The following is a 113907-nucleotide window of genomic DNA, read 5'->3' as shown; positions in this document are numbered from 1 at the left end:
ATGGCATTGGGGCAACGCTACCGTTTATTCTCGGTAACGCGGTCGGTGTGGTAGCGATTTTGGGCGGTGCGAGTATTGGCTTGGTGAGCTTGTTTACTCTTTACCCCGATCTATACAATGTCTTGAAATGGTTAGGGGCGGGTTATTTGCTCTACATGGCTTGGGGCATTGCCAACATGGAGATGGACGGTAACTCCAGTATCAAGAAGTCTGGTTTTATGTCCGGTATTTTGGTTCAAATACTCAACCCGAAAAGCTGGGTCGCTTCATTGACGGTGTTCTCTCAGTTCATTTCCCCAACTAGTGATTACCTAACTCAAGTGGTGATTATTATTAGCGTGATGGTGTTTACCGGTGTCATTGGTATGCTGCTATGGGCGTATTTTGGTTCGATGCTTAATCGCTTTATCCAGTCTCCACAGAAAATGGCCTGGATAAATCGAGGCTTTGGTGCCAGTTTAGTACTTGTCGTGATGTTTATGGTCAGTCAGCCGAGCCTATAACTAAGCTTAGCCGTACTTACTTGCCTAGGTATGTTGGTGTTGAGCTGACTTTCTTTTGCTAGCACGCGCTTTTAGGTTAGGTAAGCAACTAAACATCAACTGGGCAAAAGTCAGCGAGCTAGATTACGCACGGGAGAAACGTGATCTTCGAACGGCACTTGTCGCCGAAGAAATGTTGTACCTTCAACGAGTTCAGGGGTGCTGATCCGATCCATTCGAAAATGACGAAAGTCTTTGCGTGTCGGATCCCAGGCAACCAAATACCATAGCGGTGGTAAAATCAGCATAGCTTGCGGTTCAACATATCGTTGGGTTATGGTTCCTTTAGCATCACGGTATTGAAAACGCAGGTGCAGCCGTTGTAGAAAAGCTTGCTCGAATGCAGGAAGCAGTTCGGAATCCATCGTTCCCATATCAGATATGTCCACCTGCGGAGCAAGCTTTCCGATATACAAGCAACCGAGAAAACGACGCAGATCGCGTACTTGGTCTGAGGGGAGTGCTTTCTCTATCTTCGCAAGCCCTACATCTGCGAGGCCAGAGAAAGGTAGGTTTCCGGCCGCGCGCATTGATTCAACGCTGATGAGAAGCGCAAAAACTTCAGAAACTGACAAGCGCACGGTGGTTTGAATTGATCGTGAATCAAGTTGTAAACCTCCTCCGCGACCTGGTTCAGAATGGATGACAACACCCTCATCACGAAGTGCGCTAATATCACGCAATATTGTCCGCCTAGATGCGCCAACCTCTTGAGCAAGGTCAGCCACGGTGGAAGTACCGTTGCGGCGAAGGCTACGTATTATCGATTCTTGTCGTAGGCGAATATTCATTTCTAAAGATTACCATTCAATGGTGCCAGTATTTGGCACCATTAACATATACAGTTTCTCTGTCCTCGTCAGCAAGAAGGTTTCGAGGCTGCCACGCACACTCGTAAATGCTTGTGCACTAAAGCGTCACCCTAGGTAGGAGGCGTAGTCTGACGATTCCATCCAGATAAAGGAGAAATGTAATGTTTAATCCAACCGATTTTCCCAAGCCCACTTTTGTTTCAGTCAATGACGTGAAACTTGAAGTCTTCGAAGCAGGCTCGCAAAATGCCGGAAACCCGATTGTGCTTTGTCATGGTTGGCCGGAGCATGCCTTTTCTTGGCGTTATCAGATACCAGCTCTCGTAGAAGCGGGATACCATGTCATCGTTCCAAACCAGCGCGGGTACGGCAATTCGTCCTGTCCGACAGAAGTCACTGCTTATGATATAGAGCATTTGTCGGGTGACTTGATCGCGCTTCTTGATCACTACGGATACAAAGACGCCACTTTCGTCGGTCATGATTGGGGAGCGATGGTGGTTTGGGGGCTGGCTTTATTATATCCAAATCGTGTCAACAAAGTCATAAACCTAAGCTTGCCTTATCAGGAACGCGGAGAGACTCCTTGGATCGAATTTATGGAACAAGTACTCGGCAGTGACTACTATTTTGTCCATTTTAATCGGCAGCCAGGTGTTGCAGACGCGGTATTGGATGAGAACACATCTCGATTTCTGCGTAATCTGTATAGGAAAAATGAGCCACTAAGAGAACTAGAGCCGGGCATGGCGATGATCAATCTCGCGAGGGGCGATATACCGCTCGGGGAGCCGTTAATGAGCGATACTGAGCTGGCGGTTTTCGAATCCGCTTTTAAATCAACAGGCTTCACTAGCAGTATAAATTGGTACAGAAACCTTGACCGTAATTGGCATTTATTAGCAGACGTAAATCCCATCATTCAAGTGCCGACGCTCATGATCTATGGTGACCGAGATGTGATCCCTAAGTCCGAAAGGCTAACTATGTTTGTTCCTAATGTAGACGTAGTTAACCTAGATTGCGGCCATTGGATTCAGCAAGAAAAGCCGCAAGAAACCAACCAAGCAATTTTAAGATGGTTGCACCAACAAAGTAGTGCCGCTTAGCTCTAAGCCAGAGTCATTACATGAAATGCCCCACACTGAGCTATCTGATATGGCTCAGTGATTGTCCATTCTAAAATACAGATTAAACTGTTGATCCAGTTTTATTGATATTCTGGTGTCCCAGATAGTTTTAGAGGAAGCTAAATGAACGATACTGAAAAGCAAAAAATTGTCGATTCGCTTGGTCGCTTACTTGAAGAACACTATGTTTTACCCACTATAGGTAAAGAATTGAATTTGATGCTTCAGCAAAACTATTATCGAGGCAGGTATCATGGTGAGGCGTTGATTGAGGGCTTTATAGAAAAGCTAACGCAGGACGTATTTTCTTTATGCAATGATAAGCACTTCAAGATTATAACTAATGATTCTATTGTTCCTCCTGAACAGCGATTTAGGAGTAGCAACTTTGGCTTTGAAAGACTGGTTTTTATTACGAGCGAAGTGGCTTATTTAAAGCTATCTCGTTTTTGCTCTCCTTCTTTTGCTTCGCAAATTGCTCATGAAACTATGAGTAAAATGGCAGGCATAGAGCACCTTATTATCGATGTTCGAAATAATGGTGGAGGGCATCCTGATATGGTTAAGCTAATCACGTCATATTTTTTTGATAGCAATAATTCTATTTTATTAAATACCATTCGCTGGCGAGATGACCCCTGCTTGGAAGAGTTTTGGACTGATTCAGATACTAATAGCTACCCAGAACTTAACTTATATGTGTTAACAAGCAACGAGACCCTGTCTGCTGCTGAAGAGTTCTGCTACAACCTTCAATGCTTAGAGCGAGCCTTGCTGATTGGTGAAACAACAGGCGGTGCAGCCCACCCTTGTAGGTTGTTCGACCTTACCTCAGGCCTATCAGTTGCAGTTCCTGTAGGTGAAGCAATTAACCCTATTTCCAATCGAAACTGGGAGCAATGCGGAGTGATACCTGATATTGCCGTAAATGCGGACGATGCACTGAAGGTAGTGTTGGAGAAACTAGGTTTAAAAGAAAACGCGGATATAGGCTTGCTTAACGAGAGTTGAGACATCAATGGATATGAGCGGTAGCTCCACATACCATAGGTTCGAAGGGCACGTGGTAGATTCCTAACCGTTCTCTGCCACTCGCTTTGGTTCACTGATGGCAGTTGAGCAATTTTGTTCAAGTTTTTTATTGATGACTTGAATATATTGGCCTAGGAATTATGTGAAAGAGCTCAATAAAAGGAGGGAGCGTGGGTAAAGATAATCACTTCAAATATACAAGCAGTTCTCAGCAGGATGAGGTTTCTATGCTGTGTGCGGTGATGAGTGATTTTACCTACGCAAAGCATGCGCACGAGGAGTACTCAATCGGCTTAACGCTTCAAGGCCGACAAGACTTTTTCTGTCGCAGTGCTTTTTATAAAAGCACTCCCGGCAGTGTGATGCTTTTCAATCCGGAAGACATACATGATGGTCACTCAGGTGTAGAGCAAAACTTAGAATACGTGATGCTCTACATCCATCCTAATGAGCTTCATCCTCTGTTTCAGGCGCTAGGCCATAAAAAGAACACGACACTCAGGTTAAACCAAACCTTATTTGATGACTCACTTTTAAGGCGTCAGGTTTATGCCATGTCGCAGCGTTTACAAGGAGAGTCTTACTCGAAGATTGAGCATGAAGCAAGCCTGTTTCAGTTAGCGCAATCTTTAACACGCTTGCATGGAAGCCTTGAACTTCCGATTCACAACACGCGAGCAGACAGGCTTTTGCTTAGAGCGAAAGAGTATATTTTGGCGAATCTTGCTTATGATATCTCCATTGATGACATTGCAGAGGTCGCCAACATGTCGAAGTTCCACTTCATCCGCGCTTTTCGCCAGCACTTTTGCATAACTCCACATCAGTATGTTTTGAATTGTCGCATCAACTATGCGCGCAGACAGTTATTGGCAGGACACAGCGCAACGATTGCTGCTGTCGCCTCTGGCTTTGCAGATGCAAGTCATCTTAACCGTAACTTTAAACGCGTATTTGGCATGACACCAAAACAGTTTCAGCTTCAGTGGAGCCGATAAGCTTAGCGGCTCACTGTGTTTTTGGAGTGCTAAATGTCAGAAATCTTCGCCTACGCGATCGGGGTGATGTATACCCCTGGCCCAGTGAACCTATTGGGGTTACATAGTGGCTTGAACAGAAACACACGTTCTCACCTTGGATTCTTTATTGGCGTCGGAATGGCAATGTTCATTTTGTTCGTCATGCTGGGGTTTATTGGACTAAAGGTGATTAATCCGCAGGTTCTACCTTTCATTAGCTTGGCGGGTTGCCTGTATATATTGCATATTGCGTGGAAGGTGGCGAGCGCGAATGTCGAACTCTCTCAAGATACCAGCGATTCGAATTCGCTGAGCTTTCGCGATGGCTTGTTCATGCAGCTACTCAACCCTAAGGCATTAGTCGCGACCTTGCCTGTATCAACAATTCAGTTTCCAAGTGTTGGTATTACGGGCAGTGCGATTGTGTTGTGGTCTTTAGTGTTGGCTATTTTGGCTTTTGGCGCACCGACAGGCTACTCATTGGCGGGGTTGGTGTTAGGCAAACGAATTTCTAATCCGAGTTACTTTAAAGTGTTCAATCTTCTGATGGCGGCGCTACTTGTTTATGTTTCGCTGACCATAGGTTATGAGCATGTGGTTACACCGCTTTTGGCTTTGTAAGTAAATAGGCTCTCAGGAAGCGCCGAGCGGGGCTTTCCTGAGAGCTATACCGACTTAAAATTCCAGTGTTTCACCATCTTGCGGTATAAGTACTTTATCGCTTAATCCTTCTGCTTCGAGCGAGCGTTTCAGCGTGTCTCGATCTATTGGGCAGTGGTTTAGCGCTTCCATGTGGTTGGCAATCACCTTGTTCGGCGATAAGCGAATAAACTCCATCACTTCGTCACTCGACATAAGCAGCGGCTGGCCGACATCCATCTGAGCTTGCCCTGTTGCGACCACAGTAATATCAGGCTTTAGCTCACTCAGCGCTTTTCTTACATCAGGTGTTAATACGGTATCACCGCTAATGTAGATGCTCGGCTCGTTCGGCAGCTGAAGGAAGAAACCACAACCATTCGCCATCACTTTATGAATCCAGCCATGACCGTGTTGAGCGGGAACGGCGGTAATCGAGCCCCCAAGAAATGGCGTGGTTTGCCAAGGTGTTAGCCCATTGGCAACTGTCATTCCGTACTTCTTTAGGTAAGCTTGGTCTTTGCTTAATGTGGTCACTGGCACACTCTGCTCAATCAGGAACTTTTCACCGGCAGGATCTAAATGATCTCCATGTTGTAGCGGCTTAAAGCCAAAGGTCTGGCTATGAGTAATCAATGACTGGTTAACCTTGCTAAGCAGGGCGTTCGCATTGTTTGGTAAATCTACAGTTGGGTTCTTTGCTGCTTTAAAGCGAAACACGGAAAACGGCGGCATAGAGCCCTTACCACCTAGCATCGGGTCAATCAAAATATAGTGCTCGCCAGATTCAATAACGAACGTCGCGCTGCGTAGGTGGTGAATTTTCATGTGTAACTCCTATCTGGTTGATAGGGTAAGTATGCAGCTTAATGGGATTGTGCAATACTGGTCAAAAGGACAACTACCGCTCAAATCGGGTCAAAGTGGATGACGAAATACAAGATTGCTTTAGTGGCGCTGGATGACATCAGCGCATTTCATCTTTCGGTTCCTTGTTTGGTTTTTCAAGATATCTTTATCGACCAGCAGCCAGTGTTTGAGCTGGTGATCTGTAGTGAAAATATGTCGAGCGTCTCTCTGAGTTCTGCCTTTAATGCTTCAGTAAGCCGTGAGCTATCGGCGATAGATGAAGCGGATATTGTGATCATTCCGAGTTGGCCCAACTCATTGCCCGAGCCAAGCGCGCTTTTGCTAGAGAAACTAAATAGCGCCTATCAACGCGGTGCGACAGTCGTCGGTCTCTGCTTGGGTGTTTATGCGCTCGCAAAAGCAGGTTTACTGGATGGCAAACGAGCAACAACCCATTGGGGCTTTAAGCAAGCTTTCCAACAATCGTTTCCTCACGTGACTATCGACTGTGAGCCTCTGTTCATCGAGCAAGATAGAATAGTGACCTCTGCCGGAACGGCTGCTTCTCTAGACTGTTGTCTTAATATCGTTCGAACCCTTTGTGGTAATGAAGTGGCATCGCAAATTGCCCGCTTAATGGTGACGGCGCCGTTTCGAAGTGGTGGACAGCAGCAATATATCCCCAGCCCAATTGCGGCTAAATCAGATAACGTCACCAGTTTTGGCAAGGTACTCGATGACATCAGTCTGAACTTAGCGAACGACTATGACCTAGACTCTGTCGCTCAGCGCTGTGCGATGAGTCGACGGACATTTACGCGCCAGTTTAAGGCAGTATATGGATGTACTTTTGGCGAGTGGTTGCTAAATCAACGCCTAGCATTAAGCCAGCAACTGCTGGAATCTACCCATCACCCAATATACACCATCGCAGAGCTTTCTGGGATCGGCTCAGAAAGTGTTTTCCGTAAGCACTTCAAAAAGAGCTTCAATGTCTCGCCCTCTGAATGGCGGCTGACGTTTCGCGGAGAGGGTTGATACTCAAAGTATTGTTTTTGGAGGTTTGAAGACGATTGAGGTGAATTGTTTTTGCCCCGAAATAGCTATGCTGATCACTTAATCAATTGTTTCCACTCTCTCTCATGTTCCTAATAAACGTGCAATTGGGTACACTGATGTTTTGTGTTGTTTGTTGTATATAAAATTGTTGCGTATGACGCTTAACTTTACGAGGTATGAATCTTGGCTGAACCTCCAAAGAGGTTCTTGTTGTATAGAAGCATTTTCTACCTGCACCGTCATTAGCAACTCAGGGTAAGAGCCATAAGGAGATGGACTATCATCGAGATAGCACAACAGCTTAAAGCCTTATATTGATTCATGGCTCGATAAAAACAGGCCGTTCAAAGTTGGAGAGTGGGATTAAAAGAATGAATAATGAGCTATTTGTCGTTATTAGCGATATACATGCAAGAGAAAATAACTGTGATGAAGTTAGTAGACGGCTTACTGAACTCAAAGAATGGATAAAAAGAAAGTGTATATATGGTGAATATAGTTCTGTAGCGATACTAGTAGCTGGTGATATTGCTTTTAGTGGCACTAGTGAAGAGTACGACCTAATACGATCGTCTTTCAAATCTCTTTCAGATGACTTCAAAATAATACTCACTCCAGGTAACCATGATCATGACTTTTCCAAATATACAGGCGGAGCTCGTGATGTATTGATAAGTTCAAAGGGCGTTCCTTTTGACGAATCTGTCTATCAAATCGTAGCAGCTGGCCAACAAGATTATTTTGATTTTGAATCTGATATTTGTAACGTTGAGGCTTCTAGCTCAACTCTGTTATCCAAAGAATTTAAACTTAGCAATAATGTATCTATACAAACAATAAATACAGCATGGTGCTCCAAAATTCATGAAAAAGGTGGAGACCTTACTGTCCCTATTGAACAGCTAATAGAACCTTCTGGCAATGAGGAAATCAAGGTTGTGTTCTTTCATCATCCGCTAAGCTGGTTAGAACCAAATAACCATAAGGAGGTTAGAAACTTCCTTAATAGCAATAGCAATATCATTATATCTGGTCATGAACATATCGAGCGCAGTTTTAAAGTTGAAACTGACAATAACAAAACACTAATCGTTGAAACTTGCTCATTTCATGATACTTATGTAGATGACAACGGATTTATTAGCTTTTCTATAGAAAATGAAGATATTTTAATAGAGAAACACATTTGGGAAGGCGATCATTTCACTAGTTTAGATAAGAAAAGAAGAAGTGATATAATAGATTCTAGCTCTTTGTATTTTAACGGATTCAAAGTAAAGGATAGTTACCGTGAAATGCTAATTGATGTCGGTACAGGCTTCTCTCATCCAGAAAAAGACGAACTTAACATCCATGATATTTTTATATACCAGAATGTTAAAAACATTGACTCAAATTCAACTACGACTATTAGACGAGAAAGCTCTAGAGATATTTTTTCTCGGTACCCCGACGATAATATTGCTCTATCAGGAGAAGAAAGCACTGGTAAAACTTCGCTTTTAAAGAAACTTTGCCTTGATACATTAAGTGATGGTAAGTTTTCTGTATTCTTAGATGGTTCAGAAATAAATAGAGCAGATAGATTCAAAGATAATAAAATAGAAGAGCATATAAAGAAACAATATGAAGATTTTAGCTTCGATAGATTATTATCAAATAATCAAGATAGATATATATTTATAGATAACTTTAATTTAGTAAGGGGAGATGAAAATTCATTATCAAAGCTAATTAAAACCCTAAAAAAGTACTTTACTAAGTTAATATTGACGGTTTCTGACTCATACACATTAAATCACGATAAGATAAAAGGAGATGGCATATTAAATGATTCATTTACCAAACTAGAGATACTGAAGTTAGGTCATGCTTCACGTTGGGAGCTGATAACTAAGTGGAACAATTTAAAAAATGAGTGTAGAGAGTCAACTCAAGAATTAATAGTTAGAACAGATTATGCTAATAAAGAGATTAGTCGAGTAATAGGAAAAAACTATATACCTTCAACTCCTTTCTTTCTATTGACTATGTTACAGTCTATGGACACGAGCATAGCAGCAGAATTAAATACTAGTTCTTATGGCCATTATTATCACTATTTAATTACATGTAGTCTAGGTCTCGCTGGTGTAAAAAAAGATAAGCTAGATGGAATTTTTACCTATATTACTGAGATGTCTTATTTTTTCTATAACTCAGAACATAAAGAGCTATCAAGAGATGAGCTATGGGAATTTAACTCTAAGATTAATGAGGATTATACGCTTAAGATAGATTGTGACAGTAGGCTAAATCAACTTGTTTCTGCAAAGATAATCAAGGTAAATAACGGTTACTATTCATTCAGATATCCCTATGTGTATTACTATTTCTTATCTAAATACTTATCTGATAATCTATCGGATAATGGAATTCAAAATATTGTTTCCAACCTTATATCAGGCTTAGATAAAAGAAAAAATATGAATACACTAATGTTTTTGACTCATCATTCAAAGGATAATAGTATACTTGATGGCATAGTTGGTCACTCAAAGACTATACTATCTGATTGTAATACTTCTCGGCTAGATGAAGATGTACTCTTTATTAACAATATAATTGATGAGTTAAACTTAGAAGAGTTTGTATTTGTTGAAGGTAATGTTCAGGAAAATAGAATTAAGGCTGCTAAAGAGCAAGAAGAATATGAAGATATTCAACATAGTCATGAGGCAGAGTTTGATGCCAGCGTTCATGAGGAAGATAGTAATAAACCAAATTCATCATTAAACAACCTATTGCGCGATTTTAATCTCACTTTCAAGTCAGTTGATTTAATTGGACAGCTTACCAGAAATTATCATGAGTCTCTAAAAACCGAACCGAAAGTAAACCTTATAACGGAAGCTATAGAAGCACCATTACGAGCACTAGAAGCAATCTTAAAAATAATGCGTGAAGATCATGAAACACTTATAGATATGCTTAAGAAGAGGATTAAAGAAGAATTTGAAGTTCCGGATAAGTCTAAAGATGATATTGATTTAATAGCTAGACAGCTTTTATTCAATATGGTTAGAGTTGTATCATATTCAATAATCAAAAAAATATCTTCTGCGATTGGAAATCGAGATCTTCTCCCTCTTATCGAAAAGGCTTTCAGTAGTAAAGACAAATCTAATGCAATAAGATTGATTGAGCTTTCAGTTCAATTGGACTTGGGTAGTTTAGGGTCTATTGATAAAATAAAGAAAATGAGCAAAGATTTTAAAATCAATACCGTATCAGGAAACGTTTTAAGGGATCTAATTGCTGATTATCTATACATGTTTGAAGACTCAGAACGCAACAGGAAAGCAGTTTGTTCTGCGCTTCAAATAAATTACATTCCAATGCAAAGCCATCAACAACAAAAGCTGATATCAAAAGCTTGATAATACAATCAACCCACTATGACACTTTCATAGTGGGTTGTAGCAAATCAGATTAGCTATTCTCTTATATGACTCAACTATTAAACCGGAATTTATTAGTTATCTATCATAGATTGAACCTTAATGATTCGTGCTATCGATATTAAACACCACGCTAACCGACTGTCCATACTTGAAGTTATTAATTTTTTGTAAATATACTTAATGACTCTAAACGAATCTTGTCCAAAAATAGTCCTAAATATACAAAGTCTTTGGCATCGCCATTCTTACTTTCACCCTAAACGAAACTTCACACCGAACCCTGATCCAAAAACTAAGAAGGCCGCATCATGCGACCTTCTTGTTGTTTGCCTTAGCGAGACTCTAACGGGTATGAGCGGTAGCTCCACATGCCGTAGGTTCGAAGGGCATCGCGGTAGATTCCTAGTAGCTCACTGTCACTTGCCTTGGTGAGCTCTTTTAGTGGCTTGTCTGGGTAGCTGACTGTATCGAACGTAATGTCTTGTGGGCCTGTTTGCCAGCTTGCAATTTCAAATAGTGTCTGACCACGACGAACATGGCTTGCAGAGCTAATGATGGTTGCATGTTTGATGTTGTGGCGGGCAAGGGCATAGCTGCTAAATAGCGCGTTGCCAACAGTGCTTGTGGCGTAGTTTTCTTCAATGATTCTGTCTTTGCTGACGCCTTTCTCGATCAGCCAGTCAGCCATTAACTTGCCTTCGGTCTTGTGGTTCTTTGGTACGCCACCCGTTAGCACGATAAGCGCATCAGGGTTCGCTTTTGCCATTGCCAAAGTGGTTTCAAGACGCTCAACTAAGATCTGGTGCATTGAGCCATCTGGGTTTAGCGCGTAACCCAGAGTAACTATCGCTCCCTTATCTTCTAACTTACCTTGCGCTGCTTTCTCTTTTAGTGGTGTCTCTAGTACGCGATCCACTGTCGAGAAAATTCGCTTCATGTCAGCCGCTTTACCTGCATTGAGTTTAGATAAAGCATCCATGTGTTTGCTTGACTCAGCTTGGTTGCCTTTAAAGCGTTGCCATACCGCAAGGTAGGCATGTAGATCCACATCATCCGGTGCCACTGTCAGCGCTTGCTCAAATAGCTCAATCGCACGATCAACATTCTTGTTATAAATCTGAGCATTAGCCGCTGAGATAAGAAGATCAGTACGGTATGGCTCCAGCTCGTATGCCTCTAGTAAGCGATCGGTAACGATCTCCATATTGCTTGGCATTTTCGCAGTGAACCCAGCATGCGAGATTCGAGCTGGGGATTTAAAGGCTGTTACTGCATCGCTCAGAAGCTGATCAACCACCTGTCTTTTCGTGACGAGTTGGGCGTAATCTGTTGTGGCTTGTATTGTAGAGTCATTAGCTGCAAGAGAGTAAGGCGCAGCAGTTAAAGCAATAACGCTACCTAGGGCGAGGGCAATGATGTTCTTCTTCATTAGGAGATCCTAGTGTTGTTATGTGTCGATCTAAGTCGACGGATTTTTTGCAGTGTAAAATTACCTCTCAGATAAACCGTGAATTAACTCGCACTTTATATTGATTGAGTTGTTAGCGGTTTAAAAATACGAAGGAAGATCACAGAGCGGCTTCTCTATGTTATTGATAAAAATGATGAATAAGGTGGATTGATACGGATTCTAGTCGGTTCATGGGTGATGACTAGAATGCTCTAGTGGGGGGCGAAGTGTCTCAAAACCTTCATTAAGCGATACTTCTTCATATTCCAATAACACTTAATTTACATTGAAAAATATTGAGAGTCATTTTAACCTTTAGTGTCAATATGACATTACAATTGCCGTGTCATATTGACTTGTTTAATCTGTTTGGTTTCTAGTAAATTTCTTTAAATACAGTTGTTTAGAAAGTTGGCATAAGGAGTGCAATAGAGAGGTTAGTAACTAGCACAAGGTATATACATTATGACTATTCACGTTAAATCAAATGTTCACTGGGTCGGTATCCATGATTGGGAAACAGAACATTTTCATGGTAAGGAATACCATTTGAACAAAGGAACGAGTTATAACTCGTACTTGATTCGTGAAGAGAAGACAGTCTTGGTTGATACGGTGGATCACCGCTTTAGTGAGCAATTCATTGCAAACTTGGAAATGGAAATCGACCTTAACGAAATAGACTACATTATTTGTCAACATGCCGAAGAGGATCATGCCGGTGCGCTATCCGCACTTATGGCGAAGATTCCAAACACGCCAATTTATTGTACTGAAGCGGGCGTGACTTCAATTGTCGGTCATCACCATAACCCAAACTGGAACTTTAGAACGGTTAAAACGGGTGACACTCTCGATGTGGGTAACGGTAAGTCACTCGTTTTCGTTGAGATGAAAATGCTGCATTGGCCGGACTCAATGGCGAGCTACTTAACTGAAGATAATGTTCTATTCAGTAATGATGCATTTGGTCAGCATTATTGTGATGAGAACCTATTTAATGATCAGCTTGACCAAGTTGAGCTATACGAACAATGCCTGCGTTATTTCTCTAACATCCTGACCCCATTTGCCCCATTGGTTAAAGCCAAGATCGAGGAAGTGTTGAGCCTTGGTGTTCCTATTGATGTGATTGCGACGTCACATGGTTGTATTTGGCGAGAGAACGCGACACATATTGTTGAGCAATACTATGAGTGGTCGCAATCCTATAAGGAAGACCGCATTACCATCGTGTACGACACTATGTCTAACAACACTCGCATGATGGCTGATGCGATTGCAAAAGGGATTCGTAAAGGTAGCCCTGAGACCGCGATTAAAGTCTTTAACATCTCTATCCATGATAAGAATGAAATTCTCGCCAACGTTTTTCGTTCAAAAGGTGTGTTGGTCGGTTCGTCAACGATGAACAACGTGATGATGCCGCAAATCGCCGCTCTGTTAGAAGAGATTCACGGCCTACGTTTCTCTGGTAAGAAAGCGGCTGCGTTTGGCTCCTCAGGTTGGACTGGTGGTGCGGTTAAGCGCATTGATACCCGACTACGTGAGGCTGGCTTTGACGTTAGCCAACCGCAACACATTCACTGGAAACCGGATACTGGCGCACTACGCGAGTGTATGGATTATGGTTCTACATTGGCACATGTATGGCGTGTTGGAAGTGAAAATTTAAGCCAACCTAAACAAGTAGAGCGTACCGTTGAGAGATTGGAAGATGAGCCTCAAGTCGCTCAAGAAGTGCAAGCTCCAGTCACTGAGACCAGAGAAGAACATGACTCAAACTGCACATGCTGGCGTTGTACTGTTTGTGAGTGGATTTATGACCCACAACTCGGTGAACCGAATCAAGATATTGACCCGGGTACTTCATTCGAAGATCTACCAGACTGGTTCTTATGCCCTGAGTGTCAGTTAGGCAAAGAAGTCTTCGTCGAGGTGAAGTGATGAATCCAATCATTATTGTGGGCGGTGGTTTTGCTGCCCTGCAAACAATCAAGATGCTGCGAAAAACGGATGAGCAGATTGCCATCGAGTTAATCACTGCCGATGAGGGCATTGAGTACAACAAACCAAGCCTGTCTCATGTGTTTAGTAAAGAGCAACAGCCTGATGAGTTGGTGCTGAATACTGCACAGGCACTAGCAGAGCAATACAATGTGACCATCCGCACCAACACCTTGGTCAATCACATTGACGTTGAAGAGCATTGTGTTTATGCCGAAGGAAATAGGTATCACTATTCGAAGTTGGTCTTGGCTACTGGTGCGAGTACCTTCATTCCGCCAACCAAGGGATTGCAACGTGACGATGTATTAACTCTCAATAACCTGGAAGAGTTTAAGAAATGTAAATCGCAGGTCGATGCTGCTCAGCGAATCGCTGTAGTAGGCGGCGGTTTAATCGGGGTTGAGTTAGCACTCGATCTGCGTATTGCAGGCAAACAGGTGACAATCATAGAACCTGCACCTTACTTGCTTGGTAATCTGATCCCACCGTTCGTCTCCATTGAGCTAGAACGTGAACTGATTGATTCAGGGATTGGCGTTGAGACGAGTTCTAGCATCGCGAAAGTGTCAAAGGTGGACGATGGCTTATTGCTTCAGACTTCAGCGCCAAGATACATTGAAGTGGATGAAGTGATAGCAGCGGCAGGAATTCGACCAAACATAGCGCTAGCCGAACAAGCGGGGCTCAAAACGAATCGTGGCATTGTGGTGGATTCTGAAATGGCAACAAGTGCAAAGGATGTGTATGCAATTGGTGATTGCGCTGAGATCGAAGGACGCATACTCGCGTATCTTCAGCCTGCCATACTGGCAGCGAATGTTTTGGCAAAGCAGTTGACCACGGGTGAAGGCAGTTTAGTGTTGCCACATATCATGACCAAGGTAAAAACGCCTAGTTATCCCATTCAACTTGCTGGGCGCGATGTCGATACAGCCTGTCGCTGGGAAGCAGAGTTTCTGTCTGATGGAATTAAAGCTAAAGCGTATAACGATGAAAACAAGTTGGTTGGATTTGTCGTCACAGGTCAGCACTCCAAAGCCGCTTTTCCACTGCTTCGCGAACTTCAATCATCTTAGCGGACAACAATAAGGTTGTGAGCTGAAACAGCCTCGATTATTGTAATCGAACTTAATATTCCCCCCGATAGTTAGTCACTATTGGGGGGACTTGGCACCAGAGTCTTTAGTTACTTAATCGCAGTACAAAAACTGACGTCAGCATGCTGGGTTTGTGGGTCGTAGCTGTGGTAGAGCTCGAAGCAAGGTCTGTCATCGTTTTCTAGCCCTGTTTCGATCACTTTACTCATCAAATCATCCCAAGCGAGCGCATACTGGCTGTGCTGCGTGATGTTTTGGCGCATCACTGCGTACTCGCCACCGGGAAAGTCTTGCAGTTCTATGCCATTTATTACGTCTGTCTCTTCAGGCACCATCAAACAGATATCGGTACGACATTTATCGCTTGGGGTCACTTCAGGGTTGTCGTGATAGATGAAGATACAAGTATTCTCCGTTAACCCTTTCATGCCAGCCCATTGGTAGAGTCGGCCACTGGCTTCTTGATAACCTTCGCCGTAAGGGCCTGTTACTCGGACATAAGCCAGTTTTGTCGCTGTAAAGTTTTGCGTTTCCATTTTATTGCTCCACGTTGTTAGTTCAGAGCCAGTATATGAATCGCTAGGTTTGTCTGCGTTTCCATTCTTGCGCAGCGTGTGTCCAATCTTGCTGTTTCGCGATAATTCAGAAAATTGCTGGTAGTTTTCGCAATCACGAAAAGCACTTGGTGTTACCCCATAATGTTGCTGAAACGCTTTAGCTAGGCTCTGCGAAGAGGCAAAACCATATTCCAATGCGATGTTTAGTACGGGTTGTTTTGATTTAAACAAATCGTCGGCTGCTGACTGCAACCGCAAACGTCTGACAAAATCAGCGAGGGTTTCTCCTTGCACGGCTTTAAAGGTGCGATGGAAGTGATATGGCGACAGGTTCGCTAGGGCTGCGACTTCTGGCAAATTGAGGGGTTGGTTGAAGTTTTTTTCCAGATATCGAATCACTGGAATCAGCCTCTTTTGATAATCAACGCGCATTACTGAGCTCACCCTTGCTTTTAAATGACTGTATAAGCGTACAGTAAATAGGCTCAATTTAACAATGGAGTTTTGATAAATGCGTAGCGCACAGTGACGAATTGAGTCACACTTATTGCTCATTTCCCGGTAAGCAAGGACAACCATGATCGCTTGGAAGCAGCATTTAGCCGGTTACGAGTGGCTTATTCACCAAGTCTGGTACTTGGAGGTTGAACATGGTGAAGTGATTGATCCAAAACCTCATCTTATTCCGAACCCACGCGCTCATTTGCTGTTCACTCCCAAGCATCAAACCTACAGCTATGACAACGGGGTAACCTTACTTCGAGGCAAAGGAAGCCACTTATTGACTGCGAATGAAAATCTCCTTCTGTTAGATGATGAGGCTCCGATCAAACGCATCGGTATTACCTTTCGACCTGAAGGGCTCTATGCCCTCCAATCTGCTTTTCACGATGATGCCCAAGTCAATGCGGTTAACCAGTGTCAGTGGTTTGATTGGCTAAGCCCTTTATTTGATGAGGATTTTCAACAAGCGCTATGTCAACAAGACTCACCAGAAGCGTTGTTAGATTCGATAAAACGTCACTTAGACTCTCTAAGGGTTGAACCTTGTCGAGCCAAGCCGTTTTTAGTATCACAAAAGGCAATTTCGGTGATGGACGCGCAAGCTCTGAGTTCACCGGAGCTCGCGATAGATATGGAAGAGATTGCCGCGCAGTGCGCGTGTTCTCGAAGAACGTTAGAACGCAGTTTCAAGCAGGTGGTTGGCCTGAGCGTTAAGCAGTATCAGCAAATGGCCCGTCTTGAGCAGATGATTTTGGCACTCTACAAACAACAAGAGGTGATCGATTGGGTGAGTTTTTCGCAGCAATTTGGCTTTAGTGATCAGTCACACTTGATACGCACACTCAAGCAGCAGCTTAGAAAAACGCCGAACAAGTATTTGCAAAAACGCGATCTGACGATAGATATCTACGGTGACTTCGAATAGGAACTTGCGGCGACCAAGACAAGCAAGTTGTCGCAAAAGTCCAATTATTCTCTGGTTGGTTCCACTAAGATAGTTGCCAGATAACGAGGTAACACATGTCATATCAAAAACTAAAACAAGGCCAAACCATTCCATTTAATGAGTCGTTGAATATTCAACTGATTCAAGCGTCTGATCTGCAAGATATTATCGAAATGCTGAATGACGATAAGGTCAACAAGTATCTGTTCTTCGCCCCGGCTGACGATAGCCTTTATGAAGGTTTCTTTGGCCCAATCATTGAGAACACAGCTCAAGCCATCAAAGATGACGTTTGGCCAGAGAGTCCGACGTTTGTCATTCGTGATCAGCAAGGTAAATACATGGGGATGTGTGCCGTGACGTCGGTAATGTTCCTAACGGGTAATTATGAAGTCGGTTATCAGCTACCGACTTGCGCATGGGGCAAAGGTATTGCGACTCGCGCGTGCCAAATGATGACGGAGATTGGGTTTACCGAGCTTAAGGCACATAAAGTCAGTGCAGATTGCTACTCATCGAATGTGGGTTCATACAAAACGTTAGAGAAATGCGGCTTTAGCCAAGAAGGACGTCAGAAAGACTATTATAAGCTAGAGCAAGGCCTGGAAGACAAGCTTTACTACGGTATGACCGCAGAGCAATTCGCCTATTTCAGTCGTTAAGTGATCAAGCGACGCGTTTAAGTAGCAAACAAAAAGGCCGCTATGCCCATGATCGGGTTAGCGGCCTTTTCTATATTAATAGACCCTAGGTCTTAGTTGCCTTGATTTTGGCTTTGAAGCTTCTCTTTTGCTTCTTCAACTTTTGAGAAATCCAATCCCAACTCATCGACGGCTTCTTTGATTAGCGCAGGGTTTTGCATTACTTGCGCCATCAGCAGTTGTAGCTTGTCTTGTGGCAGGCCTAGTTGGCTGATTGTTGCCATTGCTGCAAGAGGGTTTTGCGTCAGAGTTTGGAAGATTTCGTTGATCTGTTCGTCGCTGATGTTGTTCTCTTTCAGCAGTGCAATAATCGGGTTCATCATATTTCCTTTTCAATCTATTGATGACTTTGCGCAGCAGTTTATCACTTGGATAGCGCGGATTGAACTAGCGCAAATCTAATTAGCTGAAACTAGATTGCGGCTTAATAGCCCGTTAGCTCCATATACCCTGAGCCAGAGTGAGTGCCCTCGATGCGAACCGGGCCTTCCCAATAGGGGACTGAAAGGGGCATTTTCGCTTTTGGGTTGAGTGCTGAAACCACAAGCTCGATTTGCTGGCTCGGAATAGCCACTTGCCACTCGGTTGGATAATTCCGCCCTTGGATTTCAGTTTGTTTGGTCGCGTTCAATTGAATCTCATTGGGTGAAATGGCGATACCCGAGCCGTCCTGTCGCATCAGTCTGGCGCTAGAGTAACTGGCTTTTCCTGTATCGGAATCTCGCAACTGGAATACCATTAAGCTGGTTTCGTCACTGAGCCTTAAGGCAAACCAGTCCCAACCTTGTTGTGAGTCGAGCAAGAACTGCGAGCTCCATTCTCTGTCTATCCAACCTTGACCCGTTACCTGATGAGTGTTGCCATCAATAATGACTTGGCCAGAAACATCAATAAACGGCTGGCTATAGTAATATGAAGCCACCTGACCATCGGCGCTTTTGGTGCTGTAACCTTGCTCGCCCTGTTTTTGATAAGGTGAACTACTAGTGAGTGTCAGCGAGTAGCCAAACTGCTCTGAACTGGCATTGAGTGTGGCGGGGAAGAGGTCGTCGGTTGAAGAGCGCCACTGCCAATCGTCGAGATAAACCCGAAATGGCGATGCATCGACACCTGCGAGTGAAGCTTGATCGCGTGACCATTTCTCATCAGCATAATGCTTGTCTGGCGTAGTTACTGCGCTATGCGCCATATAAATTTGTTGGCTTTGCCATACGGTTTTTTGCGCTTTGTTTTTCCCATCTTCTGGTTCGGCAGCAAAGCGAAATTGTGTCCATTGAACACCGAGTGGATTGCCACTTTCATCGATTAAATTCGCCGTTAAATACCACCATTCATGACGAAAACTAGGGTGTGATTGATGATCGGCAGGGAAGGTGAGTTCAACGCCCTTAACCACAGGAGTGAATGGACTGCTCTCGCTTTGAGCTTCTCCACTGCCTAATAGCATTGCCATATTTTGCTGCTGAGGCTTTTCACAGCCAAGCAGCAAAAGGCTACCCAATATCAAAGAGAGGTTGCGTGCTAATTGATTCATTACAACACCTCGCTTTGCAAACTAGACACGACAGGCTTGCTGACCAAGCGCCACAGTGGAATCAGGGTCGCAACTACCGCGACTAAGATAGTGACTGCCGCAATGCTTAGGGCATCACTCCAACTCCACAGGTAATTTAAGCTCCAACCAAAGGCGCGCAGGGTAACGATGTCCGTCAGCACATAACCGACCATAGCGCCGAGTGGTAGAGCGATAATCAAAGTAAAGCTGACCAAAGCGACGATTTGCCCGATGACCATAATCATTAGTTTGCGCCGACTGACGCCAAGCGCGTACAGCCTCGCAATGGCGGCTTTGCGTGCGTCGAGCAACATAAAACAAGCGCTAAACAAACCAATCACCGCGACCATCAGGGTTACGCCATTGAGGGCGCGCGTAATGGCGAAGGTCTGCGAGAAAATATTGAGCGCGATGGATTTGATTTGAGCCTGATCATAAAGCTGACTTGGGTGCAGGTTCAATTGCTTACGCAGTTGGTCATAGACGAGAGCTGGGTCGCCAGAGACTTTGACTCCAAGGCTGGTGGGCAAGTTGGTAAAGCCGCTTTCACGCCACAACTTTGGAGCCAATAAGACTTCACCATTGGGTGAACCGTAATCATGGAATATCGCCCCGACACGTAGAGTTTTGTTTGGAATTGCATCGAGCTCAAGTTTGCCATTGAGTGACAAGCCGAGCTTGACCGCAGTCGGCTCACTGATGGCGACCAACTCACCTTGGTAAAAGCGTTGCCAGAAGTTATCAAGGTGCGATTGGAACACCATGGTTTGCTCTAAGGTATCCTTGTCTTTGGTACCGAGCAAAGTGGGTAAGTCTTGTAGGTTATCTTCAACATAGTATTGCTTGTAGACCGTCTCAACCCCGTCAAATCGCTCTAATGCGCTTTCTACATTGGCTATCTCTCCCTGTGCGGGGCTAACGTAAATGTCAGCATGAAGCCTTTGTTCGAGCCACTGCTTTAGCGTCGATTCAAAGCTGCCAACCAAGGTGTTCATTCCTATATTGGCTGTTACCGCAAGCAGCAGTGCCATCATGGCGAGAGAAAGCGGAGAAATGAGCTCGCGCAGTTCAGCGAACAGGTACTGCATCAAGCCGGAGCGGGTACGCCTTTCACATTCGTTGGCGAGCACGCTGAGTGTATTAGGCAGATACAAAGGAATCGATACAACAAGTACGCCGAGCCAAGCCATAGTAAAACGGTGATGCTCACTCAGCCATAATCCAGCGAGCGCCGCAACAGTCAACACAATACCAATCATGAACAGTTGGTTTTCGTTAGACGTTTCTGGGGCTTGATAAAAACCGCCATGAGAAGAGAGCGGCTGGTTCACTCGCTGTTTAAAGTGCTGCCAACAAGCTAATAGTGTTGCCGCTAGGGTTAGCAGCAGCGCTTGCGCCCACCATTGCCACTGCCAAGTGCCGGGAAGCAGTGTTGCTCCGTAAAGTTGTTCAAGTGTGAGCGCAACGGTTGGGTGCAGCCAATGACTAAGCTGCATGCCCAATACAAAACCGAGTGAAGCGCCGAGGGTAACCAGAATAGTCAGTTCAATCAGTAGTGCCGTGAACACCAAGTTTTGCCCAACTCCCGCTTGTTGGATTTGGACTAACAGCCGATTACGTTTGAGTAAGCTGTACTTCACGCCGTTATAAGCGATAAATAGACCAACCAGAAATGCCAATAGGCTCATCGCGGTAAGGTTGAGGTGGAAGCTATCAGTGAGTGAACCAAGATCAGTGCTTTGATTGTTGGCGATCCATTGTCCTTGCTCGTCGATGAGGTGTTGCCATTTTGCTTGTGCGTTATTACCTGTATTAAAGCCTGCGTCAAAAACAGCAATGTAACTGAGCTGTCCTTGTTTGTTGAGCAACTGCTGGGCAAAGCCAATATCCATCAACATTCGGCTGCCTAATTGCCACTCATCGGGTAATACGACGACACGGGTCGGAACTTCATCCAGAGTCAGCGTTTCTACTTCGCCTAAGTTCTGGTGCTGCGACAAGCTCATCATCACTATAGGTTCGCCAGCTAAAAGCTCAGGGAGCGGTAAAGCACTGTCGAATAGTGAAATGTTTTGCTCGCTCTCTGACGATTGTTCGTTGTCAGTTGAATAGCGAGAGCGTGACGAGAGGGCAGCAATCAATTCGCTACCTTGTACTGACCAGCGACGACCTTGCTCGTCTCGAACTCGCCCTTCAATTACTGGTAAGGCTGCACTGAGTCCGTTTTGTCTGAGGCTGAAGTAAAGCGATTCAGGCAAATAGTTTTGCCCCGCAGCTGGAATAATCAGGTTTTGCGCTTGAGCGCTCAGTTGCTCGGTGGATTCCGCATAGCTGCGCTTAGCATTGAGGTTGATAGCTTGCACGGCTACAAACAAGGTTACCGCCAGCACGATACCAATCAGAATGGCGGCTGCTTGCAGGGGAGCTTGGCGATAATGCGCCGCAAACAGATTCAATGTGAGTCGAGTCTGTGTGAGTCTGATAGGCGAGAATCTAACCTGAGTCATGGTGTTACCCTCGGTCGCTTTGCTCTTGCAAAGTAGGGAGGGTTTGCTGCAAATTACCATTGTGTAATTGACCGTTTTCTAGACGCAAACGAGTCTGCATAAACTCAGCGCAGTCTGGGCTGTGGGTCACTAAGAGCACCGCAGTGTTGCCTTGTGTGGTGATTTCACTCAGTAGCTTCATCACCTCCAATCCTGATTTTTGGTCGAGATTACCTGTCGGTTCATCGGCAAGTAGAAGTTTAGGCTTATGAGCCAAAGCGCGAGCGATGGCGACTCTTTGCTGCTGGCCGCCAGAAAGGGCAGAAACGTGTCTATCAAGAAGCTGACTGATGCCCAATGTCTCGATGAGATAATCGCACCACTCGTTCCATTTTTGTTGGTTTAGATGCAGAGGAAAGGCAATGTTTTGTTTTACGTTGAGCGGTGTTAATAGGTTGAATTGTTGGAATATAACGCCGAGCTTTTGATGGCGGAACTGGCTCCATTGTGAGTCTTTCCAAGCTGCTGTGTTATCGCCATCTAACCACAATTCACCACCGGAAAGCGGCTCAAAGCCAGCAATGACATTGAGTAGGGTGCTTTTTCCGCTACCACTTGCGCCTGTCAACGCCACACTTGCACCTGCCGCTAAAGTGAAGTCGACGCCTTCCAATACGTGATGGGTATCTTTGCCATCGACGAAACTTTTGTGGGCGTGTTTTAGTGACACTAACGGCAAATCCATGCGCGGCTCCTTGCTGCTTTTTAGGCCTTGAGTTCTAAGTTGTACTCGTATTCCGTTTCCGAGATCTTTTTAAATCCAAGACGTTGGTATAACTGATAAGCAGGATTGGTTTTTATCACACTTAAACCAACTCGTGAATGGCTAGCTTGAGCTTTTTCGATCAGGTTTTTTACTAGTCTGCTGCCAATACTTGCGTTTTGGTAACCCGGGTGAATCTGAATTTGGATGAGATACCAGAGGTTTTGATCGGCTTGGTATTCAGCCTTAAACAAACCAATAGGCACTTGATCTAATGTAATGATTTGAGCACAGTCGAACTTGTACTGAATGCGATTCAAATAGTCGTCGAGGCTAATTGGCATGCCGACTTGTTCAAGGTAGTCACGCATTGTGGCGTTGCGTAGGTCGACCAAAAAATCTATGTCTGATTCGAGTGCAGGTCTTAGGGAAATGTTCATCGTTCGTCCGTGAGATGTGAAGGCTTCATATGCAATGAAGCATGACACTTATTCAAGGTCGAGACAAATCGTTCTATTAAGCTTCAGATTAAAAACAAAAAAACCACCTGATGCGGTGGTTTAGCTTACATTCTTATGCGATTAAACGTAGTACGCTTCAACTTCGCCTTTTAGTTGGATAAGCATTGGGTTACCAAAGCGGTCTTTCGCTTTTGGAGATGCAATCTTTACCCAACCTTCGCTAACGCAGTACTCTTCAACGTCTGTGCGCTCTTGACCTTTAAAACGAATACCGATTTGGTGATCGAAGCACTCTTTTACAAAGAAAGGGCTACGTGGGTTACCTGATAGGCGATCTGGTAGAGCTGGTTTAGCTGTATCTGTCATGTTTTTCGACCTTGAAGTCCGTAAAAAAAGTGCGCCATTGTAAGTCAGCGCATGGTAGGTATTCAAGCACTCTTGGCGCTTTCACGTTGATAGCATGTGTGAAAGGTTGCATTATAAGAACTTACGGCTGCCCTGTAATATAGTGAATGGGCAAGCATGGCTTTTGTTGGTTGTTACTAGGTATGAAATTGAAGACGAGTCTTAGACGCAAAGAGATTTTGCAGTTTATTCAGAACGAAGAAAGAGGTGAAGTCAGCTATTTTGCCAAGCACTATAATGTTTCTGAAGTTACTATTCGCAACGACCTGAGTTATTTAGAACAACAAGGCTGTGTTAAGCGCTGTTATGGAGGCGCATTACTTAACCGCCAGTTCGCATTTGAGCGTTCGCTTAACGACAAGAAACGGCTTAACAGCAACGTCAAAGCAAAGTTAGGAGCTTACGCAGCATCACTAATCGATGATGGCGATAGGATAATTCTCGACTCTGGTTCAACGACAGAGCAAATTGCCTATAACTTTAGTGAAAAGAAAGATTTAGTGGTAATGACCAACGGTATCAACATTGCGTATCACCTCGCTAATCAAAGCAATGTCACTGTAATGGTTGCTGGAGGGACTATGCGTGAAAACTCGTACTCCGTTCATGGCGTCGGCGGAGAAGATTTTCTGACGGGCTTTCGTTTCAATAAACTGTTCTTAGGTGTAGATGGTTTCGACAAACTGGCAGGAGTGACAACGCCGCATCAAGGAGAAGCGGATATCAACCGTAAAATGGTCGAAGCGGCGCAAATGGTGATTGCGGTAACAGATTCCTCTAAATTTGATCGTCAGAGTTTTTGTCTTATTGCTCGCCCTGAACAACTGAGTATGTTGATTACCGACGATGGTATTCCGCAAGATTACGTCGACGAGCTAACCGCACTTGGCGTTGATGTAAGAATTGTTGACTAATCTATCCCATTTATCGCCATACTAGCCTCAATGACTCCTCGCTAACTTCCCAAAGAACCAGCCAATTTCGGCTGGTTTTTTCCATTCGATCGCCACATCAAAAATACCTTAATGACAAATTTGTGATCTGGCGCAGAGCTCAGTTCGAAACCAATTCAAATCTAAGTATTTTACTTTTTCTTTCACTTTTCTGCTGACCAAAGTCAGTTTTTTCATACCTTTCGATATTCAAGTCGTTATCAATAGCGAAAGGGTTGTCTTTCGGTTTGTGTCAACCGAAAGGTTTTTTGGGTGAGAAACGAAAGAAAATTGGCTGTGATCTAGCTTTCATTTTTGCTCCTGTCGTCCTGCTTTAATACCAATCAAAAGGAAATCGAAACATTTTTGCCTCAAGTGAAAATGCAGCGAAAGGGGATTGGTAAATGACCAGTACAGAACGAAGACAGCAAATCATGGCCCATATTCGTAGCCATGGTTTAGGTACGGTGGATGAGTTTGTTCATCACTACCAGGTGTCTGCAGTCACCATAAGGCATGACCTAAATCTGCTTGAAAAAGAGGGCTGTGTGTTCCGTTGCTATGGCGGGGCAACTCTCAACCCTAATTTTGCTTTCGATCAGCCACTTTATCGCAAAGACCAACTTAACCGCGGCGCTAAGCAGTCAATTGCGCAAGCGGCAGCAAACCTTATCCAAGATGGCGAAGCGGTGATTCTAGACTCTGGAAGCACTATCGGTCTGATGCCGCAATATCTAGCCAACAAGCAACACTTGGTTGTGATGACTAACGCGCTGAATACCGCTTACCAGCTGAGCAAAATGGATAACGTTGATTTGCATGTGGTTGGAGGCAGTTTACGACGCGCTTCTTGCTCGTTGACGGGTAACCACGGTGAGCAACAAATTCGCTCCTACCTTTTTGACAAGCTGTTCTTAGGGGTGGATGGGTTTGACCTTCAAGCGGGGATTACGACTCCAGACAACCAAGAAGCCCAAATTAACCGCGCCATGTGTGAAGTGGCGAGACAGGTCATTGCCGTGACTGATTCGAGCAAGTTTGGCCGTAAGAGCTTTTGCATGATTCGCGCCGCTAACCAGATCGATGTCTTGGTCACCGATTGCAATATTCCATTTGCCACACACCAAACCCTTATGGAGTTGGGTGTGGACGTCATCATTGCCGACGAAACCGTTAATTAGGAAACAAAATGAAAGCGTTACTTTCTTTGATTGAACAACACAAGCAAGGCGAGACTAGAGGTATCTACTCTGTCTGCTCTGCGCATCCTCTAGTGCTCGAAGCGGCTATTAAACAGGCGGCTGAAGATAAACAATTGGTGTTGATTGAAGCGACTTCCAACCAAGTTAACCAGTTTGGTGGGTACACGGGAATGACTCCGCAAGATTTTGCCGACCATGTGTTTGCTTTAGCCAAAGGGCTGAACTTCCCCGCGGGAAATGTGGTGCTAGGTGGCGATCACCTAGGTCCTAACTGTTGGCAAAACCTATCTGCTAGCCAAGCAATGGAATATTCAGCGCAAATGATTCATGACTACGTATGTGCAGGGTTTAAAAAGATTCATCTTGACTGCTCTATGCCATGTGCCGATGACACCAAGCCGTTGAGTGAAACCTTGATGGCGCAGCGTGCAGCGCAGCTCTGCTTAGTTGCTGAGGAAGCGTGGAAAAGTGTTGGTGGTGAAGCGCCTGTTTACGTTGTCGGGACTGAAGTCCCAACCCCAGGTGGTGCGCTTGAATCTTTAGAAGAAGAGGGGATTGAAGTCACAAAGCCAGAAGAAGCGCTAGCAACATTAGATGCTCACCATCAAGCATTTAGCGATATAGGACTTGGCTATGTCTGGCCACGTGTGATTGGTTTAGTTGTGCAACCTGGTGTGGAGTTTGACCATCACAGCGTGCATCACTACAGCAGTGAAGCGGCGCAAGCTTTAAGTCAAATGATTGATGGCCAGCCCAATCTTGTGTTTGAAGCACACTCAACGGACTACCAAAATCCGCCTGCCTACCATCAATTAGTGCATGACCACTTTGCTATCTTAAAAGTTGGCCCAGCACTGACTTTCGCACTTCGCGAAGCCTTATACGGTCTAGAGCGAGCAGAAATTGAATGGCTAGGTACCCATCACTCTTCTCACCTGCGTGACACCATAGAGCAGGTGATGCACGAACAACCAAATTACTGGCGTTCTCATTACTCAAGCAAAGGTCATCAACAGTACCTGGATTGTAGCTATAGCTTGAGCGATCGCATTCGTTACTACTGGACACACCCAGAAGTGAAAGCGGCACAGCAAGCTTTGTTTGACAACTTAACCGCTAATCCGCTGCCAGTCACCATCCTTAGCCAATATCTACCGAATCAGGCTAAGGCAATTTCTCAACATCAAATTCAGAATCAGCCCGCTGAGATTGTTATGCACAAGATTATGGAAGTGACGCAAGTTTACGCCCAAGCCTGTTATGCAAACGCAGTGGCTACCAAGGAGACAATCAAATGAGTTCAGTTTTAGGTTATGAGCTACCGTGGTTAGAGCAGCACAATGGCGTTCACACTGCTCAAGAAATCTGTCATCAGCCACGTTTATGGCGTGCGCTGTCAGAGATTTTAGACCAGCAATACGAGGCGGTCTCAGCGTTTTTGAACCCACTCCTAGAGCGCTCAGATTTGCGTATTATCTTGACCGGTGCGGGTACGTCAGCGTTTGTTGGTGATGCCGCCGCGCCATTTCTGCAGCAAGCTCAGCGCTTTCAAATGGAGTCGATTCCAACCACAGATTTGGTCTCTAACCCAGAACAATACTTAGATCCAACTCGCCCAACGCTATTGGTCTCTTATGCACGTTCTGGCAACAGTCCAGAAAGCGTTGCAGCGGTTGCGCTAGTTGATCAGTTAGTAACCGATTGCCATCACTTGTTTTTGACCTGTAACGAAGAAGGTGAGCTTTCTCGTTATGCGCAAACAGCGAGCAATGCCTACTGCATGCTGATGCCTGAAGGCTCTAATGATAAGAGCTTTGCCATGACCTCTAGCTTTAGTTGCATGTTGATGTCGACGCTAACTCTACTCGGCGGCCAAACTCCTGCGCAGTGGAATGAGCAAATTACAGCGACCGCTGCGTTGTGTGACAGCAAATTAGAGCAGTGGCCGTCAGCGATCAAGCAACTCGCTCAGCAACCTTATGAGCGGCTAATTGTCCTTGGCAGTGGTGGTTTTTCCGGTCTTGCTCGCGAAGCATCGCTTAAATCCCTTGAATTGAGCGCAGGTAAAGTGATGACGGCATTCGATTCTTCGCTAGGGTTCCGTCATGGACCTAAGTTCAGTATTAACGACAAGGCGCTGGTGATTCAGCTGTTGTCGAGCGAAGGGTACACCCGTCAATACGATATGGATCTCTTCAATGAGATCCGCCGTGATAAGCAGGCCTTAGCTCATGTAGCACTAAGTGAAATTGCCCTAAATGAAGAAGATGTGTTCGAGCTTGGTCACCTTGGCCTTAGTGAACAATGGCTCTGCTTCCCTTACATCCTGTTCTGCCAAATGTTGGCATTTGAAAAATCACTCCAATTAGGCTTTGGCCCTGATAACCCATGTCCGACGGGTGAAGTTAACCGCGTGGTGCAAGGTGTCACCATCTACCCATTTAATAAGTAAAGAATTCTATAAGGAAATTAGATCATGCCAAATATCGTTTTAAGCCGTATTGATGAGCGCCTAGTACACGGTCAAGTAGGTGTGCAATGGGTAGGATTTGCCGACGCCAACATTATCGTCGTGGTCAATGATGAAGTCGCCGAAGACAGTATCCAACAAAACCTGATGGAAATGGTGTTGGCTGATGGAATCGCCATCCGTTTTTGGTCGGTGCAAAAGACCATCGATACGATTCACAAAGCCGCAGATCGTCAACGCATTCTATTGGTTTGCCGCACCCCAAAAGACTTCCGTCAATTGGTCGCTGGTGGTGTACCAATTAGCAATATTAACGTAGGTAATATGCACTACGTGGAAGGAAAGAAACAAATCGCCAAAACGGTTTCAGTTGACGCTGAAGATGTGGCGGAGTTTGAACAACTAAAAGCGTTAGGGGTGACATGCACCATTCAAGGTGTCCCCACTGAAAGCGCGACAGACATCTTTACTCTTATCTAACAATAAGGACATCAATCATGGAAATAGGACTCTTACAGGCGTTGATGCTCGGCATCTTAGCCTTCTTTGCTGGCCTAGATTTATTTAACGGTCTTACTCACTTCCACCGACCAGTAGTACTTGGTCCATTGGTCGGCCTAATCTTAGGCGACTTGCAAACAGGCATCTTAGTCGGTGGTACGCTGGAACTGATTTGGATGGGTCTTGCCCCTCTTGCGGGCGCTCAGCCACCAAACGTTATCATTGGTACTATTGTCGGTACGGCTTTCGCCATCACCACTCAAGTTGAGCCAAATGTCGCGGTTGGTGTCGCAGTACCCTTTGCCGTTGCGGTACAGATGGGTATCACTTTACTTTTCTCAGCAATGTCGGCGGTTATGTCTAAGTGTGATGAGTATGCACAAGACGCAGATACCAATGGTATTGAGCGCGTGAACTATATGGCGCTTGCTGTACTGGGCTCTTTCTACTTCTTTTGCGCCTTCTTACCTGTTTACCTTGGCGCTGAACACGCTGGAAAAATCGTCGAAGTACTCCCTAAAGATCTGATTGATGGCCTAGGTGTGGCTGGCGGCATCATGCCTGCAATCGGTTTTGCAGTACTGATGAAGATCATGATGAAAAATGCCTACATCCCTTACTTCATCCTTGGCTTTGTGGCAGCAGCGTGGATTGAACTACCAATCTTAGCGATTGCAGCAGCGGCAACGGCTATGGCGATCATCGACTTTATGCGTAAAACAGAACCAACCCCTGTAACGGCTCCAGCTGAGGACTTTGAAGATGGAATCTAATGTAAGCAACGAACTCGACCTTCGCAGCCGCAATGCTGATGTACAACCGGCTCCTGGTGTGGCTCAAGATGAATACGAGAATAAAGAAATTGGTGCTGAGCTGACTAAGGCAGACATCAACCGCATGGCATGGCGCTCGCTCTTGCTCCAAGCCTCTTTCAACTACGAACGTATGCAAGCTTCAGGTTGGCTCTACGGCCTACTACCTGCGCTGAAGAAGATTCACACCAACAAAGCGGACCTATCAAAGGCGATGCAAGGTCACATGGGCTTCTTCAATACTCACCCATTCTTGGTCACTTTCGTGATGGGAATTGTGCTGGCGATGGAACGTTCAAAGCAGAACATCAACAGTATCCAAAGTACCAAGATTGCCGTTGGTGCCCCAATGGGCGGGATCGGTGATGCGATGTTCTGGTTAACCCTATTACCTATCTGTGGTGGCATCGGGGCTGATTTAGCGCTGCAAGGCTCCATCATGGGGGCGGTGTTCTTCTTCGTACTGTTCAACGTGGTGCACTTCGGTCTACGTTTCGGTCTTGCGCATTACGCCTACCGTATGGGTGTGGCCGCAATTCCGGTGATTAAAGCCAACACCAAAAAGGTTGGTCACGCCGCTTCTATGGTCGGTATGACAGTTATCGGTGCCTTAGTTGCCACTTACGTTCGCCTATCAACAACAGCTGAAATCACAGCAGGCGATGCGGTCGTGAAACTACAGGGCGATGTGATTGATAAGTTGATGCCAGCTTTCTTACCACTGGTTTACACCCTCGTGATGTACGCATTAGTGAAACGCGGTTGGAGCCCACTGAAACTTATCGGTATCACAGTGACACTTGGTGTTGTGGGTCGCTTCATGGGCTTCCTATAGCTCTTGCTTTGGACAGCATAACAATGGGGCTGCTTGTTCAGCCCCAATAAGGAAACAGAAATGATTGCAGTAATTTTATCTGGTCACGGTGGTTTCGCTTCAGGTCTAGCTAAAGCGGTATTTCAAGTGATTGGCGAGCAGCCTCAGTTTAAGTTTATCGACTTCCCAGAAGAGGCGACCACACCACAGCTTGAAGCTGCGATGCGTGAAGCGGTGGTAGAAATTGACTCTGGCGAAGGGATTGTCTTTTTGACTGACCTACTAGGCGGCACACCATTTCGCACCGCCTCACTGATCAGCCAAGAGCGGGATGATGTTCAAGTCGTGACGGGCACCAACATGCAGATGGCGGCAGAAATGTTGCTTGAACGCGATGAGCTCAATCTGATTGAGTTTCGTGACCAAGCGCTTGCGTGCGCTCACCGCGGTATTACATCACTAGCGGCTGAAATGGCGCTAAAAGCAAAACAAGAACAAGTGGTAGAAGAAGATGGTATCTGAGCACAGCATGACGCGATGTTGCTATCGAGCGCAGCGCATATTGCATGGCGAAACTTGGCTTGATGATGCGGTTATTGAAGTTGATGACCAAGGCATTATCAGCGCGATTGAAGCGTTCAATGCGGAGTTACATGCCAGCTCGATTGATTTAGGCGCGGTGAATCTACTACCAGGCTTGATAGATAGTCACGTTCATGGTGCTAAAGGATGTGACGTAATGGATGCAAGCCACGACAGCTTGAATACTATGTCGCGCTACTTTGCCAGCCTAGGGGTCACTGCGTTTGTTGCTACAACAGTTACGGCACCCGTGGCAAAAATTCGCGCTGCCCTACAACAAGTGGCGATCAGTAAACGCCAAGGCGTAGAGGGAGCTGAAATTCTCGGTGCATATCTTGAAGGGCCTTACTTCACTGAGAAAAACCGCGGCGCCCATCCAACTAACTGGTTTCGCAGTCTATCGCTAGAAGAGATCGATAGCTGGATTTCATACAGCGACAACCAATTGATTACGGTCGCGTTGGCACCAGAAAAAGCAGGCGCTCTCGACGCGATTCGTTATTTAGATAAACAAGGCATCAAAGTGATGCTCGGTCATACCGATGCGAGTTATGACCAAGTCCAACAGGCTATGGATGCAGGCGCAAGTGGCATCGTGCATTGCTACAACGGCATGAGAGGGCTTCACCACCGTGATCCAGGTGTGGTTGGGGCTGGGTTAGTCAATTCGAACTGTTATGTGGAAATGATAGCCGATGGTCACCATGTCCACCCGGCGGCCATTGATGTCGCTCACCGTTGCTGTGGCAGTCGAATGACCTTAATTACAGATGCAATGAGCGCCACAGGTATGCCCGATGGTGACTATACGCTTGGTGAATACACAGTACATATGAAACAGGGCGTGGTCACCACAGATAATGGTGGTTTAGCCGGGAGCACATTAACGTTACCGCGCGCAGTTCAAAACATTCAAAAGTGGCTCAAAGTACCACTTGAGCAAGCATGGTTGATGGCGTCGCTCTCGCCCGCTCAGTCTCTCGGTTTGCAACAACAATTAGGCAGCTTAGAAGTGGGTAAACACGCTTCTATGGTCGCTATTCAATCAGATTTCTCAATTGTAAAAACTTGGGTTAACGGACGTCTTGTCTTTGAGGCTGAGTCAGTACCAAGTCAGGAGGCTTTATGTATCTAATCTCTTCTCGTGAAATGCTAAAACGTGCACAGCAAGGTGGCTATGCGGTTCCTGCATTCAATATTCATAACCTAGAAACTGTACAAGTCATCGTTGAAACAGCGTCAGAGATGGGATCTCCGGTTATTCTTGCTGGCACACCGGGCACTTACGATTATGCTGGCACAGACTACTTAATCAGTATCTGTAAAGAAGCGGCGCACAAGCACTCAATCCCACTCGTGTTGCACCTAGATCATCATGAAGATCTGCAAGATATTCGTAATAAAGTCGATCACGGTATTCGCTCAGTAATGATCGATGGTTCTCACTATGCGTTTGATCAAAACATTGAGATTGTTCGTTCTGTCGTGCAGTACTGTAACCGTTTCGACGCCAGCGTTGAGGCTGAGTTGGGACGTTTAGGTGGTCAAGAAGATGACTTGATCGTAGACAGTGCCGATGCGCTGATGACAGATCCTGCCTCAGCCGCAGAGTTTGTTCGTCGCACAGGTATTGATTCGCTTGCGGTGGCGATTGGTACGGCGCACGGTCTATACAAAGCAGAGCCTAAGCTCGACTTTGACCGCCTAGAGAAAATTCGCTCGGTAGTGGATATTCCTCTTGTGCTGCATGGCGCATCAGGTGTACCTGATGAGATGGTACGCCGCTGCATTGAGCTTGGGGTATGTAAAGTTAATGTGGCGACAGAGCTCAAAATAGCGTTTTCAAATGCAGTTAAGCAGCACTTCTCAGAACATCCGGATGCGAATGATCCACGCAAGTACATTACTCCAGGAAAAGCCGCAATGAAGAAGGTGGTCATGGATAAGATTCATATGTGTGGCAGTGAAGGCAAGTTATAACGAGTTTAAATCTTCCTCGTCTTAACGCTCTTGTAAGGCGCGGCAGTAACACCCTTCCCCCGATAGGTGTTATTTACTGGGAGCCCTTAGTCAGGCTCCCATCTCTTTTACGAGCTTTAAGAGAGTAAAAAATAGCTCAGTACCGCTAAGCTATCTGTCGGTTGTTCATGTCTACAGCCCTTTCAAATACTGAGCATTAGCTGTGGGCTGAATCATGCTGTTTATAGCTTGAGTATTCTCTTCGTTATGCTGATCCAGTAGCGCTAAAAAGGCATCAATCAACTCTGGTTTGCTTACGGATACTTTGGTTTCCGTTTGAATATCACGCAGGTCGATCAACACATCAGTGAACAGTTGCGGTAAGTCTTGCAGTACTTGCAGATTCAATACGTTGTGTTCACTGTAGATTGAGTTGTGGCTGCCCTTTTGTTTTTGCACTACGTACGGGTTGTCTTTGAGATTAATGATAGATGTACGTTTGTCACAACGCTTCAAACAACCTTTATTGACTTTGATCTTGCGGCAGCCTTCGGTCTGTTGGAACAAGCATTGGCGGCTAGTCAGCAGTGTATTTGGGTGGTAGATGCTGTAGTAGCTGCGCATGGTTTGCGGACGCTTAATATGGCGCATCTGCTTCATATTCAACTCATTGGATATAAATGCGCCGCTTGCGGCAAACTCTTGTTGTAAACATTTGAATGAGTAAGAGTTAACCGTATTCATCTGTGGGCCCGCGATCCAACCCAATTCAAGCCCTTGAGCTAAAATACCTACTCCGGAATTGTTAGTGATCGAGAGCGCGGGTTTCACTGTCTCTAACAGTGTGCGTGCAGCTTGGTAATCGTCACCAATCAAAATCGCGGGAAACCAAGGTTTTAACTGCGGATTTGCTTGGAACAACTCGATCATTGCATTCAGTTCAGCCGCCAGTCCCATCGGCAGCTGAAAATAGACGTCGACATCAGTGTATTCGCATAGTGCGACGTCTAGTGGCGATGAGATCAATACCGATAACTTTGGCGCTCCTTGACGAATTTCTGGCTGAGGCAGAGGCGGTAAAGCGGGTACGTCAATCGCACCTTTTAGGCTGCTAGCAGAAGCTTGCGTTGCAGTGACGTCAAAGTCTTGGGTCTTTTCAGCTACTTTTTCGATGATTGCTGTTTTGTCGTCGTAGAGCTTTTTCTTCACTACTTTTACATCGTCGGCGGATTCACATTTGTAGATTTTCGAAAAGTGTTTCACCGCATGGTCGCGGGGGTTGTCGATGTACATTGCTTTACCGAAGTCACCTTGCAAGAATGCATTGGAGAAATCACGGTTGAAGACGGTGTACAGTTCCGTGGTGTCGTTCGACAGTTCTGCGCCATCGCACAAGCGGTCAATCTGTTTACGCCAGTTGTCGACCACGGTGTAAACGTAGTGAGATTTCTTGATGCGACCTTCCACTTTCAACGAATACACGCCGGCATCCGCAAGCGCTGCCAAATCGCCAAAGGCCGAGTTGTCTTTCATATTGAGTGGGTAGCTATTACCGGTTTTGGTGGTTTGGTACTCTTCACGACAAGGTTGACTGCATCGCCCACGGTTACCTGACGCGCCATTACGCGCGGAGCTGATGTAGCAAATCCCAGAGAATCCGATGCAGTAAGAGCCGTGGACAAACACTTCCATCATTACATTATGCTCACGACCAAACTCAGCTAAATGCTTAATCTCACTGATGTTCAACTCGCGCGATAGATTGACGCGACTTGCTGTCAATCGATTGAGAAACAAAATCTGCCCTTCGTTATGGGTATTGAGCTGAGTTGATGCGTGTACATCTAAATCAGGAAAATAGTTGTTGAGAATGTAGGCCAAACCAAGGTCTTGCACGATCACGCCATCAATCGCCGTGGTGTTCAATTGACTAAGCAAGCGCACAATGGCTGGAATTTCGCTTTCTAGAATCAACACGTTGAGAGTCAGGAAGATCTTACAGTTGTGCTGATGCGCAAGCTGCAATACGCCATTCAAGTTATCTAAGGTGAGGTTAGTGGCTCGGTTGCGCGCATTGAAACGGTCTAAACCACAATAGATAGCATCCGCCCCAGCGGCAATGGCTGCCTTAATCGAATCTAAATCCCCGCCCGGTGCTAATAACTCAAATTGATCGCGTGTCACTACTTATCTCTTACTCAATAAAATAGGAGCGGTATTTTACGGGGATAAAAAGTGTGATCTAGCGCTGATTAAGGCTTTGTTAATCTGCATCAATTAATTTGTCTTCTAAGACGAGATTTCAATTAATGGTTGCAATCACTGCGAATTGCTTTAGTGTTATACCTATGTATAACACTAAAGCGCAATTGATAAGGCAAGCTTCATGACAGATTGGAACGAAACGCAGCCTATCTTTCGTCAACTAGCGGATCGAATTACAGAGCAAATCCTGCAAGGTATTTGGAACGAAGGAGAGGCATTACCTTCGGTTCGAGCCGTCGCAGGAGATTTGAAAATCAATCACATCACTGTGATGAAAGGTTATCAGCTACTGGTGGATGAAGGTCTCGTAGAAAAAAAACGCGGTCAGGGAATGTTCGTGGCACAAGGCGCACTGAGTCAGTTAAAAGCGTCGCAAAAACAGGATTTTATTCAGCAGCAGATCCCGTCAATCGCGGTGAAATTGCAGCAGCTAGACATTCCACTTCAAGAATTTATTGAGCAGTTAACACTGCACGTTGAGGGCAAACAATGAGCGTATTAATTGAAGCTCGGCAGGTAACCAAGCACTACTCAGGTCGAGCCAAAGAGCAAGGCGAAGCGATTAAAAACATTAGCTTTGAACTCAAAGCGGGACAAGTCCTCGGTTTGCTTGGTCACAATGGTGCAGGTAAGTCGACCTTGATTAAAAGCCTGCTAGGTGCTCACGACTATCAGGGTGATATTCAAGTATTGGGGCTTGAGCCTATCTCTCAGCGCGCCAAAGTGATGGAGCATCTGTCTTATATTTCAGATGTGAACGTGCTGCCTGACTGGATGACGGTAAGACAAATTCTTCGTTACACAGCCGGTGTGCACCCAAGTTTCGATGTGAACAAAGCGCGCGCTGTACTCGAAAAAACCGACATCAAGCTTAATAGTAAAATCAAATCGCTTTCAAAAGGCATGAAGGTACAGCTACACCTGGCGATTGTGATTTCGACCGATACCAAAGTATTGATTCTCGATGAGCCGACCCTCGGTTTGGATCTTGTTTACAGAGATACCTTTTATCGACATCTTCTTGAATGGTTTCATGATGGAGAGCGTGCCCTGATTATTGCTAGCCATGAGGTGTCTGAGATTGAACACCTGCTAACTGATGTGTTGATCCTTAAGCATGGTCAAGCAGTGTTGCAATCGTCGATGGAGAACATTGCCGAAGATTATGTAATCGTAGAAACCACCGATGAACAACGCGCACAAATGGAAGCATTGAAGCCGCTTTCTAGTGAGCGCGCTCTTGGTAGTACGCGTTGGCTGATTCGCAGTGAACAAGCGCAACAACTCGACGACGTAGAAAAAATTTACAATGTAAAACTGGCAGATCTGTTCTTGGCTCTACAGAAGGAGGCAGCGTAATGAATCCTTATTTTTATATGCTAGAGAAAGAGTGGTTAGAACATAAAGTAATCACGCGCATTCCTTTAGTGCTGCTCGTGTGTGGTGTGCTGCTGCTACTCTCGATCTTGATGAATTCGACCATTCAAAGCAATGTCACATACGAGCTAACGTATGATGTGAATGGCTTCGAATCTGGTTATGAATTAGGTAAGCAGTTAAGTGGCTTGGCGTTTGGCTTCACTGGCTTTTTGTCGATGTTATTGACCAGCCTTTATTTCCCGAAGACATTACGTAAAGAGCGCCAAGAGGGCAGTGTGATGTTTTGGCGTAGCATGCCTGTCTCTGACATGACGACACATTTAGTGAAGCTTGGTTTTGGTTTGCTGGTGACACCTATCATTTGTTCAATGTTGGTTGTGTCTGCTGACTTCCTAATGTGGGTGATTAATCTTGTCATGTCGGAGAAATTCCCACTGTTCTTCACTGGTGAGTCAATCTTTTACGTCTTTACCCATTGGTTTGAGTTTATTGGTCGCATGTGGTTAGTGGGCTTGGCGCTACTGCCGCTCGCAACTTTGGCCATGGCCATTTCTCAGAAGGTTAATTCGCCTCTGTTAGTCATGGTGATTGGTTTTTACGTGATTAAACTGCTTTCGACAAATCTGCTAGGGACGTACGCCGTGAGCCATTTCTTACAGGCTGTAACGACCTTGCCATTTGATCTGCTTATTGAGGGTAATCCACTTGTTGCCTTTGCTAATGTTGGCACTGTTAATTTAGCTGTCTACTTTGCATTGGGCGTGTTGGGCTTGCTGGCAAGCTTAAGACTAAGTCGCTCTGTTGACTAGAACGCTTTGACGGTTTGAAAATAACAAAGGCGCTAACGGTTGGTTAGCGCCTTTTTTGTTTGCGGTGGATGGCTATTAGTCTCCGAGCGGCTGACGGTCTAAGCCACCTCGATATGAGTCTAATGCCAACTTAAGCCGTCTTAGTTTGTCTCTTGAACGTCGCTTATGGTTGACGGCAAGCGCCATCGAAAGGACATCAACCAAGGCTAACATTGCGTAACGAGACGCAGAAGGTTTGTAGATAAAATCGGTCTCTTGGTGCTCAATCGGCAGTGTGAGATCGGCAATGTCAGAGAGAGGCGTTGAGCTCGGTGTGATGGCGATGATCTTTACCCCGTATTGCTTTGCCAGCTCTGCAGTTTCGATGATGGTCGGCGTGTATCCCGTTGCGGATAGCATCACCAATACGTCGTTACTGTCTGCGGTAGAAGCAATCATACGTGCAAGCAAACCGTCGTTATAAGCAACCACAGGGTAGCCTAAACGGAATAGTCGATGCTGCATCTCTTGCGAGGCAATGGTTGAGCCTCCACCCATACCAATAGAGATGACTTGTCTTGCATTGTGTAGCCAACCCACAGCGGTATCGATATCGGCTTCGTTGATCAAATTGCGGTTGATATCTAGCGACTGCTTGATTGATTCGTAGATGCCCTGATAACCACTTTGATCTGGCGGCTCAAGAATGAAACGTTGACCAACTGTTAGGGTTTGCGCCAGCTTGATTTTCATATCACGAACGTTTTTACAGCCAACGGCTTTAGCAAAGCGAGTGATCGTAGCCTCACTGACTTCAGCGCTTTCAGCAAGTTCAGTGATACTCGCATTCGCTGCAGTCTGAATATCGTCCATGATCAGTTTGGCGACTTTCTTCTCAGCGTCGCGCAGAGCGCTAAAACGCTCAGTGATTTGCGAAATAATATCGACGTCTAAACTCAAGATGTTTTCCTATTCTAGCAATGGAGACCTATGGTTTGGTCTCCATATCAATGCTTTGCAGTATACCTGATTCATTCAAGCGTAAAAGTGCAGCGGTTTAGAAACGTGTTTCTACCCAATGAGTCACATTGTATTCGTCATCACACACGGCAATAGCACGCCATTTATCGAAGGTCAGGCACGGATGTGAGGTGGAAAAAGCGATAACGTCGCCAACATCGAGTGGGCAGTCTGGGTCTATCTCCATAAATGCATGTTGATCCATGACAGCAGTGGTGACGGCATTAGAGACAGAGATAGCTTCGCCGTCGCGGTATGCACGCTCTGGGATGGGTAAACCGGCATCAAAGGCGACATCTCTTTTTCCTAGGCCAACCACAAGTTTACCCGGCTCTGGTTTTGAGATGACGTGTGCCCAGACTTCAAGAGAGGATTGTAGATCACCACCCAAATCGCACGCTGCCCCTTGGTTTTTCTCTGCTCTCGCCATGACTTTGTTTTGAGCCTCTAGATAGATCCCCGTGTCATGGATGGCGTAGCAACCTGGGCGAATGATGGCATCAAGATCGTCGAGGTTGGCAAAACACTCAGAAACCACGTCGTACCACGCTGAACCAGCACCAGTTACAATGGGTTTACCTGAGATGAGCTGATCGCGAGCCAGTTTACGACCAAGTGTTATGATCTGATTGAGAAAATCGCGAATCGCTTGCTCCGCATTGTCACCGTGAATGACCCCTTCGTACGCTTCAATACCAGTCAATGACAAGTGAGATTGCTCGGCAATGCATTGAGCAAGCTCGGCAACTTGCTGCTCAGTTCGACAGCCACAGCGTCCGCCTTCAACACCGAACTCAATCAAGACATTGAGTTTGACTTCACGGCTAGCAAAGAACTGCCCAAGCGCTTCAACGTTACGCTGTGAATCAACGCAAACAAATACATCGACATTATGCTGTTCAATCAGATTAGCCACGATAGCCATATTGGCTTTGCCGACCAATTGATTGGCGATAATGATGTTACTTGCCCCTGATAACGCCGCAACTTCAGCTTGAGCCGCAGTGGCGACAGTCATTCCCCATGCGCCTTGGCCAAGTTGCTGACGAAACAACGCGGGTGTCATGCTGGTTTTGCCATGCGGGCATAACTTGACGTTGTGGGTTGCGGCAAAGCGCTGCATCCAATCAAGGTTATTGCTGATTCTAGATTGTTGAATAACCGCAGCGGGTAGACTGATTTCTTCGTTGATCAAGCTGTAGGTTTGCTGACTATCACTCTGATATGGCTGAGACTTTTCGCCACACCCAGGGATGTTGATAGTATTGTTATGATAGTTTGTATCACACTTTTGCTCGAATTCTTTCATCGCAAGCTCACTTCTAACATGGTTTAAGTTATTGATTATTAATGTTTGTTGTCATCTAGGTTAATTCATATGTTAGAAACTATCAAACAAAATGGATTTTTATGTGTGTTTTGTCACTGATTTAAAAACGGGAATTATTATGATGGACACATGCAAACGAGAGACGAAGAGAGTGAACCATGTTGTTCGATACCATAATCAAAAGTGTAGAAGTCTTTGACGGTACCGGCGCTCCAGCATATACCGCTGATGTCGCAATTCGTCACAATCGTGTAGAGCAAATTGGTGAATTATCTGAAGCGACGGCTAACAAGGTGATTGATGGACAAGGCTTAGCACTCGCGCCGGGTTTTATTGATGTTCACACTCACGATGATACCAATGTGATTCGTTATCCCGAGTGTCTTCCAAAGATCAGTCAAGGTGTGACGACTGTGATTGTCGGTAACTGTGGCATTAGTGCTAGCCCGACCATCTTAGCCGGTGACCCACCTGATCCAATGAACCTACTCGGTAAGCAAGAAGATTTTAAATACCCAACGTTCGCTAGCTACGCGCAAGCTGTGCAGCAAGCAAATCCTGCAGTCAATGTAGCGGCATTAGTCGGTCACACCACTTTGCGTAATAACGTGATGGATGACTTGCAACGCACCGCAACGGATGAAGAAATCGCGCAAATGCGCAGCACGCTTGACCAAGCGATGGCAGAAGGTGCGCTTGGTTTGAGCTCTGGTCTTGCCTATGCGAGTGCGAAACAAGCGACAGCGGATGAGGTCATGCGCTTAGCTCAGGTGCTCGGTCAACACGGCGGCATTTATACCACTCATATGCGTACGGAATTTGAAGAGATTATCTTTGCAATGGAAGAAGCGTTTGAGACGGGTCAGTTCGCTAAAGTGCCTGTTGTTATCTCACATCTTAAGTGTGCTGGTGCTGGCAATTGGGGACGAACAAAAGAAGTGCTTAATGTGATGGATGAAGCGGCGAAACACCAAGATGTATCTTGTGACTGTTACCCGTACTCAGCAAGTTCATCAACACTCGACCTAAAACAAGTGACCGACGAGATCGATATCTTTATCACTTGGTCAGAAGCTGCCCCTGAACATGCAGGCAAAATGCTCAAAGACATTGCCGCAGAAATGAATCTGCCTTTAATGGAAGCGGCAAAAGCGATTCAACCTGCTGGCGCGGTTTACCACTGTATGGATGAAAACGACGTTAAACGCGTTTTGAAATACAAACTGACCATGGTGGGCTCCGACGGATTACCCAATGACCCGCATCCACATCCACGTTTGTGGGGCACTTTCCCGAAAGTACTTGGGCACTACTGCCGTGAAGAGAAGCTGTTTTCATTAGCAGAAGCCATTCACAAAATGACGGGCATGTCAGCCAAGCGATATAACTTAAAAGATCGCGGCGAAATAAAAGTCGGGGCTTACGCAGATTTAGTTTTATTTAACCCAAATACAATAAAAGATACTGCAACCTTTGAAAATCCTATTTCAATGGCAAAAGGTGTTGAATATGTATTTGTTAATGGTGAGTTGTCTTATTTGTCTGGCGATGTAACCAAAAATAGAAGTGGCGTATTTATTTATAGAAATGACGCCTAAAAATTAAAATTAATTTATTTATTATCAATTTAATAAAGTACTTATACTGGAGAATATTATGTCTATTAAGCGTTACGGTGTAGAAGGTGGAACAGGCACTGGTGGTCAACACCTTCCATTTGCACGAGCGACTGAAGCAGGCGGTTTCCTATACGTTTCTGGTCAAACACCAATGACCGACGGTGAAGTGGTAGAAGGTGGTATTGTTGACCAGTCTCGCCTAGCGATTCAAAACTGTGTCGATATCATGACTGAAGCAGGCTACACACTAGAAGATGTGGTTCATGTAAAGGTTGTTTTAACGGACTCTCGTTATTTCCAATCATTCAACAAGGTGTTCAAAGAGTTCTTTGGCGAGCACCCGCCAGCACGTATCTGTATGGTGTGTGATTTGGTTGTTGATGTGAAGGTAGAAGTTGATGTGACTTGTTACCGCGAAGATCGCCGATAGACTTCACAAATAATAATTAAGAGTGCCGGAATAATTTCGTTCTCTGTTAATATTGTTTCGGTGCTCTCATCCCTACAAATATAATTCTTAATTGCATAGCAACATAAATATTAATTAAATATAAGTAGATTTTATATTTAATTGTTGTCTTAAATAGACGAGATAATACAGCTGCAGGAATTATATTAATCTGAAAGATGGATTTTGACATTGAGAGGTGTCCAATGAATAGTACACTTTTTCTTACTGGCTTCGGCGCATATGTAGTATTTCTGATCTGGCTTGGATGGTTTGTTTCGCGCAACCAAAAGTCGGGGGAAGATTTTCTATTAGGTGGCCGTGGCTTACCTCTGTTTCTTGTATTAGGTACAACCGTCGCGACTATGGTCGGTACGGGCTCAAGTATGGGCGCGGTCGGCTTTGGTTATGCTAACGGCTGGGCTGGGGCGCTTTATGGCATCGGTGGTGCCATTGGTATCTTGCTTCTTGCGTTATGGTTTGCTCCGGTTCGTAAACTGAACTTTATGACCATGAGTGAAGAGCTTGCTTACTATGTGGGTGCAAATCGCATCGTTAAAAACGTAGTTGGCTTGCTCATCTTTATCGCTTCAATCGGTTGGCTAGGCGCGCATATTCTTGGCGGTGGTATGTACCTCGCTTGGATCGCTGATATCGACCTTAACCTAGCGAAAATCATCATTGCTGCGGCGTTCACTATCTATGTTGTGATTGGTGGTTACACTGCGGTTGTTTGGACGGATACGATTCAAGCTATCATTCTATTTGTTGGCTTCATTCTGATGGCGGTTCTATCGGTTCAACATATCGGTGGTATGGACAACCTATACGCAGCTATGGACCCAGCCGCAACGAGCTTCCTAGCGATTGAAAAACTAGGCATCATTCCGGCGGTATCTTTAGCGGTTGTGATTGGTGTTGGTGTACTTGCGACGCCTTCATTCCGCCAACGTATCTACTCAGGTAAGGATGTATCTACAATTCGCCGTTCGTTCATTGGCTCTGGCGTGCTGTATCTATTCTTCTCAATCATCCCTGCAATCATTGGTATGGCTGCACATGCGATTGACCCAACACTAGACAACCCTAACTTCTCGTTCCCATACATTGCTGCAACTGTATTGCCAGTAGGTATCGGTATGATTGTTCTGATTGCGGGTCTGTCAGCAACCATGTCGAGTGCAAGCTCTGATGCGATTGCGGGTGTGTCGATTCTACTGCGTGATGTTTACGTTATGTTCACAGGTCGTGTGCCAAACAAAGAATCTATGCTCAACTACTCTCGCCTAGCGCTTGTTGTGGTTATCGGCTTTGCTCTACTGTTTGCTCTGACTTCAAACGACATCATTGGCTACATCACTAAGATGATTTCTACTGTTATGTCAGGCATGTTCGTGTGCGGAATGCTAGGTCGCTTCTGGAAGCGTTACAACTGGCAAGGTGCTATCGCAACACTTGCTGGTGCTTCAGTGGCTTCATTCACTGTTATGCTCAACGCGGATTACACAGCCTTCTGGGGCAACCCAGTGATTCCATCTTGTTTGTTCGCACTGGCAGCGGGTGTCGTAGTGAGCCTATGTACTCCTGCTAACCAAGTCAGCCCTGAAATGGCAAGAGCAATCCTTGATGATGAGCGTGCTCTGATGGAAATGGAATTGTCTGACTCAGGCGTCTTAGAAGAAGACAAATCTTCACAACGTCCTGCCACTCAAACTAGCTAGTTTTCTCCACAACTTTGGCTCTGCCTAGCAGAGCCACTGTTTTTTTACTTTTCAAGATTAAGGTGTGTTATGTCGGCATCTTCTAATTTTAACATTGCTTTTTTTGGCGAGTGTATGGTCGAAATCAGTGGGTCTCCACTGAGTAAAAAATTCGGCGGTGACACGCTCAATACGGCGCTTTACCTGTCTCGTTTAACTCAAGATCAAAATGTCTCTGTGCACTATGCGATGGGGCTTGGTCACGATGAATTGTCTCAGAGTATGTTGGAAAGCTGGCATCATGAAGGCATTCAAACTGAGTTGGTCGAGCGCATTGAGAACAAACTGCCCGGCCTATACATGGTTGAAACGGATGAGACTGGTGAGCGTCACTTCCACTATTGGCGCAGTGATGCCGCAGCCAAGTTTTACTTTAATAGCGAAAGCCAAACCAAGCTTGAAGCTGCACTGGCTGATAAGGTGCTAGATGCGGTGTACCTAAGCGGTATCAGCCTTGCCATTCTAGACGACGATTCACGTCAACGTTTACTCGACGCCGTTAATACCTTCTCACTTCAAGGTGGAAAGGTGATATTCGATAACAACTACCGCCCGCAACTTTGGTCAACAGAGCAAGCGCAACATTGGTACGCAAAACTTCTACCTTGCGTCGCTATTGCTTTGATTACAGAAGATGATGATCACATTGTCTGGGGCAGTGAAGAGTCGGTGCAAGCGAGATGTCTCCACCTTGGCTGCAAAGAAGTGGTGATTAAGCGTGGTTGCGAGCCTTGTAAAATCATCACCACTAGTGAGCAAGGCATAGAAGAGCGTTACGTTGCGGCAAGTAAAGTGAGCAAGGTCGTCGACACATGCGCCGCAGGGGACTCGTTCGCCGCAGGTTATCTTGCCGCGCGCCTTACCGGCAAAAGTGCCAGTGCCTCAGCGCTATTAGGCCATCAATTAGCTTCAACCGTTATTCAATACTCAGGCGCGATTATTCCTGTCAGCGCGATGAGTGAACTTATTATTGGGTCAAAAGACCAGAAATAGAATCGGAAACTATTATGTCTCTACAAGCTACATCTCAAGAAATTATCAATAAGCTACAGCAGTTCAAAGTTGTCCCTGTTATCCAAATCAACAAGGTTGAACATGCAGTCCCTCTAGCCAAAGTTTTGGTTGAAAATGGCTTACCCGTCGCTGAAGTGACCTTCCGTACTGAAGCGGCAGCAGACGCAATCCGCGCAATGCGCGAAGCGTATCCTGAAATGTGCATTGGAGCGGGAACCGTACTAACGTCAGAGCAAATTGATCTAGCGAAAGAAGCAGGAAGTGAATTCGTGGTTGCTCCTGGTCTTAATCCAAACACGGTTCGTCGCTGCCAAGAGATCGGCATGCCTGTTGTTCCTGGAGTCAATAACCCAAGCCAAGTCGAGCAAGCACTAGAGCTTGGTTTAACCTTCCTAAAGTTCTTCCCTGCTGAAGCATCTGGCGGCATTAGCATGGTCAAGTCTCTGCTTGCTCCATACGTTGATGTGTCATTCATGCCAACTGGTGGTATCGGTAAACACAATATCAATGACTATCTAGCGATTGACCGAGTGATTTGCTGTGGTGGTACTTGGATGGTGGCTCCAACACTGATTGAGAACGAACAATGGGATGAGATCGCGAAGCTTGTCCAAGAAGCGGTTGCGCATGTTGCGTAATTGAATCGAACATTAGTAAATTTGGGATGACACGGATGAACAAAGCAACGTTAGCACTACTTATTTCAGGCTTAATGGCGGGGCAAACAGCGATGGCAATGGCTCCTAATACTGATCTTAATCTTATGCCTTACCCTCAGGAAGTCGAACTGGGGAAAGGGCAAATTGCGCTCGACAAAGATTTTAGTATCTATGTAAAAGGTTATGACTCTGAGCGTGTGCAATTCAATGTTAAACGCACGATGGAAAGGCTTTATCGTCAAACCGGTTTACCTATGCTTCATTGGCAAGCTGAGTCTGAGGAAGACGCAACCTTGGTGATTGATATTCGCAAGGCACCAAAAAGCCAAGTACAAGGCATCGAGAGTGATGAGTCTTACCAACTGGATGCCAAGAATGGTCAAATTGTTATCCGCTCTGAGCGCCCATATGGTGCGCTACATGGCTTAGAAACCTTCCTCCAGTTAGTGACAACGGATGCTAAGGGCTATCATGTGCCAGAAGTGTCGATTGAAGATGAGCCACGCTTTAAATGGCGTGGTGTTTCATATGATACGTCACGTCACTTTATTGAGTTCGACGTGATTTTACGTCAGCTTGATGCGATGGCATCGGCGAAGATGAACGTCTTCCACTGGCACATTTGGGATGACCAAGCGATTCGTATTCAGCTAGATAACTACACTAAACTCTGGTCTGAAACGGCAGACGGTGACTACTACACCAAAGACGAGATTCGTTATGTGGTGAACTACGCGCGTAATCTTGGCATTCGTGTTATTCCTGAAATCTCTTTACCAGGGCATGCTTCAGCGGTTGCTCATGCTTATCCAGAATTGATGTCTGGTGTCGGCGAGCAAGCTTACCCTCAGCAGCGTGGCTGGGGCGTGTTTGAGCCGCTGATGGATCCAACCAACCCTGAACTGTACACCATGCTCGAAAGTGTCTTTGATGAGGTAGTGGAGCTGTTCCCTGATGAGTACTTCCATATTGGCGGCGACGAGCCGAACTACAAGCAGTGGAAAGAAAATCCGAACATTCAGAAGTTCATTGCTGACAATAACCTAGACGGTGAACGTGGCCTGCAATCTTATCTCAACACGAAAGTGGAAAAGATGCTTGAGCAGCGTGGTAAGAAAATGTCTGGTTGGGATGAGATCTGGCATAAAGACTTGCCAACTTCCATTGTTATCCAAAGTTGGCGTGGCCACGACAGTATTGGTCGTGCCGCTAAAGAAGGGTATCAAGGGGTACTTTCAACGGGTTACTACCTAGACCAGCCGCAACCGACAAGCTACCACTACCGCAATGACCCAATGCCAGCAGGTATTACCGTTGACGATAAATTGCATAGTGGTGAGCGATTCGCAACTTACGACTGGGTTAAACCGCGCAATAAGGGCGGCCCACGTAAAGGTAATCTGACCATCATCGAAGCAAAAGATGGTACGTACCGCGCGTTTACCGATTACAATGGCAAGTCTCGCCAAGAAGTTCATATTCTTGAATATGTGCCGGGCAAAGTGTTCCGCGGTCATTTCGACAACTTTATGTCCTTCACCGAGTTCAACTATGAGTTTGCTGGTGGCAAGCTTAAGCCAAGTAGTTATCAGCTTATCGGTAACGTTCGCTGGCCTGCGACAGGTGAGCTAGTGGCAGGAAGTTCAATCAAGGGGTCTGTTATTCCTCAGCCAAACGGCGGCTACCCTGCTGAACTAACCAAAGATGAACAGAAACTCATCTTGGGTGGTGAAATTACCATTTGGGGTGAAAACCTTGACTCAATGACTATCGAGCAGCGTTTGTGGCCGCGTAGCTACGCGATTGCTGAGCGTTTGTGGTCTAGCCAAGAGCTTACTGATGAGCGCAGCATGTATCGTCGTATGAATGTGATGGATACGTGGTCTGAAGTCTCCGTTGGCTTACGTCATCACGCTGACGCCAATATGATGCTTAAGCGCCTCGCAAATGGTGCGGATGTGATGCCTTTGCAAACACTTTCTAAGTACATTGAACCTGCGCAGTATTATGCGCGTCACTGGGAGAAGTGGATATCAACGCCGAACAAAGGCGATCTTTACAACCAATATGAACGCTTAAATCGCTTCGCTGATGCGCTACCGGTAGAAAGCTTGGCGGTATATCAGATGAATGATTTGGTTGAGGCGTTTGCTAAGGGTGATAAAGCCGCTCTGGATACATTGCAAGGCCATTATCAAGCGGTGAAATTTGCAGCCACTCAGGCTAAGCCAATCTTTGCAGCGAATGTCGCGTCAGTTGATACGGTTGCAGTGGCAGAGGCAAGTGTGCGAGTAGCAGACTTAGCCTTAACGTTAATTGAAACGGCTAAGCAAGGTCACCAAGTTCGCGCAGCGGATGCGGCAGAGTATCAAGCATTGATTGATCAAAATGCCATCATCATTGATGAAACGATTGTCGCCATTGTTAAACCAACTGAGAGCTTACTTAAAACTCTGAGTAAATAATGGTTAAACCAATTGCCGCGAGGATCTCCGAGCGGCAAAATCCTTTTTATTTGGAAGTATTACAATGCAAGTAAGCGGTCACTTACGGTTTTTCATCGGAACCTACACGGATTCCCCGAGTCAGAGCCAAGGCATTGCTCAAGTCAGTTTAAACCCACAGACGGGTGAACTGACTCTCCTCGACGATTTCTACCCTCTACGTAATCCTTCTTACCTCAAACAAACCCGCCAAGCCCTATATAGTTTTTCAGAAGTTGCTCAGCAAGACGGCGCACAACTTGTCTGTATGCAAGGGGGCATCAATCACGCGCTGCCCATTTTAGGCGACTATCCTTGTCATTTAGACGTTTGTGAGAATAACCAATACCTAGCCGTTGCCAACTATGGCTCCGGTGATGTCAACGTGTTTGCTCTTGGCGATGATGGTGTACCAAGAGAGCTAGTGACGACGCTGTTTGAAGAGGGTAAAGGCCCCAATCTTGATAGACAAGCGTCCCCGCATGCGCACCAAGTCGTGTTTCAGCGCACGGAAAAAGCGTTGGTAAGCGTGGATTTAGGCAGCGATGCCATCCGCTTCTATCACATTGAGCAAAACCAATTTCTCTTGCAACAAACGCTAGCTTTAACACCTGGATCTGGGCCTCGCCATTTGGTGTTCAATCGCTCTGAAGATAAAGCTTATGCTGTGTGTGAGTTAAGCGAAACCTTGGTTGTGCTGACTAAAACAGACGCTGGCTGGCAAGTGTCACAGCAGTCAGACTTAATCCCAAATGGGGAGAAAGGAGAAGCCGCGTCCGCGATTAAGTTGTCGCAAGACGAGAGGTTTATTTATGTGTCATGTCGACAGCAGAACGTGTTGAGCTGCTTTGATGTTTCGCAACCTACAGCGCAATGGCTTGGCTTAACCGATTGTGGCGGTGATTTTCCGCGTGATTTTACGATTAGCGCTTGTGGCGAGTGGGTAGTCGTCGCCAATCAGCATTCCAATAACCTTGCTAGCTTTCGTCGTGATTGGAAGACGGGAGCCTTAGTCGCAACAGGATACCAGTGCCAAGTTGGTGCACCTGTCTGCGTAATTGAACAAAATAACGATTGAGAACAGTATGACAATTCACCGTATTAACCCTACAAAACGTTGGTCAGATGTAACGGTATTTAATGGCATTGCTCACTTTGTCGAAGTGGCTGAAACGGATACCTCCGCAGATATTAAAGGGCAAGTACAGCAGATTTTTGATCAAGCTGAGCAGATGCTAGCAAGCGTCGATAGCGATAAAACGCGTATTTTGTCGGTCACTATCTACGTGACTGACTTTGCTAACTTCGATTCTTTGAATGAAGTGTGGGATAACTGGTTTGTGGAAGGCACGGCACCAAGTCGCGCCTGCGTTAAAGTCGAACTTGCAGATCCTAACCTATTGGTTGAGATGGCGTTTGTCGCGGCTGCGGGTGAAAAATATCAGTAGCATTTGCTGAGCAGAAACGTAAAAGGTAGCGAAATCGCTACCTTTTTTGATCGTGTACTTGCTGCGTGATTACGCTTTTTGCAGATCGCGAGCTGGGTAAGTCAGTGTCATACCATCTACCGTTACTCGAACGTAGAAGCCGCCGCTGCTTAGACCAACAACCACCATCTTACCGAAATCAACGCCTTTTGTTGCGACAACAACATCATCAATTGCAAACATGGAAACACCTTGAAGTTAATGGATAGAATTAATCTCTCGGCGCGGATTTAAACAGCAATTGCTCCTGACAACTAATCAGGTTTTTTGTCGTCACAATCAAATAAATTACTTGTAGTGTGAGCTTACAATTTGACTACGCTTATTAGTTTAAATTGTTGTTTTTAAATGAGTCTACGTAAGCTTTATCTTCCTTCATAATATGGTTTTTAAGCCAGTTTTTGAGAAATGTCATCAACTCATCGCCGATGTCTTCCCCCCTTTCTACGCGACTTTGAAATTCCAAGACCTCTTTTACCAACTGTTGATGCGCCTCCACATGATGACTGGTTTGCTCGTAGTCGATTTGTTCGAACAAAACTTCTTCATAGGCAAAGTGGTTAGCCGTGTAGTCAATCAAACCCTGAACCACTCGCTTGATCGAAGACAGGCCATAATTATGTTTAAGCAGGTAATAGAGCTCGTTTATGAGATGGAGTAGGGCGCGATGTTGGCGATTAATCTCGTCTAAACCAATGTCGAGCTGTGCGTTCCATTCCATCAGTTTTTCTCGCTTAGCTTCATCGGCTTCTATTTGATTTTCGTCGGTAGCAAAGCGATGGAGTAAGGAATCAATCTCCCCAGACAAGTTACGCACCGTAATACTGGCGATCAGGGTTTCCTGCGTAGATCGAACATTGTTATCGGACTCTGAAGCAATAAGCGCTAGGCTATCTTGCAAGCTTTGAGTTTGACCTAGTTGCTGCTCAGAGGATTGAGCAATGTGTTGACCGTAAGTACGTACTTCATCGATTTGTAGATTAAGCTCTTTGAATGTGTGCTCTGCCGTAGATGCGATTTCTAATGAGCGTTGCATGCTGGATTTGTTTTCTTGCATGGTTTCCAACACGTCATCAGTCTTGGCTTGAAGATTGGTTATCTTATTGCGAATCTCTTCTGTTGCTTCTTGAGTTCTTTTTGACAAAGAACGGACTTCATCGGCGACGACGGCAAACCCGCGGCCTTGTTCACCTGCTCGGGCGCTCTCGATCGCTGCATTAAGCGCAAGCAAGTTAGTTTGTTCTGCGATGCCACTAATGGTCTCCATCACTTGGCTAATCTGCGCGGTTTCTTCCATCAATGACTGAAAGTGTTCATTGGAGTTTTCAATATGCTGATTGGCATTATCGAGCGCTGCTTCTAAGGCAACCATGTCATGGGTGCCCTGATCTGCTTTGGATTTGGCTTGATTAGCCAGCGTTGCGGTTGATTCACAGTAGTTAGAAACGTTTTGCGTGATTTCAGAGAGCTGGCTGATGATCTCTTTGGCGTTATCGACATCTTGTTTTTGCCCGAGCGCCCCCGTTTTGGAGAGGCTCGAATCTTCTTGTACGGTAGCCGCCACTTCGACTAAACGAGCCGTTGATTTGCGAAGTGCGTGTACAGTTCGAGATATGTCTTCACCTATTCGGTTGAAGATGCGTAATAACGGTGTATTGAGGGAATCTCTAGTATCAATCCTTACCGTAAGGTCGCCTTCTGAAAGATGGACAGCGGCTCGCTTAAGTTGGGCTAATAAACCTGCCATAGAAGTAATCGTAGAAACAACCACCAAGTGATACAGCAGCAAGAGTGCAAGCCACAACCATGATTGTTCAATGACGAGCTCAACAGCAATGGGAAGAATAAGCAAGGTTAGCAGCAGTGACCACTGCATCGAAGAGAGTCTATTTAGGCTAGAAAATAATGATCTGAACATACGCCAACTCCTTGGCCGGAAATCTGTTGCTCACTTCATTAAATTTAGGCGATAGTTACGGAATGACCTACCGAAATCAGACATTAAATTGATTAAAATTAAGTCTAAAGGGCTAGTTTTCTAAGTTACTCTCTTTAGTCTTCGTTTAGCTCATGGAAGGTAACTTGAAAATAGTCCCACACTAACTGACCGACAGGGCCAAGCGCTGTGGTTTTCTTGCGCGCAACGTAAATGGGTACGTTGAGTGGTTCGAAAATTGGAACAGGGATAAGCCCTAACTCACACTCGATTTCATGTGTGGCGAGTCGTCCCCAACCTAAGCCACTTTTAATCAGCGACTTTTTTGTTTGGTGATCAGAGACATACCACTGTAAGGCTTGCTTGACGATACCCGAGTCAGGGTTTGACTTGTAGGATGATTTAACCACGACTTGCGGGTATTCATACAAATCACTCTGTTTGATTTGGTCTAGCTTAGCCAAAGGAAACTGGTCTGAAATGAATACGGGCAAGCTCAGGTTATCAATGCGCTGATACTCCACCAACTCTTGGTTTAGCTCTCTTACGGCATAAATACCGATATCCACTTTATCATCCAACAACATACGCTCGCCTGAGGCGGTTTCTATGTCTAGATGAATCACAGTTTCTGGGTAGGATTGCTTAATGTGTTTAAGCAGCTCGGTTACTTTGCCGATCGGGAAGATCGCACTAATACTGATTTTGAGTTCACTTTCGACTTCACTGTTCATCTGACGGGCGAAAAGGTCGAACTCGTTGGCGGCATCGAGCAACCGCTGGATTTTTTGCAGCAGAACTTTGCCTTCTCTGGTAAGAGTCGGGCGGTAAGTGTCACGATCAAAAATCTCTATTTGATAGTGATCTTCAACCTGCTTAACGGAATAAGACACCGCGCTACGTGCTTTAAATAGCTTCTCGCTTGCTTGGCGAAAGCTACCTTCCTGATGAATCACGTTAACAACGTGCAAATGTTCTAAGGCAATCATGGTCTAATAATATGACCGTTGTGGTCTAAAAGCTATGCTTTTTTCGTTCATGTTTCTCTTTTAAAGTAACACCATCGCCAGAAAATACTCAGCTTAACCAAGCGGTTTGCTCGTACTGGCAGAAGATGACCAACTATTTTGAACATTTAGGAGTGAGACTATGACTTTCCAGATTTTAACGACCCCAGATAGCGCATTTGTCGATCTACCTGACTACCCATTTTCCCCCAACTATATCGAGGTTGAGGGAATGCAAATGCACTTCATTGATGAGGGCGAAAAGGACGCTCAGGTTATTTTTCTGCTTCATGGTCAGCCTTCGTGGAGCTACCTCTATCGCCATATGGTGCCTGTGCTCGTGAAGGCAGGGTATCGCGTCATTGTCCCTGACCTAATTGGCTTTGGTAAGTCTGATAAGCCAGCGACAAGTGATGTGCACACCTACGCAAATCATGTTCGTTGGATGACAAGTTTTATTCGTCAAACTGGTGTTCGCCACGGTGCGGCATTTATGCAGGATTGGGGTGGAATGATTGGCTTACGCGCTTTAGCGAATGAACCTCAATGGCTAGATCGTTTGGTGGTAGCCAATACTGCTCTCGCTGAGATGAACGGCTTAGAAAAGTTTATGGTGCCAAAAGTGTTGAAGGTAATGGCTGCTGCGGCAGGTAAAGCGACGCTCGATAAATTGGCAAACAAGATCAACTACGGCAATTGGGCTGGATACTTCAGACATAGCGAACAACTAGAGATTGGCAAAGTTATCCAAATATTGACGACCAAAGAGCTGAATAGTGAAGAAATGCGTGCCTACGATGCACCGTTCCCGTCACCTGAGTTCTATGCAGCACCACGAAAAATGCCTGAAATTGTTGCCGCTGAACTTGATGAAGTGAATAAGGATTGGAAAAAACTTAAGCAATGGCGCAAGCCTGTGTTGACGCTATTTAGCGATCAAGACCCATTCCTTGCAGGGCAAGGTTACGACGAGAAATTCCAGAACAATTTCCCTGGCGCTTCGGGTCAACCACATATCACGATAAACAACGCATCCCACTTTTTACAAGAAGATCAATCTGTCCAGCTAGCCAACAAAATGGTCGATTGGTTAGAGCAAACACAATATAAACAAGAGAAGGTAACAGCATGAAAGTATTAGCAATTGGAGCAAATGGCGTCATTGGGCAAGCCGTCGTTAACCAACTGAGTCAGAATCATCAAGTGATAGCGGTTGGGCATAGCCGTGGAGAGGTTACCGTCGACATTGAAGACCAAGCGTCGATTAGAGCTTTGTTTGAGCAAGTTGGTCAGGTAGATGCGATTGTTTCTATGGCGGGTAACGGTGAAATGGGCAGCATCGCAGACATGCCAAGCTCAGGCTATGCGGAGGTTCTGAAGGGCAAGCTAATGGGGCAAGTTAACCTCGTTCGTATTGGTCTGGAATATTTGAAAGAGGGAGGTTCTATTACCTTAACTTCTGGTCAGGCTGCCAACTACCCGATGGCGGGGACAGCGGCGATTTCTATTGGTGTAGCTGGTATTAATGCGTTTGTCGGTGTTGCTGCCTTAGAGCTTGAAGAGGGCAAGCGTATCAATGCGGTCAGCCCTGCTGTGGTTAAAGAGACTTTAGAGCAATGGGGTGTTGATAGCAGCACAGGAATTCCTGCAAGTGAAGTGGCTAGATTCTATCAACAAAGTATTGAAGGGAATGACAACGGGCAAATTTTTGATGCTGTTTTAGCTCACTAGTATTAACAAATGCAAAACGCCCAACAGATGGTATGTCTGTTGGGCGTTTTGGGGTCACATTGATTAAAACAATAGAACCTATACCGTTTGGACTATTGAGAATGTATTGTTATTGCAATCAATAATATGAGTCATTAAGCCGCCCCAAAACTGCGGTTCAGGAGGCCCGGTAAACCTGACATCGCGCTGAATCAATGTTTCAAAGAAGCTGTGTATGTCATCAACTTCTAAGCTAAAACCCAAGAATCGACCACACTCAAATTCTCCGATTTCTTCCACTTCGAGCAATAACTGAACATTGTCTAACTGATAGCCAACAAATCCGTCATTTGCGCTGCCAAAGACCTTATGTAATCCCAGTTTGTGGGTGTAAAACTGTTCGGATTCTTCAACAGATTTACACGGAATACGCATTGTGTTCATTTTCATCAGTGTGATTTCCTTATCAGACTTTGTTGGTTTCAACTCAGCGAGCCTTAGCTTGGCTTTTAACGTATTTCTTTACTTTCTTCATTGCCATTTGGCGTTTCAGGGGCGACAGGTAGTCGATAAATAAATTACCAGAGAGGTGGTCTATTTCGTGCTGCATCACAATGGCTAGGAACTCATCACTTTCAACTGTGATCGGATTTCCCTCTCGATCTAGCGCGGACACAACCACTGAAGTAAAACGTTCAACTTCAGCGTAGTAATCTGGCACAGACAGGCATCCCTCTTGACCAAAGGCTTTGTTTTCACCACTGACGACTTCCGGGTTAACTAGGATTAGTGGCTCATCTCTGTTATCTGAAAGGTCAATGATCACCACCGCCTCTTTACGACCTACCTGTGTAGAAGCCAAACCAATCCCGTTGTCAGCCGCATACAGGGTTTCGAGCATATCGTCGATTAGAGTTTGTATTGACGCGATGTCCGTGACTTTCTCAGCGGTTATCTTGAGGCGCGGATCTGGGGCAGTGAGAATATCTAATACAGCCATTTCTTCATTCTTACTAAATTAAATCATAGGGTTAGTTTAAAACCTTCATGACTTGCTATAAAGCCTAATTGCTCGTAGAACCTGATTGCGTCTGGACGAAGCTTGTCACTGGTGAGTTGAACCATGCTACAACCTTTTTTTCTCGCAAGCTCTATAGCATGTTCGAACATACGTTCTCCGAAGCCCAAACCTCGGTATGTTTCATGGATTCGAACACCTTCAATAAGGCAACGCCAACTACCAATATGAGTGAGATAAGGAATAAACGTTAGTTGTAGCATGCCGACAAGTTGGTTTTGTTTCTCTACCACCAGTAGAAGGTTGTTTGGGTCTGCATCAATTGCCTCGAAAGCATCGATGTAGGCATTGTTCAAAGGCAGGGAAGGGTCTTCTCTTTTATTACCTAATACGTCGTTGGCAAGTAGTGATACAAGATGCTCCAAGTCACTCATAACTGCTGTTCTGTAGTCTAGTTGCATTTCGGCCTCCTTCATGTTCGGCTCACTAACTTACAGAAAAAACTATTCTTTGGCTATTTTCAGGATCTTGAAATTCCATAAGCACACCCTCGTGTTTGGCTGTAGAGATGGCATCAATGAGCTGTTGCAGTTGGTCTCCGTTCTCATCAAATTTTTCTGCCAACTTCTTCGGCATCAACTTGGCGACAGTTTTGGCTGCAAAAAAAGGGACAGATACACTGTCTTCTATGTGGCCATGTTCAAGCGAATAGGTATCTATTTTTAGTTTACGCATGCCGAGTTCCTGTGCCGAAAGTTAGAAAATATTCTAACCAACTGGAACACTATTTCATTGTTCGTAACCGATAGTTGAGTGCTTGGTTGCATAATTAAATTAGAAGAGCTTCACCCGCTTTCCCCCTTACTTTCACAAAATTTCTCTTCGTCTATTCCACAAATCTGATACAGATAGCTTTATTAATAAAATGTAGTGATGTTTTATATGCTTTGTTAATGGTGTTTGTGCTCTAAAAAAGCCAGACATTTAGCTAGTGGGAATATCTTTGTGAATCAGATGCTTGGTAGAGGCTCGTCGGTTTCTGATACCGAACCAATGACGAAAAAAACGCATCGCGCCAAGTTTAAGTGGCGGGGCATCGAAGTGCGACTGGGTCTCGCTCTGGCAATGCTATCGATGACGACGTTACTGCTTGCCCTTTTTAGTTCGACCACTTATGACAAGCTAGAAAGCGCGTTGCTTGAGCTCAAGGAAAAAGAGATCCCTGCCCTTGAGCAGGCGGCTAGGCTAAACGACATGGTGCGTTTGGTAATCACGGACTCGTCTCAGCTGGTCTCAGCCGATTCGAACCTTGAAAGGCGCAATGCCATGGTTCGTATTGAAGACAGCATAGAAGAGATGAACCAAGTTCTTGCCCATTTTCCTGAGTACCATGCTTACTTTAAAGACTTGATTATGCAGGTGAGTAACAGCCTGAGTTTACTCTATCAAAGCGGTGAAGAATCGCGGCAGCTCAACAAAGAGTTACGCAACCTGCTGGAAGGTTTTTATCCCCTCTTACAGCAAGTGAGTGAAGAGCTTGATAGCTTACCTGCGGAGCAAAAGTCTCGTCTTCAGTACAGCCAGCTTAAGGCGTTGTTGTTCTATCAATTAGGTTTGGTTGAGAAACTTTATAACGATGGCAGCTTCAACGAGTTGGATTACACAACCTATCGTCTAGAGCAATTGGGACAAGATTGGTTTAGCTTGTGGCTCGAAAGTGGGCTCGCTGAATCTTTGCCTGCGCTCGATGAAAAGCTCTCGGTTATCTACACTCTTGCCTCTCGTTCAAGCCGTTTAGTTCAGCTCAAGAATCAAGCGTTGGAGCACTACTATCAGCAGGAATTCTTACTTGAAAACAGCCGTAAATACCTGCATCAACTCTCCGTTCAAATAGAGCGAAATACGTCAAACGTTAACTTAGAAATTGATTCGTCGATTGCCCATGTACAAGCCTCGTTAGCTTCAAACCGCACCTTCTCGCTTGCTCTATCGGTGTTTAGTCTATTTGCCGCAGCAGGGATCGCGTGGTTCTACGTACGCAAGAATATTTTGGAGCGCCTGCTTAACCTTAGAGACGACATGTTTGCCATCTCAACAGGGCACTTGGATACCGATATCGAGTTAAAAGGGCAGGATGAAATAACCCAAATGGCGAAGTCTCTACAAGTATTCCAAGCCACTGCAAAAGTAGTGAAAAAAACCAATCAAAAACTGGAAGCCGAAGTCGAAGAGCGTAGGCTGGCTGAGGAGAAACTTCGCGTCACTCAAGATGAGCTGGTTCAAGCTGGCAAGCTCGCCGCGCTAGGGCAATTGAGTGTTGGAATTACTCATGAAATAAACCAACCTTTAACCGCGATCAGCAGTCATACTCGCAGCGCGCAAAAGTGGCTAGAGCAAGCGCGTTCAGATAAAGCGACCCAGAATCTGCACAAAATTGAAACCTTGCTAGGTAAAGTCGCGGCTCTGACGCGTCACTTGAAAGCCTTCTCGCGCAAGAGCGATGGCAAAGTGAGCTCGGTAGCGGTGATGCCTGTCGTCAACGATGCGATAGAACTCTTTGCCAATAAGCAGATACCGATAGTGCTCGACTGTAATCTCTCTTCTTGTGAGAGTGTTCGAGCAAATCCGATTCGCTTAGAGCAAGTGTTAGTTAACTTAATCAGCAATGCAATTGATGCCGTAGAACAAACCCCTGAGCCGCTTATTTCGGTGTCTGTCTCTAGAGTAGGAGAAGAGGTTACGATTGCGGTTAAAGACAATGGCAAAGGCATACTTGCTGACGATATTCCTCATATTTTCGACCCATTTTATACCCGTAAAGAGGTGGGCAAGGGCTTAGGATTAGGGCTCTCTATCGCTTTTAATATCATCAAAGATTTTGGTGGTTCAATTCGGGTTAACTCACAGCCGCAACAGGGCAGTGAGTTTGTTGTTCATTTAGAAGGCGCAAGAACATGACGATGGAAAAGCAAATCACCCTCATTGACGATGAACTAGATGTCGTAGAGGCAGTCAGTGAGATGCTAGAGCTTGAAGGCTTTAACGTAACCAGTTTTACCGACCCGAAAGCGGGCTTGAAGTCGTTATCTCCGGACAGTAAGCAGGTTGTTCTATGCGATGTACGTATGCCGCAATTAGACGGCCTATCTATGCTAGATGCAATTCAAAGTCGTTCGCCTGCGTGTGAAATCATCCTGATGAGTGGTCATGGTGATATTCCGATGGCGATAGAAGCGATGAAGCTTGGCGCGTTCGACTTTATTGAAAAGCCGCTACAAAGTGACGAGCTGATAGAAAAGCTCAACCTCGCTTCAACGCAGGTGCAGAACGCCCCAGATACGCTGTCGAATACGCCAGAGCTACCGATTGAAAATGTCGTGATTGGGGTTTCTAGTCAAATGGAGATGGTACGAAGCCAAGTGTTGGCGTTGGCTAGAACTGGGGTAGATACCATCATCAATGGGGAAACAGGAACGGGTAAAGAAGTGATTGCTAGAGCCCTGCATCGTTACTCAAAACGCCGTGATAAGCCTTTTGTTGCCATTAACTGTGGCGGTATGACGGAAAGTATCATTGAGAGTGAGTTGTTTGGGCATGAGGCTGGCTCTTTTACCAGCGCGAATAAAAAGCGTATCGGGAAAATTGAACAGGCAAATGGTGGCACTCTATTTCTTGATGAGATTGAAAGCATGCCAATTGCGGTTCAGATTAAGTTGCTCAGAGTGATACAAGAGCGAGTCATTGAACGTGTTGGCGGTAATACACTGATTCCGGTTGATATTGTTGTGGTTGCAGCAAGCAAAGCTGATTTATCGGAGCTGAGTCAGCGCGGTGAGTTTAGAGCCGATCTGTTTTATCGACTCAATATCGCCAGTCTAAATTTACCGCCATTACGCCAGCGCAAAGAAGACATTCAGTCTTTGTTTAGGCACTTTGTGGTTCAAGCCAGTCAAAAATACAAAACGCGACCATCGACCCTCTATGCTGAGCAAATACAACAGCTGTGTCGTCATGGCTGGCCCGGAAATGTTCGTGAGTTAAGAAACGTCGCAGATCGATTTGTATTGGGCATTGTGGGCGAAGGGTTTGATTTACAGGCACCGTCGACTCAAGGTAGTGAAGCCTTTGCGTTTGAACAGCAAATGGAGCAGTACGAGCGCAATGTGCTTACTGAAGCGCTCATCGAAATGGCAGGCAATATTAATGAGGTCTCGCTACGGCTAAATCTACCGCGCAAAACCTTATATCGAAAGATGAAAAAACATCAATTGGACAAAGATAGCTTTAAAGCGAATCGCACCAACTGAACGATAGACACAAATGACTCAATATAACGGAGTGATAGTGTGGCTGAAGTTATATTATTGAATTTTAAGGTTAAATTATTTGGCATGGAGAGTGCAATAGAGTAACCACTCTGATTTAAACTTGCGGAAACAAATCTGTAAAGCGGATGTAAACCGTTGTTGTCAGAGTCGATTAAAAATCAATAAAACAATTTGCTGCAAGGAGAAACCGATGAAGCAAATCTTAACCAGTGGTATCACTCTATTGTTAGGTGTTAGCTCAATTGCCATGGCGGGCAACGAACCAGCGCAGGTCGGCCCACGCCCTCTCTATCTCGTTAGCGATATGGAAGAGAGTCCTCTAAAAACTAAGCTTGAAAGCTGTAGTGACGGCCCATTTTATCGTAGCGATTTTTCGATTGGTCACCGCGGCGCAGCAATGCAGTTTCCTGAGCATACCAAAGAGTCGTACCTTGCTGCGATTGCGATGGGAGCAGGTGTACTTGAATGTGATGTGACTTTTACCAAAGATAAACAATTGGTATGTCGCCATTCACAAAGCGATCTCCACACCACAACCGATGTTCTTGCTCATCCTGAACTTGCTAAGAAATGTTCAGTGCCGTTTAAACCAGCTAATCCTGAGACTGGCGAGGATGCTCAAGTAGAGTGTCGTACTTCAGACTTTACTTTGGCTGAGTTTAAAACCCTGAAAGGTAAGATGGATGGTGCAAACCCGAAAGCCACTACCATTGAAGAATACATGAATGGGACGCCTGGTTGGCGTACTGATTTGTACTCACAAACCGGTACTTTGATGACCCACGCTGAAAGTGCAGCATTGTTCAAAAAGCATGGCGTGAAGGTGACCCCAGAGTTGAAATCAGCCAAAGTTGAGATGCCTTATCAGGGCTTCAGCCAAGAGAATTACGCGCAGAAGTTAATTGATGAGCTTAAAGCGGCAGGGTTTACAGCCAAAGACGCTTATGTTCAGTCATTCAATCTAGATGACGTGAAATACTGGATTAAAAACGAACCTGAGTTTGGTAAACAAGCCGTTTACCTCGACGATCGTGTTTACAATCTAGAAGGCTTTACAGCGACACTAGAGAACATGAAAGCGCTATCTAAAGATGGTGTTCAGATCATTGCTCCTCCTCTATACGCTCTGATTCAGTTAGACGATAAGAATGCGATTGTTGCATCAGAATACGCGAAGCTAGCCAAACAAGCCGATCTCGATATTATCGCTTGGACATTAGAGCGTTCTGGCCCACTTGCGCAAGGTGGCGGTTGGTATTACCAAAGCGTGACTGAGCAAATTAACCAAGATGGCGACATGATGAAGGTGTTGGATGTGTTGGCGAAAGATGTTGGCGTACTAGGCGTATTCAGTGATTGGCCGTCAACAGTTACTTACTATGCTAACTGTATGGATATCTAATCGGCGATACTGTCTAAGTTAGCAAGGTTTTTTACTAAAGATGAAGGGCTTTCGAGCCCTTTTTTTAGTTATAAATTCCATGAGACAAAAATGACCCAAATAGCGCGACTCGTACAAGACACATTTGACCCAAATTAAATGTCGCCAGATTGGGTTGTTTTTAAACTATTGAAATTAAGGATAAAAATAGATGGCACGTCCCCTGCAATAGCAAAGGTGAACATCAACAATAACGTGAATGTAAGGTTCTAATATGAAAAACAGTGTAAAAGGATTGTTAATCGCTGGCTCTTTGTTGCTTCCATCTATGGCGATGGCAAGTGAGTGTGCTAACCGTGGGGTACTGGATGAAAGATATTGTGATGAAAACCAAGATCTAGTGGCTGACTCACCAAAAGACTCGAACGAGTGGATCGACCCAAGCACTTTGGTTTTTACCTACACACCAGTAGAAGACCCAGCGCTGTATAAAGATGCGTTTGCCGATTTCCAAGCACACCTAAGCAAAATCACTGGCAAAAAGGTCATTTACTACACTGTTCACTCTAACTCAGCTCAGGTTGAAGCCATGCGCTCTGGTCGTTTGCATGTCGCAGGTTTCTCAACGGGCCCTACCGGCTACGCTGTAAACCTAGCGGGTTATGTGCCAATTGCGGTAAAAGGTGACGAAGCAGGTTTCCAAGGCTACAACCTAGTGACTATCGTTCGTAAAGACAGTGGTATCAACGAAATGGCTGACTTGAAAGGCAAACGAGTTGCCCATACATCGGCCTCTTCAAACTCTGGCAACCTAGCGCCACGTGCTTTGTTCCCAGCACAAGGCTTAGTACCAGATGAAGATTACAAAGTGCTTTACTCAGGTAAACACGATCAATCTATCCTAGGCGTATACAACGGTGACTACGATGCAGCGCCTGTTGCATCAGATGTTTATGACCGTATGGTTGCGGCCGGTCGTGTTGATGACTCTGAGCTTAAAATTATCTACCGCAGTCCACGTTTCCCAACGTCTGCATTTGGCTACGCTTACAACCTAAAACCTGAACTGGTAGAGAAAATTAACGAAGCTTTCTTTAGCTACCGATTCACTCCAGAGATGAGTGCGGCATTTAAAGGTGCAGACCGTTTCTCACCAATTACCTACCAAGAAGACTGGTCAGTTATCCGCGATATCGCTCATGCAACAGGCACGGCTTACACAAAAACTGGTCTGAAGAAACTGGCTGAGAAAGATGCGGCTAAGCGCGCTAAGAAAAAAGCAGCTGAGCTAGCAAAGCAAGCCACCAACCAATAAAACAAAAGTTTCTAATTCTCTAATAACGTCAAAAAGTACGGTGCCTAGTGTGTAGGGCACGGGCATCGTACACCCTAAATTTGGGCTCAAAATAAGAAAACAAGGAATAGTAGTATGGCCGTAGCAAGCTGTGACGCATCAAAATACGACGGAATAAAGATCAATAATCTCTTTCATGAATACGTGGCAGGTAAGCCAATCCTTAAAGGTATCGACATTAATATCGATCAGCCGGGCATCATTGCCATCATAGGCCCATCAGGTACAGGTAAAAGTACCTTATTGCGTTGCATCAACCGCTTAAACGACCCGACTAGCGGTGAAATCCTGTTTGAAGGTGAAGACCTGACAAAACTGCAGGGGCAAGCACTACGTAAACAGCGTCGTCACATCGGGATGGTTTTTCAAGAGTACAACTTGGTTGAGAGACTAACGGTAATAGAAAATGTGCTCAGTGGGCGTTTAGGCTACATGTCTTCATGGAACGCTTGGCGTCGAAATTACTCGAAACAGGATTTGCAAAAAGCATTTGAGCTTCTTGAGTTCGTTGGCTTGCAAGACTTTGCCAATCAGCGTGCCGATAGTCTTTCTGGTGGTCAGCGTCAACGTGTCGGTATTGCACGTGCAGTCATGCAAGACCCATACATCTTATTGGCGGATGAGCCAACCTCATCTCTCGACCCTAAAACAGCGGTCGAGATTATGGAGTTGATGGAGACGTTTGCCAAAGATAAACAAATCCCTGTTTTGGTGAATATTCATGATGTCAATTTGGCGAAGCGTTTTGCTACTCGCATCATTGGTATGTGTAACGGAAAAGTGCATTACGATGGCAGCCCAGAAGGTATCAGCGAAGAAGATCTGAAGATCATCTATGGAGGTGAGTCATGGCTAGATTAAGCACGTCACCTTCTTCGGTAAACGTTGAGAACCCCTTTAAAGCATCATGGGCGAGCCGAGTCGGCGTGGTTGCAGTGGTTGCTTATCTGTTTTACAGCTTCTCGACACTCAACCTTAGCTTTGAACGCCTGATTATCGGTTTTGGAGAAAGTGAGCGCTTGCTATCTCGCATGTTTCCACCCGATTTCTCTCGTTCGAATCTGCTACTTAGTGGTTTAGCAGAGAGTTTACAGATAGCGATAATCTCTAGTTTTTTTGGCATCGTTATCTCTTTGTTTCTCGGTCTTTTGGCGGCGAGAAACATGATGCCATCGATTGTCTCGACACCCGTTCGTGGCTTTATCGCGCTGTGCCGTTCATTTCACCCGGTCATCATTGCCATCTTATTCGTTAAAGCTGTGGGCTTTGGCGCGTTAGCGGGGATTCTGACCTTGGTGTTTGCTTCGATTGGTTTTATCGCCAAGCTTTTTGCTGAAGCTATTGAAGAGATATCGTTTAAACAGGTTGAAGCCATTCGAGCAACAGGGGCAAGCTTTGCGAGTGTGATTTTGTTTGCAGTAATGCCACAGGTATTTACGCGCTTTATCGGCTTTGCTAGCTATCAACTTGACTCGAATCTACGTAACTCAACCATGGTGGGCATTGTTGGTGCAGGCGGTTTAGGTGGCACTCTTTTCTCTGCTTTCCAACGTTTTGATTACGATTTTGTTGCCGCCATTCTAATCACCATTATTGCACTGATTCTTGTAGGTGAATTCTTATCTAATGTAGTAAGGAGAATCTTCTAATGACAACCGCTTCAATTGATAGAGAGTGGCAGCGTTTTACGTTCAATGAGCGTTTGGCAAGGTTCGCCGCTTACTTGTGTTTTGTATCAGCGATAGTTTGGTCTTGGCAGACTGTAGAAATCATTCCAGAGTTCCTTTACGACGCACCAGCGCAGTTTGGTGACATGTTTAGTCGCATGGTTCCGTTGGATTACGGTTTTTACCCTGAAATGATTCATGCTGCCCTGATTGAAACCTTGCACATTGCAACTCTTGGAACGCTTTTCACTCTGATTCTCGCGATTCCATTAGCCTTGCTAAACGCACCAAATATTACGCCAAGCAAAACATTAAACTGGATTGCACAGTTCTTCTTGGTTTCTTCGCGTTCGGTTAACTCACTGGTATGGGCATTGCTGTTTATCGCTCTGTTCGGCCCAGGCGTATTAGCAGGAATCATGGCGATTGCCGTTCGCAGTGTGGGCTTTGTCGGTAAACTTCTCGCAGAGGCGATTGCTGAAGTGAATATGGGAACAATCGAAGCCTTAAAAGCGACGGGAGCCTCTTGGATGAGTATTCTGCTAAAAGGCTACTGGCCTCAAGTTATGCCGGCATTTTTCTCGATTGTCTTATTCCGTTGGGATATCAACGTACGCGAGTCTGCTGTGCTAGGGCTAGTAGGCGCTGGTGGTATAGGTGTCGTGCTTAACGACGCGCAAAACCTGTTTGAGTGGCAAAAGGTGTCGATGGTTCTAGTGAGTATCTTCGCTGTTGTTATTCTCGCTGAAGCACTGGTCGTGCATGTGCGTAAGAAGCTGATCTAGATAGTTTATCGTTTAGTTGAACTTCGATTTTAAGGCAGGGGAACCTGCCTTTTTGCGTTCTAGAGGGGGTCAATAAGAATGGTTGGGCTTGTTTAATAACTAAGTTGTCAATTAGAAACTAAACTTAAGGAGTATTTGATGTCGTTTTGGAGGTAGCTATGGACGTTCTAGTTCAGTTTGATAGGACCGGAAGCTATCAAGATAATCCGTGGGATCTGCCAGTTTCATACCAAAAAGGAGAGATCCACTCAGTGACTCCTCTTGCCGCGATTGTGTTGATTGATAGGCGCGAAGCTCATCTCTATTTTCATGAGCGAGATAAACGGTTCACCAGTTCAGAGAAATAATGCGTTAGCAGTGAGTTAAGTCTAAGTAACGGTAGAGAATTTTACTGGTATTGCGCTTGTCTTAATGATTTCGGTCATCATGAGACCACACGGCTGTTGTCTGTTTGAAATCTCATTACTAATAAAAGTCTCAATTACGGACTAAACTTAGAAGATGCTCGATGTGTTAGGAGGTAAGCATGGAGTTTCTTGTCCAGTTCGACGAAGAGGGTTTGTACCAAAACAACCCATGGGATATCCCAGTTCCCTATATGAAAGGGGAAGTGCGCGCACTTAATCCTCTTCTTGCTATGGTAATGATTGAAAGGAATCAAGCCCACCTGTACACCAACCTTAAAGATAAGCGACTGCCTATCTCCGAAGGGGAAGAGTGAACTAACCTTAATTGAGACGTAGTAGCTTCCCTACTGCGTCTCTTTTTGTGCCAGTAGCTGTTTTGCAAACTCGGCAAACCCGTAACCGCCCGGCTTAGTCATGACCTGAGAGGGTTTGTGTGTCAGCCTATCCCAATAGTGCTGGATGTTTCGCACCCCAACAGTCAAGGGCAAGGTTTCAAACATTTGTTGGTCATTAAGCGAATCACCGACATAGCAGCACTTGGTCAAAACATCTTGCTCAGTTAATCCTTTCGATTTTAAATACTCAAATGCGCTGTTACGTTTTGAATGATTGCCGTACCAAGCATTGATATGGATTGAACTCGCTGTCGCATGCGCGCCTAATTCGTGAATATGGGCGACTATCTGCTCTACGATATTAGCGCTTAGTGGTTCTCGATTTTGGCCGATATCAATCGCGACTTCACACAGGCGATAGGCTTGGTCTAGGGTCAAGTTTACTTGTGGGTAATCTGCGAGAATATCTTCTACTTGCTGCTTTAGCTGGCTTTGTTGTTCACGCATCTCTTGCAGCGGTTCAGAACTGGTAAGAGAAATGCCCTTGGTGCTTTTTTCCAAAGTAAAAGCCCCATTCTCACCTAGTACTGCATCGACAGGCCAAAGCTGAGCAATATGATCGCACCAACCTGCACATGCTCCAGTCACCGCGACAACTTTAATCCCCTGTTGCTGTAACTCTGAAAGCGCAATCAGTGTTTCCGGTGGCAGTTTGCCTTGCCATGTCAATGTGTCATCGACATCCGTCAAAACCCACTCGATAGACTTCCATTCCTTTGAAAGTAACTTTTCCATATTGATTATCTAATGCTGTTTAAAGAACTGTTTATCTTATGAAAATTAACTCTGTATTTCAGTGAACTTGCTTAGGTTAATGAGTAACCGATGAGAGATAAGATAATCCGTTTTTACCGATGTCGTAATTGGAAATGCTTGTTGTCATAATGGCAACGCGCCAACAGGTGGAGTATCGAATATTATCCTCGCAAACGATTACTATATAAGTGAGGTAGCTATGTCCCGATTCCTTTTATGCGCATTTTCCTTTGTGCTTCTTTATCCTACGGCCATTGACCTCTACCTTGTTGGGTTACCTCAAATAGCCGCCGATCTAGCCGCAACGCAGTCGCAGCTTCATATGGCGTTTTCTATCTACTTGTCAGGTATGGCGATGACGATGCTGTTTGTTGGTCGCCTTGCTGATCGACTCGGACGTAAGCCTGTCGCTATTGCTGGTGCCATTGTTTTTGCTATTTCTTCCTGGCTCGGTGGCGCATCTCAAACCAGTGATGCTTTCCTGATGATGCGTTTTTTCCAAGGCGTAGGGGCAGGGTGTTGTTACGTGGTGGCCTTCGCTATTTTGCGCGACACGCTAGACGATCAAAAGCGCGCTAAAGTGCTCTCTATGTTGAACGGCATCACCTGCATGATCCCTGTTTTAGCACCAGTCATTGGGCACTTAATCATGCTGAAGTTTCCTTGGCCTGTCTTGTTTAGTGCGATGGCGGCAATGGGTGTTTTAGTTTGTTTGATTGCGACGTTTGTGTTGAAAGAAACCTTGTCAAAACAGTCAAATGACCTTGCTCACAGCGAAGAGTCAGGTTCTAACGAAACACTATGGGAGCGTTATTTCCTTTCTAGAGTTTTGTTTACCTCTCTTGGTGTGACGGCAATTCTTACTTATGTAAATACCTCTCCAATGATAGTCATGGAGACACTGAACTTCAGCCGCGGTGAATACTCTACGGCAATGGCGCTCTTGGCTATGGTAGGGATGTCGACTTCATTTTCAGCCCCTATTGCCCTGTCTTACTTTAAGCAAGGAACCTTGTTGCTAGGCTCACAAATCATTACTTTGACGTCGGCTATCGTCATCCTCGCGGCTCACTTGAATGGCGATAGCTCGACGCTTTACATGCTAGGTTTTGGCTTGATTAGCATAGGGTTCTCTATGGGGTTTGGCGTCGCGATGAGTCAAGCACTTAGCCCTTTTTCCAACAAAGCCGGTTTAGCCAGTTCGGTGCTGGGTATTTCTCAAGTGTGTTGCTCCGCCCTGTATATCTGGTTTATGGCATGGATTGGTGTGTCTGCGGTAAATATGTTGCTAATTGCATTGGTTGCTTGTGGCGTTATCGGCATCGCTTTAATACTATTAGGAGCAAATCAACCACGTAGCGATCTTCATGAAGAAATCACTTGCACGCCTTGATCTGAATTTACTGCTTACTCTGCAATTGTTGCTACAAGAGCAGAGTGTGACCAAAACGGCAAAGAAGCTCAATGTCACGCCTTCAACGGTAAGTAAGGCATTGGGTAAGTTGCGTGATTGGTTTGATGACCCGTTGTTCGTTAATACTCCGCAGGGTTTAAGACCAACGCCACTGGCGAGCAGCATGGAAGAGAGCCTGTCTGACTGGCTACTTATTGGTAGCCAAATCGTCTCAAGACGTGGTGATGAAGCACCAACAGGTGTGCGTTTTAATCTTGGCGTAGAGTCTCCGTTATCTTTGATCATGGTTGATGAATTGACTAACCGCATTCACCAAACATACCCAGATTCTAAGATTAAATTTACCAATTGGGACTATGACTCTCTAGAGGCCATTGCCCGTGGTGACGTCGATATCGGTTTTACGGGTAGAGAGAGCCACCCTCGATCAAAAGAGTCTCTTGAACTGCTGCCTTATTACATCAATTTTGAAGTACTCTTTACTGACTTGCCCTTGGTTTATCTACGTAAAGAGCACCCCGCGCTTGAGCAGGAATGGAACTTGGAGACGTTTCTCAGCTACCCACACATTAACGTTACGTGGGAGAAAAGTGAGAGCTGGGCTCTGGATGAAATACTGATCGAGCTTGGGTTAAGCCGTAACGTCAACTTAACCATGTCGGGGTTTGAGCAGGCTCTGTTTGTTGCTGAAAAAGCCGGCCATGAGATGATCACCACCGCCCCAAAATATTGTCAGAAATATTGCCAGCAACTCCACCCAGATCTGGTTGCCATGCCGATTCCATTAGATGAGGAGCAGCAACAGAAACTTAAGATCCCATTCACTATGATTTGGCATAAACGTAATAACCGCAATCCAAAGATCAAGTGGCTGCGAGATACGATAAAAAACCTCTACAGCCAATAGATTTAAATTGGAAGCGATAAATCTTACAAGGAACGACGATGAATAATTTGCTTGAGAACTTACCTGACTCTCTCAATGAAGAGCAATTCGAAGATATCGTTAAGGGTAAGGATGTTCGTATCGAACGAATCCTCTCTCATGGTCAAAGCTCACCAGTGTCTGGTTGGTATGATCAAGATGAGAGTGAGTGGGTGATGGTTCTGTCTGGGTTTGGTGTGATTGAGTTTGAAGATGGCCGTATCGTTAAGCTTGAGCAGGGCGATCATGTCAATATCCCCGCACACTGCAAACATAAAGTGAAGCAGACCGCTCAAGACGAGATAACGGTCTGGCTAGCGGTTTTCTACAAAGGCTAAATTTCACTCGCGAGTTGGGCTAGATACGCGCGCATGTACTGAGTTCTGATTCTTGCCTCGGTTTTAGCGGCGTCAGTGTTCATCATCTGCTCTAGTTTAAACAGCTTGTTGTAGAAGTGATCGACGGTGTAGTTTTTATCATCAAACTCTCGATTTTCACAAAATGGATCGTCCGAACTGTATAAGCTTGCACCAAAGTTAGTACTTACTTGTAGGCAGCGAGCAATCCCTATCGCTCCCAAGGCATCAAGGCGGTCTGCATCCTGTACAATTTGCGCTTCGAGTGTTTGCGGTGTGATATTTGCGCTGTAACTGTGCGCGACAATCGCATGATGAATGGCATCTAAATATTGAGCTGGGTAGCGGATGGAAGTAAGGAATGCGATTGCTTTGTCGGCTGCAACCACAGAGCTCTTACTGCGTTCGGGATGGTTCTTAGCGAAGGTGAAACAATCATGCAGATAAGCGGCGGGTAGCACGACCTCTAGCTTGGCGTTTTCTTGCGCACATAGGTTGCGCGCAGTTTTGACGACTCGTTTAACATGATTGATGTCGTGCGCGGGATCTTGAATCATCTCTTTTTCAATAAACTCAAACATGGCTTGAGTATACTTTTCTACAGTTTCCAAGCGATCTCCTACAATAACGGTTTGATTTCTAAAAGCTTAACATAGCGATTGTCCCATACTGTCATTTCAATGTTCGAGTTTCTTGACCCGTCTATTAGTGTCACCTTTAAGCTAGATTCTTCGCAGTTAATTTCGAGGCATTGAATCTTGCATACTCTCCACAAATTCAGTGGCTATACTCAGCCATTTATTCGCAGGCTAGACCAATTACCTCCCATGTGGAAAGGAATTGCTTTAGCGCTATGTTCAACCGCAATGTTTACTGTGGTCGGTGTTATTGTTCGAGTGCTAAGCGATACCATTGACGTGTTTCAAATACTGTTTTTTCGACAGCTAGTGTTTATTACCTTGTTGATGCCTGCCATGGTGCGAAGCTTAGATATTTTGCTTAAACCTAAGCGAGTCAAGCTACACGCGTTACGTATTCTAGGAGCGTTTATTGCTCTTTACTTTGGCTTTGTTACGGTAAGTAATATTCCTTTAGCCGATGCTACGGCACTCGGCTTTACTCAAGTCCTGTTTGTTGCGTGTATCTCTAAGCTTTGCTTGTCAGAGCGCATCACGGCTACGCGCCTATTCACCATCATTGTGGGATTTATCGGTGTGATGATGGTGGTTCAGCCACAGTTCCAACAAGCGTCACTGCAATATACCGGAGCAGGCTTACTAGCTGCAATGGGGGCTGCAGTGGCTATTATCTGCGTGCGAAAAGTGTCACAAGAAGAGCCGAGAATTACACTACTCGCTTATCAGGCAGTGTTTGTAGGAGTGATGGCTTTGTTACCAAGTCTAGCAGCTTGGCAGTGGCCGAGTTGGTCAGAGTTAGGTCTACTGCTATGTGTTGGCGTGCTTTCATCAGTGGCGCAGTGGATTGGTGTGACGGCCTATAAATATGGCGAAGCGAACGTTATTGCCAACGTCGAATATGGAAAGATTGTTTACTCAGTTGCTCTTGGGTATTGGTTGTTTAGCGAAATACCCAATGAGCTTGCGATACTTGGCTTACTCATGATTGTAGCTAGCGCCGCGTTGCCGATTGCGTATCACCACCTAAAGCAGCCCAAGCTATAGGTGGTGGTTGAAAGATTAGATATGACGATCACAAACAGATAAGATACGAAGTTTAAGTGAGTTGTGAGAAAGAGATGCGTCAAGCTTTACAAAAGAAAATCATTGCTGTTTGCCAGAAGAAGATTGCTCAGAAGGGAGAAGGCGTAGGCGTGTCATTTTATGCCTTTTTTGCCAACAAGAATGACGACCCAGAGCTGTTAATGGAAGCGGCCACATGGTGGATACAAACTCATAAGCTTGACCATTTCGAGAAAGCGACCAAAATCATCGCATTGGTACAATCTGAATCTGAGTAATCTTGGCTGGCCTCTTTAGCTCAACAAGGCTTTACTCTATAATTGCCGCGCTTTTATCTGGGTTAGCCCCTCATTGTGGAAAAATTATGATTTCAAAAAACCAACTTAAACTACTTCGAGCTCTTGGCCAAAAGAAGCAGCGTAAAGCGCATGGTCTGTTTTTGGTGCAAGGAGAGAAGAATGTACTTGAGTTGGCGAATAGCGCGCTGACGGTAAAGCAGGTGTTCGCTACACCTGAGTTTCTTGCTGAGTATCACACTGAGCTAAGTGGATTCGAATGTATTGAAGCATCACTTGATGAACTGACGAAAGCAAGCACTTTAGTCAGTAACAATGCGGCGATTGCCGTGGTTGAAATCCCAAGTGTAGAGACACCAAAAGCGCAAGGCTTGATGATTGCGCTAGATGGCGTGTCTGATCCAGGTAACCTTGGGACTATTATTCGTGTTGCCGACTGGTACGGTATTAAACACATAGTCGCAAGTACAGATTGTGCTGATCCTTACAACCCAAAAACCATCAGTGCCACAATGGGCAGTTTTGGTCGTGTGACGGTTAGCCAGCTTGACCTGCCAAGTTACCTAGAGCAATCAAACTTACCTGTCTATGGTGCTTTCCTCGAAGGTGAAAGCGTGCATAAAACAGAGTTTGCTGCAGAAGGAATTTTACTGATGGGCAGCGAATCTCACGGCATTCGCGAGCAAGCCGCTAAGTTTGTCACCGACAAGATTACTATTCCTGCTTTTGGTGGCGCGGAGTCACTGAATGTTGCGATGGCAACTGGCATCATCTTAGACAACCTGCGTCGCCAACACGGCTAAGCGCAGGATTGCTTCAATTTGCCAGATAGCTAGAGTTGACCGTTTATCCAAAGTGAGTCAACTTTAGTTCTCCAGTTCTCCAGTTCTCCAGTTCTCCAGTTCTCCAGTTCTCCAGTTCTCCAGTTCTCCAGTTCTCCAGTTCTCCAGTTCTCCAGTTCTCCGTCATTCCATAGACTGACGAAGGAAGGAGTAGGGAACCTCCTTCAGCGCTCTCAGACAAAACTAGACACCACACATTCTCTTCAGCTAGAATCGCTCTTGCGGCTGCACATAAATTTCAGTCAACTTAAGAGACAAAACGATGATTGTAGAAAATGTGCTTCCTGAGTATTACGCAGAAATGCTTGATGTTTGGGAAAACTCAGTCCGAGCAACTCATGATTTCATAACAGAAGACGATATTGAGTTTTTTAAACCCATTATTATTGAGCAGGCTTTTCCTGCCGTTACGTTAAGATGTGTAAAAAACGAAAGTGGTTCAATTCTCGGGTTCGTGGGGATTCACGAATCAAAGATTGAAATGTTGTTCATCTTAAACGAGGCAAGAGGGCAAGGCATTGGTGCTGTGCTACTGCAACATGCAATAGAGCAGTTAGGCGCGACGAAAGTCGATGTAAACGAACAAAACCCACAAGCGGTAGGCTTTTACGAGCATATGGGGTTTAAGGTCGTTTCTCGCTCGCCCGTTGATGATATGGGGAAACCTTTTCCAATTTTGCATATGGAACTCTAAAGCTCGGTTTGTCGTAACTCAGCTTATTAAAAAGCAATGTTTGTTAGAAGAAACGCCCAAAGCTAATAACTTTGGGCGTTTCCGTATGTGAAAGACGGTTGTGCTTTGTCAGTTTTTAACTCAAGGTTTGAGTTAACCGGATTGGTTGAGCTAACTTATTTATGCCCCAGAGCTTTTCAGAACCAATAAGCGGAAGACCTAGTCAGAGCGATAATAGACCAAGTTAATCTAATCTGTACTTTTGGCATTTATACGGAAACGTCCCATAACTCTACCTCGAAAGTCTATGTCGACTCACACAAAAGGTTGATATCAGTTGAGTTTCATAATAGACGCCAGCAAGATAGACGGAATGAAAATACGGAAAGATTCCGTCTAATAAGTGTTAGCCGTCTAAAGAAAATCGTAGTTAGGAAGTAATAGTGATTAAAGATATACATTTTAGTTTTGTAGGTTTCCATGGGACAGATGGCTATTGTCATCTAAGGATTGCCCAAAAGTCCTCTACGAAAAAGATGGTGATAGTATGCTCACAGTACAGAAATTACTATGGAACATCCCCAACCAATGCAATGGAGATAATAGCTGAAAAGTTTTTTTATGATGTTGCCAATAAAAATATTGAAGGTTTTGATTTGCCTAAAATCATAACCTATGAGGAATGGCATCAAGATGTAAATAGATTAGATAAGTTACTTGTAAAGAAAGACCCTGAAAAATATAAAAAACGGTTTAAGAATACATTTTTGGATATTCCAAAAATGTTTAAAGAAATCGTTTGGATAGAAAGATACCCAGCAGGGACAGGGCTTTGGGATCATGAAGATGGTTTTAGTCTAGTAAGTATGGGAGACCAAAAAGATCCTCATTGGCATGGTAAACCAACCGATGACTTTATTATTTCAAAAACTGGTTTCTCAATCGCGGAGCTATTTGCAGATCCAGAAGTACTAGATCTAAAAGAAGTACAAAAAGACATTGAGGAAATGGATGAAGCAAAGAACTTTCTTTCAAATCATGTCAACCGTTCTGTAAGGTGGAGTACACATTTAATAGAACAATTACCTCCTAAAATTAAAGTTGCCAAATTTGCTACAGGCCGAAGTGATAACGAGGACTTATGGGAGCTCCAAATACAAGGACTTATTGAAGAAATCTTTAGTATTTGCTTTCCTGCAAGCGATCTTTTTGAAAGTGAGTTCAAAATTTCAAAACGACTAGGAATACATAAGTCAGGGAGTGAAAAAAAGTGCGACTTGGTTGTATTTCAGCCAGAATCAAATAAGCCATCAGTAATGATTGAGCTTAAGAGAGCTTGCAGTACTGTCAAAAATCAGTCTGGAGCTATATGTCAAGATATCGCTAAACTTCTAGTTTATTCACAAATATTTGAATCTGACTCCTACTTACTGGTTTGTGGAGAAAAAGAGGAATTATTAAAAGTGTCCTCAAGTCTTGATGTCTTGTTATCATTTAACAATGATTACGAAGGTATTGGTGAAATTGATAAATCTAATTCAATAGATAAACTAGATTTAACCCGAGAATACCAAGAGCTATTAAACAACTTTGGTGTAAATTCTGTCCATACTCGATTGATTGGAATCAGTGATGACCGCACTGTAGCTCTATGGCAAATATCACATTTACGCTCTAAGTTGATGAATAACAAACCATATTTATATAGGTTGGTTAACCCATCAAATGAAAAAGGTTAAACTAAGTGTCATCGGCTAACAAGGCAATCAAGGTGACCCGTTACACTCGGCGGTTTTGGTATGAAGTTCGGGGCGCTTTGCTGGTTTAATGCGGGGCACCTTATTGCAGGCGTTAAATTGCATTGAGGATACAATGGATATAACTTATAAGTTGCCACATCCAGTTAGGATTAGATGTACAGCACAGCTAGAGCATAAGAATGATACCGTCAATGATATGTACGATGTTATTTTGAGTGACCTCGACTTAGAGTCATTAAGTTTAGACTGTATAGCAAACATTGCTATTCAAAGAAGCCCTCAGCTACGGCAACACTTTTTAAGCCAGTCGGCGACACAGCACAATGCCTTTATAGGCGTTTCATCGGCTATAATGCCTTATAAATTCAATAAATTAGATGGAAACATTCTAACTACATCAAATAAAGTGGATAAGCTACTCTTAGAAACAGACATTGGTGATGATATCCCTATAGCTTACCTTAGACCACCATTCAAAACCTGCTTTATAGAGTTCACTGAAGATCGAGTGTCTCCAATAAAAGTTTACAATGAGGAAACTGACGAGCATACGTTGGAAGGCGTTTATATCACTGAAACTACAATTCAGCCTGAAGATGATGCTATGAAAATATTAGAAGATGCTCCAGAAGTTGACAAAACTAAAGAGGTTCGTGTCTTGGACTTAATGTTTGTTGGATCGCCTCTTGGTAAGGCTCATGTTGAAGATGATGCTCTAAGAATTCAAGGTTTCTATATTCAGGATAACAATATTACTATTAAGTCAGAACTTGAACGCATTGTTAATCTTTACGGTAATGACCAAGATTTCGCTGGTGACATGAATTACCTCTCTGATGGATTAAATCATATGGCAAAAGTACTACTTTTTATGAACTGTAAGCAATACAGAGATACAGCTTTTAATGAAAGAAAAGAAATTTTAAAGAAAATTAGTAGTCTTAAGAGTCCAGCCAAGATTAAAAAATATGACAAAAAACTACGTAAATCATATGACCGTTTGGTAATTAAGCCGGAAGATAACATAGTCTATGAAAAAGCGTCGAAAGACAAAAAACATTCTGATGGACATTCGCCGAAAAAAGCTCATTGGCGTAAAGGTCACTTTAGAATGCAACCTTTCGGCCCCGGTGCAACTAAGCGCAAGGTATTATTTATCGAACCGACAATAGTAGGTGGTGTTTTCGCCAAATCTAAGCCTTACAACGTACGAGAAAAGTAATTTAACAAACAATTTAAGCAGATTCTCAATACGTGGCATTTTTACTATGCGTTGTATTTAGTGTTTTAGGTAGTATACGGTGGCTTCGGTATTGCGTTGCTCAACCCTAAACAGAGCGTTACTTTTCCATACGTGAACTAATCCGTTACATTCTAACTTACTAATACAACTAACTCGTTTCTGTCCAAAAACAAGTTAGAAAACTCAACTCACTTGTTCCTCATTCTTGAACATGATGGCAATAAAAACAAAGGGTTGACACAAAATGCCAACCCTTCAAAATTCTCGCTTTCTCGCTTTCTCGCTTTCTCGCTTTCTCGCTTTCTCGCTTTCTCGCTACTTCTCCAACATGCCTAGCTTGTCTGGCACGCCGTTCCACTTTTCTGCTTCATCCATCGCAGGCTTTACTTCGGTTTGTACTGGCCAAAGCTCGGCAAGTTCGGCATTGAGCTCAATGAAAAGGGTTTGATCGTCTGGCACTTCATCTTCCTGGAAGATCGCGTGCGCATCACATTCATCAACACACAGACCACAATCAATACACTCGATTGGGTTGATGACCATAAAGTTTGGGCCTTCATGAAACGCATCTGCCGGACATACAGCGACACAGTCAGTGTATTTACATTGGATACAGTTATCAGTTACGACAAACGCCATGATGAATGCTCTTGTATAAGTCAAAATTGAGGAAAGGGGATAATACTCATCCCAAGCCAAAATTCAATATGTTTGATTTAGTATGACAGACAATTCAATTTCTCGTAAAATGCGCGCCATTGTGAGCTGACCGTTCGTCAAACGGTTTTGGCTAAGACACCTATCTATACGAGACATCAACATGATACGTTTAAATGAAATTAAACTTCCTCTTGATCATGAGGAAGAGGCGCTGACTGCTGCCATTACCAAGAAGCTTGGCATCTCTGAAGACCAAGTCATCTCTTACAATGTATTTAGACGTGGCTACGATGCTCGTAAAAAAGCCAACATTCTACTTATCTACACGCTAGATGTGGTGGTTGAAAATGAAGCCGCGCTACTTGAGCAGTTCGTTAGTGATCCGCATGTAAAAGAAACTCCAGACATGGAGTACAAATTCGTTGCCAAAGCGCCGGAGAACGTGACGGAACGTCCTGTGGTTATCGGCTTTGGTCCATGTGGTCTGTTCGCCGCGTTGATTCTTGCGCAAGCGGGCTTTAAACCTATCGTTGTTGAGCGTGGTAAAGAGGTTCGTGAGCGTACAAAAGATACCTTCGGCTTCTGGCGTAAGCGCACTCTTAACACGGAATCAAACGTACAGTTTGGTGAAGGTGGTGCGGGCACATTCTCTGACGGTAAGCTTTACAGCCAAGTAAAAGATCCAAACTTCTACGGTCGTAAGGTAATCACTGAGTTTGTGGCAGCAGGTGCTCCCGAAGAGATCATGTACGTAAGTAAGCCTCATATCGGTACCTTTAAGCTGGTAACGATGATCGAGAAGATGCGTGCGAAAATCATCGAACTGGGTGGTGAAATCCGCTTTAGCACTCGCGTTGACGATATCCATATGGATGGCGAGCAAATCACGGGTCTAACACTATCAAACGGCGAAGAGATTAAATCTCGCTACGTTGTTCTAGCCGTCGGCCACAGTGCGCGTGATACGTTTGAAATGCTGCACGATCGCGGCGTGTACATGGAAGCGAAGCCGTTCTCGGTTGGTTTCCGAATCGAGCACAAACAGTCAATGATCGATGAAGCGCGCTTTGGTCCTAACGCGGGCAACCCAATTCTTGGCGCTGCAGACTACAAACTGGTTCACCATTGTAAGAATGGCCGTACTGTATACAGCTTCTGTATGTGTCCGGGTGGCACAGTCGTCGCCGCTACATCTGAAGAAGGCCGCGTTGTGACTAACGGTATGAGCCAATATTCTCGTTCAGAGCGTAACGCAAACAGCGCGATCGTGGTGGGTATCGACCCAGAGCGTGATTATCCAGGTGACCCGCTGGCAGGTATCCGTTTCCAGCGTGAGCTTGAATCAGGTGCTTACGTACTTGGCGGTGAAAACTACGATGCACCAGCGCAGAAGATTGGTGACTTCCTGAAAGGTCGTGATCCAAGCGAAATCGGCGACGTTCAGCCGTCATTCACTCCGGGTATCCATCTAACGGATATCTCTAAAGCGCTACCTGATTTTGCTATTGAAGCGATTCGTGAAGCCATTCCAGCTTTTGATAAGAAGATCAAAGGGTTCGCGTCTGATGACGGTCTATTGACTGGTGTTGAAACTCGTACATCTTCTCCAGTTTGTATCAAGCGTGGTAAAGACTTCCAGAGCATCAACCTTAAAGGCTTCTACCCAGCAGGTGAAGGGGCTGGTTATGCGGGTGGTATCCTTTCTGCGGGTATTGACGGTATCAAGGTGGCTGAAGCTCTTTCTAAGGCAATGGTTGCTGACCTAGAAAACGCGTAATCTGACTAATCCAATATCTAGGCTCTTCTGTTAATGCAGAAGGGCCTTTTTTATCTCTACAAGGAGGTTAGATGTACTCTACTCGTCCCGCTCAACAAAGTGATTACGAATTCCTATTTGAGTTGAAAAAGGCGGCTGAGTTCGAACCGATCAAAGCGGTATTTGGTTGGGATGAATCAGTGCAGCGTGATATACACCAAGCAGAGTGGTCTCAAGCTAAGCCGACCATCATTGAAGTTGATGGTCAATCGGTCGGCAGTTATCTGGTGCAGAAGCATGATACCCATTGGTACTTTGGGCGGTTTTTTTTGCTGCCAGAAGCTCAAGGCAGAGGGATTGGTACAAAAATTTTACGGCTTATTCTCGACCAAGCAGATAAAGCAAACATGCCAGTTCAACTTTGTTATTTGCAAGGGAATCGAGTTGGACAGCTATACCAACGATTAGGTTTTACAGTGACATCTGAGGACGCTCAGTTTGTGCATATGAGGCGATAGTCCAAGCCAGTTAGAAAGGCGTATAGTATTGAGTTAGTGATTGTTTTGTAAATTAATCCAGTGGCGACTATGCTTTGTCTAATATGCATCTTTGGGTATATCCATGGGACTGATAAAGCTAATCTATGTGAGCACAGTTAGTGACGCGTTTTCGCTCTCTTCTGTTGACGAGATCTTGGTAGCAGCGCAAAGAAATAACGGTGATAACGGCATTACTGGAATTTTGTATTTCAACCACAAGTACTGTATGCAGTACTTAGAAGGTGACAAGCAGGAGGTTGAGTCAACCTATAAGCGTATCTTAGAAGACAACCGTCACTATAATGTACCGCTACTCGATAAGAGTGCGTTAGATGAACGACGGTTTGGTTGTTGGTCTATGGCTTATATTCTCCAGTCTGAAATATTGCAGCCTCTCAACTTCTACTTTATGGATTCACCTGAATTCAACCCATATAGACTTGACGCACAATCTGCCAACGAGTTAATTACTGAGTTAAGAAGTCACCTGCCACTCGCTTATTTGCACAGCGATGCCTTATCGAAAACTTGTCGTTAAACCAAGTATTTGCTTGCTCTACGAACATAATATTACGATTGCATTGCTCATTTTAGTCGTACTTTTTTCCTTCATGATCCTGACAAAGGTCTAAACTGAGTACTATTCGCTGTTCTATTTTTCCTATTGAATCCGACCCCTCTCAAGGAGGCAAAATGGCATCTCAGAACATCCAACATTTTTTTCATCCTGACTCTGGCACCATAAGCTATGTGGTGGCTGATCAGGATACAAAAGAAGCGATTATCATTGATCCTGTTGCCAATTATGATGTGAAAAATGATGAGATTAGCTACGAGTCCGCGCAAGAGATTATTGATCATATTCAACTTAATCAGCTGCACATAGTGGCTATTTTGGAAACGCATATTCACGCGGATCATTTGTCGGGTTCGTTTTATTTGAGTAAGGAACTTCAGGCTCCGATTTATGTTTCAGAAGGGGTCAAGGAGGTTTATGCGCAGTGGAAGGATGAACTGTGTCTCAGTGAGCTTTATCACTTTGAACATTATCTATTGGAAAATGAAGAGATGGATTTTGGCAATTCTCACTTAGAGGTCATTGCGACACCCGGACACACCCAATCTGACTTAACCTTTAAGATAGGTGATGCACTGTTTGTTGGTGACTCATTGTTTTTTAATGGTACGGGTCGGGCTGACTTTCCTGGTGGCAGTGCTGAGAAAATGTTTGAGTCGATACGTAAGCTGTATGAATTGAAGGACAGTACAGAAGTGTACCTTTGTCATGATTACCCAGATAAGGCAGAAAACCTCCATTATAAAACCACGATAGGTGATGAAAAGCATGACAACATATTGGTTGATGAGAATACCTCATGCCAACAATTTGTTGAGAAAAGGGAGGGACGAGATCATCAACTCACGCCCCCAAAGCTTCTTAAGCCAGCGTTGGAGTTTAACCTTACCGCGTTGCATTCTCTTCACTAAAGGCGTTGTGTTGTAAAAGGCGGAGAGAACCGAGGTTAGGTGTCGAGAAGCAGTGACTCTAACTCGAAATATGATTGAGAGGGACTAACCATGATTGTCCGGTTTATCACAATATGTATGTTGTTTGTCTTTTCAGCTCAAGCGCAGGTTCCTTCGCGCATAGTATGGACGATACAGGATGAATGGCCGCCATATGTTATCGACTCTGCAGAAGTGAAAGGTTTAGCCTATGAGATCATTTCGGAAGCTTTTTCTGAACAAGGTTACACCATTAAAAATACCATTAAACCATGGAGCCGAGCTTTAAGGGAGGTAACGACTCAGCGCTATGATATTGCGCTGACCGTTTGGAAGAGTAGCGAGAGACTCGAGTATCTTGATTTCAGTGATGCCTATCTGACCAATTCACTCATCTTTGTATCGCTAAAAGAAAACGCATTCAGTTATACAGGGCTAGCAAGTTTAAACGAGAAGCGGATTGGAGTATTGCGAGGCTATGCCTATGATGATGACTTCTTGAAATCGAATGCTTTTGATCGGATGGATTCTGATAGTTTAGCCACCAATGTGAGAAAGTTAAAAGCGGGCCGGATCGATGCATTAGTGGCCGATAAGTTCTTTTTCTTATGGTATGTAAAGAACAACGAATTAGAGATCAATGACTTCGCTTTGATCGACAAACCATTAGCAGAGAACCCTTTGTACATAGCTATCAGTCGTGATCATCCATACAAAGAGAGTATTCTTTCGGCTTTTAATGCTGGGCTGAAGTCACTGCAGCAGTCAGGAAGAATTGCCGAACTGATTAAAAAGTACGAATAAAGTAGGGCACCTGATGGTGCCCCTACTTTCTAAGTTACAGTTGACTGCTAATCCTCTCGATCTCCTCGCGCCAATCTTGCTGCAGGTTGGGCTTTTGATGTTTAGGTTTACGCTCAAGATCTTCTTCAAGTAACGTTTCTAGCTCGATCAAACGCTCTAACAGTTGCTCTTCGCCAGTTAGCTTTCCATCGAAACGGGTCAACTCCTGTTGATTATCTGATGCTTGAACAGCTAACGCTGTGTCAGGATGTTCGGCTATCTGGTGATACACCTCATCAGCACTTAGGTATTCGGTCAATGTGCCATTGTTTATTAACCAGAAACGATTGCAGCTTTGTTCAATGAGGCTACGGTCGTGGCTGACAATGAGTGCTGCACCATTGAACTCATTCAAAGTCGCAATCAGCTCTTCTTTGCCTTCCATATCCAAGTGGTTGGTTGGCTCGTCAAGAAACAACAGATGGTATTTCGCGAGGGTTAGGCCGATAAATAGCAGGCGCGCACGCTCACCACCACTGAGTGATGCCACATCTTGGTTATGCCGCGTATACTCAAAGCCTGCACCAATCAGCGAACGCTTAGCTATTTCACTATTCACGGATGAAAAGGCCTGTAAGGCGTCGCTTATAGTGTCAGAGTCTTTCAGCTGCTTGAGAGACTGGTCGTAATATCCTAAGCGACACCTGTCATGGAAGGTGACAGCCTGTGAGCTCAATGGGTTTATCTCGGTGAGATAATGTCGGTAAAGTTGGTTAAGCAGGGTTGATTTACCACAGCCATTACTTCCTAAAACCGCAATCCGGTCGCCACTTTTTACGCGCATTTCTACCATATTAAATAGATGGAAATGGCTATCAGGTGGTGTAACGCTAAACTCGCCGGTTTCAAGTAGTCGATTGGCAGGCAGAGCTTCACCTTGCAATACAAGCTGCCAAGGTGTGCCTTCTGTCAACTCTGTTTGAGCTTCCTCTAAACGCTCTTTTCTCGCGAACATGGTTTTTGCTTTACGGGCGAGATCTTCGTTGTCATAAACCTTACCCCAGGTCGCGAGCCGTTTAGCACTTTTCTCTATTCGGTCTATCTCTTTTTGCTCATTGGCATGTCGGGCTTGGTCTTGCCGATCTTTCTCACACAGTGCGGCTCTTGCTTGAGTGCAAGGTAGGGCAAAATGATGAAGAGATTGATCTCGCATGACCCAAGTCGTATTTGTCACTCGATCTAGCAAGGTTTGGTCGTGTGAAACCAAGACAAAAGAGCCTTTCCAATTGGATAGAAACTGCTCTAGCCAAAGTAACGAAGGTAAGTCTAAGTGGTTACTTGGCTCATCGAGCAGTAGTAGGTCTGGCTGATTGATGATGGCTCTCGCGATGAGTAATCGCATCTGCTGACCACCACTGCAATTGGCGACAGGCATATCTTGCTCAGAGTCAGAAAAACCAAGCTCGGCCAACACCAGTTCAGCGCGCCAGTCGTCATCCACGCTTAATGTTTCGGCTAAAGCTTCACGGATACTTTGGCTATAAAGGTGCTCAGGAACATGTTGCTCTACATAGCTCATAAGGCAATGAGTTGCTTTGGCTACGTGACCTTCAGTCGGTTCGTATTGACCATTGAGTAGCTTCAATAGCGAGCTTTTGCCACAGCCGTTATGACCAATGAGTCCAATTTTATCACCACGATTAAGGGTGAAGGTTAGTGCTTTAAACAGCGGATTTGAGGTGTAGGAAAGAGTTAGTGATTGTGCAGTTAAATAAGTACTCATAATTTTCTCAAGAATTTGGGGCGCAAAAGGCCGTTGTCTGCGCTGACAATAATTCTTCGAGCTTGAGGGAAAGTACTCGGGGACGTTATTCGTCTATAGTTGATATTTCGCTCAAGTCGAGATTATCGCAGCGCGATATCTAAAACTCTTGAGCGAGCCTTCATGCCATAAAAGCGTGGGTTGATTGAACACCACAAAGACATAAATTCCTCCTTAAGTTAGTTATGAAAGTGTTGTCACTTTCGGTTCTTCGTTGATGAGCATTTTAGCGCCATTGTCATCAATGTACAGAAAACTATCAGGGTTCAAGATAGCTTCGTGATAACAATCATAGGCTTATACTTTTGGCTTACGCCTCATCTCTCAACCCTGAATTTATAAATTTGGGAGGATTCACACCATGTTGCTGTTGATAAAATCACCAAATACACATCTCAGACAAGGAGTCACCTGTGAATCAACGTCAGTCACAACAGCAAGAGTTTGACCTAAGTGAACGTAACCTAATTGTCGGTTGCGCTAAGCAATGTCCTATTTCTCCCGAGTTATTGGCAGCCACCACTGCTGACTCTGATTACGTTGTCGACACCTTTCAAAGTGGACTAACCGCAGAAGTGTTTCGCGTTCGTTTTGATGGCAAAGATTACACTCTGAAGAAAAAGCGCCCAGAGGCGAAAGTGAAAAACCTCGATGGTCAGTACTCCTTCCTTAACGAAGTCCAACGCCGTTTCGATATTCAGCAGCAAAAAGACGATATGAGCACTTCGCAAGATTTCGAGTGCATAGTGTCTACGGTTTATGCTGATTATCGCTTAGGCATTATTCTGTCTGATTGGATTGAGGGGGAACCCGTTGAGCAGGTAACGAGTTCAATGCTCTCACAGCTGTTTGCCACCTTATCTGCGTGCGAAAAGATAGGTCTATTTGAATGGGATTTATGTGGTGGAAACCTGCTTGTTGATGAGCAGCAAAAATTATGGCTGTTCGACTTTGGTTATATGTATCCGTTCAATCCACTTAAAGAACTCAACAGCAATGGGCTAGAAGCACCTATGTTCAACTTCTGTGAGCGATTTGAAACTCGCTTCTTATCCGGATGGTTGTTAGAGAATGATTTATCTTACAACGACTCTATTGAGGTCTTTAAAAATGTTAAGTACGAAGCGCTCAATACCTCAGTAGAACAGATAAATTGGCTGAGAAATAACGATGCAGATCTAGGTGTTCTTACCGAGAAAGAGAATCTTGCTAAACGCTACCAGCAAGCACTGGAGAATGATCACGAGCTCGATTCTTTGTTCCAAGTAGAAATGTTTCGCTCGCATGTACTCGATATTGAGGATGATCTTGATGGTCAAAGTTGTACACCGACTACTATTAAGCGAGTGGATTTAGTGCTGTCGATGATCCGCGAGCACTACAATAAGCTCAAGCAGCAAGGTGGACTTTTCTATCACAATGAAGGGAAAAGCCAGCAAGAGCTTATTCAGTCATACAGTCACAAGCGAGAGTTGGTGAAACGGTATCAAATTAAGTAAAAGTAGTTTTTCGAGAAGAGCTATCAGTGTCGACTCTCAAGCATCTCAGCTAAACCGCCAGCGTTATGCAAGTTGGTAAAGCCTTTCGCTTTTAGATACTGATAAGCCTTCTCTGAACGATTGCCACTACGACAATAGAGTACTATCTGAGTATCTTTGGCGATATCGGCAAAGTGAATGTTTAGCGCTGAGAGCGGGTAGTTCACAGCTTGTGGTAAATGCCCGTCTGCGAACTCCGGTGGCGTTCTGACATCAACAATCATTGCGCCTTGCTCTATCCATTGCCAGCCTATTTCTGCTCGCTCAGAGGCGATAGCTGGAAAGCTTAGCGCAGCCAGTAACGTAAAAAGTAGTGTGAGGCGCTTCATGGTAGTTCCCTTTTGCTGTAACTCACTCAGCATATCTGATTGCTCTCTTTTCGCCGCGAGATAAGTCACAACACCTACTCTTTGCCCGTTTCGTAGCGATTTTTCTGTCACATTTTCTTACGTGTCCCTTTGAATAGAAACAACCTAGAAACATCTGCTGTGACTTGGGGCTCAATAGAATCTTGATACAGCGAATGTATCACCATACCTTTTACCGAGTTTATTCGTAGCCCTATATTTGGCGTCGCTGACAGCACATTTGTTATAAACATTTTTAAAGGTCTACGAATGAAACTCCAAACCCTAATTTGCGCAGCTTTGCTTGCAGGTGCATCGACTTCTGCTATCGCTGGAGAAACCAAACTTGATGTTCGTTTTGGTTACAATACGACGTCAGAAAATCGTGATAGCCGCGTGAAGTTTATGCATACCTTCGACAACGGTTTTTACTTTAGTGCAGAAGCGGCTCAGCTACATAACGACGCTTACTTTGGCAGTAATGATGCTAACAACCCAGACAAAAACGGCCTGCAAGCGGCAGCTCAAGAGTTTGAAGCGTCATACAAGTTTAATCTCAATGAGGATTGGTATTGGTCTCCGGGTTTGGTCACAGTTACGACTTCAGACTGGACGGAATATCGCCCGTACTTAAAGCTCGGAACCACGTTTGATAACGGGGTGTCGATGACAGGTCGCTATCGCTACAACTGGTCAAATGAGGCTAACGGTAAGCAGTATCTGGATGGTAGCGGCACAACACGCGGTGCATCAAATCAGTTTGATTTGTGGGTCTCTAAAAACATTGGTGATTGGGGTCTAATGTATAACCCTCGCTACCGTGTTCAAGACGGTGTTGATCAGGGTACGGGCCGAGACGATTACTGGGAGCACACCATCATGGTTAACTACAAAGTCGATGAAACTTGGACGCCATACATGGAGTTGGTATCGGTAGACGAGACATATGTGGATAGCAATGGTAATCGCGAAAATGACTACGCGGTGCGTTTTGGCGTTGTAATGAACCTGTAGTGTAGTTTTTAGTTCTCTATCTGTCCTTTGCCAGTCATTTCATTGACTGGCTTTTTTATGTCTGATTCTTTATAGCTAATCCGTCTTAACCAGAATGATTAAAGCTATTACAAGCGCTTGATTACCCACTACACTCTTCTAGCTAAAAGGGAGAGTCATGCACACTATTTCACTACTTGTCGTCGCACTAATTGCCTTCGCCGCTAACTCATTTTTTTGTCGCCTAGCATTGGCGAATCACGCTATCGATCCGGGTTCTTTTACTTGGCTACGATTGGTTTCCGGAGCGGTAACACTGCTGCTTATTCAAAGCTGGCGTGGTCAAATGAGCTTTCGCTTCTTTACTGATAAACACAGCTGGTGGTCAGGCATCTCTCTTTTTGGTTATGCAGTCTGTTTTTCGTATGCTTATACCCAGCTCAGCACGGGGACAGGCGCTTTGATTCTGTTTGGTATGGTGCAGCTGACATTAGTGGTGTTTCACGTTGTTTCTGGTAATCGCTTAAGTGCGAAAGAGATGCTAGGTATTGGGGTGGCTCTATCTGGCTTTACTATTTTAATGCTACCGTCGGCAGAGGCTCCGATTTTGAGTGCCGCTGCTCTAATGCTCGCTTCTGGCGTCTGTTGGGGTATTTTCACTCTGTTAGGGCGTCAAAATAGCGTTGCTTCAGTGTCTATTACCCAAGGTTTTATACTTGCGAGTGTGCTTGCTTTTGCTGCCAGCCCACTACTTGTCTCGATCGAAACTATCACGGCAGATGGCGTTTTGTGGGCGTTACTGTCGGGCGTTTTTGCTTCCGGCTTTGGCTACATCTTATGGTATCAAGTTGTAAAGCATATCTCAGTTCTCCAGGCGTCTGTCTCTCAGTTAGCGGTGCCTGTGATTGCCTTTGCCGCGGGAAGTATAGGGCTAGGTGAGTCGATAACGCTAACCGCTGCTATCTCATCATTGCTGGTTTTGGGTGGGATTGCCCTTATCTTCACGGCCCGAGCGAAGAACTAACCCGCTAACAGCTCTCGTCCAATCAAATCGACTAGCTCTAAGATATGGATTTGAGATTCGCGATGATATGGAGAGATACCATCGACCTGTTCTTCCAAGTCGAGGTTGATACCTGCTATGCCTGCCAATGTTGAGCCTAAATGACTTATTGCAAAAACCTTTAATCCTTTGCGTTTTGCATTGTGGGCCATATCGACCACAGCTTGAGTCTCTCCTGATTTACTAATTAGGATGACGGTTCCTGATTCTGCGCGAGCTAACTGGTGAATATCGGTAATGACTAAGTGAGGAATGTTAGCGAGGGAAAGAAAACGCGACAAATACGAAACGCTTACAATTGATGCCCCACGAGAATATAGATAGACCACCGGAGAGTGAATCAGCGACTGAGCTATCTTGTCCACTCGCTGCGCTTGGTCATCTCCCTGAGTTGTTGGTGCGACATCTTTATTCAGGTCGTCGGCGAGTTTGTATCTGAGCTCAGTGTAGCTCGCATAGCCCATCTTTTTACACACCCGATTTACCGATGTTGTTGTGGTCAAGGCCTTGTTGGCTATCGTCTTGGCTGAGACTGAATCTAGCTCTTTGGCGTGGCTGATCAGGTACTCATATATGACTCGTTCGATCCCTTTAAAGGTATTCATCGCTTACACTAAGACTTAATAGCAGAATGGTTATTATTAGGCGTTAAAATGCGGGAAATTACCTTGATAGTTATCACAAAAGTATCGTCATACATGGGTTGTACGAGGAAACTGTACCTTGATACATCACCGCTAAATATACTTGCCGCAGTTGATAAGTATAACGGTGAACAACCATGAGTAAGAAAAAACTCGTTGCAGTGACCGCTTGCCCTACCGGCATTGCACACACCTTTATGGCGGCTAAAAAAATCAAAGCCTGGGCTGAAAAGCAAGGCTATGAAGTGAAGGTCGAAACGCAGGGAAGTGATGGTGTTAAAAACAAACTCACTGCTCATGATATTGCAACCGCAGACGGCGTTGTTCTAGCGGTTGATGTACCTATTATGGACATGGAGCGTTTTGCTAACGCTAATCCACTTCAGGTTCGCACTCAAGAGCTGATTAAACGCGTCGATGATTTGCTTCCAACCGTGTTTTTACGCGGCAAAGAGAAATCAGATGGGGGTGTAGAAGTGCATGATGAAAAGCGCTCAGCTTACCAAGTCGCAATCGGCCATATCATGACGGGTATCAGCTACATGCTGCCTGTTGTAGTACTGGGTGGTTTGCTGATGGCGGTGGCGAAAATCACTGGTGAGTTCATTGATATCTCAGGTACCCCTATCCAAACCCTAGATAAACTTGGTTTCATGACCATCAAGTTTATGTATCCAATCTTTGCGGGTTACCTAGCGTATTCGATTGCTGGCAAACCAGCGCTGATCCCTGCCTTTATCGGCGGCTTGATGACCGATGAACCTTATAAGCGCTTCTTTGATTTAGAAGGCTGGGCGCCATCTGGCTTCTTCGGTGCGATTGCGATTGGTTTCCTTGTCGGTTATCTGGTTCGCTATCTTAACGATGTGATTAAGGTGAAAACCGAACTGACCACACTCAAGACCATGCTACTTGTCCCGGCGGTGACGGGTGTCGTGATGGTGCTTACTATGGAGTATGCGATTAACCCATTCTTTGGCGCTGTAAACCTTGCGATGATCGACCTGTTTACTCAAGCCGGTGATGCTGGACGCGGGATCTACTCAATGGTAATTGCCGCAGGTACAGCCTTTGACTTAGGTGGTCCAATCAACAAAGCAGCAGGTTCGGTTGCGCTTGGTTTGAATGGCATGGGTGAAGGGTTTGACCTGATTGCTCGTGAGTTAGGTATCGTTATTCCACCAATCGGTGTGGGCATCGCGGCGCTGCTGGATGGTAAGTTCCGCAAACCAGTTTTCTCAAGTGAAGAGCGCACGGTCGGTAAAACCTCGCTGATGCTGGGCCTAATCGGTATCTCAGAAGGTGCGATTCCATTCATTCTGAAAAATCCTAAGATGATTCCAATCATGATTCTGGGTTCAATTATCGGTACGCAATTGGCTGTTGTTCTCAACGTATGGCAAAGCCTACCACTACCAGCCGTTTGGGGATGGTTCCTATCTTCTGACCCAATCAGCTACACCATTTCTGTTATCGCGGGTTCTATGTTTATCGCTATAGCTCTACTGCTGTGCACTAAACCAGACCACGCAAAAGCCTAAAACGTCTAGCGGGGAGGCTCGCCTCCCCAAACTATCAAGAATTTATCGAGAGTTTCCCCATGGCAAAAGTACATGTCATTCCTCACACTCACTGGGATCGTGAGTGGTATTTTACTCAGCAAGACAGTGACGTTCTGGCAACTTATAACTTCACCAAAGTAATTGAAACTTTGGAGAACCAACCAAGCTACAGCTTCTACCACCTAGATGGTCAATCTGCGATTGTTGAAGATTATCTCAAAGTGCTGCCGTACATGCGTGAGCGTATGGCTAAATTGGTGAGCGATAAAAAACTCTTTATCGGCCCTTGGTACACTCAGACTGATACCTACAATGTGGCAGGCGAGTCAATTATCCGTAACTTGAAGTACGGCATGCATATCGCAGAAGAACTCGGTCACAGCATGAAGGTTGGTTACCTACCGGACACCTTTGGTCACAACGCGCAAATGCCAACACTGTTCAAGGGAATGGGGATCGATAACATCGTATTTTGGCGTGGTATTGATTACGACCAACACGTAGAAAAATCGCACTTCTTCTGGAAGTCGCAAGGTGGAGATTCAATCTACGCTTACAATCTAGTTCATGGTTACGGCGCGGCGAAAAACATCGTTCCTGATGCAGACCATCTAGACAAAAAAATCTTCCCGATGATTGACAAGATTAAGTCGCTGTCAGGTCTCGATGAAGTGCTGATCCCATCAGGTGGCGATCAGGTCAATATTGACCCGAACCTACCGGAAACTTTGCAAGCTGCCAGCGAACGTTCGCCTGCTGGGGACATTTACACCATCTCATCGATGGAAAGCTTTGTTGATTTTCTTCGCCGCAACAGCAGTGAGTTTGAGACTTACCAAGGTGAATTCAAAGCGCCGCGATACACTCGTATCCATAAGACGATTGGCTCTGTGCGCTATGACATTAAAAAACTTAACTTCGAGATTGAACAGTTCTTACTCAAGAAGCTTGAAGTCGTGATTGCGATTGCCAAGGCACAAGGCATCACAGTTCACACCGAGCTGGTGGATATGGCTTGGAAGAAGATCCTTGAATGTCATGCTCATGACAGTATGGGGGGGTGTAATAGCGATGCCACCAACGCAGACATCATGCACCGTCTAAAGCAAGCCGAAGAGATCTGTCACGGCTTATACAACCTAGTGGTGAAAGAGATCGCTAGTAGCGCATGTGATGACAATGAAGTGATGCTCTTTAACGGCCAAATCACACCATTTAGCGGCGTTGCTAAAGTCACTGCTTTCTCTAAGCACCCATCTATTGCCTTGTCGGATGGCAAAGCCCTGCTTACGACCGAAATTCTAGCGCGCGAGACCTTAGATGGTGGCAAAGTCATTGAAGTGACCAAAGATGGTGAGAAAGAAGTCGCCGTGCCGCCATACTACCGCTTTGAATTGAACGTGAAGGTGTCCAACCTACCTGCGATGGGCTACCAAGTTTTCCAAGTGGTTGAGTTAGAGTCAGCGATGCTTATGCAGAGCAGTGACGTCCAAACGATTGAAAATGCGGCGTTAACCGTCACGCTGAAAGATGGCGAACTGAGCTTAACTAACAAAGCAACAGGCCGTGTGATTGAACAGTTGCTCCGTTTTGAAGAGCAGGCTGATGATGGAGACTCTTACGACTTCTCGCCTTTAGAAGGAGACGAACCACGTTACCTAAATGAGTTAACTTGGCTATCAAGCCAAGTAGGAGAGACTGAGCAGACGATGACGCTGCTGGCAACAATGCCAGTGCCTTCAGATTTAGAGTCGCGTCAAGCAGGCAATGAGCTGGTTCAAGCCAGTTTTGAAATTACATTGACACTAGATGCCAACGACGAGCAGCTAAAAGTCTCAATTCACACTGTAAATCAGGCGTGCGACCACCGTGTTCGTGTACTGATTAACTCCGATGTACAAAGCCAGGAATCCGTCGCCACTCAGCCATTCGCTGTGATGACGCGTCCAATTGCACCGAGTGTTGAAGGCTGGCAAGCGCGCTTCCGTGAGTGTCCGATTGATATTGAGACCACAGATGGCGCGGTTGCAATTGAGCAAGCAGGTAAAGCGGTGGTGATTAATGGTCGCGGCCTGAAAGAGTTCCAAGTTTTGCCTGGTGAACAGAGTGATGTGATTGCGCTGACGCTGTTTAAAGCGACGGGCAAGCTAGGTAAAGATGATCTGTTGTGGCGCCCGGGGCGTGCTTCCGGCATCAACAATACCGTGGTTTACACACCAGATGCTCAGCTGCAAAAATCGATGAGCTTTGCTTTCTCGATTGCGATGCCGACAGATGCTAGCCATCAAACGCTGCGAGCCCTAGAAAGCCAATATCTCGACCTGCCGTTTAGCTACCAGAAGCAATCACTCAACAGCTTTGAAAATCGTCTCGAACGATTCCAAGTTCGCTTTGATGCGCGTTCAGCGGTGAAATCATTCAGCCTGTTTGAAGTGAATCAGCCACTGACGCTTTCAAGTATTGGTCACTCCTTCTATCAAGATAATGCCGTTATTGTGCGCCTGTTTAATGCCACAGAGGATGTGCAGCAACTTGATACCACAGCATTTGCCCATTTTGCTGAGGTGGAGCGTGTGAACTACCGCGAGCAGAGCGTGGAACAAGAGTGGTCAGTCAAACCGAACAACTCAATCGATCTACGCATTAGCTTTAAAATCTAGTGGAGCAAAGTATGAACAACGAGAAAATTTACCAAAAAGTCGCTTTGCTCTACGGTGATGAGCAAGCGGAAAGCATCACCCAAGATATCTTAGCTCTGGTTGAAAAGTGGCAAGGCAAAGCACCTCAGTATTCCAACTGGGTCGATGAGACAACATCATATCTCATCACTTACGGAGACAGCGTACAAGAGCAAGGCCGGCCAACTTTAGCGACGATGAAAACTTTTGCTGACAAGTATCTGAAAGGCGCATTGAGCAACATTCATATCTTGCCAATGTTCCCATACACCTCGGACGATGGTTTTAGTGTGGTTGATTATCGCAAAGTCGATCCTAATTTAGGCGACTGGAGCGAGCTTAACGCACTAGCTGAAAACTTCGATTTGATGTACGACTGCGTGATTAATCACATCTCTAAAAGCAGTGACTGGTTTCAGCGCTTTTTAGCCGGTGATGAAGCTTATCAAGATTACTTTATTGAGTCTGACCCAAGCCTAGATTATTCGAGTGTTACGCGCCCCCGCGCATTACCGCTCCTAACACCGTTTACCAAGGCTTCGGGTGAGACAACTCATGTGTGGACCACCTTCTCAGAAGACCAGATCGACATTAACTTTAAGAGCCCACAAATCCTGCTCGAAAGCATTGATATTTTGCTGATGTACGCGGCAAACGGTGGTCGTTCGATTCGCTTAGATGCGATTGGTTTTATCTGGAAAGTACTGAACTCGACCTGTATCCACTTAGAGCAAGCTCACGAGATCATTAAGTTGTGGCGCATTGTGCTCGACGAGGTGATGCCGGGTTCTCTGCTGATCACTGAAACCAATGTACCGCACAAAGAGAACATCTCTTACTTTGGTCAAGGCGATGAAGCGCACATGGTGTATCAGTTCCCACTGCCACCATTAACCTTGCACGCGTTCTTAAGCCAAAATAGCCAAGTATTAACAACTTGGGCTAAAGGTTTAACGGCAGAGGCGATGGAGTCTCTCAATGCGGGACGCAAGACAACCTACTTTAACTTCCTTGCTAGCCACGATGGGATTGGCGTGCGTCCAACCGAAGGGATTTTGAGCGATGACGATCGTCTGATGATGTGTCAGCACGTCGAACGCAAAGGTGGACGAGTTAACTACAAGGATAACGGTGACGGTACTCAATCTCCTTATGAGTTGAATATCAACTACTTGAGTGCAGTGACAGAACCTAGTGATAGTGACGAGTTAAAAGCGAGCAAGTTCCTAGCTGCGCAATCAATTTTGCTCTCGTTCATCGGTGTACCTGCGGTTTACTATCACAGCTTACTTGGCAGTGAAAACGATGTACAAGGTATGCTGGATTCGGGCATTAATCGTCGTATCAACCGTGAGAAGTTTGACTTAGCTAAGTTAGAAACTGAGCTGGCTGAAAAGGGCTCGTTACGTCAACGTGTTTACAGTGAAATGACGCATCTTCTCCAACTGCGTAAACAGCAAAAAGCATTCTCACCAAGCTCTTCTCAACAAGTGCTAGAGCTAGGTCATGGACTGTTTGGACTTAAACGCGGCGAAGGGGAAAATGCGATTCAATTTGTGGTCAACCTATCAGAGCAAGCAGCGGAAGTGTCGCTAGCAGTAGGCGGTTTAGATCTGATTTCACAGCGCGAGTTCGATGCGCAATTTACACTTAAACCATATCAATTTGTTTGGCTGACTCAGCCGCAAGCTCAGTAGTAGGAGTTTATGATGAAACTAGCTAACTTAACGTCTGAAAATCTAATCATGCTCGATGCTACCTTTGATGGGCGCTTCGCGGCGATCAATGCCTTGGTCGACAAAATTGATCAAGCGGGCAAGTTAACTGATCGTGACCAGTTCCTTGAAGCCGTGCTTAAACGTGAAGACGAAGGCCCAACGGCACTTGGTGAATACTTAGCGGTGCCACATGGCAAGTCGCCAGCGGTAAAAGAACCAGTGTTTGCTTGCGCGTTTATTAAAGATGAGATGCAGTGGAAAGGTCTCGATGGCGATGAGCCAGTGACTATGATCTTTCTATTGGCGATTCCGCCAGCAGAAGCGGGTTCGACCCATATGGAAGTGCTGACTACACTGACTTCTTCACTGGTGGATGATGATTTTCGTGACCAATTGCAAGCAGCGAACTCTCCGCAGCAAGTGATGGCGCTATTTGGTGCAGAGCAGCCAGTTGAGTCAGCTCAAGATGAGCCAAACTCAACCGAAGAGTTGGCGCAAGATCTTAGCCGCTTTGCTTATCCGTTGGTGCTTGGGGCGGGTGTGCTGATTTCAGCATTCCTCTTCCTATTACTTTAATGGTGCGTTATGTCTGTTTTTAAACTGGATAACGTTATTCAAAACTACGCGTGGGGCAGTAAAGAGTCGATTTCTAAAATGTTTGGAATCGATAACTCGGACTGCCAACCGCAAGCGGAGATTTGGATGGGCGCACATCCCAACGGATGCTCGCGTGTCGCAGCAACGGGAGAGCTGCTTTCCGATGTGATTGCCCAAGACAGCAAAAGTATATTTGGCGATTACACTGCGATGCGTTTTGGTGAGCTGCCATATCTGTTTAAAGTGCTCGCGGCAGAAACGCCGTTGTCGATTCAGGTTCATCCAAGTAAACATAAAGCGGAAGCAGGATTTGCGCGTGAAAATGAGCAGGGGATTGCACTTAACGCTGCCCATCGTAACTACAAAGATCCGAACCACAAGCCTGAGTTGGTGTATGCGTTAACCTTCTACAAGGCGATGAATGGATTTAGGCCTATAAGTCAGATCATCGACTTGTTCCAACAAGCGGGCATTGCAAGCTTAGATACCGAGGTGAGTGCTCTTGAGGCGAAACCAAACAGCGATGGTTTACGTGAGTTTTTCACCGCCATTATGTCTTTGGATGAACAGAGAAAAATCAGCGCATTAGAACAGCTTGATCAAGCATTGGTTCGTGGTCCTAAAACCGCCTTGATGCGTGAAGTGTTTGAGTATGTAGCAGAATTTAACAAGCACTACCCGGGTGATATTGGTTTACTTTCTCCGTTGTTTCTTAACACAGTTGAGTTAGCGCCAGGTGAGGCTATGTTCCTTCATGCTGAAACGCCGCACGCTTATGTACAAGGCACTGGGCTAGAGATCATGGCCAACTCGGACAATGTACTGCGCGCAGGCTTAACGCCCAAGCATATTGATGTGGATGAGTTGATCGATAACACCTTGTTTGTCTCGACCAACCCGGAGCAAATCAAGCTGGCACCTATCTACAAAGAAGGAAAGCTGAGTTACCCCATTCCAGTAGATGACTTTGGCTTTGACATCTTAACTGCCAATGATGCTATTAAGCGTCAATACCTTCGTAGTGCTGAGATTCTGTTCTGTGTTGAGGGGGAGGTAGCAATTGAAGTCGAACAGCAGAAATTACTGCTTAGACCTGGGGAGTCGGTATTTATTAGTAATGACTCCGGAGTGTACCAATACCAAGGCAATGGCATTTTAGCTCGCGCTTATAACTAACTATGTAGGTCATAAAAAATCCCCGAGTTAAATCGGGGACTTTTTGTTAGTCTGTGATGGTTACTTTGTTGATTTTAATTGTATCCAAAGGCACGTCACCGTGGCCTTTCTTACTGCCAGTCATGGCTTTACCTATGTTGTTCACCACGTCCATCCCTGCGGTCACTTTACCAAACACGGCATAGCCCCAGCCTTGGTTGGTTTTGGCGGTATGATCAAGAAAGTCATTGTCATCTAGGTTGATAAAGAACTGTGCTGTAGCAGAATGCGGAGCATCTGTGCGAGCAAAAGCGATGGTACCGGTTTTGTTCTTTAGGCCGCGGTTCGCTTCGTTAGCGATAGGCGCATGGGTTTCTTTCTCGGTCATGTCTTCAATATGACCGCCACCTTGAATCATAAAACCGTCAATCACACGGTGAAAAATCGTGCCTTCATAAAACCCTTCTTGGCAGTAACGTAAAAAGTTCTTTGAACTGACAGGGGCTTTTTCCATGTTTAGTTCAATTTCAATATCGCCATAAGTGGTTGATAAAATGATCATTGTTATTACTCATTGGGAAAGAAAACCCAGCAATTATAGCAAGTTTTACATTGAGGATGAGTGATAACTTTTCTCTGCTTTATTAGGTCAACAGCACCTAGTGACGACTAACTTAATAGTTGAGGTACTCAATACACAAATCATGGAAGGCTTTGGCTTGTGGCGAAATGGTTCGGTCGCTGAGGGTAAAGATACCGATTTGTCTTTCCAGTGGTGGGTCGATTAACGGAATCCACACCAAGCGGGTTTCATTGGTCGGAAAAGCGAGTTTAGGCAGAGTCGTGACACCTATCCCAAGTTCCAATACAGAAAATAGTGAGGTGATGTTTTCTACCGAATAGAGTGCTTGTTGGCTCAAAGCTCGCGCAGGGGTTGGATCAAGTAGGGTACAGGTTCCGTTGCGAATGAACGGCTGCTCCAGTAGGGTTTGCCATGCGATGCCTTCTGGCTGCTTGGCGATAGGGTTGTCGTGTAAACAGACCACACCAATTGGGTCAGACAGTAGTGGGGTAAAGTTAATCCCGCCTTCATCAAGGTGGGAAGGATTACCTAGCGCCAGATCTACTTCACCAGATAACAGGCGTTCTTCTACGCCAGCTGCGTTGTCGTCAATGAGGCTCACTTCTACATTCGGGTACTGCTCGCAAAATGCACCCAGCACACTTGGAATTAGCTTCGCCGCCACAGAGGGCACACTGGCGATTCTTACTCGACCTTGCTGGCCCGCTGCCGCCGCGCGTAAATCATTGTCGAGCGCAGTATATATATTGAGAAACTGAATAATCTTAGGCAAACATATTTCACCAAATGGCGTTAACTTGGCATTGTTTCCCGTTTCAAAAAGATTTTGTCCGAGTATCTTTTCTAGCTCTTTTATTGACGTAGATAATGCTGCCTGAGAGCGATTAGCGCGGTGTGATGCGGCTCGGAAACCACCTTCTTCTACCACCATCACAAAATGCATTAATTGTTGAAGCTTGATACTCATCTGACCACCTTTTAAATCCCTTTAATTCTCTGATGTTGTCAAAAGTGATAAATAAAACTTATCAAATGTAAAAAATTTACCGTTAGATTTATCAGGTGTCAATGTGCATGATTTAACCATCTTGAAACAAAGTTGTTACATAGGTTGAAAGGCACGTGAATACTCAAACGAAAAAACATCCAGTAAAAACCGCTCTGTTTGCCTCTAAGGCTCCCCTTGAATGGGCGATTGTTAACAACGGAACTTTATACACGGCGCAGATCCCGATCGATGACACCGGTGCGGTGGTCGAGGGCGGCATTGAGGCACAAACTCGACAGACATTTAACAATCTCGTTCATACCCTAGAGTGCGCAGGTGAGTCGCTTGATTCGGTGCTGCAGGTACTTATCTACGTGACCGATCGCGAATACCTAAAAACCGTTAATCAAGTATACGCAGAGTATTTTGAAGCGCCTTATCCAAATCGTGCTGCCATGGTGGTTGCAGGCTTAGCTCGCGAAGAAATGCTGGTCGAGTTTGTGGTTTACGCGTCGGCAAGTCAGCCAGAGTAACCCTCCAATAATTGAAACTGATTGATCTCGTCAGTCAAACAAGAACAAGGAAAGAGCAATGACTTTTATTAACAATGTTCAAGCAGAAAAGGCCCTTTATATTGGCGGCGAATGGCAAGCAGGCGTCGATACTGTAGCAAACATTAACCCATCAGACATCAGTGAAAATCTGGGCAATTTTGCTCAAGCGAGTCAGGCTCAGGTAGAGCAAGCGATTCAAGTCGCTAAGCAAGCGCAACCCGAGTGGGAAAATACGCCGATAGAGCGCAAGCAAGCGGTGTTGCAAGCGATTGGTGATGAGCTGATTGAGCGCTGCGATGAGCTAGGCAGACTGCTTTCACGCGAAGAGGGTAAACCCTTTGCTGAAGGCCGCGGAGAAATTTACCGCGCAGGTCAGTTCTTTCAGTATTTTGCGGCGGAAGTGCTGCGCCAAATTGGTGATAACGCTGCCTCCGTCCGTCCAGGCGTCTCCGTTGAAGTCACTCGCGAAGCGGTTGGCGTTATCGCCATTATCTCTCCGTGGAACTTCCCGACCGCAACCGCGGCGTGGAAGATTGCTCCGGCACTCGCGTTTGGTAACAGCGTGGTTTGGAAACCTGCCAATCTAACACCAGCAAGTGCTGTGGCGCTGACAGAAATCATTCATCGTCAAGGTCTGCCAGCAGGCACGTTCAGCCTAGTACTCGGCAGTGGCTCACAGGTGGGCAATACCTTGATCAACTCGAAAGAGGTCAATGGGGTGAGCTTTACCGGCTCTGTCGATACGGGACGTAAGGTCGCAGCCGCAACGGCACCAAACTTTGTGCGCTGCCAGCTTGAAATGGGCAGTAAAAATGCCTTAGTAGTTGCCGATGATGCAGACATTCAAATCGCAGTAGAAGCGACCATTGCGGGCTCTTTCTCTGGAGCCGGACAGAAATGTACCGCTTCATCTCGTCTTGTGGTTATGGAAGGGATTCATGATGCCTACGTTGAAGCGCTGATCAAACGTATGAGTGAGCTGAAAGTGGGTCATGCACTGGATGAAGGTATCTTCATGGGGCCAGTTGTAGACGGTAATCAGCTTGAAGCAAACTTCGAGTGGATTGAAAAGGCGCGTCAAAGTGGTGCTGAGCTGGCCTTTGGTGGTGAGCGCCTTAACTTAGCGCACGACGGTTACTACATGTCGCCAACCTTATTCCTCAACACTCAAAACAGTTGGGAAGTGAACCAAGAGGAAGTGTTTGCACCGATGGCGAGTGTGATTCGAGTAGCTGACCTTGATGAAGCCATCGCCGTTACCAACGATACTCGTTTTGGTTTGACGGGCGGCATTATAACTCAAAGCCTGCGTACTAGTGCCATCTTCAAGCAGCAAGCGCAGACCGGTTGTGTGATGGTGAACCTACCGACCGCAGGTACCGACTACCACGTACCGTTTGGTGGCCGCAAAGAGTCTAGCTTTGGCCCACGTGAACAAGGTCAATACGCGAAAGAATTCTACACCGTGGTGAAAACCGCTTACCAACGCCCTTATTAGGCTCTGACCGTGGGAGGCTGAACATTATCTGCTTCCCAATTAAAGGCGATTCAACGTTTAAGGAGTGGTTATGTACCAACAACGGATTGTGATAGATGGATTGCAATACTGCAATTGGGATCGTGAGTATTTCCAAACCCTTAAGGCGAGTGGCATCACTGCTGTTCATGCCACTATCGTCTATCACGAAAATGCACGTGAGACCCTAACTCGCTTTGCCGAATGGAACCTTCGCTTCGAGCAAAACGCAGACCTCATCATGCCGATTTATTCCATGGCAGATGTGGAAAAGGCGAAACAGCAGGGTAAAGTCGGCGTCTTCTTCGGTGCTCAGAATTGTTCGCCTATTGATGACGAAATTGGTCTGATTGAAGTGATGCGTCGCCAAGGTTTGCTCATCATGCAACTGACTTACAACAACCAGAGCTTATTGGCGACAGGTTGCTATGAGCAGAATGACTCAGGCGTTACTCGCTTTGGTAAACAAGCGATCGAAGAAATGAATCGTGTAGGCATGATCATCGATATGTCTCACAGTGCAGAGCGCTCAACGTTAGAAGCCATCGACCTCTCTTCACGACCGATCTGCATTAGCCACGCTAACCCGACGTTCGCTCATGATGCATTGCGAAACAAATCCAACACCGTGCTCAAAGCACTTACACAACGTGGCGGCTTACTTGGTTTTAGTTTGTACCCCTTCCATTTGCCAAATGGCAGCCAGTGCGCGTTGGATGATTTTTGCCAAATGGTGGCGAAAACGGCTGACCTATTTGGCGTCGAACACTTGGGCATTGGCAGTGATTTGTGTCTTAACCAACCACAACAAGTTCTGGAGTGGATGCGCAATGGCCGCTGGTCGAAAGCGATGGATTATGGCGAAGGCTCGGCCAGTAACTCTGGTTGGCCAGATGCGCTGCCTTGGTTTAGTGGCAGTAAGGGGATGGAGAACATCTACAACGGATTAATGCGCCAAGGATTCAGTGAATTTGAGGCGGGACAAATACTGGGTGATAACTGGTTTAATTTCCTCAAACAAGGACTCGAGCCTATTTCAGAGCAGTAACCCAAACAAGGAACAGCCTGCCAACACAACAATAATAAGGCAGGTGTTAATTTAACTTTTGCTGCCAGTCGTCGGCTGCCGCAAAACAGTCTGGAGTCAGAGTATGTCTGATTTAACCAATAGCATGAAAGCGAACCCTATGAACGTGCCATCGGGTAAGCCACAAGCAAAACACAACACTACGCCTGCCACCGAAAACTCTCCAGATAAGCTGGGTTTGAGTAATCCAGCCTTTTGGTACAGTGGCGGTTTTATCGCACTTTTTGTTGCACTCGCGCTCTATGATGGTGAGCTGCTATCAAGCTTAGTCAATGCTGGCTTTGCATGGTCAGTGCAGGTCTTTGGACCTTACTGGCAAATACTGCTTCTTCTCACCTTTCTTATTGGTCTTGGTCTCGCTGCAGGGCGAACAGGCAAGGTGATTCTTGGTGGTTCGACCAAACCGGAGATGGATGGTTTTCGCTGGATGGCGATCATCTTCTGTACTCTGCTTGCTGGTGGTGGCGTATTCTGGGCAGCAGCAGAGCCTATCGCTCATTACGTGAGCCCACCGCCACTATATGGGGCGCAGGAAAATCTGCAGCAAGGCGCGGTCAATGCACTATCGCAATCTTTCATGCACTGGGGTTTCCTCGCGTGGGCAATTGTTGGCAGCTTAACGTCAATCGTTGTCATGCACCTGCATTACGACAAAGGCCTACCTCTAAAGCCACGCATTTTGCTTTACCCTGTGATTGGTGAGCGTGCCCTTAAAGGCCATACCGGTGCACTGATTGATGCGTGTTGTATTATCGCTGTGGCGGCCGGCACCATTGGGCCAATTGGCTTCCTCGGCCTACAGGTTAGCTACGCGTTAAATGCCCTGTTTGATATTCCTGATGGCTTTACCACGCAACTTATTATCATTCTGTTTGCGATTGCTCTGTATACCCTATCTGCGTTGAGTGGTCTTAATCGAGGCATGCAAATGCTCAGCCGCTACAACGTGATTCTAGCGATTGCCTTAATGATCTACATCCTACTGTTTGGGCCAACAGACTTTATCTTCAATGGTTACATTCAAGGTGTCGGTAGCATGCTTGATAACTTCATCCCAATGGCGACCTACCGCGGAGATGAAGGTTGGTTGAGCTGGTGGACGGTGTTCTTCTGGGGCTGGTTCCTAGGCTATGGTCCAATGATGGCGATCTTCATTGCTCGAATCTCACGTGGACGCAGCATTCGCCAGATCATTTCTACAATTAGCATCATTGCGCCACTGACGACCTGTTTCTGGTTCACCATTGTTGGTGGTTCAGGTCTGGCGTTTGAAATTGCAGAACCGGGCAGTGTGAGTAAGGCGTTTGAAGGCTTCAACTTACCAGGTGCATTGCTTGCCGTTACACAGCAACTGCCTCTGCCGATGCTTGTCTCGATTTTGTTCCTAATCTTGACCACGATTTTCATTGTCACGACAGGTGACTCGATGACTTACACCATCAGTGTTGTGATCAGTGGTGAAACGGAACCTAACGCTATCGTTCGTACTTTCTGGGGCGTTGCGATGGGGGTCACTGCGCTGATACTCATCTCACTGGGCTCCGGAGGTATCTCAGCACTGCAATCTTTCATTGTTATTACGGCCGTGCCTGTTTCTCTGATACTGCTGCCTTCGCTGTGGAATGCACCTCAGATCGCAATGAAGATGGCCAAGGAGCAAGGGCTTTAATTTATTAATCCGATACCGATGAGTTTGCGTAGGCTGTACCCTACGCCCACGCAAACTCCTATTATTCTTACAATAAAAAATAGGTGGTGAGCAAAATGGATGCACATCGTTCTAATTACACTGAAACCCAGCTGCGCAATGCAGCCCTCGTCATGGCTCCGGAAAGGCTAGGCGCTATGCACCAAAATCGAATCAGCTTTGTGAGAAGTTTGACTCGTAAAATGGCGACACAAAACTGGCGTGTAACCAAGCATGAGTGGCAATTATGTCCGCAGGGCTATGGTCATGTTATTTACCAACTGGCGACTCCGACACAAACTTATCACTTAGTCGTCTTTTGCGATGAGATTGCCGACGAAGAGCGTAATGATCGTGTCATTGCGGAAAAGTGGGATGTCACATTCGCTTTGGTTGATGGCGATGTCGATGTCGAACTGTTAGAGCAGCTGCGTGCTAATGTACCTCTGCAAGAAGCAGGTCGAAATCCTAACAAGGTGCTTGTGTTGGCGCGTGCAAACAAGAGCGTGCGAGTATTTGAGCATATTGTCGGCGCTTTAGCCAAAGGTCAGCAGCCACAGCCTGACGAGTTGGCAGAGGTTGGTTACATACTGCGTACTACGGCGGTGTATGGCAATGGTAAATTTGGCATTGCCGATTTTAAGCTGCTTGAAACGAACCCTGATTTTAATCAGTCCTTTAGCGCGCAAATGTGTGCCGTGTACATGCTGCGTGAGTTTAGCCTAGATTGGGTGCATTATCTTGCAGAGCAGAAAGGTGGCGACAAGGCTATCTTGCTACACAAAGGCTTGCAGCGCTATTTAGGTGTGGGTAATGCAACGGGCTTAGGTATGGCGCCTTATCTAATCAATCATCCGTGTATCGTTGATCAGTGGATGACGTCAAGAGAACGTGCGATTGGGCAAGTATTGGCGTTGCCGTGTGACAGCCAGATGCACGAGCAATTGCGAGATTTATTGGTTAAGGCCAAGTGCCATTTAGAACAAGTTATTACTATTAACGAGCAGCAAGATAGTTTAAATCAGCTGGCTATCACCGATATTGCCCAGCTTATAGAGCATCTGCCGCAAGTTATCGCGGCGCATTCGCACTGGTGTGATGTTGTTAAGCAGACTGAAAGCATGAGTTTGGAAGCCCAAGAAATCCTTACCTCTTGCCTGCTTGAGCTCTATCCGAGTGTGGTTGATCAGTTTGAAAACCAAATGAACACCAGCGAAGCACTATCGATTCCAAGTGGTAAAACCGTCCAACAGCTGCGCCAGTTACTCAGCGATAAATATCAGTGGGCTGTCGAAGCGGATTACTCGCTGGCAGAAAACAAATACTGGTTCTGGTATCGCTCTCAAGACAAAGAAGAACCAAGACTCGGTGTCCGCGGTGAAGAAGCGGGGGAAGATCGTGAACTGCCACTTGATATTGGTCGTCAGGCCAATCAGTTGTTCCATGCGCTTGATGACTACTCTGCTGAGACGAGCGTGGCGGAGTTTCTCCTCCAGTGCCCTCAATATCGTGCTATCACCCGACGGGTCTGGACTTTAGGTAATCGCGTTATGGGAGACATCCAGATGAACGTGTTACGTCAAGATGCGCTACCAATGCACCTGCTACGCTGCAAGCTGGCAATATTCGGCGCAACCAAATTTGACCCGCGATCTGATCGCTGGGTACGAGTGACTTTCTTCCAAGGAGCGCCATTGTTAGATGAAATCCGTGACCCAGAATATAGTGACACATGGATTTTTCCGACCATGCCAAGTAGCCACGAGATTACCTGTACAGAGCCACAAAAGATCAATGGAGGATTGGCATCATGATCGTTTCACACAATGAATTAGTTGCCGCTGTGAACAAGGCATTTTTAGGTATGCGTCGTCATTGTGGTGAAGCGGATGTCATCGCCAATATGGTAGCGGATTTGCAGATGGTGGGGCTTAGTGGCGTGAGGCATTTTAACAATGCCAGTCAGTTTCTCAGCTTAGACTCAGACTGCGCCGTATCGATCTCCAATCAAAGCGAATCGAGTTTCGAGGTTGATTTTCATAACAGCAGTATCGCGTGTCAGTTGCCTGCGGTACTCGATTTTGCCTTAGAGAAAATGGTGGATAAGAAAACCATCTCAATCACGCTAAAGCAGTGCCATAATCGCTGGTTAGCCTACAGTGAGCTGGTTCGCTTGGCCGCAAAAGGCATCGCCTGTCGTGCGCAATGGGTCAATGGTAGCAGCCCTCAACGTGCCTTGTATGTACTGAACCGTGGTTGCATCGCACCGGAGGTGTATTTTTCCGAAAGCCTTGTAAATGGTGACGATGACGTACATTCAATGCTGATTGAGCTATCGGTTAGCGACTTTGATGTTAACCAAAGTGCGAAAGGTTACTCTATCCATGTTGATAGTGCAGAGTTAAGCCGCTCTCAACAAGCATCATGGCAAGAAGGTATCTTCGTTGAAGATGCTGAGTGGGAGACATTAAAACAAGCGGCCACGGTGTTCTTGGTTGAAAACAGTGCCCGTTCAGTTCAAGGTGCTGGCGAGTTAGCTTGAGCCAATTAGGACCTACCAATAACGTAAATCCCCAAGCAAAGCTCTTGGGGATTTTTTATGGCTCTGGCAGCTGAAGCGTGATTTAGGCTCTAGCTTGCTGCCAGGTGTTCAGCCATAAAGTCGATAAAGGCTCTAACCTTGGCAGACATATGTTTGCGGCTTGGATAAACAAGGCACAGATCGATTTTGTGCTTAGGTAGGTCGCTAAATAATTCGACTAACCTGCCTGTCGCAATCGCCTCTCTGGTGTGCTCTTCTGGTAGGCGAGTAATACCAATCCCCTCTAAACACATGCTCATTTCCATTTCTGGGCTATTGGCGGCAAAGACGCTGTCCACCTCAACTTTGATCATTTCGCCATCATTGCTGTTGTATTCCCATAAATTGGGGTTCTTTTGGTAGCTATAGGTAATGGCTTTATGTTGGTTTAGCTCGGAAGGGTGCTTTGGTGTGCCGTATTTGCGTAGATAGCTTGGCGCAGCAACCGTCACCGCTTGGGCGGTTTTAATTCGTCGGCTGATCAAGCTGGAATCGGCTGCTTTATGCACTGCGCGAACGGCAATGTCGATACCTTCTGCCACTAGGTCCACTCTACGATCACTTAAATCCACTTCAAAGGTCACCTTGGGGTATAGGCTCATAAACTTAGCCAGCATAGGGCTGAGTTCCACCACACCAAAGCTGACCGGGCAACTGATTCGCAGGTGGCCTTGAGGCTCACTTTGTTTACCACCCAGTGCATTTTCAATTTCTTGAGCGCTTTCCACCAGTTGTTTGCAGCTTTCGTAATACAGCTCACCTTCGGGAGTCAGGCTTAGAGTTCGCGTTGTACGGTGCAGTAGTCGAACACCGAGGCGCTCTTCTAGCTTAGACATCTCTTTACTGATATAGGAGGTCGAATGACCCGTGATTTGAGCGGCATGGGTAAAGCTTCCGCTGTCCACTACATGGACAAAAGTCACCATGCCATCTAATAGCTTTGTCTTCATCTGCTGTGTCTATTAAGAGTCATATGGAAATAATAATTACACAATTACCCTATTAATCAACTAAAGGAATCAAACTATAGTGAACTTAACGCAAAGATAAACGAGGATTTGAACATGAAAGTACTGGCATTTGGCGCAAGCAACAGCAAGAACTCAATTAACCAACAACTGGCGTTATACGCGGCAAAACAGATCAAAGGTGGAGAGGTGTCACTGATTGATATCAATGACTTTGAAATGCCTATCTTTAGTGAGGACAGAGAAAAAGAGCTCGGCTCACCGCAACAAGCACAGCAGTTCTTTAAAGCGATTGGTGAAGCAGATGTGGTGGTCATTTCTTTTGCTGAACATAACGGCTCTTACACGGCAGCATACAAAAACCTATTCGACTGGACTTCGCGCATTGATATGAAAGTGTTCCAGAATAAATCGGTCATTATGCTAGCGACGTCTCCTGGCCCTGGTGGAGCGAGCAGTGTACTAGGCGCGGCTCAAGGCTCTGCACCCTACTTTGCAGCTGACGTGAAAGGTGCGTTGTCGTTAGCTAGCTTCTACGACAACTTTGACTTAGAAAAAGGGGCCGTGACGGACGAAACGTTTAACCAGCAGTTACTCGATATCGTTGAAACCCTATAGTTAATCGGCTTGGTACTGGTCATGTCTCAACCTCTACTCACCAAACCCGTCAAGTCGGCATTGCTTTCAATGGCTGCGCCTGCAGCCTTTGGCATGTTAATGACGTTTCTTTTCCAACTGGTCGACAGTTACTTTGTCGGCCAGCTAGGAACCCAACCTCTGGCGGCGATGAGTTTTGCCTATCCGGTTTATATTCTTGTTGTCAGCCTGTTTATGGGCATTGCTTCGGGCGTCTCTGCAACGGTGGGAAAAGCGCTCGGTGAAGATAATCAGCGTAAAGCTCAATCGCTGACGACCTTCTCCGTCCTCTTGTTTAGTGGCGTAACATGTCTGCTTGGTCTTGCGGGTTATGCGCTAATGCCTAGTACGTTTGCTTTGTTGGGGGCGAATGCGACTACCATTGAACTGATTGGCCAATACATGGGGCCGCTTTATCTAGGCATGTTTTTGCTAGTCGGTGGGCTTATCGCTAACTCAGCCTTGATGGCAAAAGGCATTATGATTCAGACCACATTGGTGATGGCACTAGGTGGCGTGACCAATGTGGTCTTTGACTACTTGCTTATCTTTGGTAAGGGGCCTTTCCCTGAACTCGGTTTGATGGGGGCGGCGCTAGCAACCTTGATCTCATGGCTGGTGATCTTAGTGCTGATGCTCGCGTTATTGCACAAGCACGCTCTGCTCTCACTGCGTTCCATGTTCAATATCGTTGCCCAAGCTAAGGAGATCCTGACCATCTCAACGCCTGCAATTGCTGCTCAGATTTTAAATCCTGTCGCTATCGCGGTGATAACCAGTTTGGTTGCACAATATGGTGACAGTGCGATCGCCGCTTACGGCATTGCGACTCGAATTGAATCTTTATTGTTGACCGGAATACTTTCCCTTAGCGTGATTCTAACGCCATTTGTTGCTCAAAATTACGGCGCTCAAGAAAAGCAAAGATTGGATCAAGTGATCGCTTACTCCGGCAGAATGACCATCTATTGGGCGATATTAGTTTTTGCGATACTGGTTTTATCTATCGATTCGATAATGGCTCTGTTTACCACCGACAATGACACCATTGCTCATGGCCGCTGGTACTTAATTTGGGTTGGTGTCTCTTTTCCGGCTTACGGTTTGGTGCTCATTACCAGTGCATTCCTTAATGGTGTTCAGCAAGCTAAGGTGTCGCTCAAACTGACTTTGGTGAAATCTCTTGGGTTGACGATTCCTCTCGCTTTTCTCGGTGCCCAGTTTGGTAGTGAGTACATCTGGCTGGCAATTAGCTTGGCGAATATTCTCGGAGCGCTGTATGCGCGACGTCTTCTTTACCAATGGCTCGAACACCAACAATCGACTTTGAGTAGTCACACGCCAATGCTCGACTATTGGTACGATGTGAAAAGCTTGTTTCGCCTGACGTAACCTGCTAACACGCGTTGGCTTTTGGGGCGTGGAGCACCACCATCTTGGCTCTAGGTCGCCTATCATTAAGGTGCCCCAGGCAACCTACTTGGGGCATGTAGACAACGCAAAACTTTTAGCTCATTACTCCTTAAGCCCCAGTGCCAAACCGAATAACAAAAGTCCCGCTCCACACAATTGATTAAGTCGATGCTTGGCTTTACTCAGTATGGTTTGCAGCTTGTTAGAGGAGAAGAGTAGTGCGACTAGTACAAACCACAGGCCGTGTAGAAGCATCATATAGCCACCATAGATAAGGGCATTGTTGTTACTTGATGCGTCGTTGGTCATTACCTGACTGAAAATACTCAAGAAAAACAGCATGGTTTTAGGATTAAGCACATTACAAAGAAAGCCTTCACCTAAATAGCGCCAAGCAGACTTGGTCGCACTCGGCTCGATTGCATTAGCTGGCGCTGAGGAGCGCGCGAACAGCCCCTTTAATCCTAAGTAAATTAAGTATCCTGCACCTAGGTAGCGCACCAGATTAAACAACCATTCATTTTGTGAGGTTAGGTAACTAATACCGAGCATCGAGTAAGCAATATGAACACCGATGGCAAGACTGATTCCCAGTGCACTCATAACACCCGCTTTACGGCCATGATTAAGGCTGTTTCTAAGTACCAGAACAAAATCAGCTCCCGGGCTAATCACGATTAAGATGCCCAATAGCGCTAAACTTACTAACTCCATATTTATTCCCAGTTTGATTGGATTGTGGCTGGCATTGTAGGTAAATCTGGTTGTGCCTATAATCGAAATGAATTCTAGTTTTATGTGAGAAAAGTTCACCAATGAGGCATCTTAAATCCTTTCATGTTTTTCATGTTGCAGCGCAGTGCTCAAACTACAGCGAGGCTGCAGAGCAACTGAACATTACGCACGGTGCAGTCAGCAAGCAGATTAAAGTGCTGGAAAACTATCTCGACCAGACCTTGTTTGTGAAGCAAGGAAGAAATGTCCGTTTGAGTCAGCAAGGTGAGCTGCTGAAAACCTACACAGAGCAGGCTTTTCAAGCGCTTGAAACGGGTGTGGCTAAGTTAGAAACACACAATCAAAACGTACTAGAAGTCTCTTGTGAGCCGACACTAACCATGCGTTGGTTAATGCCTAGATTGTCTACGTTTAACGACGACTTCGCTACGGATGTGCGCTTATCAACCGCAGGTGGAGCGATAAATCTGGAGCGATCTGGATTATCCATGGCGATACGACGAGATGACTTTGCTATTCCCCATGACTATCAGCAAACTCCTTTAATTGAAGAGTGGGTTGGACCTGTGATGTCACCTGAGTACTGGCAACAAGTAGAACGGGATTTGAGTGCCATGAAACTGCTGCACAGTCAGACACGTCCATTGGCTTGGGAAAATTGGTGCAATGAGCTCAACAAACCGAAACTGCTAGCCAATGAGCAACAGACTTTTGCTCATTTTTACTTCTCACTTCAAGCTAGTGTTGATGGGCTAGGGGCAACGATAGGCTCTTACCCCTTGGTTGTTGACGACCTGCAACGTGGTAATCTCATCGCCCCGTTTGGTTTTATCCCGTCGGGGCATAGCTATATCTTACTCAGCAAAAATCAGCCAGCCACAAAATTGGAAGAGCAGTTTCGACTATGGCTACTGGAATCCTTTAAACAATGTAAACCTTAGGTCGTTGAACCGCTTATAAAGTCCGATATTGACTGAACAAACTACCTAATTAGTTGATCGCAGTACTAGCCCTGCGCGTCAGCTTAAAGCCGATATCTGTTACGGCTTCTACTCGGTCGCCTTTGATCTGGTGGAGCAGTTTTTCTGCGGCTTTGGTTCCCATTCGCTCGTAGTCGACTTCTGCACTGGTTAGGCTCGGGTAGGCATGCTCTGCCATTGACGATCCCTCTAAACAGATGATCGCAATATCGGTTGGAACCTTGAGTACTCTACGGTGGCATTCAAATAATGCGCCGATGGCAATCTCTTCATGACTACATACCAACGCATTGAGAGTGGAATCGCGCAGCAGTAGCTTAGCCAAACCTTCGGCTCCGAGTTGTGAAGAAGGGGCTTCGTGCGTGGTTAGAAAGTGATCTGGTGTTAGATAGTTCTCTATCATCGCGCTTTGCCAACCATGGAGTTTGCGCTGGAGAGTTGAATGCTCACCACGTGCACCAATAAAGCCAACATTGTTAAAACCTTGCTCGATAATATGCTTGGTACAGGACTTCCCGATGTCGAAATGATCCACACCAATATTCAGATATTGGGCGGTAGAGGTAAGTTCGGCGATCTCAAGTACTGGCGTATTTGCTGCCTCCAACAACTGATGGGTGCGTTTGCTGTGTTCGCCACCAAACAGTACGACGCCCGCAGGGCGACTTTCGAGAAAGGTTGAAAGCAGTTTTTCTTCTTGATCTACCGAGTAGTCGCTGTAGCCGAGAATCAGTTGGTAACCGGCTTTGTTTAGGGTTTGCTGGAAGCTAGGTAGGAACAAGGCACAAGATTTATCGATCAATGAAGGCAGGATCAAAGCAATGGAATAGCTTTCAGCTGAGGCTAATGCACCCGCCGCTTTATTGGGAATATAACCTAGCTCATCAACGACTTGCTGAATCTTTTCTCGCAGTTTATCAGACACCAAATCTGGCGTTCTTAATGCTCGCGAAACGGTCATTGAACCCACACCGGCCTTTTTGGCTACATCGGCAAGTGTGACTTTTCCAGTGCTTCTGCGTTTTCGCGGTTCGCTCATTTTTTATTTTCGTTTTTTTATCTATTAATTCGCCGCGACATCTTATCACAGCCCTTGGGTTGAAATGATATTAGCGCATTAGATGGTGATCACAAGCATATGAAACCGCATTAAGATTAATAAATGGTAGCGCTATCACAATTTATGATAGCGCTACCAGATAGCGCTATCATTTGTGATCATCATCCGGTTTTTCCAAAAGGATCATCGTTAGAGTAGCGCCATCAAAACAACAAATCGGAAAGATCCAATGCTAAGTGAACTGATTACCTCTGATGTGATTCGAGTCCATGCTGAAGCCAGTGACTGGAAAGAAGCTGTTCAAAAATCGTGTCAGGCATTGCTTGATAATGGCGCTGTTGAGCCAAGCTACGTAGAGGCGATTTTTCGCTCGCATCAAGAGCTAGGCCCTTACTATGTCGTTGGCCCTGGTATGGCGATGCCGCATGCAAGACCAGAAGATGGGGTTAATCGTTTATCACTTGCGATCACTGTGATTCAAAACGGCGTTAACTTTGACTCTGAAGGTAATGACCCTGTGAAGATGTTAGTGACGCTAGCGGCAACGGATAGCGATAGCCATGTCGGTGCTATTTCAAAACTGGCTGAGCTGTTTATGAATGAAGAGCATGTAGAGCAAATCTGCAACGCTCAATCTGTCGATGACGTTTTAGCTGTCATCAAGAATTACTAAAACATAACTCCTGACTATCACCCCTATAGATATCAAGAATAAAAAGGTACTGAAATATGAAAATTATGGTTGTTTGTGGACACGGTCTTGGCACGAGCCTAATGATGGAAATGAGCATCAAGGGCATCGTCAAAGAGCTTGAGATTAATGCAGCGGTTGATCACATTGATTTAGGCAGTGCAAAAGGCACAGATTGTGACATCTTTATTGGTACGAACGATATTACTGACCAACTGAAAGCACTCGATGTTGAACCGAAGATCGTTAGCCTAGATAACATGGTTGATAAAGTTGCAATGAAAGAGCGTTTATCTTCGGCTTTACAAGAACTTGGCGCACTATAGGGGGCCATTATGGAATTCTTTAGTTTCTTAATGAACGATGTCCTATCAGAACCTGCTGTTTTGGTCGGTCTTATCGCTCTTATCGGCCTAATTGCTCAGAAAAAGCCGGTGACTGAATGCATTAAAGGCACAGTAAAAACCATTCTCGGTTTTATCATCTTGGGCGCCGGTGCTGGCTTAGTTGTTACCTCTCTAGGTGACTTTGCGACTATCTTCCAACAAGCGTTTGGCATTACGGGTGTGGTACCAAACAACGAAGCGATTGTGTCAATTGCTCAAGAAGCATTTGGTAAAGAGATGGCGATGATCATGTTCTTTGCGATGCTGGTGAACATTTTGATCGCTCGTCTAACACCATGGAAATTTATCTTCCTGACAGGTCATCACACGTTATTTATGTCGATGATGGTGGCGGCGATCCTCTCTTCAAGTGGAATGAGTGGTGTACCTCTTATTGCACTAGGTTCTTTGGTTGTTGGCTCAGTGATGGTGTTTTTCCCAGCCATCGCGCACCGTTACATGAAGCAAGTGACAGGTTCTGATGATGTGGCTATTGGTCACTTCTCGACACTCTCCTACGTGCTAGCGGGCTTCATTGGCAGCAAGTTTGGTAATAAAGAGCACTCCACAGAAGAGATGAACGTACCAAAGAGCTTGTTGTTCTTACGTGATACGCCAGTCGCTATCTCTTTCACTATGGGCATTATCTTTATGGTGACCTGTATCTTCGCTGGCGGTGACTTTGTTCGCGAAGTAAGTGGTGGCAAGCACTGGTTTATGTTTGCCCTGATGCAGTCGATTACCTTTGCTGGTGGTGTTTACGTTATCCTGCAAGGTGTTCGTATGGTTATCGCTGAAATCGTTCCTGCATTTAAGGGTATTTCAGACAAGCTTGTGCCAAACGCTAAACCGGCTCTAGATTGTCCTGTGGTATTCCCATACGCGCCAAATGCAGTACTAGTTGGTTTCTTATCCAGTTTTGCTGCGGGTTTGCTAGGTATGTTCCTACTTTACGTGATGGGCTTAACTGTGATTATCCCAGGTGTGGTACCGCACTTCTTCGTTGGTGCTGCAGCGGGTGTATTTGGTAACGCAACAGGTGGCCGTCGTGGTGCAATCTTAGGTGCTTTTGCTCAAGGTCTACTGATTACCTTCCTACCAGTATTCTTAATGCCAGTGTTGGGCGACCTAGGTTTTGCTAACACAACTTTCAGTGACGCAGACTTCGGTGCTGTCGGTATCCTGCTTGGTTTGATTGTTCGCTAATATCAATCACTAGATACGTAAAAGCCTCCAACTGGAGGCTTTTTTTGTTATTGGTGATGGATCACTATTTCTCAGTCAGTCGCACAATTGTCGGCAATGTGTCATGAAATGCGCCTTGTGCTCCCATGAATCCAAAGGTATAGGGGGTCACCTTGAGTCCATCTCTTGCCGCGATATCTTGGCTTTCTGTCGAAGTGTTGAGTTGGTTTTCAAGGTCACACAGAATGTTGCTTTGGTTAGTCGTGTAGCTTCTGGTGGGGCGTAGTTTGGTCTAGCGTTGACCACTCAGCTAGAGAGCTTCGCTATTGTGTATCTGCTGTTTGCTTTGATCCCGGCAAAGACTTCACTTTCCCCTCATTTTTAACAGCCACGCTATAAAGATTACAGGGGCTGCAGCCTTGCCAAGCAACATAAAAAAAGTAGGAAATAGTGAAATTAACGCAGCCATAAGAGCAACAATAGTAAGGACGATACCAAGAATCATTTTGCCGAAATAGGCCAAATCAGGCTCTCCAGGTAAGTAGTATGGGTCGGAAGGAGAATAGTAAACTTCACTCATTACTTTTAATTTTTGAGTGTTATCGATAGGAATATATTCGACGCCAGTATACTTTCGTGTTTTGTCCTCGCCGCTAGGCTCTTCAGAGTAAACTAACTCGCCCAAAGGTTTTAAATCATGCTGGGAGAAGTCGTATTTTAGTGACACCGAAATCCATTTCCCGCCCAAAGATCCAATCGTAATGTAATTGTTGATTTGATTACCTGCTTCAACTTCAAGTCGAAGTAAATGGCAAATACCTGGATGTAAGCCAGTTGAGAATAAAAAATTGTAACAAGACTGGCACAGCCCGCCATTGTGGATCAGCTTATTTGGGTCGGCGAGTCGACCGCATTTATTGCACGAAAATATGCTCATGTCGCTCCCCCAATAACCATCTACTAATTATAGTGTCATTCTGGGTAGCGTAATGGTAAGAGTGAGTTAATCAGACCCTCACCATTAGGCTATCTAACGATAAAGGGTCAGTTGAAACTAAGGTGTCTCGATTTAGACTAGAAAAACAGCGACGCCGTTAAACAAATAGTTAACGCGATTGTCGCGTACCAAAAGTATTGTGAGCGATTGTCTGCAACGTGAACTCTGATGTAGTTAATCTCTTCGTTCGCTAGAGTGACAAACTCGTTGTAGTTAAGCACCAACTCACTGCTTGATGCTTTGAGGTCTTGCTCTAGTTTGCTAAAAGCTGCATCGACAAACTTCTTTGCTTCTTCTATCGGTGCCGTAGGCGTGATTAGGTTATTCCAAATCGCCATACGCGACTGGTATTCATCTTCACTCACGCAGTTCAAAACTCGTAGGTCATATTCACGTTTGTGACGCTCTTTCCCCATCTTCGCAGGGTCTATAGTTTTTAGTCGTTCCACGATAACTTCTCCAAAAAGGTTATGCAGTAAATTGTGTTGGGCAGCTGTTATCTGCGGATGCGGGCATAGTAGGTAGGAGCGATATTGATATCAAACGAGTGATTTTATCTAGACGACAAAAATTTTTGAGGATTGAGATATAGAATCGTGCTTTCCATTATTTCGCGAGCAAAGTCGACTATAACTATAAGATAAATATTAACTTATTCACTGAAAGCAAACTCTGAATAGGAGCGAAACATGCCAAAAACCATTGCGATACAAGATCAGATCCCAAATAACCACTGTTATGGATGCGGGTCAGAGAACCCGCTGGGTTTACAGATCAAGAGTTACTGGCAATCAGATAGCGAGGCAAGATGCGACTTTGTTCCTCAAAAACACCATTGCGCCGGACCAACTCATTTTCTCAATGGCGGCATTATTTCAACCATCATTGATTGTCATTGCGTCTGTATGGCTATCGCTAAGGGGTATCAACTGAATGGACAGGAAGTCGGGCAAGGGGAGCCTGTTTGGTTTGCCACGGGCAACTTAAACATCTCGTTTCTTAAACCTGTCGTAATGGATTCTACGGTGACTTTGAAAGCGAAAATTGTTGAAGCATTCGAAAAGAAGATAGTGCTTGAATGTGAACTTCTTTCTCAAGGTAGCGTTTGTTGCCGAGCAGAGGTGATTGCAGTCAAGGTGCCGAATGAGTGGTTTTCTGGCTGAGAAATGAGCCAAGTGACTTCCGTGTGAAAGTCTCAAATTCTGCACTGTTTTATGTGACGAATCCGAGAGAGTAAAAGAGAGTTCTCGTGGCAAGATGAGACCCATCGAAACGCTATTTTGTTTAATTCCTGACGCGATAGCATTGAATCCTTAGCCTAGAGAAGACCATCATGTCACTAGAAAAAATCCAACAACAGATGCACAACGGCGAAGTTTACTTTTCTTTGTTTTCAAACCACTACCTCCGAGCGCTACGCGGATTTCTTCGGATGAGTTGAATGCCATTTATACGAGTTAAGTTACATTTTTTCTGCAAATGTAATGATTAAAAATGTTAGTTTGAGTTTATAGTTGCTAATTATCAAGTGGTTATTTCACAAGGAGATTTTATGAAGAGG

The 113907-nt window shown here is 45.4% G+C and carries 112 protein-coding genes (2 of these 112 cut by a window edge); 79 read left to right on the top strand and 33 right to left on the bottom strand.

From position 1 onward, the window contains the following. Positions 1 to 503: the 3' portion of a LysE family translocator gene (locus AC5O63_RS04405; protein WP_494504055.1), read on the top strand. Its footprint begins 100 nt before the window's first position; only the last 503 of its 603 coding nucleotides appear in the window; its start codon lies off the left edge, out of view; it ends in the stop codon at positions 501 to 503. Between the two features lie 110 nt (positions 504 to 613). Here AC5O63_RS04405 and AC5O63_RS04400 read toward each other — a convergent pair whose 3' ends face one another. Beyond that, positions 614 to 1333, bottom strand: a complete 720-nt coding sequence (locus AC5O63_RS04400) for a helix-turn-helix transcriptional regulator (RefSeq protein WP_494504054.1) — start codon at positions 1331 to 1333, stop codon at positions 614 to 616. A 182-nt stretch (positions 1334 to 1515) separates the two neighbouring features. Between AC5O63_RS04400 and AC5O63_RS04395 the strand changes: the two genes are divergently transcribed. The 4 genes from AC5O63_RS04395 (at position 1516) to AC5O63_RS04380 (ending at position 5156) form a co-directional block, all read left to right on the top strand. Next, entirely contained in the window at positions 1516 to 2463 is a 948-nt protein-coding gene (locus tag AC5O63_RS04395; protein WP_494504053.1) for an alpha/beta fold hydrolase, read from the top strand. 144 nt (positions 2464 to 2607) lie between these two features. Beyond that, a complete protein-coding gene (locus AC5O63_RS04390) occupies positions 2608 to 3495 on the top strand; it encodes a S41 family peptidase (protein WP_494504052.1) in 888 nt (295 codons plus the stop codon). Positions 3496 to 3686: 191 nt separating this feature from the next. After that, on the top strand, positions 3687 to 4514 hold the full coding sequence (locus AC5O63_RS04385; protein WP_494504051.1) for an AraC family ligand binding domain-containing protein: 828 nt from the start codon (positions 3687 to 3689) through the stop codon (positions 4512 to 4514). Positions 4515 to 4547: 33 nt separating this feature from the next. Beyond that, entirely contained in the window at positions 4548 to 5156 is a 609-nt protein-coding gene (locus AC5O63_RS04380) for a LysE family translocator (RefSeq protein ID WP_494504050.1), read from the top strand. Between the two features lie 54 nt (positions 5157 to 5210). Here the strand turns inward: AC5O63_RS04380 and AC5O63_RS04375 are convergent, their stop codons facing one another. Then, entirely contained in the window at positions 5211 to 6002 is a 792-nt protein-coding gene (locus AC5O63_RS04375) for an MBL fold metallo-hydrolase (protein WP_494504049.1), read from the bottom strand. A gap of 99 nt (positions 6003 to 6101) precedes the next feature. Here AC5O63_RS04375 and AC5O63_RS04370 point away from each other — a divergent pair, with 99 nt between their 5' ends. Together AC5O63_RS04370 and AC5O63_RS04365 are read left to right on the top strand one after the other, a co-directional pair. Beyond that, positions 6102 to 7061 carry a GlxA family transcriptional regulator gene (locus tag AC5O63_RS04370; RefSeq protein WP_494504048.1) on the top strand — a complete coding sequence of 320 codons (960 nt, stop codon included), beginning with the start codon at positions 6102 to 6104 and terminating at the stop codon, positions 7059 to 7061. A 392-nt stretch (positions 7062 to 7453) separates the two neighbouring features. Beyond that, entirely contained in the window at positions 7454 to 10501 is a 3048-nt protein-coding gene (locus AC5O63_RS04365; protein ID WP_494504047.1) for an anti-phage protein, read from the top strand. 355 nt (positions 10502 to 10856) lie between these two features. On the opposite strand, the gene AC5O63_RS04360 is transcribed toward AC5O63_RS04365, so the two are convergent. Further along, a complete protein-coding gene (locus tag AC5O63_RS04360) occupies positions 10857 to 11954 on the bottom strand; it encodes an ElyC/SanA/YdcF family protein (RefSeq protein WP_494504046.1) in 1098 nt (365 codons plus the stop codon). Between the two features lie 486 nt (positions 11955 to 12440). Between AC5O63_RS04360 and norV the strand changes: the two genes are divergently transcribed. Together norV and norW are read left to right on the top strand one after the other, a co-directional pair. Next, complete coding sequence (norV, locus tag AC5O63_RS04355; RefSeq protein ID WP_494504045.1) at positions 12441 to 13922, top strand: anaerobic nitric oxide reductase flavorubredoxin; 1482 nt, start codon at positions 12441 to 12443, stop codon at positions 13920 to 13922. Beyond that, positions 13922 to 15061, top strand: coding sequence for an NADH:flavorubredoxin reductase NorW (gene norW / locus AC5O63_RS04350; RefSeq protein ID WP_494504044.1), 1140 nt, complete (start codon positions 13922 to 13924; stop codon positions 15059 to 15061). Before norV ends, norW begins: the two co-directional genes overlap by 1 nt. A 110-nt stretch (positions 15062 to 15171) precedes the next feature. On the opposite strand, the gene AC5O63_RS04345 is transcribed toward norW, so the two are convergent. Then, positions 15172 to 16071 carry an AraC family transcriptional regulator gene (locus AC5O63_RS04345; protein WP_494504569.1) on the bottom strand — a complete coding sequence of 300 codons (900 nt, stop codon included), beginning with the start codon at positions 16069 to 16071 and terminating at the stop codon, positions 15172 to 15174. Between the two features lie 145 nt (positions 16072 to 16216). Between AC5O63_RS04345 and AC5O63_RS04340 the strand changes: the two genes are divergently transcribed. Then, on the top strand, positions 16217 to 17068 hold the full coding sequence (locus AC5O63_RS04340) for a helix-turn-helix domain-containing protein (protein WP_494504043.1): 852 nt from the start codon (positions 16217 to 16219) through the stop codon (positions 17066 to 17068). A gap of 95 nt (positions 17069 to 17163) precedes the next feature. Then, complete coding sequence (locus AC5O63_RS04335; protein WP_494504042.1) at positions 17164 to 17751, top strand: GNAT family N-acetyltransferase; 588 nt, start codon at positions 17164 to 17166, stop codon at positions 17749 to 17751. A 92-nt stretch (positions 17752 to 17843) separates the two neighbouring features. On the opposite strand, the gene AC5O63_RS04330 is transcribed toward AC5O63_RS04335, so the two are convergent. The 6 genes from AC5O63_RS04330 to AC5O63_RS04305 all read right to left on the bottom strand — a co-directional run bounded on the left by AC5O63_RS04330 (position 17844) and on the right by AC5O63_RS04305 (position 23421). Beyond that, complete coding sequence (locus AC5O63_RS04330) at positions 17844 to 18110, bottom strand: DUF2999 family protein (protein ID WP_041059148.1); 267 nt, start codon at positions 18108 to 18110, stop codon at positions 17844 to 17846. Positions 18111 to 18214: 104 nt separating this feature from the next. After that, positions 18215 to 19324, bottom strand: a complete 1110-nt coding sequence (locus AC5O63_RS04325) for a lipocalin-like domain-containing protein (RefSeq protein WP_494504041.1) — start codon at positions 19322 to 19324, stop codon at positions 18215 to 18217. After that, positions 19324 to 21852, bottom strand: a complete 2529-nt coding sequence (locus AC5O63_RS04320; RefSeq protein WP_494504040.1) for an ABC transporter permease — start codon at positions 21850 to 21852, stop codon at positions 19324 to 19326. The genes AC5O63_RS04325 and AC5O63_RS04320 overlap by 1 nt, the downstream gene beginning before the upstream one ends. A gap of 4 nt (positions 21853 to 21856) precedes the next feature. Further along, positions 21857 to 22576, bottom strand: coding sequence for an ABC transporter ATP-binding protein (locus AC5O63_RS04315; RefSeq protein WP_494504039.1), 720 nt, complete (start codon positions 22574 to 22576; stop codon positions 21857 to 21859). A gap of 20 nt (positions 22577 to 22596) precedes the next feature. Continuing rightward, on the bottom strand, positions 22597 to 23034 hold the full coding sequence (locus AC5O63_RS04310) for a GNAT family N-acetyltransferase (RefSeq protein WP_494504038.1): 438 nt from the start codon (positions 23032 to 23034) through the stop codon (positions 22597 to 22599). 141 nt (positions 23035 to 23175) lie between these two features. Then, positions 23176 to 23421: a DUF3297 family protein gene (locus AC5O63_RS04305; protein ID WP_004746437.1), complete on the bottom strand. Its 246-nt coding sequence runs from the start codon at positions 23419 to 23421 to the stop codon at positions 23176 to 23178. Between the two features lie 182 nt (positions 23422 to 23603). Between AC5O63_RS04305 and agaR (AC5O63_RS04300) the strand changes: the two genes are divergently transcribed. From agaR (AC5O63_RS04300) to AC5O63_RS04255, 10 genes are all read left to right on the top strand, one after another. Then, positions 23604 to 24374 carry a transcriptional repressor AgaR gene (gene agaR / locus AC5O63_RS04300; RefSeq protein ID WP_486796124.1) on the top strand — a complete coding sequence of 257 codons (771 nt, stop codon included), beginning with the start codon at positions 23604 to 23606 and terminating at the stop codon, positions 24372 to 24374. 422 nt (positions 24375 to 24796) lie between these two features. After that, on the top strand, positions 24797 to 25573 hold the full coding sequence (agaR, locus tag AC5O63_RS04295; RefSeq protein WP_494504037.1) for a transcriptional repressor AgaR: 777 nt from the start codon (positions 24797 to 24799) through the stop codon (positions 25571 to 25573). An 8-nt stretch (positions 25574 to 25581) separates the two neighbouring features. Next, complete coding sequence (locus AC5O63_RS04290) at positions 25582 to 26892, top strand: D-tagatose-bisphosphate aldolase, class II, non-catalytic subunit (protein ID WP_494504036.1); 1311 nt, start codon at positions 25582 to 25584, stop codon at positions 26890 to 26892. Continuing rightward, on the top strand, positions 26889 to 28046 hold the full coding sequence (locus AC5O63_RS04285; protein ID WP_494504035.1) for an SIS domain-containing protein: 1158 nt from the start codon (positions 26889 to 26891) through the stop codon (positions 28044 to 28046). Before AC5O63_RS04290 ends, AC5O63_RS04285 begins: the two co-directional genes overlap by 4 nt. A gap of 24 nt (positions 28047 to 28070) precedes the next feature. Continuing rightward, on the top strand, positions 28071 to 28544 hold the full coding sequence (gene agaV, locus AC5O63_RS04280; protein WP_069668814.1) for a PTS N-acetylgalactosamine transporter subunit IIB: 474 nt from the start codon (positions 28071 to 28073) through the stop codon (positions 28542 to 28544). A 17-nt stretch (positions 28545 to 28561) separates the two neighbouring features. After that, on the top strand, positions 28562 to 29338 hold the full coding sequence (agaW, locus tag AC5O63_RS04275) for a PTS N-acetylgalactosamine transporter subunit IIC (RefSeq protein WP_486796128.1): 777 nt from the start codon (positions 28562 to 28564) through the stop codon (positions 29336 to 29338). Next, entirely contained in the window at positions 29328 to 30212 is an 885-nt protein-coding gene (agaE, locus tag AC5O63_RS04270) for a PTS N-acetylgalactosamine transporter subunit IID (RefSeq protein ID WP_486796129.1), read from the top strand. Before agaW ends, agaE begins: the two co-directional genes overlap by 11 nt. Before the next feature lie 60 nt (positions 30213 to 30272). Beyond that, the gene (gene agaF, locus AC5O63_RS04265) at positions 30273 to 30713 is read left to right on the top strand and encodes a PTS galactosamine/N-acetylgalactosamine transporter subunit IIA (protein ID WP_239823920.1); all 441 of its coding nucleotides are present in this window, start codon (positions 30273 to 30275) and stop codon (positions 30711 to 30713) included. Then, complete coding sequence (gene nagA, locus AC5O63_RS04260; protein ID WP_494504034.1) at positions 30703 to 31908, top strand: N-acetylglucosamine-6-phosphate deacetylase; 1206 nt, start codon at positions 30703 to 30705, stop codon at positions 31906 to 31908. Before agaF ends, nagA begins: the two co-directional genes overlap by 11 nt. Beyond that, on the top strand, positions 31899 to 32753 hold the full coding sequence (locus tag AC5O63_RS04255; protein ID WP_494504033.1) for a tagatose bisphosphate family class II aldolase: 855 nt from the start codon (positions 31899 to 31901) through the stop codon (positions 32751 to 32753). The genes nagA and AC5O63_RS04255 overlap by 10 nt, the downstream gene beginning before the upstream one ends. A gap of 171 nt (positions 32754 to 32924) precedes the next feature. On the opposite strand, the gene AC5O63_RS04250 is transcribed toward AC5O63_RS04255, so the two are convergent. Then, positions 32925 to 34916, bottom strand: a complete 1992-nt coding sequence (locus AC5O63_RS04250) for a peptidase U32 family protein (protein WP_494504032.1) — start codon at positions 34914 to 34916, stop codon at positions 32925 to 32927. 202 nt (positions 34917 to 35118) lie between these two features. Between AC5O63_RS04250 and AC5O63_RS04245 the strand changes: the two genes are divergently transcribed. The 3 genes from AC5O63_RS04245 to AC5O63_RS04235 are packed head-to-tail and all read left to right on the top strand — an operon-like array spanning position 35119 to position 37186. Continuing rightward, positions 35119 to 35490, top strand: coding sequence for a GntR family transcriptional regulator (locus AC5O63_RS04245; protein WP_004746441.1), 372 nt, complete (start codon positions 35119 to 35121; stop codon positions 35488 to 35490). Next, the gene (locus AC5O63_RS04240; RefSeq protein WP_494504031.1) at positions 35487 to 36356 is read left to right on the top strand and encodes an ABC transporter ATP-binding protein; all 870 of its coding nucleotides are present in this window, start codon (positions 35487 to 35489) and stop codon (positions 36354 to 36356) included. The genes AC5O63_RS04245 and AC5O63_RS04240 overlap by 4 nt, the downstream gene beginning before the upstream one ends. Further along, positions 36356 to 37186, top strand: a complete 831-nt coding sequence (locus AC5O63_RS04235; protein WP_494504030.1) for a hypothetical protein — start codon at positions 36356 to 36358, stop codon at positions 37184 to 37186. Before AC5O63_RS04240 ends, AC5O63_RS04235 begins: the two co-directional genes overlap by 1 nt. A gap of 75 nt (positions 37187 to 37261) precedes the next feature. On the opposite strand, the gene AC5O63_RS04230 is transcribed toward AC5O63_RS04235, so the two are convergent. Both AC5O63_RS04230 and AC5O63_RS04225 read right to left on the bottom strand, forming a co-directional pair. Then, positions 37262 to 38125 carry a MurR/RpiR family transcriptional regulator gene (locus tag AC5O63_RS04230; protein ID WP_004746447.1) on the bottom strand — a complete coding sequence of 288 codons (864 nt, stop codon included), beginning with the start codon at positions 38123 to 38125 and terminating at the stop codon, positions 37262 to 37264. 97 nt (positions 38126 to 38222) lie between these two features. Further along, positions 38223 to 39494 (bottom strand): amino acid deaminase, encoded by a 1272-nt coding sequence (locus AC5O63_RS04225; protein ID WP_494504029.1) that lies wholly within the window; start codon positions 39492 to 39494, stop codon positions 38223 to 38225. A 179-nt stretch (positions 39495 to 39673) separates the two neighbouring features. On the opposite strand from AC5O63_RS04225, the gene AC5O63_RS04220 reads away from it, so the two are divergent. The 8 genes from AC5O63_RS04220 to AC5O63_RS04185 all read left to right on the top strand — a co-directional run bounded on the left by AC5O63_RS04220 (position 39674) and on the right by AC5O63_RS04185 (position 48946). Further along, complete coding sequence (locus tag AC5O63_RS04220) at positions 39674 to 41113, top strand: N-acyl-D-amino-acid deacylase family protein (protein WP_494504028.1); 1440 nt, start codon at positions 39674 to 39676, stop codon at positions 41111 to 41113. 58 nt (positions 41114 to 41171) lie between these two features. After that, positions 41172 to 41564, top strand: coding sequence for a RidA family protein (locus tag AC5O63_RS04215; protein WP_038187972.1), 393 nt, complete (start codon positions 41172 to 41174; stop codon positions 41562 to 41564). A 224-nt stretch (positions 41565 to 41788) separates the two neighbouring features. After that, positions 41789 to 43303 (top strand): sodium:solute symporter family protein, encoded by a 1515-nt coding sequence (locus AC5O63_RS04210; protein ID WP_004746455.1) that lies wholly within the window; start codon positions 41789 to 41791, stop codon positions 43301 to 43303. A gap of 69 nt (positions 43304 to 43372) precedes the next feature. Next, positions 43373 to 44335 carry a sugar kinase gene (locus AC5O63_RS04205; protein ID WP_494504027.1) on the top strand — a complete coding sequence of 321 codons (963 nt, stop codon included), beginning with the start codon at positions 43373 to 43375 and terminating at the stop codon, positions 44333 to 44335. A gap of 14 nt (positions 44336 to 44349) precedes the next feature. After that, on the top strand, positions 44350 to 44994 hold the full coding sequence (locus AC5O63_RS04200; RefSeq protein ID WP_069668829.1) for a bifunctional 4-hydroxy-2-oxoglutarate aldolase/2-dehydro-3-deoxy-phosphogluconate aldolase: 645 nt from the start codon (positions 44350 to 44352) through the stop codon (positions 44992 to 44994). A gap of 35 nt (positions 44995 to 45029) precedes the next feature. Next, entirely contained in the window at positions 45030 to 47480 is a 2451-nt protein-coding gene (locus AC5O63_RS04195) for a beta-N-acetylhexosaminidase (RefSeq protein WP_494504026.1), read from the top strand. A gap of 64 nt (positions 47481 to 47544) precedes the next feature. Then, on the top strand, positions 47545 to 48576 hold the full coding sequence (locus AC5O63_RS04190) for a lactonase family protein (protein WP_494504025.1): 1032 nt from the start codon (positions 47545 to 47547) through the stop codon (positions 48574 to 48576). Positions 48577 to 48583: 7 nt separating this feature from the next. After that, positions 48584 to 48946, top strand: a complete 363-nt coding sequence (locus AC5O63_RS04185) for a RidA family protein (RefSeq protein WP_239854198.1) — start codon at positions 48584 to 48586, stop codon at positions 48944 to 48946. A 69-nt stretch (positions 48947 to 49015) separates the two neighbouring features. Here the strand turns inward: AC5O63_RS04185 and AC5O63_RS04180 are convergent, their stop codons facing one another. The 3 genes from AC5O63_RS04180 to AC5O63_RS04170 all read right to left on the bottom strand — a co-directional run bounded on the left by AC5O63_RS04180 (position 49016) and on the right by AC5O63_RS04170 (position 51910). Beyond that, complete coding sequence (locus tag AC5O63_RS04180; RefSeq protein ID WP_004746464.1) at positions 49016 to 49168, bottom strand: hypothetical protein; 153 nt, start codon at positions 49166 to 49168, stop codon at positions 49016 to 49018. A gap of 142 nt (positions 49169 to 49310) precedes the next feature. Then, the gene (locus AC5O63_RS04175; protein WP_494504024.1) at positions 49311 to 50903 is read right to left on the bottom strand and encodes a bacteriohemerythrin; all 1593 of its coding nucleotides are present in this window, start codon (positions 50901 to 50903) and stop codon (positions 49311 to 49313) included. 134 nt (positions 50904 to 51037) lie between these two features. After that, positions 51038 to 51910, bottom strand: coding sequence for a LysR family transcriptional regulator (locus AC5O63_RS04170; protein ID WP_494504023.1), 873 nt, complete (start codon positions 51908 to 51910; stop codon positions 51038 to 51040). A 160-nt stretch (positions 51911 to 52070) separates the two neighbouring features. On the opposite strand from AC5O63_RS04170, the gene AC5O63_RS04165 reads away from it, so the two are divergent. Then, on the top strand, positions 52071 to 53060 hold the full coding sequence (locus AC5O63_RS04165) for a haloalkane dehalogenase (RefSeq protein ID WP_494504022.1): 990 nt from the start codon (positions 52071 to 52073) through the stop codon (positions 53058 to 53060). Further along, the gene (locus AC5O63_RS04160; protein ID WP_494504021.1) at positions 53057 to 53659 is read left to right on the top strand and encodes a short chain dehydrogenase; all 603 of its coding nucleotides are present in this window, start codon (positions 53057 to 53059) and stop codon (positions 53657 to 53659) included. Before AC5O63_RS04165 ends, AC5O63_RS04160 begins: the two co-directional genes overlap by 4 nt. Positions 53660 to 53737: 78 nt before the next feature. Here the strand turns inward: AC5O63_RS04160 and AC5O63_RS04155 are convergent, their stop codons facing one another. Genes AC5O63_RS04155 through AC5O63_RS04140 form a run of 4 tightly spaced genes read right to left on the bottom strand, consistent with a single transcriptional unit; the run spans position 53738 to position 55391 of the window. Next, a complete protein-coding gene (locus tag AC5O63_RS04155) occupies positions 53738 to 54088 on the bottom strand; it encodes a VOC family protein (RefSeq protein ID WP_239823937.1) in 351 nt (116 codons plus the stop codon). 37 nt (positions 54089 to 54125) lie between these two features. Beyond that, positions 54126 to 54638, bottom strand: coding sequence for a peptide deformylase (gene def, locus AC5O63_RS04150; RefSeq protein WP_494504020.1), 513 nt, complete (start codon positions 54636 to 54638; stop codon positions 54126 to 54128). Between the two features lie 23 nt (positions 54639 to 54661). Further along, positions 54662 to 55117 (bottom strand): GNAT family N-acetyltransferase, encoded by a 456-nt coding sequence (locus tag AC5O63_RS04145; protein WP_494504019.1) that lies wholly within the window; start codon positions 55115 to 55117, stop codon positions 54662 to 54664. A 25-nt stretch (positions 55118 to 55142) separates the two neighbouring features. Next, positions 55143 to 55391, bottom strand: a complete 249-nt coding sequence (locus tag AC5O63_RS04140) for a hypothetical protein (protein WP_494504018.1) — start codon at positions 55389 to 55391, stop codon at positions 55143 to 55145. A 279-nt stretch (positions 55392 to 55670) separates the two neighbouring features. On the opposite strand from AC5O63_RS04140, the gene AC5O63_RS04135 reads away from it, so the two are divergent. From AC5O63_RS04135 to AC5O63_RS04095, 9 genes are all read left to right on the top strand, one after another. Further along, positions 55671 to 57614 (top strand): ATP-binding protein, encoded by a 1944-nt coding sequence (locus AC5O63_RS04135; protein ID WP_494504568.1) that lies wholly within the window; start codon positions 55671 to 55673, stop codon positions 57612 to 57614. Continuing rightward, positions 57611 to 58963, top strand: a complete 1353-nt coding sequence (locus AC5O63_RS04130; protein WP_494504017.1) for a sigma-54-dependent transcriptional regulator — start codon at positions 57611 to 57613, stop codon at positions 58961 to 58963. The genes AC5O63_RS04135 and AC5O63_RS04130 overlap by 4 nt, the downstream gene beginning before the upstream one ends. A 211-nt stretch (positions 58964 to 59174) precedes the next feature. Continuing rightward, positions 59175 to 60386, top strand: coding sequence for a glycerophosphodiester phosphodiesterase family protein (locus AC5O63_RS04125; RefSeq protein ID WP_272787855.1), 1212 nt, complete (start codon positions 59175 to 59177; stop codon positions 60384 to 60386). Between the two features lie 253 nt (positions 60387 to 60639). After that, entirely contained in the window at positions 60640 to 61680 is a 1041-nt protein-coding gene (phnD, locus tag AC5O63_RS04120) for a phosphate/phosphite/phosphonate ABC transporter substrate-binding protein (protein WP_171320449.1), read from the top strand. Positions 61681 to 61794: 114 nt separating this feature from the next. Further along, positions 61795 to 62580 (top strand): phosphonate ABC transporter ATP-binding protein, encoded by a 786-nt coding sequence (phnC, locus tag AC5O63_RS04115; RefSeq protein WP_494504016.1) that lies wholly within the window; start codon positions 61795 to 61797, stop codon positions 62578 to 62580. After that, positions 62568 to 63368: a phosphonate ABC transporter, permease protein PhnE gene (phnE, locus tag AC5O63_RS04110; protein ID WP_171320450.1), complete on the top strand. Its 801-nt coding sequence runs from the start codon at positions 62568 to 62570 to the stop codon at positions 63366 to 63368. Before phnC ends, phnE (AC5O63_RS04110) begins: the two co-directional genes overlap by 13 nt. Continuing rightward, positions 63368 to 64171: a phosphonate ABC transporter, permease protein PhnE gene (phnE, locus tag AC5O63_RS04105; protein WP_171320451.1), complete on the top strand. Its 804-nt coding sequence runs from the start codon at positions 63368 to 63370 to the stop codon at positions 64169 to 64171. The genes phnE (AC5O63_RS04110) and phnE (AC5O63_RS04105) overlap by 1 nt, the downstream gene beginning before the upstream one ends. 158 nt (positions 64172 to 64329) lie before the next feature. Beyond that, entirely contained in the window at positions 64330 to 64518 is a 189-nt protein-coding gene (locus tag AC5O63_RS04100) for a hypothetical protein (protein ID WP_239854211.1), read from the top strand. A 179-nt stretch (positions 64519 to 64697) separates the two neighbouring features. Beyond that, positions 64698 to 64892 carry a hypothetical protein gene (locus AC5O63_RS04095; protein ID WP_004746483.1) on the top strand — a complete coding sequence of 65 codons (195 nt, stop codon included), beginning with the start codon at positions 64698 to 64700 and terminating at the stop codon, positions 64890 to 64892. A gap of 30 nt (positions 64893 to 64922) precedes the next feature. Here the strand turns inward: AC5O63_RS04095 and AC5O63_RS04090 are convergent, their stop codons facing one another. Then, a complete protein-coding gene (locus tag AC5O63_RS04090; RefSeq protein ID WP_494504015.1) occupies positions 64923 to 65708 on the bottom strand; it encodes an HAD-IIB family hydrolase in 786 nt (261 codons plus the stop codon). 184 nt (positions 65709 to 65892) lie between these two features. Between AC5O63_RS04090 and AC5O63_RS04085 the strand changes: the two genes are divergently transcribed. Genes AC5O63_RS04085 through AC5O63_RS04075 form a run of 3 tightly spaced genes read left to right on the top strand, consistent with a single transcriptional unit; the run spans position 65893 to position 68406 of the window. Then, the gene (locus AC5O63_RS04085; protein ID WP_494504567.1) at positions 65893 to 67122 is read left to right on the top strand and encodes an MFS transporter; all 1230 of its coding nucleotides are present in this window, start codon (positions 65893 to 65895) and stop codon (positions 67120 to 67122) included. Then, positions 67097 to 68050, top strand: a complete 954-nt coding sequence (gene yidZ, locus AC5O63_RS04080) for an HTH-type transcriptional regulator YidZ (protein WP_494504014.1) — start codon at positions 67097 to 67099, stop codon at positions 68048 to 68050. The genes AC5O63_RS04085 and yidZ overlap by 26 nt, the downstream gene beginning before the upstream one ends. Positions 68051 to 68088: 38 nt before the next feature. Next, on the top strand, positions 68089 to 68406 hold the full coding sequence (locus AC5O63_RS04075; protein WP_494504013.1) for a cupin domain-containing protein: 318 nt from the start codon (positions 68089 to 68091) through the stop codon (positions 68404 to 68406). On the opposite strand, the gene AC5O63_RS04070 is transcribed toward AC5O63_RS04075, so the two are convergent. Further along, the gene (locus tag AC5O63_RS04070) at positions 68403 to 69005 is read right to left on the bottom strand and encodes an HD domain-containing protein (RefSeq protein ID WP_494504566.1); all 603 of its coding nucleotides are present in this window, start codon (positions 69003 to 69005) and stop codon (positions 68403 to 68405) included. The two genes, AC5O63_RS04075 and AC5O63_RS04070, sit on opposite strands and share 4 nt — an antisense overlap. 246 nt (positions 69006 to 69251) lie before the next feature. Between AC5O63_RS04070 and AC5O63_RS04065 the strand changes: the two genes are divergently transcribed. From AC5O63_RS04065 to AC5O63_RS04040, 6 genes are all read left to right on the top strand, one after another. After that, positions 69252 to 70106: a DMT family transporter gene (locus AC5O63_RS04065; RefSeq protein ID WP_494504012.1), complete on the top strand. Its 855-nt coding sequence runs from the start codon at positions 69252 to 69254 to the stop codon at positions 70104 to 70106. A gap of 74 nt (positions 70107 to 70180) precedes the next feature. Further along, positions 70181 to 70402, top strand: a complete 222-nt coding sequence (locus AC5O63_RS04060; RefSeq protein WP_494504011.1) for a DUF6500 family protein — start codon at positions 70181 to 70183, stop codon at positions 70400 to 70402. Positions 70403 to 70488: 86 nt separating this feature from the next. Further along, a complete protein-coding gene (locus tag AC5O63_RS04055) occupies positions 70489 to 71223 on the top strand; it encodes an RNA methyltransferase (protein ID WP_239823949.1) in 735 nt (244 codons plus the stop codon). Positions 71224 to 71524: 301 nt separating this feature from the next. Continuing rightward, positions 71525 to 71956, top strand: coding sequence for a GNAT family N-acetyltransferase (locus AC5O63_RS04050; RefSeq protein ID WP_494504010.1), 432 nt, complete (start codon positions 71525 to 71527; stop codon positions 71954 to 71956). A 422-nt stretch (positions 71957 to 72378) separates the two neighbouring features. Further along, on the top strand, positions 72379 to 73674 hold the full coding sequence (locus AC5O63_RS04045) for a hypothetical protein (protein ID WP_494504009.1): 1296 nt from the start codon (positions 72379 to 72381) through the stop codon (positions 73672 to 73674). Between the two features lie 133 nt (positions 73675 to 73807). After that, a complete protein-coding gene (locus AC5O63_RS04040) occupies positions 73808 to 74917 on the top strand; it encodes an AcrVA2 family anti-CRISPR protein (RefSeq protein WP_494504008.1) in 1110 nt (369 codons plus the stop codon). 336 nt (positions 74918 to 75253) lie between these two features. On the opposite strand, the gene fdxA is transcribed toward AC5O63_RS04040, so the two are convergent. After that, positions 75254 to 75577: a ferredoxin FdxA gene (fdxA, locus tag AC5O63_RS04035; protein WP_004746605.1), complete on the bottom strand. Its 324-nt coding sequence runs from the start codon at positions 75575 to 75577 to the stop codon at positions 75254 to 75256. A 181-nt stretch (positions 75578 to 75758) separates the two neighbouring features. On the opposite strand from fdxA, the gene AC5O63_RS04030 reads away from it, so the two are divergent. The 5 genes from AC5O63_RS04030 (at position 75759) to AC5O63_RS04010 (ending at position 80203) form a co-directional block, all read left to right on the top strand. Next, the gene (locus tag AC5O63_RS04030; RefSeq protein ID WP_171320470.1) at positions 75759 to 77375 is read left to right on the top strand and encodes an NAD(P)/FAD-dependent oxidoreductase; all 1617 of its coding nucleotides are present in this window, start codon (positions 75759 to 75761) and stop codon (positions 77373 to 77375) included. 71 nt (positions 77376 to 77446) lie between these two features. After that, a complete protein-coding gene (locus AC5O63_RS04025; RefSeq protein ID WP_494504007.1) occupies positions 77447 to 77872 on the top strand; it encodes a GNAT family N-acetyltransferase in 426 nt (141 codons plus the stop codon). Between the two features lie 103 nt (positions 77873 to 77975). Continuing rightward, a complete protein-coding gene (locus tag AC5O63_RS04020) occupies positions 77976 to 78431 on the top strand; it encodes a BLUF domain-containing protein (protein WP_494504006.1) in 456 nt (151 codons plus the stop codon). A gap of 155 nt (positions 78432 to 78586) precedes the next feature. Further along, positions 78587 to 79381 (top strand): MBL fold metallo-hydrolase, encoded by a 795-nt coding sequence (locus tag AC5O63_RS04015; RefSeq protein WP_239854223.1) that lies wholly within the window; start codon positions 78587 to 78589, stop codon positions 79379 to 79381. 90 nt (positions 79382 to 79471) lie between these two features. Beyond that, positions 79472 to 80203, top strand: a complete 732-nt coding sequence (locus AC5O63_RS04010; protein WP_494504005.1) for a substrate-binding periplasmic protein — start codon at positions 79472 to 79474, stop codon at positions 80201 to 80203. Positions 80204 to 80237: 34 nt separating this feature from the next. Here AC5O63_RS04010 and AC5O63_RS04005 read toward each other — a convergent pair whose 3' ends face one another. Continuing rightward, positions 80238 to 81965 (bottom strand): ABC-F family ATP-binding cassette domain-containing protein, encoded by a 1728-nt coding sequence (locus AC5O63_RS04005; RefSeq protein ID WP_494504004.1) that lies wholly within the window; start codon positions 81963 to 81965, stop codon positions 80238 to 80240. Between the two features lie 452 nt (positions 81966 to 82417). Between AC5O63_RS04005 and AC5O63_RS04000 the strand changes: the two genes are divergently transcribed. After that, a complete protein-coding gene (locus AC5O63_RS04000; RefSeq protein ID WP_494504003.1) occupies positions 82418 to 83503 on the top strand; it encodes a protein kinase family protein in 1086 nt (361 codons plus the stop codon). Between the two features lie 23 nt (positions 83504 to 83526). On the opposite strand, the gene AC5O63_RS03995 is transcribed toward AC5O63_RS04000, so the two are convergent. Then, positions 83527 to 83871: a rhodanese-like domain-containing protein gene (locus AC5O63_RS03995; RefSeq protein WP_494504565.1), complete on the bottom strand. Its 345-nt coding sequence runs from the start codon at positions 83869 to 83871 to the stop codon at positions 83527 to 83529. Between the two features lie 288 nt (positions 83872 to 84159). Between AC5O63_RS03995 and AC5O63_RS03990 the strand changes: the two genes are divergently transcribed. Together AC5O63_RS03990 and AC5O63_RS03985 are read left to right on the top strand one after the other, a co-directional pair. Further along, complete coding sequence (locus AC5O63_RS03990; RefSeq protein ID WP_494504002.1) at positions 84160 to 84903, top strand: oligogalacturonate-specific porin KdgM family protein; 744 nt, start codon at positions 84160 to 84162, stop codon at positions 84901 to 84903. Positions 84904 to 85060: 157 nt separating this feature from the next. After that, positions 85061 to 85906 carry a DMT family transporter gene (locus AC5O63_RS03985; protein WP_494504001.1) on the top strand — a complete coding sequence of 282 codons (846 nt, stop codon included), beginning with the start codon at positions 85061 to 85063 and terminating at the stop codon, positions 85904 to 85906. On the opposite strand, the gene AC5O63_RS03980 is transcribed toward AC5O63_RS03985, so the two are convergent. Then, entirely contained in the window at positions 85903 to 86550 is a 648-nt protein-coding gene (locus AC5O63_RS03980; protein WP_004744128.1) for a MurR/RpiR family transcriptional regulator, read from the bottom strand. The two genes, AC5O63_RS03985 and AC5O63_RS03980, sit on opposite strands and share 4 nt — an antisense overlap. Positions 86551 to 86726: 176 nt before the next feature. On the opposite strand from AC5O63_RS03980, the gene AC5O63_RS03975 reads away from it, so the two are divergent. The 5 genes from AC5O63_RS03975 to manA are packed head-to-tail and all read left to right on the top strand — an operon-like array spanning position 86727 to position 94320. Then, positions 86727 to 88130 carry a PTS fructose transporter subunit IIC gene (locus tag AC5O63_RS03975; protein ID WP_494504000.1) on the top strand — a complete coding sequence of 468 codons (1404 nt, stop codon included), beginning with the start codon at positions 86727 to 86729 and terminating at the stop codon, positions 88128 to 88130. A gap of 59 nt (positions 88131 to 88189) precedes the next feature. Beyond that, positions 88190 to 90811 carry a glycoside hydrolase family 38 N-terminal domain-containing protein gene (locus AC5O63_RS03970; RefSeq protein WP_494503999.1) on the top strand — a complete coding sequence of 874 codons (2622 nt, stop codon included), beginning with the start codon at positions 88190 to 88192 and terminating at the stop codon, positions 90809 to 90811. Positions 90812 to 90822: 11 nt separating this feature from the next. After that, the gene (locus AC5O63_RS03965) at positions 90823 to 92526 is read left to right on the top strand and encodes an alpha-amylase family glycosyl hydrolase (protein ID WP_494503998.1); all 1704 of its coding nucleotides are present in this window, start codon (positions 90823 to 90825) and stop codon (positions 92524 to 92526) included. A 12-nt stretch (positions 92527 to 92538) separates the two neighbouring features. After that, the gene (locus AC5O63_RS03960; protein ID WP_494504564.1) at positions 92539 to 93123 is read left to right on the top strand and encodes a fructose PTS transporter subunit IIA; all 585 of its coding nucleotides are present in this window, start codon (positions 92539 to 92541) and stop codon (positions 93121 to 93123) included. A 9-nt stretch (positions 93124 to 93132) separates the two neighbouring features. Beyond that, positions 93133 to 94320: a mannose-6-phosphate isomerase, class I gene (manA, locus tag AC5O63_RS03955; protein WP_494503997.1), complete on the top strand. Its 1188-nt coding sequence runs from the start codon at positions 93133 to 93135 to the stop codon at positions 94318 to 94320. Between the two features lie 46 nt (positions 94321 to 94366). Here manA and AC5O63_RS03950 read toward each other — a convergent pair whose 3' ends face one another. After that, positions 94367 to 94861 (bottom strand): peptidylprolyl isomerase, encoded by a 495-nt coding sequence (locus AC5O63_RS03950; RefSeq protein WP_494503996.1) that lies wholly within the window; start codon positions 94859 to 94861, stop codon positions 94367 to 94369. Positions 94862 to 94973: 112 nt separating this feature from the next. Next, positions 94974 to 95849 carry a LysR family transcriptional regulator gene (locus AC5O63_RS03945; RefSeq protein ID WP_494503995.1) on the bottom strand — a complete coding sequence of 292 codons (876 nt, stop codon included), beginning with the start codon at positions 95847 to 95849 and terminating at the stop codon, positions 94974 to 94976. Positions 95850 to 96004: 155 nt separating this feature from the next. Between AC5O63_RS03945 and AC5O63_RS03940 the strand changes: the two genes are divergently transcribed. From AC5O63_RS03940 to AC5O63_RS03915, 6 genes are all read left to right on the top strand, one after another. Next, entirely contained in the window at positions 96005 to 96403 is a 399-nt protein-coding gene (locus AC5O63_RS03940) for a RidA family protein (RefSeq protein WP_004744120.1), read from the top strand. Between the two features lie 58 nt (positions 96404 to 96461). After that, positions 96462 to 97922: an aldehyde dehydrogenase family protein gene (locus AC5O63_RS03935; protein WP_494503994.1), complete on the top strand. Its 1461-nt coding sequence runs from the start codon at positions 96462 to 96464 to the stop codon at positions 97920 to 97922. 70 nt (positions 97923 to 97992) lie between these two features. Next, positions 97993 to 98988 (top strand): membrane dipeptidase, encoded by a 996-nt coding sequence (locus AC5O63_RS03930; protein WP_494503993.1) that lies wholly within the window; start codon positions 97993 to 97995, stop codon positions 98986 to 98988. Positions 98989 to 99091: 103 nt separating this feature from the next. Next, positions 99092 to 100696, top strand: a complete 1605-nt coding sequence (locus AC5O63_RS03925) for a BCCT family transporter (RefSeq protein WP_494503992.1) — start codon at positions 99092 to 99094, stop codon at positions 100694 to 100696. A gap of 95 nt (positions 100697 to 100791) precedes the next feature. Beyond that, a complete protein-coding gene (locus AC5O63_RS03920; RefSeq protein WP_494503991.1) occupies positions 100792 to 102528 on the top strand; it encodes a hypothetical protein in 1737 nt (578 codons plus the stop codon). Further along, a complete protein-coding gene (locus tag AC5O63_RS03915; RefSeq protein ID WP_494503990.1) occupies positions 102525 to 103256 on the top strand; it encodes a DUF3726 domain-containing protein in 732 nt (243 codons plus the stop codon). The genes AC5O63_RS03920 and AC5O63_RS03915 overlap by 4 nt, the downstream gene beginning before the upstream one ends. An 89-nt stretch (positions 103257 to 103345) precedes the next feature. Here AC5O63_RS03915 and AC5O63_RS03910 read toward each other — a convergent pair whose 3' ends face one another. Further along, on the bottom strand, positions 103346 to 104245 hold the full coding sequence (locus AC5O63_RS03910; protein ID WP_494503989.1) for a LysR family transcriptional regulator: 900 nt from the start codon (positions 104243 to 104245) through the stop codon (positions 103346 to 103348). A gap of 114 nt (positions 104246 to 104359) precedes the next feature. On the opposite strand from AC5O63_RS03910, the gene AC5O63_RS03905 reads away from it, so the two are divergent. Beyond that, a complete protein-coding gene (locus tag AC5O63_RS03905) occupies positions 104360 to 104881 on the top strand; it encodes an NADPH-dependent FMN reductase (protein ID WP_008073960.1) in 522 nt (173 codons plus the stop codon). Between the two features lie 21 nt (positions 104882 to 104902). Next, positions 104903 to 106291, top strand: a complete 1389-nt coding sequence (locus AC5O63_RS03900; RefSeq protein ID WP_494503988.1) for an MATE family efflux transporter — start codon at positions 104903 to 104905, stop codon at positions 106289 to 106291. Between the two features lie 123 nt (positions 106292 to 106414). On the opposite strand, the gene AC5O63_RS03895 is transcribed toward AC5O63_RS03900, so the two are convergent. Continuing rightward, positions 106415 to 107026, bottom strand: coding sequence for a LysE family translocator (locus tag AC5O63_RS03895; protein ID WP_494503987.1), 612 nt, complete (start codon positions 107024 to 107026; stop codon positions 106415 to 106417). Positions 107027 to 107127: 101 nt separating this feature from the next. On the opposite strand from AC5O63_RS03895, the gene AC5O63_RS03890 reads away from it, so the two are divergent. After that, complete coding sequence (locus AC5O63_RS03890) at positions 107128 to 107988, top strand: LysR family transcriptional regulator (RefSeq protein WP_494503986.1); 861 nt, start codon at positions 107128 to 107130, stop codon at positions 107986 to 107988. 49 nt (positions 107989 to 108037) lie between these two features. On the opposite strand, the gene AC5O63_RS03885 is transcribed toward AC5O63_RS03890, so the two are convergent. After that, complete coding sequence (locus tag AC5O63_RS03885; protein ID WP_494503985.1) at positions 108038 to 109066, bottom strand: LacI family DNA-binding transcriptional regulator; 1029 nt, start codon at positions 109064 to 109066, stop codon at positions 108038 to 108040. Between the two features lie 250 nt (positions 109067 to 109316). Between AC5O63_RS03885 and AC5O63_RS03880 the strand changes: the two genes are divergently transcribed. Genes AC5O63_RS03880 through ulaA form a run of 3 tightly spaced genes read left to right on the top strand, consistent with a single transcriptional unit; the run spans position 109317 to position 111370 of the window. Beyond that, positions 109317 to 109760 carry a PTS sugar transporter subunit IIA gene (locus AC5O63_RS03880; protein WP_494503984.1) on the top strand — a complete coding sequence of 148 codons (444 nt, stop codon included), beginning with the start codon at positions 109317 to 109319 and terminating at the stop codon, positions 109758 to 109760. Positions 109761 to 109816: 56 nt separating this feature from the next. Continuing rightward, a complete protein-coding gene (locus AC5O63_RS03875; protein WP_494503983.1) occupies positions 109817 to 110104 on the top strand; it encodes a PTS sugar transporter subunit IIB in 288 nt (95 codons plus the stop codon). A gap of 9 nt (positions 110105 to 110113) precedes the next feature. Next, positions 110114 to 111370, top strand: a complete 1257-nt coding sequence (ulaA, locus tag AC5O63_RS03870; protein WP_004744109.1) for a PTS ascorbate transporter subunit IIC — start codon at positions 110114 to 110116, stop codon at positions 111368 to 111370. Positions 111371 to 111713: 343 nt separating this feature from the next. Here the strand turns inward: ulaA and AC5O63_RS03865 are convergent, their stop codons facing one another. Together AC5O63_RS03865 and AC5O63_RS03860 are read right to left on the bottom strand one after the other, a co-directional pair. Then, positions 111714 to 112286: a hypothetical protein gene (locus AC5O63_RS03865; protein WP_494503982.1), complete on the bottom strand. Its 573-nt coding sequence runs from the start codon at positions 112284 to 112286 to the stop codon at positions 111714 to 111716. A gap of 137 nt (positions 112287 to 112423) precedes the next feature. Further along, positions 112424 to 112762, bottom strand: coding sequence for a thiamine-phosphate diphosphorylase (locus tag AC5O63_RS03860; protein WP_494504563.1), 339 nt, complete (start codon positions 112760 to 112762; stop codon positions 112424 to 112426). A 273-nt stretch (positions 112763 to 113035) separates the two neighbouring features. On the opposite strand from AC5O63_RS03860, the gene AC5O63_RS03855 reads away from it, so the two are divergent. After that, positions 113036 to 113509 carry a PaaI family thioesterase gene (locus tag AC5O63_RS03855; protein ID WP_494503981.1) on the top strand — a complete coding sequence of 158 codons (474 nt, stop codon included), beginning with the start codon at positions 113036 to 113038 and terminating at the stop codon, positions 113507 to 113509. Positions 113510 to 113898: 389 nt separating this feature from the next. Continuing rightward, positions 113899 to 113907, top strand: the 5' end (the start) of a protein-coding gene (locus tag AC5O63_RS03850; RefSeq protein WP_494503980.1) for an amidohydrolase. Its footprint extends 1680 nt past the window's final position; only the first 9 of its 1689 coding nucleotides appear in the window; the start codon lies at positions 113899 to 113901; its stop codon lies off the right edge, out of view.

The sequence above is a fragment of the Vibrio sp. SCP2 genome, from assembly GCF_059295395.1.
Note: the sequence above shows the minus strand (reverse complement) of the source record. Positions and strands in the feature narration are given on the sequence as shown.

Coding starts and splice junctions, on each gene's coding strand:
- AC5O63_RS04400 (WP_494504054.1), bottom strand. CDS start 1,333: ATGAATATTCGCCTACGACAAGAATCGATAATACGTAGCCTTCGCCGC.
- AC5O63_RS04395 (WP_494504053.1), top strand. CDS start 1,516: ATGTTTAATCCAACCGATTTTCCCAAGCCCACTTTTGTTTCAGTCAAT.
- AC5O63_RS04390 (WP_494504052.1), top strand. CDS start 2,608: ATGAACGATACTGAAAAGCAAAAAATTGTCGATTCGCTTGGTCGCTTA.
- AC5O63_RS04380 (WP_494504050.1), top strand. CDS start 4,548: ATGTCAGAAATCTTCGCCTACGCGATCGGGGTGATGTATACCCCTGGC.
- AC5O63_RS04375 (WP_494504049.1), bottom strand. CDS start 6,002: ATGAAAATTCACCACCTACGCAGCGCGACGTTCGTTATTGAATCTGGC.
- AC5O63_RS04370 (WP_494504048.1), top strand. CDS start 6,102: ATGACGAAATACAAGATTGCTTTAGTGGCGCTGGATGACATCAGCGCA.
- AC5O63_RS04365 (WP_494504047.1), top strand. CDS start 7,454: ATGAATAATGAGCTATTTGTCGTTATTAGCGATATACATGCAAGAGAA.
- AC5O63_RS04360 (WP_494504046.1), bottom strand. CDS start 11,954: ATGAAGAAGAACATCATTGCCCTCGCCCTAGGTAGCGTTATTGCTTTA.
- norV (WP_494504045.1), top strand. CDS start 12,441: ATGACTATTCACGTTAAATCAAATGTTCACTGGGTCGGTATCCATGAT.
- norW (WP_494504044.1), top strand. CDS start 13,922: ATGAATCCAATCATTATTGTGGGCGGTGGTTTTGCTGCCCTGCAAACA.
- AC5O63_RS04345 (WP_494504569.1), bottom strand. CDS start 16,071: ATGCGCGTTGATTATCAAAAGAGGCTGATTCCAGTGATTCGATATCTG.
- AC5O63_RS04340 (WP_494504043.1), top strand. CDS start 16,217: ATGATCGCTTGGAAGCAGCATTTAGCCGGTTACGAGTGGCTTATTCAC.
- AC5O63_RS04335 (WP_494504042.1), top strand. CDS start 17,164: ATGTCATATCAAAAACTAAAACAAGGCCAAACCATTCCATTTAATGAG.
- AC5O63_RS04330 (WP_041059148.1), bottom strand. CDS start 18,110: ATGAACCCGATTATTGCACTGCTGAAAGAGAACAACATCAGCGACGAA.
- AC5O63_RS04325 (WP_494504041.1), bottom strand. CDS start 19,324: ATGAATCAATTAGCACGCAACCTCTCTTTGATATTGGGTAGCCTTTTG.
- AC5O63_RS04320 (WP_494504040.1), bottom strand. CDS start 21,852: ATGACTCAGGTTAGATTCTCGCCTATCAGACTCACACAGACTCGACTC.
- AC5O63_RS04315 (WP_494504039.1), bottom strand. CDS start 22,576: ATGGATTTGCCGTTAGTGTCACTAAAACACGCCCACAAAAGTTTCGTC.
- AC5O63_RS04310 (WP_494504038.1), bottom strand. CDS start 23,034: ATGAACATTTCCCTAAGACCTGCACTCGAATCAGACATAGATTTTTTG.
- AC5O63_RS04305 (WP_004746437.1), bottom strand. CDS start 23,421: ATGACAGATACAGCTAAACCAGCTCTACCAGATCGCCTATCAGGTAAC.
- agaR (WP_486796124.1), top strand. CDS start 23,604: ATGAAATTGAAGACGAGTCTTAGACGCAAAGAGATTTTGCAGTTTATT.
- agaR (WP_494504037.1), top strand. CDS start 24,797: ATGACCAGTACAGAACGAAGACAGCAAATCATGGCCCATATTCGTAGC.
- AC5O63_RS04290 (WP_494504036.1), top strand. CDS start 25,582: ATGAAAGCGTTACTTTCTTTGATTGAACAACACAAGCAAGGCGAGACT.
- AC5O63_RS04285 (WP_494504035.1), top strand. CDS start 26,889: ATGAGTTCAGTTTTAGGTTATGAGCTACCGTGGTTAGAGCAGCACAAT.
- agaV (WP_069668814.1), top strand. CDS start 28,071: ATGCCAAATATCGTTTTAAGCCGTATTGATGAGCGCCTAGTACACGGT.
- agaW (WP_486796128.1), top strand. CDS start 28,562: ATGGAAATAGGACTCTTACAGGCGTTGATGCTCGGCATCTTAGCCTTC.
- agaE (WP_486796129.1), top strand. CDS start 29,328: ATGGAATCTAATGTAAGCAACGAACTCGACCTTCGCAGCCGCAATGCT.
- agaF (WP_239823920.1), top strand. CDS start 30,273: ATGATTGCAGTAATTTTATCTGGTCACGGTGGTTTCGCTTCAGGTCTA.
- nagA (WP_494504034.1), top strand. CDS start 30,703: ATGGTATCTGAGCACAGCATGACGCGATGTTGCTATCGAGCGCAGCGC.
- AC5O63_RS04255 (WP_494504033.1), top strand. CDS start 31,899: ATGTATCTAATCTCTTCTCGTGAAATGCTAAAACGTGCACAGCAAGGT.
- AC5O63_RS04245 (WP_004746441.1), top strand. CDS start 35,119: ATGACAGATTGGAACGAAACGCAGCCTATCTTTCGTCAACTAGCGGAT.
- AC5O63_RS04240 (WP_494504031.1), top strand. CDS start 35,487: ATGAGCGTATTAATTGAAGCTCGGCAGGTAACCAAGCACTACTCAGGT.
- AC5O63_RS04235 (WP_494504030.1), top strand. CDS start 36,356: ATGAATCCTTATTTTTATATGCTAGAGAAAGAGTGGTTAGAACATAAA.
- AC5O63_RS04225 (WP_494504029.1), bottom strand. CDS start 39,494: ATGAAAGAATTCGAGCAAAAGTGTGATACAAACTATCATAACAATACT.
- AC5O63_RS04220 (WP_494504028.1), top strand. CDS start 39,674: ATGTTGTTCGATACCATAATCAAAAGTGTAGAAGTCTTTGACGGTACC.
- AC5O63_RS04215 (WP_038187972.1), top strand. CDS start 41,172: ATGTCTATTAAGCGTTACGGTGTAGAAGGTGGAACAGGCACTGGTGGT.
- AC5O63_RS04210 (WP_004746455.1), top strand. CDS start 41,789: ATGAATAGTACACTTTTTCTTACTGGCTTCGGCGCATATGTAGTATTT.
- AC5O63_RS04205 (WP_494504027.1), top strand. CDS start 43,373: ATGTCGGCATCTTCTAATTTTAACATTGCTTTTTTTGGCGAGTGTATG.
- AC5O63_RS04200 (WP_069668829.1), top strand. CDS start 44,350: ATGTCTCTACAAGCTACATCTCAAGAAATTATCAATAAGCTACAGCAG.
- AC5O63_RS04195 (WP_494504026.1), top strand. CDS start 45,030: ATGAACAAAGCAACGTTAGCACTACTTATTTCAGGCTTAATGGCGGGG.
- AC5O63_RS04190 (WP_494504025.1), top strand. CDS start 47,545: ATGCAAGTAAGCGGTCACTTACGGTTTTTCATCGGAACCTACACGGAT.
- AC5O63_RS04185 (WP_239854198.1), top strand. CDS start 48,584: ATGACAATTCACCGTATTAACCCTACAAAACGTTGGTCAGATGTAACG.
- AC5O63_RS04180 (WP_004746464.1), bottom strand. CDS start 49,168: ATGTTTGCAATTGATGATGTTGTTGTCGCAACAAAAGGCGTTGATTTC.
- AC5O63_RS04175 (WP_494504024.1), bottom strand. CDS start 50,903: ATGTTCAGATCATTATTTTCTAGCCTAAATAGACTCTCTTCGATGCAG.
- AC5O63_RS04170 (WP_494504023.1), bottom strand. CDS start 51,910: ATGATTGCCTTAGAACATTTGCACGTTGTTAACGTGATTCATCAGGAA.
- AC5O63_RS04165 (WP_494504022.1), top strand. CDS start 52,071: ATGACTTTCCAGATTTTAACGACCCCAGATAGCGCATTTGTCGATCTA.
- AC5O63_RS04160 (WP_494504021.1), top strand. CDS start 53,057: ATGAAAGTATTAGCAATTGGAGCAAATGGCGTCATTGGGCAAGCCGTC.
- AC5O63_RS04155 (WP_239823937.1), bottom strand. CDS start 54,088: ATGAAAATGAACACAATGCGTATTCCGTGTAAATCTGTTGAAGAATCC.
- def (WP_494504020.1), bottom strand. CDS start 54,638: ATGGCTGTATTAGATATTCTCACTGCCCCAGATCCGCGCCTCAAGATA.
- AC5O63_RS04145 (WP_494504019.1), bottom strand. CDS start 55,117: ATGCAACTAGACTACAGAACAGCAGTTATGAGTGACTTGGAGCATCTT.
- AC5O63_RS04140 (WP_494504018.1), bottom strand. CDS start 55,391: ATGCGTAAACTAAAAATAGATACCTATTCGCTTGAACATGGCCACATA.
- AC5O63_RS04135 (WP_494504568.1), top strand. CDS start 55,671: ATGCTTGGTAGAGGCTCGTCGGTTTCTGATACCGAACCAATGACGAAA.
- AC5O63_RS04130 (WP_494504017.1), top strand. CDS start 57,611: ATGACGATGGAAAAGCAAATCACCCTCATTGACGATGAACTAGATGTC.
- AC5O63_RS04125 (WP_272787855.1), top strand. CDS start 59,175: ATGAAGCAAATCTTAACCAGTGGTATCACTCTATTGTTAGGTGTTAGC.
- phnD (WP_171320449.1), top strand. CDS start 60,640: ATGAAAAACAGTGTAAAAGGATTGTTAATCGCTGGCTCTTTGTTGCTT.
- phnC (WP_494504016.1), top strand. CDS start 61,795: ATGGCCGTAGCAAGCTGTGACGCATCAAAATACGACGGAATAAAGATC.
- phnE (WP_171320450.1), top strand. CDS start 62,568: ATGGCTAGATTAAGCACGTCACCTTCTTCGGTAAACGTTGAGAACCCC.
- phnE (WP_171320451.1), top strand. CDS start 63,368: ATGACAACCGCTTCAATTGATAGAGAGTGGCAGCGTTTTACGTTCAAT.
- AC5O63_RS04100 (WP_239854211.1), top strand. CDS start 64,330: ATGGACGTTCTAGTTCAGTTTGATAGGACCGGAAGCTATCAAGATAAT.
- AC5O63_RS04095 (WP_004746483.1), top strand. CDS start 64,698: ATGGAGTTTCTTGTCCAGTTCGACGAAGAGGGTTTGTACCAAAACAAC.
- AC5O63_RS04090 (WP_494504015.1), bottom strand. CDS start 65,708: ATGGAAAAGTTACTTTCAAAGGAATGGAAGTCTATCGAGTGGGTTTTG.
- yidZ (WP_494504014.1), top strand. CDS start 67,097: ATGAAGAAATCACTTGCACGCCTTGATCTGAATTTACTGCTTACTCTG.
- AC5O63_RS04075 (WP_494504013.1), top strand. CDS start 68,089: ATGAATAATTTGCTTGAGAACTTACCTGACTCTCTCAATGAAGAGCAA.
- AC5O63_RS04070 (WP_494504566.1), bottom strand. CDS start 69,005: ATGTTTGAGTTTATTGAAAAAGAGATGATTCAAGATCCCGCGCACGAC.
- AC5O63_RS04065 (WP_494504012.1), top strand. CDS start 69,252: ATGTGGAAAGGAATTGCTTTAGCGCTATGTTCAACCGCAATGTTTACT.
- AC5O63_RS04060 (WP_494504011.1), top strand. CDS start 70,181: ATGCGTCAAGCTTTACAAAAGAAAATCATTGCTGTTTGCCAGAAGAAG.
- AC5O63_RS04055 (WP_239823949.1), top strand. CDS start 70,489: ATGATTTCAAAAAACCAACTTAAACTACTTCGAGCTCTTGGCCAAAAG.
- AC5O63_RS04050 (WP_494504010.1), top strand. CDS start 71,525: ATGATTGTAGAAAATGTGCTTCCTGAGTATTACGCAGAAATGCTTGAT.
- AC5O63_RS04040 (WP_494504008.1), top strand. CDS start 73,808: ATGGATATAACTTATAAGTTGCCACATCCAGTTAGGATTAGATGTACA.
- fdxA (WP_004746605.1), bottom strand. CDS start 75,577: ATGGCGTTTGTCGTAACTGATAACTGTATCCAATGTAAATACACTGAC.
- AC5O63_RS04030 (WP_171320470.1), top strand. CDS start 75,759: ATGATACGTTTAAATGAAATTAAACTTCCTCTTGATCATGAGGAAGAG.
- AC5O63_RS04025 (WP_494504007.1), top strand. CDS start 77,447: ATGTACTCTACTCGTCCCGCTCAACAAAGTGATTACGAATTCCTATTT.
- AC5O63_RS04020 (WP_494504006.1), top strand. CDS start 77,976: ATGGGACTGATAAAGCTAATCTATGTGAGCACAGTTAGTGACGCGTTT.
- AC5O63_RS04015 (WP_239854223.1), top strand. CDS start 78,587: ATGGCATCTCAGAACATCCAACATTTTTTTCATCCTGACTCTGGCACC.
- AC5O63_RS04010 (WP_494504005.1), top strand. CDS start 79,472: ATGATTGTCCGGTTTATCACAATATGTATGTTGTTTGTCTTTTCAGCT.
- AC5O63_RS04005 (WP_494504004.1), bottom strand. CDS start 81,965: ATGAGTACTTATTTAACTGCACAATCACTAACTCTTTCCTACACCTCA.
- AC5O63_RS03995 (WP_494504565.1), bottom strand. CDS start 83,871: ATGAAGCGCCTCACACTACTTTTTACGTTACTGGCTGCGCTAAGCTTT.
- AC5O63_RS03990 (WP_494504002.1), top strand. CDS start 84,160: ATGAAACTCCAAACCCTAATTTGCGCAGCTTTGCTTGCAGGTGCATCG.
- AC5O63_RS03985 (WP_494504001.1), top strand. CDS start 85,061: ATGCACACTATTTCACTACTTGTCGTCGCACTAATTGCCTTCGCCGCT.
- AC5O63_RS03980 (WP_004744128.1), bottom strand. CDS start 86,550: ATGAATACCTTTAAAGGGATCGAACGAGTCATATATGAGTACCTGATC.
- AC5O63_RS03975 (WP_494504000.1), top strand. CDS start 86,727: ATGAGTAAGAAAAAACTCGTTGCAGTGACCGCTTGCCCTACCGGCATT.
- AC5O63_RS03970 (WP_494503999.1), top strand. CDS start 88,190: ATGGCAAAAGTACATGTCATTCCTCACACTCACTGGGATCGTGAGTGG.
- AC5O63_RS03965 (WP_494503998.1), top strand. CDS start 90,823: ATGAACAACGAGAAAATTTACCAAAAAGTCGCTTTGCTCTACGGTGAT.
- AC5O63_RS03960 (WP_494504564.1), top strand. CDS start 92,539: ATGAAACTAGCTAACTTAACGTCTGAAAATCTAATCATGCTCGATGCT.
- manA (WP_494503997.1), top strand. CDS start 93,133: ATGTCTGTTTTTAAACTGGATAACGTTATTCAAAACTACGCGTGGGGC.
- AC5O63_RS03950 (WP_494503996.1), bottom strand. CDS start 94,861: ATGATCATTTTATCAACCACTTATGGCGATATTGAAATTGAACTAAAC.
- AC5O63_RS03945 (WP_494503995.1), bottom strand. CDS start 95,849: ATGAGTATCAAGCTTCAACAATTAATGCATTTTGTGATGGTGGTAGAA.
- AC5O63_RS03935 (WP_494503994.1), top strand. CDS start 96,462: ATGACTTTTATTAACAATGTTCAAGCAGAAAAGGCCCTTTATATTGGC.
- AC5O63_RS03930 (WP_494503993.1), top strand. CDS start 97,993: ATGTACCAACAACGGATTGTGATAGATGGATTGCAATACTGCAATTGG.
- AC5O63_RS03925 (WP_494503992.1), top strand. CDS start 99,092: ATGTCTGATTTAACCAATAGCATGAAAGCGAACCCTATGAACGTGCCA.
- AC5O63_RS03920 (WP_494503991.1), top strand. CDS start 100,792: ATGGATGCACATCGTTCTAATTACACTGAAACCCAGCTGCGCAATGCA.
- AC5O63_RS03915 (WP_494503990.1), top strand. CDS start 102,525: ATGATCGTTTCACACAATGAATTAGTTGCCGCTGTGAACAAGGCATTT.
- AC5O63_RS03910 (WP_494503989.1), bottom strand. CDS start 104,245: ATGAAGACAAAGCTATTAGATGGCATGGTGACTTTTGTCCATGTAGTG.
- AC5O63_RS03905 (WP_008073960.1), top strand. CDS start 104,360: ATGAAAGTACTGGCATTTGGCGCAAGCAACAGCAAGAACTCAATTAAC.
- AC5O63_RS03900 (WP_494503988.1), top strand. CDS start 104,903: ATGTCTCAACCTCTACTCACCAAACCCGTCAAGTCGGCATTGCTTTCA.
- AC5O63_RS03895 (WP_494503987.1), bottom strand. CDS start 107,026: ATGGAGTTAGTAAGTTTAGCGCTATTGGGCATCTTAATCGTGATTAGC.
- AC5O63_RS03890 (WP_494503986.1), top strand. CDS start 107,128: ATGAGGCATCTTAAATCCTTTCATGTTTTTCATGTTGCAGCGCAGTGC.
- AC5O63_RS03885 (WP_494503985.1), bottom strand. CDS start 109,066: ATGAGCGAACCGCGAAAACGCAGAAGCACTGGAAAAGTCACACTTGCC.
- AC5O63_RS03880 (WP_494503984.1), top strand. CDS start 109,317: ATGCTAAGTGAACTGATTACCTCTGATGTGATTCGAGTCCATGCTGAA.
- AC5O63_RS03875 (WP_494503983.1), top strand. CDS start 109,817: ATGAAAATTATGGTTGTTTGTGGACACGGTCTTGGCACGAGCCTAATG.
- ulaA (WP_004744109.1), top strand. CDS start 110,114: ATGGAATTCTTTAGTTTCTTAATGAACGATGTCCTATCAGAACCTGCT.
- AC5O63_RS03865 (WP_494503982.1), bottom strand. CDS start 112,286: ATGAGCATATTTTCGTGCAATAAATGCGGTCGACTCGCCGACCCAAAT.
- AC5O63_RS03860 (WP_494504563.1), bottom strand. CDS start 112,762: ATGGGGAAAGAGCGTCACAAACGTGAATATGACCTACGAGTTTTGAAC.
- AC5O63_RS03855 (WP_494503981.1), top strand. CDS start 113,036: ATGCCAAAAACCATTGCGATACAAGATCAGATCCCAAATAACCACTGT.